The sequence below is a fragment of the Thauera sp. SWB20 genome (assembly GCF_000831325.1).
In the GTDB taxonomy this organism is placed as follows: domain Bacteria; phylum Pseudomonadota; class Gammaproteobacteria; order Burkholderiales; family Rhodocyclaceae; genus Thauera; species Thauera aminoaromatica.
Window position 1 is genome coordinate 173,015 of sequence record NZ_JTDM01000018.1, and the last position, 111,836, is coordinate 284,850.

The following is a 111,836-nucleotide window of genomic DNA, read 5'->3' on the forward strand; positions in this document are numbered from 1 at the left end:
TCAGGTTCACCACCCCGTTCTCCAGGCCGCCGACGTCGAAGCGGTACACGAGGTGCAGCACCAGCGGCCGGGCGACGTCCTTCATGGTGTCCGCACGAGCGCCGCCGCGTTCGGCGCGGCGCCCTCGCGGGCCTGCACCGCCTGCGCGAGGCCTGCATCCGTGCCCTGCGCATCGAGCAGCCAGTCCAGGGTGCGCAGGTGCGCCGACCAGCTGTAGGCGCGCAGCACGCAGTCCCGCGCCGCCGCGCCGATCGCGGCGCGGCGCGACGGATCCCCAAGCAGCTCGACCACGCGCCGGCACAGCTCGTCGCCATCTTCGGCGATGCTGCACTCCACCCCGTCGCGCGCCGCCAGACCCACGGCAGGCGCGGCCGAGAGCACCACCGGGCGCGCCATGGCCATCGCTTCCAGCACCTTGTTCTGGATGCCGCGCGCAATGCGCAGGGGCGCCACCACGAGGTCGGCGTGGGCGATGTAGGGGCGCACGTCGGGCACGGTACCGGTGACCACGACATCCTCGCCGGCGAGCGCCTGCACGGCCGGCGCCGGGTTCATGCCCACGATCCAGAAGCGCACGCCGGGCATGGCGCGACGGATCGCCGGCAGGAGCTCGGTGGCGAACCAGCACACCGCGTCGACGTTGGGCCAGTAGTCCATCGCACCGCTGAAGGCGATCACCGGAGCGCCCGCCGGATAGGGCGAAGCCCCCGCGTTGGCAGGCGCGAAGTACTCGGCGTCGACCCCGTTCTGCATGACGCCGACGCGGTCGCCGACTTCGGGCGCCGCGCGCCGGAAGACCTCGGCCTCGGCCTCGGTGACGAAGAGGCTCGCCTCCACGCCGGCTGCGGCGCGGCGCTCGAAGTCGAGCAGGCGCTCGCCCTCGCGCCGGTACAGCCAGGACATCGGCCAGCGCCGGTCGGCGGCGTACTGCGTCCACTTGGCCGAATCGACGTCGCAGAAGTCGACCACGCGGCGGCTCAGCCCGGGCACGTCGAGGTACTGCGCCATCGGCCCCGAGAAGGCCACCGCCGAACGGATGCCGTTCTCCGCCACCACCTGATCCACCCAGCGCGCCAGGCGCGGGCTGCGGTAATAGGGCAGGCTCAGCGCCTCTCCGCGCAGCAGGCCGCGCAGGCTCGCGAGGCGGCGGATGCCCGGCTCGATCGGGATCACGCAGGTCTGCTCGCACCACTGGCGCAGCGCCGGGATGTGGCGGCGGTCGTCCGCATGGTCGACGAAGCTGCCCAGCCACACCCGGTGCGTGCGGGCGAGCTGGCGCAGGATGTTGAACGACCGCAGCTTGTCGCCCTTGTTGGGCGGGTAGGGGATGCGGTGCGTGAGGTAGAGGAGCGGCGGCCGGCTGTCCTGCACCGCCCTACCCCAGGTTGCGCACGATGTGCGGCCCGAGCCGGTTCGCCACGCCGATCGGCAGGCGCTTCCAGAGGGCGATGAAGGCCCGGTACTTGGGGTTCATCGGGTTGTTCTGCGGGATGCTGTCGCGCTTGTACAGGCAGAACTCGTACGACAGCGGCTGCGGCTCGAAGCCCCAGTTCTTCTTGAACGCATAGGGGCCGGTGCCGACCTTGCTGCGACCGTAGTCGAAGACCGTGCAGCCGCGCTCGCAGGCGCGCCGCATCAGCTCCCAGTACTTGAAGTCGTTGGCGGCGAGCTCGCGCGCTGCAAGGTCGTCGCCCGCGTAGTAGGGCAGCACCTCGTCGCGGAAGTAGAAGCTGAGCACGCTCGACAGCGGCTTGCCCTCGGGCGAGGTCACCGTGAGCACTTCGCAGGCCTCACCGAAGCGCTTCTTGAGCTGCTCGAAGAACTTCCTCGGCAGCGCCGGCGTGCCGTGACGAAGCACGTTGTCGGCGTAGAGCGCGAAGAAGCGCTCGACACCCGCGTCCACCTCGCCGACCAGGCCGTTCTTGATGCCCTTGCGCACCATGGCGCGCTGCTTGCGCGGGATGGCGAGCAGGTTGGCCTCGACCTCGGGCAGGATCTCCTTGCGGAAGGTGACGTAGAGTTCCTGGCGCGGCCAGTCCTCGTGGCGCGGCTTCAGGTTGCGGAATTCGAGGTGCTGCACGCCGAGCGCCTGCGCCAGCGTCTCGGCCTTGGATTCGAGCGCGTACAGCGTCTCCGGGCCTGCATCCTCGGCCGCCGCGATGCCGCCGTAGACGCAGAAGGGTAGCGACACCAGCGCATGACCGAACAGGCGGCTGCGCACCTCGGCGAGCGGCAGCACGCCGACGATGTCGCCGGCGCGCTCGGCATACAGATAGAAGGTGCGGTGATCGAACACCTCTTCCATGAGCTCGCGCCAGGCGGACAGGTGGAAGAAGGTGGCCTGCGGGCAGCGGCGCACGAATTCGTCCCAGCGCAGGGCGTCCTCGGCCTTGAGCAGGTTCACGACGATCGGCAATCGGTCCATGGCGCGCATCCGGATCCAGTCGGGTTCAGGCGGCGTCGCGGAAGACTTCGTCGGCGCGCCCCCAGGAGAAATCGGAGAGAAGCCGGTCGAGCCGGGCTTCCGTGTGCTGCAGGTTAATGTAGTGCCTGAAGCGGGTCTTTGCCGTGGCAGCGGTCACACGCGGCTGCTCGGGATCGATTTCCCAGGGGTGGAAGTAGAAGATCGCCGGGCGGCGGTCGGCGGCATTGACGCGCGCGATCTGCCAGCGCGACAGCGCATAGGGCAACAGGCGGAAGAAACCGCCGCCACCCGCGGGCCAGTTGCGTCCAAGCATGTGCACGGTGGTGATCGGCACCTCGACCAGGCCGTTGGGCAGGCGCCACGGGAAGCGCGGCGCGTCGGGGATGCCGTAGTGGTCGTGGCGGACCGGATACACGCTCGAGCTGTAGCGGTAGCCCGCCTCGGCGATGCAGTCGTGCGCCCACAGGTTGGCCTCGCCGATCGAGAAGCTGGGCGCGCGGTAGCCGGTCACCGCACTACCGGTGATGTCCTCGAGGATCACCTTGGCCAGGCGGATGTCGGCCGTGAAGGCTTGGGGCGTGAGGTCGCTCGCGCGCTGGTGCGCGTAGCCGTGGCTCGCCACCTCGTGGCCCGCGGCGGCGATGCGGCGCACCAGGCCGGGATAGCGCTCGGCGAGCCAGCCCAGGGTGAAGAAGGTGCCGCGCGCGCCGTGGCCGTCGAGCAGCGCGAGGATGCGATCGACGTTGCGCTCGACGCGGCAGGGCACGCTGTCCCACTGCTCGCGCGGAAAATGCGGCGCGAGCGCGGAGACCTGGAAGTAGTCCTCGACGTCGCAGGTGAAGGCGTTGGTGATGCGTGCGGCCACCTCAACCCCCCGGCGCGGCGTGGACCGTCTCGTGCTCGACGAGCCAGTCGTGCAGATGGGCAGCGATGCGCTCGGCGCAGCGTCCATCCCAGTATTCGGGCACCCGCCCGGCCTTGCCACCGGTGGCGAGGATCTCGCGCGCCGCGGCGACGATCGCCTCGGGGCGGATGCCGACCAGGGTGTTGGTGCCCTGCTCCACCGTGATCGGGCGCTCGGTATTCTCGCGGATGGTCACGCAGGGCACGCCGAGCGCGGTGGTCTCTTCCTGGATGCCGCCGGAGTCGGTCAGCACCATGCGCGCACCCGACATCAGGCCGAGCATCTCGAGGTAGCCCTGCGGCGGCAGGATCAGGAAGCCGGAGCCGGCGAGGCGATCGAGCATGCCGAAGCGCTCGAGGTTGTTGCGTGTGCGCGGATGCAGCGCGACAACCAGCGGCAACGCCTCGCTCACCGTGCGCAGGGCGTCGATGATCGGGCCGAGGGTGTCGGCGCTGTCGACGTTGGACGGACGGTGCAGGGTGACGACGCCGTAGCCGCCGGCGATCCGGCTCGCGTCCAGGCCGGCCGCGGCGAGCAGCACGTCGGCCGGCACCGCGCGCGGCAGGCTCGCGCGCAGGCTGTCGATCATGACGTTGCCGACGAAAACCGCACGCTCGGCGGGGATGCCTTCGCGGACGAGGTTGTCGTGGGCGGATCGCTCGGTGGTGTAGAGCACGTCGGAGATCTGGTCGGTGAGGATGCGGTTGATCTCTTCGGGCATGCGGCGGTCGTTGCTGCGCAGACCGGACTCCACATGGACCACCGGGATGTGGCGCTTGCTCGCCACCAGCGCGCAGGCGAGCGTCGAGTTGACGTCGCCCACCACCAGCACCGCGCGCGCGCCATGCTCGTCGATGACCGGCTCGAAGCGCTTCATCACCTCGGCGGTCTGCACCGCGTGCGAGCCGGAGCCGACCGCGAGGTTGACGTCGGGCTCGGGCAGGTCGAGATCGGCGAACAGGCGGTCCTTCATCGCGGGATCGTAATGCTGCCCGGTGTGCACCAGCAGCGTGGGGATCGGCGGCTGGTGGGCGGCGAAGGCGCGGATGATCGGCGCCACCTTCATGTAGTTGGGACGTGCGCCGACGATGCAGATCACCGGCGCGGCCGAGAGGCGATGCGCGCTCATCGACCTTCCTCCTCGGTCGCGGCATCGCGGCGCACCGCCTGCAGCAACTGGTTGAGCACTGCGAGCGTGGCCGACACCGACTGCTCCAGGCCGGCCAGACGTGCCTCGATGCGCTGCAGGTCGTAGCTGCCGGCCATGCCGGCGACCTGGTCGGCAAGCTCGGGCGAGACGCGCAGGCGCTCGACTGCCAGCGCCTCGACCGGCGGCATCGCCGCAGCGGGCTCGGCGTCCCTCAGCACCGCGCGTCCCATGCCGGCCACCGGGCGCGTACGCGGCGGCGCGAACTCTTCCTTGAGCTCGGCGATCACCTCGCGCACCTGCGCCTCGGTGACCACATGGCTCTCGCCGAGATAGGCGGCGAGGAGCAGACGGTCGCACAAGGTGTTGATGGTGCGGGGGATGCCGCCGGTGTGGCCGTAGATCGCGTTGAAGGACCCGGGCTCGAAGCGCGGGTCCTCGTTCCAGCCGACGTGGCGCAGGCGGTGCTCGATGTAGCCGCGCGTCTCCTGCAGGTCGAGCGGGCCGAGGTGATAGGAGGCGATCACGCGCTGGCGCAGTTGCTGCATCTCGGCGCGCTGCATCATCTCGCGGAACTCGGGCTGGCCGACGAGGAAACTCTGCAGCAGCGCATGATCCTCGAGCTGGAAGTTCGACAGCATGCGCAGTTCCTCGACCGCGGCTGCGGAGAGGTTCTGCGCCTCGTCGATGATCAGCAGCGCGCGCTTGTCGGCGGCGGCGAGCGACACGAGGTAGGTCTCGATCGCGAGCAGCAGGCCGGCCTTGTCGAGGTTGCGGCTGGGTACGCCGAAGGCGCCGGCGACCATGCGCAGCATGTCGGAGGCGTCGATCTGGGTGCTGACGATGGTGGCGGCGACGACCTTGGCCGGATCGAGCTGCTCGAGCAGGCTGCGCACGATGGTGGTCTTGCCCGCACCCACCTCGCCGGTGATGACGATGAAGCCCTCGCTCTGGTGCAGGCCGTATTCGAGATAGGCCATCGCGCGCCGGTGACCCCGACTGCCGTAGAAGAAGGCCGGGTCGGGGTTGAGCTGGAAAGGCTTGCCGCTGAGTTTGAAGAAGGTTTCGTACATCGGGTGTCCGTTCAGAACCGCATGCCGAGGATGGCGGTGACGGAATTCGTCGTGTAGTCGCTCTCGCCCTCGGTCTTTTCATATCGGTAGCGCAGCCCCGCGCGCGTCCTGGGGCCGAGCGTACGATCGACGCCCACCGTGCCGGTCAGGCGACGCAGTGCGAGGTCGGCGTCGGCCGCACTCTCGGAATCCGAGCGCGCGAGCGTGGCATACAGCGAACTCGTGCCGCTGAGCGTGTGGCTCCAGGCGAGCGTGGTGGTGGTGATGCGCACCCGCTCGGTGTCGCGCAGGTCGTCGTCCGGAAGCAGGCCGGTGGTCGAACCGATGCGGCTGCGATCGCTGCGACTGGCGGACAAGCTCAAGGTGTTGCGCACCCCGAGCAGCGAGACGCCGCCACGGAACGCGCGCTCGACGTAGGCGGCATTGGAGCGCAGCACGCCGAAGGTGAGACATTCGTTGAGGGCCTGCTCGCGCTCGATCGGATCGGCGATGTCGCGTACGCGCATGAAGCAGTCCCGATCCGCGAGCACCACCGTGCCCAGCGTCTGTGCGAGCGAGGAGACGTCGCGCGTCGCACCGAGGAAGAAGACCGCGCGGCGCATGCGGTGGTTGAGGGCGAGATCGTAGCCGCGCCCGAACACCCGATCCTCGACCGTCGCGGCGAGCGAGGTGCGGTCGGTCGGGTACCAGTCCACCCCGGCGCCAACGATCCCGCTGCTGTCCTTCCTGCCGTCCGCGTAGTCGTTGGACTCGTGCCCGACGATGCCGCGCAGGCGCAGCTGCGGGGAGACGTTGGCGTACAGCGTGCCACGCACCGACTCCTCGCCACGCTGGCCGGTGGCGGCGGTGCCGCCATCACTTTCGGTGCGGGCATAGGCCAGGCCCCAGCCGAAAAACCGCAAGCCGCCCGGATCGGCGAGGCTGGCCTCCACGGTGTCCGCGCTCTGGTCGCCGAGACCGCTGCTGTTGGATCGCACGCCGCCGGACGAATAGCTCACCGAACCGCGTGCAGCCTCGCCGAAGCGCAGGTCGGACTCGAGCCGCGGGGTGATCGACCAATAGCGGACTTCGTTGTCCTTGTCGAAACCGAACGGGTCGCCGGGCGCCCGCCCGCTGAAGGCGGAATAGTTGTTGCGGGTGATTCCCCCGCTGAAATCGAGGAACAGCAGATCCTCCAGCGCCTCGTAGGCGCCCCTGCCGTCGAAGGAGAGGTAAGTGGAGTCGTCCTCGCTCGCAGAGGAATGGACGAGGTTGCGCAGGCGCGCGCTCAGGCTGCCGTTGAGACGCCCTGCGCTGCGGCTCACCGACACGCCGGGCGAGACCTCGAGCAGCCAGTCCCGACCGCCCTCGCGATCAAGGCCGGCGTTGTCGGTCCAGGTGAGTTCGGTGTCGAACGTGGGCGTGACCCGGGTCGACTGCGCGACCGCTCCGGTGGCCGGGCACAGAAGCGCGAGCACGCACGCACCGGCGACGAGGCCGGTACGCCGGGGCTCAGGCCGCCTCGGAACTGGCTTCGGGCGCTTTCCCATATCCGTATCCGTATCCATAGCCGTAGTAGCCCCCCACCGAGCGATCACGCGACTTGTTGAGCACCATCATGCGGATCGGGCAGGGCTCGATCGCTGCGAGCGCCTGGCGAACGTGGGCGTGGGTGGTGCGCTCGGCCTCCACCACGAGGACCACCTGTCCCATGTGGGTGGCAAGCACGCGCGATTCGGTCGTGACCAGCAGCGGCGGCGAGTCGAACACGATGATCCGGTCCGCGTAACGATGCGCCATCTGCTCGAGCAACTGCGTCATGCCGTCCGAGGCGAGCAGTTCGGTCGCGCGCTGGTGCGGCATGCCCGCCGGCAGGATGGAAAGCTTGTCGATGTTGGTCTTGAGCAGGACCTCGGAGAGGTCCTCGACCTCGCCGGCGAGCACGTCCATCAGTCCCGGCTGCGGCGGCAGATCGAACTCGCGCAGCACCGAGGGACGCGACACGTCGGCGTCCACCAGCAGCACCGTGTAGTCGAGCTCCATCGCCATGCTGATCGCGAGATTGATCGCGTTGAAGGTCTTGCCCTCGCCAGGAAGCGCGCTGGAAATCATGATCAGGTTGCCGTTATCGACCGCCGCCGGCCCCTCGAGGACGGCATTGGCCAGCAAGGGACGCTTGATCAGGCGGAACTCCTCGGCAATGGCCGAGCGCGGCTGGTCGGGCGTGACCAAGCCGCGAGCGGCCAGGCGCGCGAGATCGATATGGACGCTCTTGGGCTGGGCGCGCACCGGCGCGGGGGTCGCGACCACCGGCGCATTCGACTCCACCTTGGGCGCAAGCGGCTTGTCCTCGGGCAGGACGAGCGCCTCCGGCACCGGAGCGGATTCGACGGCGCCCTCGCCCGCCGCACTCTTGAGTTGGTCGAGGCGCTTGACTGCTTTTTCGATAATGCTCATCCGGGCACCCCGTTCAACTCTGCAGGAACACGATCGCGACCGTAACCGCGGCGAACACCCCGGCGTACGCCACCAGACCGCTGCCGAAGGCGAACAGCCCGTTGCGGCGACGACGACGACGCTCCGAAGTGGTCAGCATGGAGACGGTGCCGAGCACCGGCAGGCCGGTGATCTCGCGCAGCTGGCGTGCATCGCTGAACGCCGGTCGCAGCTGGCTGATCAGGAAGGTGAGCGCGAACCCCGCCCCCAGACCCACCAGCGCGGCGAGCGGCAGCAGCAGCAGCCGGTTGGGAGCCGAGGGCTTGGTGGGCAGGGTGGGCGGATCGATGATGCGGAAGTCGGCGATGCCCGACTGGGTGCTCATCTCGGCGGCGATGTTCGCCGACTCCCGACGCGATACCAGCTGGTCGTAGTTGCTCTTGTGGACGCTGTAATCGCGGTTGAGCTGCGCCATCTCGGTCTCGAGCTCGGGGATCCGCTTGGCGTCCTCCGAGAGGCTCGCCAGGCGGCTCTCGAACTCGGCCACCCGCGCACGCAGCGACGCGACCCGGGCCTCGGCCTGCGCCACCGCGAGCCGGGTCTGCTCGACCCCCGCACTCATGGCGCCGGGAGCACCGAAGGTACTGCCCGCCATGCTCGCGCTCAGCTCGGCCAGCTGCGCCTTCTTCTGCTTCTCTAGATCCTCGATGACGCGGCGTGCACCGACCACGTCCGGGTGCATCTCGGTGTAGCGCTGCAACATCTCGTCGAGGTTTCTCTTGAGCAGGTCGATGCGGGTGTCGATCTCGGGCGTCGCCACCATCGGCGGCGGCGCGATGCCCGCATCGGACGGCGCTGCGGAGAGTTGCTGGCGGAGCGCGTCGCGCGAGTTCTCGGCCTCGCGCAGTTCCAGGCGTGCTTCGCGCAATTGCTCGTTGGTCTCGGCGATCTGGGTGACGTAATCGCGCGCGCCGGTACCCAGCAGCGCCATGTTGCGCAGGCGGAAGTCCTTGAGCCGGTTCTCGGCGTCGGTCAGCTTCTGCTCGTAGCTGCGGATCTGGTCCTCGATGAAGCGCCGTGCCGCATCGGTATCCTGACGCTTGCCGCCGAGACCGGATTCGACGAACAGGGACAGCAGCGACTGCACGACGCGCTGCGCACGATGCGGCTCGACGTCTTCGTACGAGAGCGTGAACAGGTTGTCGCCGCGGCCGGACTGGATGCGCAGCCGGCTGGTCACCGAGGTGATCAGGGCCTCGCGCTGCTGTGCGTTCTGCACCGTGAGGTCGAGGTCGGCCATGGTGATCAGCTTCTCGACGTTGGGCCGGCTGATCAGCGTGCGGCTGAGCAAGTCGATCTGCTGGCTGATGTTGGGCTGGACGGCGAGCCCGGACATCAGCGGGCGCAACACCGACTGGGTATCCACGTGGATGCGCGCGGACGACTCGTAGTGGTCCGGCATGAAGTAGATCGCCAGGCTACCGGCGATACCTGCGACCCACGCGAGCGCAAGCCCCCACCAGCGGAACCGCCACATGCCGCGCAGGTAGCCGATGATCTGTGTTACGAGTTCTTCCATGGGTCACGGTCGTGCTGAGCGCCCGCCACCGACCTTCTGCGATCGGCTTGCGGGCGTGTATGGATGGAGGTCAGAACCAGCTCTGCGGGATGATCAACACGTCGCCAGGGCGCATCTCGACGTTCGCCGAGACGTCGCCGCGCTTGACGAGGTCACGGATGCGCACGCTGTATTGCTTGTTGCCCTCGGCGGTGCGCAGGATGCTCGCGCCGTTACCGTCGGCGAAGTCCGTGAGCCCGCCGACTGCGATCATCACGTCGAGCAGGGTCATCTTCTGCTTGTACGCCAGCGTCTGCGGATTGGCCGCCTCGCCGATCACGCGGATCTGTTCGCTGTAAGGACCGACGAATCCACCGACGATCACCGTCACGACCGGGTCGCGGATGAACTTCGCAAGCTGCTTCTCGATGTCGCGGGCCAGCGTGCTCGAATCCTTGCCCATCGCGGGCAGGTCTTCGACCAGCGGTGCCGTGATCTTCCCGTCCGGCCGGACCGGGACGGAGGTGGACAGCTCGGGATTGCGCCAGACCACGATATTGACGCTATCCCCGGGCCCGATCACGTAGTTGTAGTCCGCATCGGCCGCGGACGCGGGGGCAGGCGGGAAGGAAGAGGCACAACCACCGAGCAGTCCCGCCGCCACAGCGAGAACGAGGAAATGCAACACCGCGGATGATGCGCTTTTGACGCTTCTGAACATGACAAGCCCCTTCGTAAGTCCCGGACGGCGAATGATATACGACGACGCGAATGCGAGGGCCATCGTACGGGCACCGCCCGCCGCGACGCCAGGCAGGATTGCACACAAGCGCCTACATTTCAGGAGACATGAAGTCGGCTAGATTCACGGCTCGCCCGTTCCGGATTATCATTGATCCGATGGGAGTCGTCCGCGCTCGCCGCGCGCGCACTCCAGACCACCCAGAACGTAAACGAATTGGGCCACTCCAATGCGCCAGATCCACTCTTCGCGGGGCACAAACTGCCCCCCGCCCGTACGCGACCTCGCCTACCTAGCGTTGTCTGGCGCCGGATTCCAATCGCCGGAGACGTCGCCGCATCAGTGGTTCGACGAGAACACCGCCGCACTGCGCGGCCTTTCGTTCGAACGCAGCGGCTTCCAGGTCTGCATCGCCAACGGCAGTGAAGCGCTCAAGCGCCAGACCGCCAAGCTGATCGAGCGCATGTACTCGGCGCGCGGCCTTTTTCCCTACGGGATGCACGCCAACATCGACCCGCGCGACATCACCGTGGTCGCTCTCCTCGACGGGGAAGCGGTCGCGACGGCGACGATCCGCGTCGATCACGGTGGTGGATTGCTCGCGGACACTTTGTACAGCAAAGAGATCGACCACGTGCGCGCGACCGGGGGTCGAGTGTGCGAAATTACACAGTTGGCGATCGATCCCGAGCGCGGATCGCACGAAGCGCTGGCTGGCGTGATGCAGGCCGTGTTCGTGATCACCCAGGCGACGCGGCGCGTCACCGACATTTTCGCCGAGGTCAATCCGCGCCATGCGGGATTCCATCAGCGCGTATTCGGCTTTCGTCGCGTGGGCGTGGAGAAGATCTGCCCCAGGGTCAACGCTCCGGCCGTGCTCCTCCATCTGCCCCTGTCCGAGTTCGAGGAGCGCGTCGCCCGCCACGAACGCCTGATGCACATGAACGGCGATCGGGTTCATCGCCTGCTGCCGGATCCCGTCCAGTCCAGGCAGTTGATCCAGGCGATGACCGGAAAGGCGGCCTGAGCCCGCCCGGGGCACTCAGAACATGTGGCGCAGTTCGAGATAGACACGATCGTTCCGATCGTAACGGCTGAAAAACCCCCTTCCATTCCCGCCGAAGACGTCGACGCCACCGACGAGCCTCCATGCCGGGGCGAATTTCCAGGTCAGCTTCGGTCGAATCAGGTGATCCGACCGGTTAATGCTGGACAGCGCGAGGACTTCCGCCTCCAGGTTCGTGCCCGCGCCATGAACGACCTGCAAGGTGACGCCCTGCTCGTGCCGATCGGCCATCAAGGCCGGAACATGCTCCTCCAGCCAGCGCCCGTAGTACTGCACGTTGAAGCGCCAGTCGCCCGCGGGCACATCGACCCCGAGCGCATAGTCGACCATGTCGGTCGGCAGCAGCCCGATGGAGAGGCCCGGACCGCTCGAGAACGTATTCAGGCTGCGACCGTGCGTATGGACCGCCTCGCCCTTCAGCACGAAGCTGCCGAGATCCTTGCTGAAAGTGCCGCCAAGCTGCCCGATCCGGTCGTGTCGCAGGCGGGCCACACCCTGGTTCAGGGCGTATAGCGTCGGCGAGACATCGTAGCTGCGGTAATAGAAGGCGCTGAGATCCCACCCATCGACGAGTCGCGAGACGCGCGCACCCCAGTTCGAGCCATCCAGATCCTTCCCCGGACGATCCTCGTCCAGCACCGTACCTGCAGGCAACCACGGGAAGACGAAGAAATCGTCGCCGGGCTCGCCGATCTCGTCGAACGAGGGCTTCGGCACCCACAGGAACTCTAGGTGCGTTTCGGCACCGAAATGCTCGGCGCGCAGCGCCCACTGCCCGATCCGCATGCCCTCGAGTTCCGGCTGCAGGAAATCCCGCATGTCGCGTGCGGACACGACGTCGGCGAAAAAGAAGCCGACCATCTCGCCCCATACGATCTGCTGCCGCCCGGCACGGAATTCCCAGTCGCCATGGCCCAGATCGACGTAAGCCTCGCGCAACACGAAATCCGTGCGGCGGTCGCGCCGCACGGCGGCCGGATAATGTTCGTCCTCGAGGTCGAAAGCACCGTCGGCCTCGGCGCGCGCGCTCAGCTTCCATCGCGCCCGCGGCGCCAGCTGCCCGGCGACACCGAGTTCCCCACGCGCGCGCAGGCGCGACCAGCGCTCCGGATCCCGGTATGTGTATGCCGCCCCGAGTTCGGTGTAACCGTTCCACTTGAGGCCGTCCGCGCCCTCTGCACCGGACGCCGGCGCTCCGACGTCGAGCAGCGCGTCGAGTTCGGCGTCGGCCTCACCCGCGTCCGCGTCCGTCACGGGTTCTTCGGCAGCGGGCTCCCCTTCTTCCACCTCCACCGACACCGGTTTTGGCGCGAGCTGCGGCCCCGCCGCAGTCGCCGGCACGGAGAGGGCGCCCAGGACAAGGGCAAGAACGGTCAGACAAGGCAGCTTCTTCGACAGTGGCATTGCACTCGTTCCTAGATTTCGCGGATATCCTCGTCGCGCGGCGTCCGCCCATCGACGAACACCCAGCGGTCGTCGGCCTTCATGCCGAGCGCGATGATCTGGCCGTCGGCGATGCGCACCAGCCGGTCGGCCATGTTCATGACCTTGCGGTCGTGGGTGGAAAAGACGAAAGTCGTCCCCGACTGGCGGTTGATGTCGCGCATCAGCTTGAGGATGCTGGTGCCGGTCTTGCTGTCGAGGTTGGCGGTAGGCTCGTCGGCAAGGACGATCTTGGAGTGCGTGGCCAGCGCGCGCGCGATCGCCACGCGCTGGCGCTGGCCGCCGGAGAGCTGGTTCGGCCGATGCTCGGCGTATTTCTTCAGGCCGACTACCCCGAGATAATGGCGCACCCGTTCCGCGCGCTCCTTCTTCGTGAGCTCGGGCATCTGCAGCAGGGGATACTCGACGTTCTCCGCGGCCGACAGGACAGGGAGCAGATTAAAGGTCTGGAAGATGAAGCCGATGGTACGGGCACGCAGGTCGGCCAGTTCGTCGGGCGTACGGTTCGACACGTCGTGACCGTCCACGACCACCCGCCCCGAACTCGGCGTGTCGATGCAGCCGATGATGTTCAGCAAGGTCGACTTGCCACTGCCCGAAGGCCCTGCGATCGCCAGGAACACCCCTGGCTCGATCTCGAGCGAGACGTCGTCCAGCGCCAGCACCATCTGCTCGCCGAGACGAAAACTCTTGCTCACGTGTTCGATCTGGACGATGGCCATCAGGACGATCGAGAATGAAGATAACTTCGAAAGGATAGCACCCATGACGCCAAGCTTACGATCCCGCCGCCGATTCGTCGCCTGCCTCGCCGGCAGCCTGCTGCTGCCGACGCTGGCGCATGCGACCGACGCCCCCGCGCCTGCCGAGCCCGCACCCCCCGAGCCGGTCGACGCGGTGGCGATCGATCTGGTCCAGCGCGCCGACGCCATCCGCTTCCCACGCGAGAGCTTCCAGACCGAGGTCGTCGTGCGCAACTATACCGACGGTGCAGAAGGCGACTCGCGCACCTACCGCATCCTCTCGCGCGGGAACGAAAACACCATCGTGCTGACGATGGAGCCGGCCACCGAGCGTGGCCAGGCCTTGCTGATGCGCGCCCGCGACCTGTGGATCTTCATGCCGAGCGTGTCGCAGCCGGTGCGCCTGTCGCTGGCCCAGCGCCTGACCGGGCAGGTGGCCAACGGCGACCTCGCACGGGCCAACCTGGCTGGCGACTACACGCCGACCATCGCCGGCCGCGAAACGATCGACGGCCAGCCCGTGGTGGTGCTCGACCTCAAGGCGGTCGATCGCGGCGTCACCTATGCGCGCGTGCGCTACTGGGTGGGCGAGCGCGACCAGCGCCCGCTCAAGGCCGAGTTCTACGCACTCTCCGGTCGTCTGCTCAAGACCGCACGCTACGAAGAATTCCGCCAGATGGCCGGCGCGATCCGCCCCACCCGTCTGGTCATGGAGGACGCGCTCAAGAAGGGCGAGATCTCGGTGCTGACCTACGAGAACATGAACGTGCGCGACCTCCCCGAGCGCATGTTCACCCGCGAGTACCTGCGCCGCCTGCAGCAGTAGGGTGTGCGCCGAGCCGGCAGGTCTTCACACCACCACGCGCACGTGCCCGCCGGTTGCCTCCTGCAGGTGGCGGGCAAATTCCGCACGCACCCCATCTTCGCCATGCACCAGGCGCACCTCGCCCGGGAGATGGCGCATGCGGGTGACAAAGCGGGTCAGATCGTCGCGGTCGGCATGCGCCGAGTAGCCCGACAGCGTATGAATGCCGGCGCGGATGTCCACGCGTTCGCCGTCCAGCTCCACGTAGCCGCCGCGCGGCCCGTAGGCCTGGATGGCGTGGCCGGGCGTGCCGCGCGCCTGATAGCCGACGAAAAGCACGTCGTGGCGCGGGTCGCCGAGCATCTCGCGGAGGTAATTCACCACCCGGCCGCCCGCGCACATGCCGCTCGCGGCGATCACCACCGCAGGCTCGCGGCTGCGTGCGAGCCTGCGCACGTTGGCGAGATGCTCCTCGTGACTGTCGATCGCCACCAGCTGATCGTAGGACAGCGGCTGGCGCCCGGCGCGCACGCGCGCGCGCGCCTCGGCGTCCCAGAACGGCTGCAACTCGCGGTAGAGCGCGGTGAAGCGCTGCGCCAGCGGCGAGTCGAGGAAGATCCGTAGCCCGCCCCAGGCGGCGGCATGCGGCCCGGGCCGCATGCGCTGGCGATGCAGGATGTCCTCGAACTCGTAGAGCAGCTCCTGCGTGCGCCCGATGCTGAAGGCGGGCACGATCACCGTGCCGCCGTCCTCGAGCGCATGCTCGACGACCGCCTGCAGACGCGCACGCCGGTCGCGGCGATTCTCGTGGACGCGGTCGCCGTAGGTGGTCTCCAACACCAGCACGTCCGCCCGCCAGGGCGGACGCGGCGCCGGCAGCAGCGGCGCGTGCGGCGCCCCGAGATCGCCCGAGAACACCACCCGGAGCGGCTGCGGCCACGCCGCGCCCGAGAGCTCGCATTCGACGTAGGCCGAGCCGAGGATGTGGCCGGCGCGCTGCAGGCGGATCCTGCAGCTCGCGTCCGGGCTGCGATACACCAGGTGCCACTTGCCGTAGGGCAGCGCGCGGATGCGCGCCTCCACCTTGCCGAGGTAGCGCTCGATCAGGGCGCGGTCGCGGCTCACGCCCACCGCGAAGGCGTCGGCGAGCACGGTGGGCAGCAGGCGTGCCGAGGGCTCGCTGCACAGGATCGGCCCCTTGAAGCCAGCGGCGAGCAGCCACGGCAGGCGGCCGCAATGGTCGATGTGGACGTGGGTCAGCACCAGCGCGCCAACACCCTCGAGCGGGAAATCGATCTCCAGCCGGTCGGCGGCCGAGCGCCCGTCGGGCGCGGTCTCCGCGCCCTGGAACAGGCCGCAGTCGACCAGCAGGCTGTTGCGCCCCTCGACGAAGAGCTGGTGACAGGAACCGGTGACGCCGTCGCGCGCGCCGTGGTGCAGGATGGTCGGGTTCATGACGTCATTCTAGACGCCCATGCGCCGGCGTCCACCCGCGGCGGCCCCGCCGCACCAGCGTCCGCGGCCTGCGCCCGCTAGTCCATTCCCCACTTCTGCAAACGGTAGCGCAGCTGACGCAAGGTCATGCCGAGGTTGCGCGCGGCCGCCGACCGGTTCCAGCGCGTCTGCTCGAGCGCGCGGATGATGCGCAGGCGCTCGACCTCATCCCGGCCCTCGCCGGCCACTTCGGCCTCGGTCGCCGGCGATGCACCATTCTCGCCCCCCCCCGGCGCCGCGAGCGCGCCGCAATCGTCCTCCACCCCGAGGTCGCCGGCACCGATCTCCTCACCCTCGCACAGCGCACAGGCGCGCTCGAGCAGGTTCTCCAGCTCGCGCACGTTGCCGGGGAAAGCGTAGGCCTGCAGCGCCTCGAGCGCCGCCGCGGAAAGCCGGCGCGGCGCCCCGCCCTCGCGCACGGCGAGGCGGGCGAGGATGTGGGCGGCCAGGTCGGGGATGTCCTCGCGGCGCTCGCGCAACGGCGGCACGCGCAAGGTGATCACGTTGATGCGGAAGAACAGGTCCTGGCGGAAGCGCCCCTCGGCCACCAGGCGGCCGAGATCCTGGTGCGACGCGGAGAGGATGCGCACATCCACCGGCTCCTCGGCATGCGCACCCACCGGGCGCACCGCGCGCTCCTGGATCGCGCGCAGCAGCTTGACCTGCATCGTCAACGGCAGTTCGCCGATCTCGTCGAGGAACAGGGTGCCGCCGCCCGCGGCCTGAAACAGCCCGCTCTTGTCCGCGGTGGCGCCAGTGAAGCTGCCCTTGCGATGACCGAAGAACTCGCTCTCCATCAGCTCGGGCGAGATCGCCCCGCAGTTGACCGGCACGAAGGGGCCGGCGGCGCGCGCACCGAGCGCGTGGATGTAGCGCGCAATCACCTCCTTGCCGGTCCCGGACTCACCATGGATGAACACCGGCGCCTGGTTGCGCGCAAGCTTCCCGGCCTGGGCGCGCAGCTGCACGAAGGCCGCCGAGTGGCCGATCAGGCTGCGCTCCGCCGACGCCGCACCATGCTCGACCGGCTCCACCGCGTGCAGCTTGAGCGCGTGCTGCACGAGTTCGCGCAAGGCCTTGAGCTCGACCGGCTTGGTGACGAAGTCGAAGGCACCCAGCTTGAGCGCGCGGATCGCGGTCTCGATGCTGCCGAAGGCGGTGATCACCGCCACCGGCAGGCCCGGCCGCAGCGTCTGGATGTACTCGACCAGCTCCAGCCCGTCGCCGTCGGGCAGGCGCATGTCGGTCAGGCACAGCCGGTAGCTGCGCTCGGCCAGCAGCGCACGCGCCGCGCCCACCGAGCCCGCCGTGTCGCAGGCCAGTCCCATGCGCATCAGCGAGAGCTCGAGCAGTTCCCGGATGTCGTCCTCGTCATCGACGACGAGGACGTCGGCGGCACGGGGCCGGTTGCGGCGGTCGACCTGGGTCATGGCTGCTGGCTCGCGGTGAGGATGAAGTCGGCACCGGGGGTACTCGGGGCGAGCGCCAGGGTGGCGTCGTTGGCCTCGGCCAGCTCGCGCGCGATGTACAGTCCGAGGCCGGTACCCTTGGGATGGGTGGTGAAGAAAGGTTCGAACAGGTGCGCCCGCATCGCCTCGTCGAAGCCCGGACCGTCGTCCTGCACGTGCAGCACGACCTTGGCGTGCGGCAGGGCCTCCGCCCACAGGCGCACCGCGCCGGGCGCGCCCGAGGCATGGCGGGCCGCGTTCGACAGCAGGTTGTCGAGGATCTGGTGCAGGTGGGCGCGGTCCATCGCCAGGGTCAGCGCAGGGTCGATCGCAAGCTCGTACAGCTGCGCCTCGGCGGGCTCGCGGAACACGCGCGCATCGAGGATCTCGCGCACGAAGGCGGCCAGGCGCAGGGCCTCGGGCATGGTCTGCTCGCGCCGGCCGAGGGCGAGCACGTCGCGGATCATGCGCTCGATACGGCGCGCATTATCGTTGATGATGCGCACCAGGCGCGCCTGCATGTCGGCGCGTTTTTCCTCGCCGAGCAGCTCGGCGGCCTGGGTCACCGCCGACAGCGGGTTGCGGATCTCGTGCGCCATGCTTGCGGTGAGGCGGCCGAGCGCGGCGAGCTTGATCTGCTGCAGCTGGCGCTGGATCTCCTCGTAGTCGGTTAGATACAGCAGGGTGTCGCCCTCGGCCGCGCTCCCCCGGTCGCCCTGCACGCGGCGGCAGCGCAGCAGGCGGCCGGCCGCACCCACCCGCATCAGACGCCCGTCCTCGCCCACCGCCGGCTGCAGCATGTCCTCCAGCCCGGCGTCGAGATCGGCGAGCGCGAGTCCGTCGAGCGCCCCGTCGCCGGCACGGGTCAGGCCGAGCATCTCGAGCGCCTGCGCGTTGGCGTGGAGGACGCGGCCGCGCGCGCCGACCACGATCACGCCGTCCTGCATGTCGCGCAGGATGTGGGCGCTCACCGCCTGCTGCTTGGCGAGCGCCACGCCGCGCTCGGCCGCTAGCGCGGCGTTGGCCTGGGCGCGCAGCGCGAGCAGGCGCGCGATCGCCGCGATGCCGAAAAAGCCGGCGCAAAAGATGCCGACCTGCAGGAACTCGACCGACTGCCCCCCACCGAAAAGCCGCGAGGCGTTCTCGACCAGCACTGCCAGGGTGGCGAGCGCGGCCGAGAACATCACCATGCGCCCTTCGCCGATCAGGCCTGCACCGGCGAGCATCACCATCATCAGCACCGGCATGCCGCTACGGTAGCCGCCGCTCACCCACATGATCGCCGCGAGCGCGACGATGTCGGCGAGCGCGAGCAGGGTCACGACGCGTTCGAAGCCGAGCCGTCGCACCGCGTCGGGGAAACCGAGACTGAGCACCGCGGCGAGGTAGCCGACCACCGCCACGAGGTAGAGGCGCGGGCTCTCGCTGCCGAGGCCGAGCGCCTCGCCGGCGACGAGGAAGAGACCGCCCAGGATCAGCCGGAAGACGTTGAGGTAACGCAGCGCACGCCGGCGCGCGCGGTCGGCCGCATCGACCGCGAAGGCGGCCGCTTCAATCGGGTCGCGGGCCGGCACGGCGATGTTCGTCGCAGCAATAGAAGGTTTCGCCGGCGCGCACGCCCTCGGACTCGGGCACGATCAGCCCGCAGTGTCGGCACTCGAGCATGACCTCTGGCTTGCCCAGGCGCCCGTCCTCGGCCTTGCGCCCGAGTCCGCCACGCGCCTTGAGGCGGCGCACCGCGCCGCGCGCCCACCAGATGCCGAACACGACAAGGATCAGGATGAGCAGGTTGCGCACGTTGGGGGCCGGATGGAAGTCGAGAACACCCGGATTCTAACATGCGCCCCCCGGCGCCCTCGGCCGCGCACGCCGTGCCTACCGCGCACCCGGCCGGTTTGCGACAATGCCGGTCCGCACCGCACCGAACCGCCGCCATGCCGAACTTCCCCGCGCCGATCGAGTCCCGCCTGCCGCACGTCGGCACGACGATCTTCACCGTGATGTCCCGCCTCGCCCAGGAATGCGGCGCGATCAACCTGTCGCAGGGCTTCCCCGACTTCAACGCCGACGACCTGCTGTTCGAGCGCGTCGCGCACTGGATGCGTGCCGGCCACAACCAGTACGCGCCCATGGCCGGCACCGCGGCGCTGCGCGCGGCGATCGCCGCCAAGGTCGAGACGCTCTACGGCACGGCCTACGACGTCGAGCGCGAGATCACCGTCACCGCCGGCGCCACCCAGGCGCTGTTCACCGCGGTGACCGCCTGCGTGCGCGCGGGCGACGAGGTCATCGTGTTCGAGCCGGTGTACGACTCCTACGTCCCCGCCATCGAGCTCGCCGGCGGCAAGGTCGTGCGCATGCGCCTGGCTGCCCCCGACTACCGCCCCGACTGGGACGCGGTGGCGGCGGCGATCGGGCCGCGCACGCGCATGATCATGATCAACACCCCGCACAATCCCACCGCCACGGTATGGACGCGGGACGATCTCGACCGCCTCGCGGCGCTGGTGCGCGGCACCGGCATCGTCGTGGTGGCCGACGAGGTCTACGAGCACATCGTCTTCGACGGCGCGGCGCACGCCTCCTGCGCCGCGCACCCCGAGCTCGCGCAACGCAGCTTCGTGGTGTCGAGCTTCGGCAAGACCTACCACATCACCGGCTGGAAGGTGGGCTACGTGCTCGCCCCGCGCGAGCTCATGGCCGAATTCCGCAAGGTGCATCAGTTCAACGTGTTCACCGTGAACACTCCGGTACAGCTCGCGCTCGCCGACTACATGGCCGACGCCTCGCGCCACCTCGGCCTGGCCGCGTTCTACCAGGCCAAGCGCGACTTCTTCCGCGCCGCGCTGGCCGCCTCGCGCTTCGAGCTGCTGCCCTCGCACGGCACCTACTTCCAGCTCGCGCGCTATGCGGCGATCTCCGACCTGGGCGACGCCGCCTTCTGCGAGCACCTGACCCGCAATGTCGGCGTCGCCGCGATCCCGGTGTCGGCCTTCTTCGCCGACGGCCGCGACGAACACGTGATCCGCTTCTGCTTCGCCAAGAACGAGGCCACGCTCGCCGCCGCCTGCGCCAAACTGGTGGCGCTCTAAGTCGCCCCGCCCCCCCTCCACGAGAGCGCCCCGATGTTCGAACAACCCATCCCCACCTTGCGCCGCGACGGCGAGGTCGTCCATGTCCTCGACCAGACCTTGCTGCCCTTCCGCACCGAGACCGTCGCGCTGCGCACCCTTGCCGAGGCCGCGCACGCGATCCGCAGCATGCAGGTGCGCGGCGCGCCGCTGATCGGCGCCACCGCGGCCTTCGGGGTGGCGCTCGCGCTCGCCGACGAGGGCGCCGACGACGCCACGCTCGCGCACGCGCTCGCCACCCTGGGTGCCACCCGGCCCACCGCGGTGAACCTGCACTGGGCGCTCGAGCGCATGCGCCTCGCGCTGCAGCCCTTGCCGCCCCCTGCGCGCGTCGAGGCGGCGTGGGCCGAGGCCGAGGCGATCCGCGCCGACGACACCGCGACCTGCGACGCGATCGGCCGCCACGGCGTGCGCCTGATCCGCGAGATCGCCGCCCGCCGTCCCGGCCCGGTGCGGCTGATGACGCACTGCAACGCCGGCTGGCTCGCCACCTGCGGCGCCGGCACCGCGCTCGCGCCGGTCTATGCGGCACAGGCCGAGGGCATCGCGGTCGAGGTCTTGGTGAGCGAGACGCGGCCACGCAACCAGGGCCTGCTCACCGCCTGGGAGCTGCGCGCCGCCGGCGTGCCTCACGTGCTCATCGCCGACAACGCCGCCGGCCTGCTGCTGATGCGCCACGAGGTCGACCTCGTCATCACCGGCGCCGACCGCATCGCCGCCAACGGCGACACCGCCAACAAGGTCGGCACCTACCTCAAGGCGCTCGCCGCCCGCGTCGCCGAGGTGCCCTTCCACATCGCCGCACCGCACTCCACGCTCGACTTCGCCTGCGCCGACGGCGCCGCCATCCCGATCGAGGACCGCGGCGCCGACGAGGTCCTGCACGTGCGCGGCGAGGCCGCCGACGGCGCCACCGCCGAGCTCGCGCTCGCCCCCGCGGGCACGCGCGCCGCCAACCCCGCCTTCGACCTCACCCCGGCTGCGCTCATCACCGGCATCGTCACCGAGCGCGGCATCGCCCGCCCGGGCGAGCTCGCCCGCCTCTACCCGGAGCAGGCGCGATGAGCGCCGGCGCGCCCGGCTGCATCCACGAGGAAGCCGGCTGGCGCGGCAGCGACGACCCGCGCGCGCGCCTGCTCCACACCCTGCGCGCGATGGGCGCGGCGCGGCTCAACGTCGGCACCTCGGGCAACGCCAGCCAGCGCCTCGAGGGCGGGCGCATGCTGATCAGCCCGAGCGGGATCCCCGCCGAGCGCTGCCGCACCGAGGACATGGTGGTCGTGGAGGCCGACGGCCGCTACGCCGGCGCGCGCGCGCCCTCGTCCGAATGGCCGCTGCACCACGACGTCTATACCGCCTTCCCGGCGGCCGGCGCGGTGCTGCACGCGCATGCGCCCTTCGCGACCGCACTCGCCTGCCAGCGCCTCGACATCCCTCCCTTCCACTACATGATCGCGCGCTTCGGCGGCACCACGGTGCGCTGTGCGCGCTACGCCACTTTCGGCACCCAGGCGCTGTCCGACGCCACCGTGGCGGCGCTGCAAGAGCGCAGCGCCTGCCTGCTCGCCAACCACGGCATGGTCGTCCTCGGCCGCGACCTCGAGCACGCGCTGGCGATGGCGATCGAGTTCGAGACCCTCTGCGAGCAGTACTGGCGCACCCTGCAGCTGGGCGAGCCGGTGCTGCTGTCGGAAGAGGAGATGGCCGAGGTGATCGAGCGCTTCAAGTGGTACGGCAAGCCACGCGCGTGACCCGACGACAAGTCGCATCGCGACTCGCATCGCTCCCACAAGACCGCCCAGCCGCCAGCGGCAACGATGAGCACGACGGTTTTCGTAGGAGCGACGCAAGTCGCGATTCAGCCGCCGACGAAAGCGATGTCCGTTGGCGCAGGCGGGCGACGAGACCCGCGCGCCAGAGGCGAACAGGCCCTCCGCTACCCCTCCAGCACCCGCAGCAGGCTCGCGGTGTCGTCCCGACCCCAGCCTGCGCCCATCAGCGCGTCGAGCTGCTGCCAAACCTGCGCCGCCACCGGCAGCGGCGCGCCGAGGCGGGCGGCCTCTTCCATCAGGATGGCGAAATCCTTGTGGTGCAGGCGGGCCTCGACGCCGGCGGCGAAGTCGCGCGCCACCATCTTCGCGCCCATCACCTCCAGCACCCGCGAGCCCGCCGACCCGCCAGCGAGCGCGCACAGCACCGCGGCCTGGTCCACCCCATGGGCGCCGGCGAGGCGGAAGGCTTCGGCGCAGGCCTGGATCGCCGACACCATGATCATCTGGTTGCAGGCCTTGGCCACCTGCCCGGCGCCCGGCGGGCCGATGTGCACGATGCGCTTGCCGAGCGCCTCGAGCAGCGGACGCACGCGCGCCAGCGTGGCGGCCTCGGCACCGGCCATGATCGCCAGCGTGGCCGCGCGCGCGCCCTGTCCGCCGCCCGACACCGGCGCGTCCACCCAGCCGACGCCGCGCGTGGCGTAGCGCTCCGCGAGCGCGCGCGCCGACGCCGGGGCGATCGTGCTCATGTCCACATGGACGGCCCCGGGCGCGAAGCCCTCGGCGAGTCCCTGCGGCCCGAAGGCGAGCGCTTCGACGTCAGCGCTCGCGGTGACGATGGTGATCACCACCTCGCTGCGCGCAGCCAGATCAGAAGGCGTCGCGCACAGCGCCACGCCCTCGGGCGACCAGCGCCGCCGCCGACTCCGGCCGCCGCGCCCACACCGCGAGCGCATGGCCCGCAGCGCGCAGGTGGCGAGCCATCGGCTCGCCCATCACGCCCAGCCCGATGAAACCGACCCTCATCGCCCCGCCCTCCGCCCTGCCTTCCGCCACGCTCACCGGACCACCCTCCTGTCGCTGCGCGACCTCCTCCCCGGGAGAGGGCAGCGCTTCCCTTCGGGCGGCCGTGCGGGCGCGCTCATTCACCCACCCCGCCGCTCATGCGCTCCAGCAGCTTCAGCATCGCCACCGAGTCTTCATCCCCCATCCCGCAACCCAGCATGCCGTTGAAGAGCTGCGCCGCGGCCGCAGCCGCGGGCAGCGCCACGCCGAGGCGGTGCGCCTCGCCCATGACGATGCGCAGGTCCTTCTGGTGCATCCAGGCCTTGAAGCCGGGCCGGAAGTTGCGCTCGAGCATGCGCTGGCCGTGGTTCTCCAGGATGCGCGAGTATGCGAAGCCGCCGAGCAGCGCCTCGCGCACCTTCGTGCCGTCCGCGCCGCTCTTGGCCGCGAAATTGAGCGCCTCGGCCACCGCCGCCACGCCCACCCCGGTGACGATCTGATTGCAGGCCTTGGCGACCTGGCCGGCACCGGCCTCGCCGATGCGGGTGATCGACTTGCCCATGGCTTCGAAGAGCGGCTGCACGTGCACGCAGGCCGCCGCGTCGCCGCCCACCATGATGGTGAGCGTGCCCGCAATCGCGCCCGGCTCGCCGCCCGAAACCGGCGCATCGAGCGCGATCACCCCGCGCGCCCCCAGGCGCTCGGCGATGGACTGCGCCACAGCGGGCGCGATCGTGCTCATGTCGATGTGGATGTGGCCGGGTGCGGCACCGTCGGCCACGCCCTCGGCGCCGAGCGTCACCTGCTCGACGTCGGGCGCGTCCGGCACCATGCTGATCGTCACCGCCGCGCGCCGCGCCACCTCGGCCGCACTCGCGCAGTCGCCCGCGCCGGCCTCGAGCAGCGGCCGCATCGAGTCGCGCCGCCGGCTCCACACCTGCACGCGATGGCCCGCTTTCAGCAAATTGAGCGCCATGGGCCGGCCCATGAGGCCGAGCCCGATGAATCCGACATCCATTCGTCGAGTCTCCACGGGATTGCTTGTTCTTCGGCGGGTGCGGCGGGTGCGGCGGGTGCGGCGCGTGGACACGCTGGTCGCGCGGCGCGAAGCTCGCCATAATCGACGCCATGAAATACGGTCCAATCATCAAGGAAATCGGGCGGGGCGCCAAGGGCGCCCGCGACCTCGACACGGCCGCCGCGGCGGCGCTCTTCGGCGACATCCTCGACGGCGTGGTGCCCGAACTCGAGCTCGGCGCCATCCTGCTCGCCTTCCGCATCAAGAGCGAGGCGCTGCCCGAGCTGCTCGGCTTCAAGCAGGCGATGGACGCGCGCACCGTGCAGGTGGCGGTGCCCGAGGGTCCGCGCTGCGTGGTGCTGCCGACCTACAACGGCGCGCGCCGCCAGGCCAACCTGATGCCGCTGGTGGCGCTGTTGCTCGCGCGCGAGGGCGTGCCGGTGCTTATCCAGGGCCGCCACGACTTCGAGACACGGGTGAGCCCCTTCGAGCTGCTCGCCGCGCTCGACCTGCATCCGGCCGTCGACACCGTCGAGGCTTCCGCACAACTCGCGCGGCGGCACATCGCCTGCATCGGTGTGGACAAGCTGCTGCCCGGGCTGGATCCGCTGCTCGCGCTGCGCCTGCGCATGGGCGTGCGTGCGAGCGGCCACACCATGGCCAAGCTGGTCGACCCCTGCCGCGGACGCAGCGTACGCGTGGTCGCGGTGACGCATCCCGAGTACCTCGAGCGCATGGACGCCTTCCTGCGCGCAGACGGCGGCCGCGCGATGCTGATGCGCGGCACCGAGGGCGAGATCTACGCCAATCCGCGACGTTGTCCGGAAATGAAGGTCTACGTGGATGGCGAGGCCAGAGTCGCTGTCCCCGCAGAGGAAGGCGGCGCCCCCCCGCTCGCCGGGCTGCCGGATACGCCCTCGGTGGCGGACAACGCGGCGTTGATCCGCGCCATGCTCGCGGGCGAGGTTCCCGTGCCGGCGCCGATCCGCGCCCAGGTCGCCGCCCTCGCATCCGTGGCCGCCTGAGCGCATCCGACCCGACTTCCCATCGTTCCCGAGCCGCTCCGCAAGTCGCGATGCGGCCGGGAGCCGGAGCAGCACGCGACGGCGCGGCCTGAAGCACCGTAATCGCGACTTGCGTCGCTCCTACAGCACTGCTTCGGAAGCGCGGCGGTTCCCGTAGGAGCGACGCAAGTCGCGATCGCAGCGGGGCTTCGGAGGAGCGGCGGTTCCCGCAGGAGCGACGCAAGTCGCGATCACGGCCGGGCTTCGGAAGCGCGGCGGTTCCCGCAGGAGCGACGCAAGTCGCGATATGGCCGGGCTACGGAAGCGCGGCGGTTCCCGTAGGAGCGACGCAAGTCGCGATCGCAGCGGGGCAAAGGAAGCGCGGCGGTTTTCGGGGCGACCGCGGCGCCTGTCCCGCGATCGCCGCCAGCGCGGACGAACCGCAGGTCTCTCTTCAGGCGGCCAGGCGGCCGGCGCGATAGTCGGCTACGGCTTGGTAGATCTCCTGCTCGCTGTTCATCACGAACGGGCCGTATTGCGCGATCGGCTCGCCGAGCGGGCGGCCGGCGATCAGCAGCACGCGGGCATCCTCGGTCGCCTCAATGCGCACGCCGTCGCGATCCGCGGCGTTGGCGAGGATCGCCATGTTGCGCACCGGCACCGCCACCTCGCCAAGCTTCACCTGCCCGCGGTACACGTAAACGAAGACGTTGTGGTCGGCCGCCAGGGGTTGCGCGAAGCTCGAACCGGCGGGCAGGTGCAGGTCGAGGTAGAGCGGCGCGGTGACCGTGCGGGTGACGGCGCCGGTCACGCCATGGCTCTCGCCGGCGATGACGGTGGCCTCGACGCCGGCGGAGGTGGTGAAGCGCGGCAGCTCCCCCGCGGCGAAGTCGCGATACCAGGGCGCGCTCATCTTGTCCTGTGCTGGCAGGTTCAACCAGAGCTGGAAGCCTTCCATCACGCCCTCTTCCTGCTGCGGGATCTCGGAGTGGATCACGCCGCGGCCGGCGGTCATCCACTGCACGCCGCCGTTCTCCAGCAGGCCCTCGTGGCCGGCGCTGTCGCGATGCAGCATGCGGCCGGCGATCATGTAGGTCACGGTCTCGAAGCCGCGGTGGGGATGGTCGGGGAAGCCGGCGATGTAGTCGTCGGCCTGGTCGCTGCCGAAGGCGTCGAGCATCAGGAAGGGATCGAGCCGGCGCTGCAGCGGCTGGGTGAGCACGCGGGTGAGCTTGACACCGGCACCGTCCGAAGTCGGATGGCCGGTCACGAGCCGCTCCACCGTGCGCGCACGCTGCACGGTCGCGGAGGGGATGCGGGGCTTGGGGGTCGTGCTCATCTGCGTGCTCCTCTGTCCGGGGTCGGGGGGGTGTGGGGCGGGTGGGCCCGCCCTCGTCGTTCAGGCGGGCCTCGCGACGCCGGCGGCGGTCGCGAGGCTCGTGCCGCAAGGGCTCAGGCGAGCGCGGCGGCGATGTCCGCCGCGGCCTCGGCGAAGCCCTGCTTCGTGGCCTCTTCACCCATGTTCAGGCCTTCGGCGTAGATGAAATGCACGTCGTTGATGCCGAGAAAACCGAGCAGGGTCTTCAGGTAAGGCGTCTGGGTGTCGGCCGCGGTACCGCGGTAGCGCCCACCGCGCGCAAAGGTGACATAAGCCTTCTTGCCCTTGAGCAGGCCCTCGGGACCGTTCTCGGTGTAGCGGAAGGTGACGCCGGCGCGAGCGATCGCGTCGATCCAGTTCTTGAGCTGGGTGGAGATGCCGAAGTTGTACATCGGCACGCCCAGCACAAGCACGTCGGCCGCCTGTACCTCGGCGACCAGCGCGTCGCTCTGCGCCACGCGCACCGCCTGCTCGGGGCTGCGCTGCTCGGCCGGGGTGAACAGGGCGCCGAGCGCGGCCTCGTCGATCGCCGGCGCAGGGTCGCGGGCGAGGTCGCGCACCACCACACGGGCGGCCGGCTCAGCGGCGACCAGGCGGGCGACAACTTCGCTGGCGAGGCGGGTGGAGTTACCGGCTTGGGAACGGGCGCTACCGTTGATCTGCAGGATGTTCATGTGCTTGTCCTCTGGCTTGGGGATGGGATGGATTGCAGTGTATTGGATGCCGGGGATTGCATTAAGCCCGTTCTACGCACATGATTGTTCCCTATATGGAACAAATCGACCCTAACGACCTGCTCGTCTTCGCCCGCGTGGTGGCCGAGGGCAGCCTGACCGCCGCGGCCGACAAGCTCGGCCTGCCCAAGTCCACCGTCTCGCGTCGGCTGTCGCGGCTGGAGGAGCAGCTCGGCGAGCGCCTGCTGCTGCGCACCACCCGTCGTCTCAACATCACCGAGTTCGGCGCCGCCCTGCTCGACCACGCACGCCAGCTCGAGAGCGAGGTCGAGGCGGTCGCGGCGCTCGCCGAGAGCCGCCAGGCGCGCCCGAGCGGGCGGCTGCGGGTGTCGATGCCGAGCGACTTCGCCAACCTGCTGCTCACCGACATGCTCGCCGCCTTCGCCGCGCTGCATCCCGCGGTGACGCTGGAGCTCGACCTGTCGCCACGCCGGGTGGACCTGCTCGGCGAGAACTTCGACCTCGCGATCCGCCTCGGCGACCTGCCGGACGACGCGCTGCTCGCCGCGCGCCGGCTGGCGGTGTTTCCGTGGGGGCTGTATGCCGCACCCGCCTATCTCGCCGAGCACGGCGAGCCGCAGGCACCGGACGACCTCCACCGCCATCGCGCGCTGCGCCTGCTCGCGCGCACCGGCGACGCGATCCGCTGGACCCTGCTGTGCGGCGATCAGCGCTGGGAAGGCGTGCCGCCGGGCTCGATCACGGCGAACTCCCCCGAGCTGCTGATCCGTTTCGCCTGCGCGGCTGCGGGCATCACCACCGTGCCCGAGTATTTCGCCGCGCCCCACGTGCAGCGCGGCGAGCTGCGCCGGGTGCTGCCCGACTGGCGTCCGCCCTCGATCGCCGCCTGGGCGGTGTTCCCGGGCCGGCGGCTGATGCCGGCGAAGACGCGAGCTTTCCTGGACATGCTGCAGGCGGCGCTGGGCGGCGATCAGCGCGGGTGAGAGGGCCCCGGGCTTGCCTCGCTCCCACGGAATGCACGGAGGCCGCCGACCTCCGCCGCCCACGGGGAACACCGCAAGCATGCACGGGTCCGAGAGCGCGGACGCCGCTCGCCTGCTCGCCTACAATGGCGCCCTTTCCCGGAAGATCGAATACGATGACCCTGCTACACCGCATCCTGAACCTGCCTGCGCGGGTGCTCTACCTCGCCCTGTTCCTGGTCGCCACCGGGCTGCTCGGCTTCGGCCTCTACCTGCAGCACGGCCTGGGCCTGGAGCCCTGCCCGATGTGCATCATGCAGCGCTACGCCTTCGCGACCGCCGCGCTGATCGCGCTGATCGCCGGTCTGCATGCACCTGGACGCGGCGGTGAGCGCATCTACGCGGTGCTGATCGGAGCGGCCGCGCTCACCGGCGGCATGATCGCCGCGCGTCAGAGCTGGATGCAGCTCAACCCGCCGCTGATCCCGGAGTGCGGCCCGGGGCTGGAGTTCATGCTCGAGAGCTTCCCGCTCGCGCAGGCCCTGCCGATGATCTTCCGCGGCGCGGGAGACTGCACCGTGATCGAATGGACTTTCCTCGGTCTGTCGATCGCGAACTGGTCGCTGGTGAGCTTCACCGCGACCGTGCTGTTCGCCGGCTGGATGCTGCTGCGGCGTAGCTGAACACTCAGTTGCAGCTCGCGGGGCCGTCCTTCACGCCCAGTTTGTGCAGGATGTTGACCAGCGGACAGATGCCGGTGAAGGCGCTCTGGAAGAGGTTGAGGCCGACGAAGCCGGTCACCCACAGGAAGTGCTTGCTGACGAAGAGCGGCGAGGCCTCGACGCCGAAGGCCAGCGAGGCCAGGACGAAGGCGCCGGCGAAGGCGCGCACGTATTCATTGGTGGTCATGCGGGATTCTCCTCGGGGTTCTCGAAGCTTGCGATGCGGCCACGCATGGCCGCGTAGTAGAGCACCGGGATCACCACCAGGGTGAGCACGGTGGACACGAAGATGCCGAAGATCAGGCTGATCGCCAGCCCGTTGAAGATCGGGTCGTCGAGGATGAACACCGCGCCGATCATCGCCGCCAGCGCGGTGAGTCCGATCGGCTTGGCGCGCACCGCGGCGGCGCGGATCAGCGCCTCGCCGAATTCCATCCCCGGCTTGCCATCCACCCCTCGCACCTGCTGATTGACGAAATCCACCAGCAGGATCGAGTTGCGCACGATGATGCCGGCGAGCGCGATCATGCCGATCATCGATGTGGCGGTGAATTGCGCGCCGAGCAGCGCATGACCGGGCATCACGCCGACGATGGTGAGCGGGATCGGCGCCATGATGATCAGCGGCACCAGGTAGCTGCGGAACTGCGCCACCACCAGCAGGTAGATCAGCACCAGGCCCACGGCGTAGGCCGCGCCCATGTCGCGGAAGGTCTCGTAGGTGATCTGCCACTCGCCGTCCCACTTCAACTGATAGCCGGCGTAGGGGTCGACGGGCTGGCGAATGAACCACTCGCCGAGCGTGCCGGCAAGCCCCCGGGTACCTTCGAGCGCCATGCCGTTCACGCGCGAGCGGATGTCGAACATGCCGTACAGCGGCGAATCCAGCTTGCCACCCATGTCGCCGGTCACGTACACCACCGGCAGCAGGTCCTTGCGGTAGAGGATCTGCTCGCGGCGCGTCTCGGCCACCTGCACCAGCTCGGAGAGCTTCACCCGCTGGCCGGCGTTGTCGCCGCCGCGCGCGCGCACCTGCATGGCGAGCAGGTCGGCGAGGTCGGACTGGCGCACCGCCGGCAGCTGGATGCGCACCGGGATCTCGTACTTGTTGTCGCCGCCATGCACCGGGGTGACGTTCTCGCCGGAGAGGCCGAGGCGTACGACCTCGACGATGTCGGCCTGCGCCACGCCCATGCGCGCGGCCTTGGCCTGGTCGACGCGCAGCACGAGCTTGGGCGCGTCCTCGTCCACCGTGTCGTCCACGCCGACGATGTCGGGGGTGTCTTCGAAGGCGGCACGAACCCGCTTCGCGACCGCCATCTGGCTGTCGTAATCCGGACCGTAGATCTCGGCCACGATCGGCGACAGCACGGGCGGCCCGGGCGGCACCTCCACCACCTTGGCGTTGCCGCCGTTGCGGAGGGCGATCGCGGTGACGGCGTCGCGCACCGACACCGCGATCTCGTGGCTCTGGCGCTCGCGCGCGGTCTTGTCGACCAGGTTCACCTGGATGTCGCCCTGTTCGGGGGCGCTCCTCAGGTAGTACTGGCGCACAAGGCCGTTGAAGTTGATCGGCGCCGCGCTGCCGGCGTAGGACTGCCAGTCGGTGACCTCGGGCACGGTGGCCAGATGTGCGCCGATCTCGTTCAACACGCGGGCCGTGTCCTCGACCGGCGTGCCGGCCGGCATGTCGAGCACGACCTGGAACTCGCTCTTGTTGTCGAAGGGCAGCATCTTCATGACCACGAGCTGCACCACCGGCAGCGCCACCGAGGCGCCGATGAGCGCGAACACGGCCAGCCACAGCATCAGGCGGTTGCGAGCGCCGCGGCGGGGGTCGAACATCGGCGTCATCACGCGACGGAAGAGGCCGTCGAGCCGCTTCGTAATCCGGTCTTCGCCACCATGCTGATGGGCGTCGACGTTCTTCAGCATCTTCTGCGCCAGCCAGGGCGTGACCACGAAGGCCACCACCAGCGAGATGAACATGCCCATCGAAGCGTTGATCGGGATGGGGCTCATGTAGGGACCCATCAGCCCGGTCACGAAGGCCATCGGCAGCAGCGCCGCGATGACGGTGAAGGTGGCGAGGATGGTAGGGCCGCCGACCTCGTCGACCGCCCTGGGGATCAGTTTCCACAGCGCCGTGTCGGGCTCGAGGGTGTGCCAGCGGTGGATGTTCTCCACCACGACGATGGCGTCGTCGACCAGGATGCCGATCGAGAAGATGAGCGCGAACAGCGACACCCGGTTGAGCGTGAAGCCCCAGGCCCAGGAGGCGAACAGCGTCGCCGCGAGCGTGAGCGACACCGCGATGCCGACGATGATCGCCTCGCGCCGGCCGAGCGCGAAGAACACCAGCGCCACCACCGCGGCGGTGGCGAAGGCGAGCTTGCCGATGAGCTGCTTGGCCTTGTCGTTGGCAGTCTTGCCGTAATCGCGCGTGACGGTGAGCTCCACGCCCTCCGGGATGAGGCTGCCACGCAGGTTCTCCAGGCGCTGCATCGCCGCGCGGGCGACATCGGCTGCGTTGGCGCCGGGCTTCTTCGACAGCGCCAGGGTGACCGCCGGGAAGAGGCCGTGCTGATCGATGCCGCGCTCCGAGGCGGCGGCGCCGGTGCCGAACCAGACGTACTGCGCGGGCTGGTCGGGGCCGTCGACGACCTCGGCGACGTCGCGCAGGAAGACCGGTCGGCGCTCGGAGACGCCCACGACCAGGTTGCGCACGTCCTCGGCGGACTCGAGGTAGGTGCCGGTCTGCACCAGCACTTCCTTGTTGCCCGCGACCAGGCTGCCCGCCGGCTGCGAGGCGTTGGCGAGCTGCAGCGCGCCGCGCAGGTCCTGCGCGGTGACGCCGTGCGCGTTCATGCGCTCGATGTCCATGTCCACCCGGATCACGTGGCCCGGGCCGCCGATGGTGGCGACGTCGCGGGTGCCGGGGATGCGCTTGAGCTCGGTCTCGATCGCACGCGAGACCTGCTGCAGCGAGAAGGCGGCACGTTCGGGATCGGCGGTCCACAGCGTGAAGCTGACGATGGGCACATCGTCGATTCCCTTGGGCTTGATCAGCGGCTGGCCGACGCCGAGCTGTGGCGACAGCCAGTCGGCATGCGAGTCCACCGTGTCGTAGAGCCGGACCAGCGCGGTCTGGTTGGGCACGCCGACCTCGAACTGCACGGTGATCACCGCCATGCCGGGGCGCGACACGGTGTAGACATGCTCGACGCCCGCCATGCGCGACAACACCTGCTCGGCCGGCCGTGCCACCAAAGCCTCGACGTCGCGTGCCGAGGCCCCCGGGAAGGGCACCAGCACGTTGGCCATGGTGACGTCGATCTGCGGCTCTTCTTCCTTGGGTGTGATCAGCGTGGCGAAGATGCCGGCCAGCAGCAGCACCAGCGCCAGCAGCGGGGTGATCGCGTTGCGCTGGAAACCGGCCGCGATACGGCCGGAGATGCCGAGGGACTTTTCCATGGTCGCCTTCCGGCTCAGCGCGCGGCCGCGCGGGCCTGGATGCCGGCCTGCACCGGGTCGAGGGCGAGGGTCTCGTCCCCGCCGAGACCGGAGAGCACCTCGACCCACTCGCCGCCGGGGAGCGCGCGGCCGAGACGGATCTGGCGCAGCGTGAAGCCGCCCTGCCCGTCGGCGGCGTAGACGGCGGTGAGCTCGCCGCGACGCAGCACGGCGGCAACCGGGATCACGGTCGGCCCGGCGGTGCTTGCAGCGGCGGCCGTGCCCTGGAAATGCACGCGCGCGAAGCTGCCGGGGAGCACATCCTCGATGCCGGCCGGCAGGTCCACGCGCACGCGCACGGTGTGGGTGCGCGCGTCGGCGGCGGGCAGCACCGTGACCGCGGCCGCCTCGACGATGCGCCTGCTGGCGGGCAGTTCGACCCTGGCGCGCAGCGGGCCGGCACCCAGCTCGGCGAGACGCTGCGGGGCGAGATCGGCCACGGCGCGCATCTGCGCGGGGTCATACACGGTGAGCAGGTTGCGCCCGGGCTGTGCCATCTCGCCGGGCTCGATGTGGCGCGCGGCGACGAGGCCGTCGAGCGGCGACACCACGCTGGTGTAGCCCTTCACGGTGGCGGCCTGCTCGCGCTGGGCGCGCGCGGCGCGCACCTGAGCCTCGGCGGCCTGGAACTGCGCGCGCGCGTTGTCGAGCGCCGACTGGCTGAGGAACTTGCGCTCGACCAGGCTGCGCGCGCGCTGGTATTCGGCCCGCGCGTTGACGAGCGCGCTCTCGGCCTGGGCAATGCCGGCATCGGCCGCGGCGACGGCGGCGGCAACCTCGGCCGGGTCGATGCGCGCCAGCACCGCGCCCCTGCGCACGCGATCGCCGGCGTCCACGGAGAGCTCGAGGATGCGACCGGGCATCTGCGCAGCCAGGGTGGACTGGCGCACGGCCTCGATGGTGGCCTCGGCGACGATCGCGGGGACGACCGCGCGTGCCTCGACGCGGACGGTGGGAAGCTCCGCACGCACCCCGCCGGAAGTGACGGTCAACAGGCTCAGGACAAGAACAGCCAGGAGACGGGCAGGAACGGAGAGCATGATCGGCTTCATAAGAATAAGTATATTCTTATATTGAAGGCCGTCAAGGAATACCCCTCGAGAACCGCGAGAGACGGCACTACTGCAGGCAGGAGCGACGCGAGTCACCATCCCGCCGACACCGCGGCAGCGCCGCGGATTGCGCGCGCCGTCGGGTCGGGCCTCAGCCCAGGCAGCCGAGCGCGTAGTCGGCCATCGCGGCGACCACCGGGTCGGCCTCGCCCGCGGCGGTCGCGAGGGTGATCTCGCAGCCGGGGTGGGCGGCGCGCGCCTCCTCCAGCAACACCGGCAGATCGCGCTTGAGGTGGCCGCCCTGGGCAAGGAAGATCGGCACCACGGCCACTTTGTGCGCGCCCTCGGCGGCGAGCGCGGCGATCGCCTCGGGCAGGGTCGGGGACATGAATTCGAGGAAGGCGAGTTCGACGCGCGGCGCCCCCGGACGGGCGAGCGCCGCATCGCGGATGCGCCGCATCGGCCCGGCCCACTCGGGGTCGCGGGCGCCGTGGCCGAAGAGGACGATGGCGGAAGCGGACGGATTGGCTGCGTTCATGCGGAAGGCTCCGGGGTAGCGTCGCGCGCAGGCGCATCGGCCTGACGCAGCAGGTGTTCGAGTGCGCGCGCCGCACACAGCAGGCCGACGCTGGCGGTCACCGCCATGCTCGAGCCGTAGCCGGCGCACGCCAGCCCCTGGGGGGCGGACGCGGCGCCGGGATGGGCCGCGTCGCAGGCATCGACCGCGGGAAAGTGCAAGGGTTCGGTGGAGAACACCGCCTCGATGCCGAATTTCTTCTTCGGGTCGCGGGGGAAGCCGTGCTCCTTGCGCAGGCGAGCGCGCACCTTGGCGAGAAGCGGATCCTGCAGCGTACGCGCGAGGTCGTCCATGCCGATGCGCGCAGGGTCGCGCTTGCCGCCGGCCCCACCCGCCATCACCAAGGGGATGCGGCGCTCCCTGCAGGTCACCGCGATCGCGACCTTGGCGCGCACGTTGTCGATCGCATCGATCACCAGATCGAAGCCGTGCAGCAACTCGGCGGCGTTCTCCGGGGTGAGGAAATCCTCGATCGTGTCCACCCGGCAGGCCGGGTCGATACCTGCGATGCGCGTCGCCATGGCGCTCACCTTGGCCATGCCGAGGGTGTCCTCGAGCGCATGGGCCTGGCGGTTGATGTTGGATTCGGCGACATGGTCGAGGTCGATCAGGGTCAGCCGCCCCACCCCGCTGCGCGCGAGCGCCTCGGCGGCCCACGAGCCGACGCCGCCGATGCCGATCACGCAGGCGTGCGCGCCCGCGAGGCGCGCGGCCGCGCCCTCGCCGTAAAGACGGTCGATGCCGCCGAACCGGCGCGCACGGTCGGTCGTGGCCGAAGTCATGGCAGGCTCAGGCACCGGTGGCGCCAGTCTGGCGGCTGTCCAGCCACACCCCCAGGCCCTGGGCGTTGAGCTCGAGGTCCATGCGCAGCAGCTCGAGCGTCTCCTCCTCGCCGAGCGCCCAGTTCTGGCGCGCGGCCTCCTCGCGGAAGATCTGCTCCAGCCCGGCGACGATCTCGACGTGACGGGCGACGCCGTCGCCGCGCGCGGCCTCAGCCACCGCGAGCATGGTGTCGATCAGGCGGTGCAGGTCGGCACCGAGGCGATCGACCTCACCGACGCGGCTGTAGTGCGTCAGGTACATCGCCTGCGGCCGCATCGCCAGCATGCGATCGATCGAGGCGTGCATGCCCTCGGGGTCGAACTGCGTCGGCGTGGTGGTCGGCACCACGAAGGCGCGGCCATCCACGTCGAGTTCGCGGTAAGACAGGCCGAAGGTGTCGCCGGTGAAGAAGGCACGCGCGACCGAGTCCCAGATGCAGATGTGGTGGCGGGCGTGGCCCGGGGTGTCGAACACCCGCAGCATGCGGCTGCCTACATGGATTTCGAGGCCGTCGGTGGCCGGCACGATGCGCTCGGCCGGCACCGGCACGAGCTGGCCATACAGGTCGAAGGCGCGCTCCGGGCCATACACCGCGCAGGTGGCCTCCCACAGCTTGCCCGGGTCGATCATGTGGCGCAGACCGCGCGGATGCACCAGCAGCCTCGCCTGCGGCAGCGCGCACATCAGGCTGCCGGCACCGCCGGCGTGGTCGAGGTGGATGTGGGTCAGCAGCACCCAGTCCACCGCCTCGGGGGCGATGTCGAGCGCGGCGAGCGCACCGAGGATGCGCGGCACCGAGGCGTTGCTCGCGCTATCGACGATGGCGGCGCGCCCGTCCTGCACGATCACGTGGATGGCGGCGAGCTGCGGCCGGCCGTAGCCGGAGTCGATCGCATGCACGCCGTCGCCGTAGTGGATCAGGTCCTTCATTGTTCCTCCCGAATGGCCGGTTCGCTGCCGCGCCTGTCGATGTGAAACGGGCGAGCGTACGCGTCGCGTCGCCCGCCCGGCAGTCGGCGGAGCGCAGGACGCGCTCCAGGCATCCGTCAGAACGGAATGTCGTCGTCGAAGTCGCCGAAGCCGCCCGACTGCTGCGGCGGCGCCGACTGCGGCTGCGTGCGCTGCGCGGGGGCTGCGGGCTGGCGGGCCGGCGCGGATTGGGCGCCGGCATCCCAGCCACCGCCCTCGCCGCCGCGCATCGGCGCATCGCCGCCTTCGCGGCGGCCGAGCATCTTCATCTCGTCGGCGCGGATCTCGGTGGTGTAGCGGTCCTGGCCGCTCTGGTCCTGCCACTTGCGCGTGCGCAGGCTGCCCTCGATGTACACCTGGCTGCCCTTGCGCAGGTACTGGCCGGCGATCTCGGCGAGCTTGCCGAAGAAGGCGACGCGGTGCCATTCGGTGGCCTCGCGGCGCTCGCCGGTGTTCTTGTCCCGCCAGGTCTCGGTGGTGGCCAGGCGGATGTTGCAGATCGCGTCGCCGGAGGGGGCGAAGCGGCTTTCCGGATCGGCGCCGAGGTTGCCGATCAGGATCACTTTATTGACGGATGCCATCCGGATCTCCTTTGCATGCGTTTGCCGGCCGCGTCGGGCGTGCCGGCGGTGAGTATGGTGAAGCCGGGCTCAGCGCGGCGCGCCGGCCGGAGCCGCGCGCAGCGGCGGGGGATTCATCGTGCTCGCCAGTGCGAGCCAGAGCAGCGCGAGCGCCGCGCACGACAGGCTCACCGCGGCCGGGCCGAAGGTCTGCCCCAGCCAGCCGCCGAGCACGCCGCCGAGGAACAGGCCGATCGACTGCAGGGTGTTGTAGACGCCCAGCGCCGTGCCCTTGGAGCCGGGCGGCGCGATACGCGAGATCCACGACGGTTGGGTGGCCTCGAGCACGTTGAAGGAGATAAAGAAGAGCGTCAGCAACAATGCCAATGGTATCAATCCGTCACCGAAAAGCCACAGCCCGATCTGCACGACGGCGAGCAGGACGATGGCGGCATTGAACACCGGCTTGAGCTTGTCGTGGCGCTCGGCGACGATCACCGCCGGCACCATGACCACGAAGGACAGCAGCACCGCCGGCAGGTAGACCTTCCAGTGCTCGGGCACCGGCAGGCCGCCGCCGGAGACCAGGGCCGAGGGCACCATCACCCACATCGTGGTCTGGATGAGGTGGAGCGCGAACACGCCGAAGTTGAGCCGCATGAGCTGGCCGTCGCGCAGCACGTCGATGAGCCGGCCGGTGGCGCGCGGCACCGGCGGAGCGACCGGCACCGCCCACAGCAGAACCCCGATCGCACCCGCGGCAAGCACGGCGGTGAGCCAGAAGATGCCATCCATGCCGACGGCGGCGTAGAGCAGCGGTGCCGCCACCATCGAGAGCGCGAACACCAGGCCGATCGAGGAGCCGATCATCGCCATGACCTTGGTGCGGTGCTGGTCGCGGGTGAGGTCGGCGGCGAGCGCGGTGACCGCGGCGGAGATCGCCCCCGCACCCTGCAGCACGCGGCCGACGATGATCATGTGGATGCCGTCGGCGAGCGCCGCGACCACGCTGCCGAGCACGAACAGCACCAGGCCGAAGACGATCACCGGCTTGCGGCCGAAGCGGTCGGAGGCGGCGCCGTAGGCGATCTGCAGGCAGGCCTGGGTGAGGCCGTAGGCGCCGATCGCCAGGCCCACCAAGGTGAGGTCGCCGCCCCCGGGGATGGTGGCGGCGTGCACCGCGAACACCGGCAGGATCAGGAACAGGCCGAGCATGCGCAGCGCGAAGATCGCCGCCAGGCCCATGCCGGCGCGGCGTTCTTCGCGCGTCATGGGGTCGCGTGCGGGAACGGACATACGGAGGAACCGGCTTCGAGAAAGACCGCGATTCTACCATCCCGCCCCGCGCTGCGCGGACCGCCTTGGCCTTGCGGCGGCTTCCCGGCGTATATTGGGCAGTTCGCCTTTCCCTGCTCGCAGCCATGGACCAGATCCGCATCCGCGGTGCCCGCACCCACAACCTCAGGAACGTCAGCCTCGACCTGCCGCGCAACCGGCTGACCGTGATCACCGGCCTGTCGGGCTCGGGCAAGTCCTCGCTCGCCTTCGACACCCTCTACGCCGAGGGCCAGCGCCGCTACGTCGAGTCGCTGTCGGCCTACGCCCGCCAGTTCCTGCAGCTGATGGAAAAGCCCGACGTCGATCTGATCGAGGGCTTGTCGCCGGCGATCGCGATCGAGCAGAAGGCGACCAGCCACAACCCGCGCTCCACCGTCGGCACGGTCACCGAGATCCACGATTACCTGCGCCTGCTCTACGCGCGTGCCGGCACGCCGCACTGCCCCGACCATCCGCAGCACGCGCTCGAGGCGCAGAGCGTGGCGCAGATGGTGGACCACGTGCTGGCACTGCCCGAGGACACGAAGCTGATGATCCTCGCCCCGGTGGTGGCCGGGCGCAAGGGCGAGCAGGGCGACCTGTTCGCCGATCTGCGCGCGCAGGGTTTCGTGCGCGTGCGCGTCGACGGCGAGGTGATGGAGCTCGACGCCCTGCCCCCGCTCGAGAAGGGGCGCCGCCACGACGTCGAGGTCGTGATCGACCGCGTCAAGGTGCGCACCGATCTGCGCGGCCGCCTCGCGGAGTCCTTCGAGACCGCGCTGACCCACGCCGACGGGCGCGCGCTCGCGGTGGAGATGGACTCGGGTCGCGCACACCTGTTCTCCGCGCGCTTCGCCTGCCCGGTGTGCGCCTTCGCGCTCGCCGAGCTCGAGCCGCGCCTGTTCTCCTTCAACAACCCGGCGGGCGCCTGCCCGAAGTGCGACGGGCTGGGCGAGGTCGAGTTCTTCGATCCCGCACGCGTCGTGGTCCATCCCGAGCTGTCGCTGGCCTCGGGCGCGATCCGCGGCTGGGACCGGCGCAACCAGTTCTATTTCCAGATGCTGGCGAGCCTCGCGGCGCACTACGCCTTCGACATCGAGACGCCCTGGCAGGATCTGCCGGCGCGCGTGCGCGAGATCGTGCTCGATGGATCGGGGCGGACGAAGATCGCCTTTCGCTACATGGCCGACAACGGCCGCATGGTGCTCAAGGAGCATCCCTTCGAGGGCATCCTCCCCAACCTGGAGCGCCGCCTGCGCGAGACCGACGCGGTCGCGGTGCGAGAGGAGCTGTCGAAGTACCGCGCCACCCGCCCCTGCCCCGCTTGCCACGGCACCCGCCTGCGCAGCGAGGCGCGCCACGTGCTCGTCGGCGGGCGGGCGCTGCACGAGGTCGGCCACATGCCGCTCGGCGAGTGCCGCACTTTCTTCGCCACGCTGCAACTCGCCGGCGCGCGCGCCCAGGTGGCCGAGCGCATCGTGCGCGAGATCGCCGACCGCCTCGGCTTCCTGATCGACGTGGGCCTCGACTACCTCTCGCTCGACCGCTCCGCCGACACCCTCTCGGGCGGCGAAGCGCAGCGCATCCGCCTGGCGAGCCAGATCGGCTCGGGTCTGACCGGGGTGATGTACGTCCTCGACGAGCCTTCGATCGGCCTGCACCAGCGCGACAACGACCGCCTGCTGGCCACGCTCGCGCGCCTGCGCGACCTCGGCAACACGGTGATCGTGGTCGAACACGACGAGGACGCCATGCGCAGCGCCGACTATCTGGTGGACATGGGCCCGGGCGCGGGCGAGCACGGTGGCGAGGTGGTGGCGCACGGCACGCCGGACGAGGTCATCGCCTCACCGCGTTCGGTCACGGGCGACTACCTCTCCGGCCGGCGCAGCATTGCAATCCCGGCGCAGCGCACGCGCCCCCACCCGGAGCGCCAGCTGCGCATCGTCGGCGCGCGCGGCAACAACCTGAAGACGGTGGAGGTGTCGCTGCCGGTGGGGCTCCTCACCTGCATCACCGGGGTGTCGGGCTCGGGAAAGTCGACGCTGATCAACGACACCCTGGCACGCGTCGCGGCCCACCGGCTCAACGGTGCCGCCACCGAGCCCGCGCCACACGATGCGATCGAGGGCCTGCAGCACTTCGACAAGCTGATCGACGTCGATCAGTCGCCGATCGGGCGCACCCCACGCTCCAACCCGGCGACCTACACCGGCCTGCTGACCCCGATCCGCGAGCTCTTCGCCGGCGTGCCCGAGGCCCGCGCGCGCGGCTACAGTCCGGGGCGCTTCTCGTTCAACGTGCGCGGCGGGCGTTGCGAGGCCTGCCAGGGCGACGGCCTGGTCAGGGTGGAGATGCACTTCCTGCCCGACATGTACGTGCCCTGCGACGTCTGCCACGGTCGCCGCTACAACCGCGAGACCCTCGAGATCCGCTACAAGGGGCGGACGATCGACGAGGTGCTGGGGATGACCGTCGAGCAGGCCCTGGGTTTCTTCTCCGCGGTGCCGAACGTGGCGCGCAAACTGGAGACGCTGATGGACGTCGGCCTGGGCTACATCCGCCTCGGCCAGAGCGCCACCACCCTGTCGGGCGGCGAGGCGCAGCGCGTCAAGCTCGCGCTCGAGCTGTCGCGCCGCGATACCGGGCGCACCCTGTACATCCTCGACGAGCCGACCACCGGCCTGCATTTCCAGGATATCGAGATGCTGATCGCAGTGCTGCAGCGCTTGCGCGCGCACGGCAACACGATCATCGTGATCGAGCACAATCTCGACGTGATCAAGACCGCCGACTGGCTGATCGACATGGGCCCGGAGGGCGGCGGCGGTGGCGGCATGGTGGTGTGCTGCGGCACGCCCGAAGAGGTCGCCGCGCATCCGGCGAGTCATACCGGCCTGCACCTGCGCAGGGTGCTCGGGGGCTGAGCCCCGGCCGATCCACCCCACCGGGCTTCCGCGCCCCTTTGCGGCGCCCGAGCGGTGCGCCGCGAGTTACTCAACCGGCTTCGTAGCCCTGCGGGTTGCCGCTCTGCCAGCGCCACGCATCCACGCACATCGCCTGCAGGTCTCGTTGCGCCTTCCAGCCGAGCACCTGCTCGGCGCGCGCAGGGTCCGCCCAGCACGCGGCGATATCGCCCGGACGGCGCGCGACGATGTCGTAGGGGACCGGTCGCCCGCTCGCCGCCTCGAAGGCGCGCACCATCTCCAGCACGCTGTAGCCGCGCCCGGTGCCGAGGTTGAGCGTCGTCACGCCGGGGAGTTCGTCGATGCGCTCGAGCGCGCGCAAATGGCCGAGCGCCAGGTCGACCACGTGGATGTAGTCGCGCACCCCGGTTCCGTCCGGCGTCGCGTAGTCGTCGCCGAAAACGCGCAAGCGCGGCAGGCGGCCGACCGCGACCTGACTGACGAAAGGCATCAGGTTGTTGGGCAGGCCGTCGGGATCCTCGCCGATCCGACCGCTCGCGTGTGCCCCGACAGGGTTGAAGTAACGCAGCAGCACCACGTTCCAGCGTGGATCCGAGGCGGCGAGATCACGCAGGATCTGCTCGCCCATGAGCTTGGTCCAGCCGTAAGGATTGGTCGCCGTAGTCGGGAAATCCTCGCGGATCGGCACCGAGGCCGGGTCGCCATACACCGTCGCCGACGAACTGAACACCATGCGCCGGCATCCCGCTGCGTCCATGGCCTGCAGCACCGACAGCAGTCCATGCAGGTTGTTGTCGTAATAGGCCAGCGGTTGGGACACCGACTCGCCCACGGCCTTCTTGGCGGCAAAGTGGATCACCGCCGCCACCTCGTGCTCGCCGAAGACCCGCGCGAGCACGCCATGGTCCCGCACGTCGCCCTCCACGAAGCCGGTCAGCGGCTTGCCTCCGAGCTCTTCGATCCGCCGCACCGCCTCGAAGGACGCGTTGGAGAGGTCGTCCACCACCACCACGTCCTGCCCGGCGCCGAGCAACTCGACGCAGGTATGCGAGCCGATGTAGCCCGCACCGCCGGTCACCAAGGTCACTGCCATCGTTCCATCCTCCTGTCCTGTCCGCCCGCGGGCGCGCTGCGCTCGACCCTAGCACGCACAGGCGAAAAAAAACCGGGCCTGAGCCCGGTTCTTCATACGAGTCGCGCGTTTCACGCGGCCTCGGCTTCCTCGACTTCCACCGCTTCGACGTCCGGACGGTCGAGCAACTCGACGTAGGCCATCGGGGCGTTGTCGCCATCGCGGAACCCACACTTCAGGATGCGCAGGTAGCCGCCGTTGCGGGTGGCGTAGCGCGGACCCAGCTCGTCGAAGAGCTTGACGACCATGTCGCGATCGCGCAGGCGGTTGAAGGCCAGGCGGCGGTTGGAGAGGCTGGGCTTCTTGCCCAGGGTGATCATCGGCTCGACCACGCGGCGAAGTTCCTTCGCCTTCGGAAGGGTCGTCTTGATCAGCTCATGACGCAGCAGCGAGTTGGCCATGTTGCGGAACATCGCCTGGCGGTGGCTGCTGGTACGGTTCAGCTTGCGAAGACCATTACGGTGACGCATTTCAATTCCTCACTTGCCCGGCGACTCAACCGAGCTTTTCAAGCCCGGCCGGCGGCCAGTTTTCCAGTTTCATGCCAAGCGTCAGCCCGCGGGAGGCCAACACTTCCTTGATCTCGTTGAGCGACTTGCGGCCCAGGTTCGGGGTCTTCAGCAGCTCGGTCTCGGTACGCTGGATCAGGTCGCCGATGTAGTAGATGTTCTCGGCCTTCAGGCAGTTGGCCGAGCGCACCGTGAGCTCCAGATCGTCGACCGGGCGCAGCAGCACCGGGTCGATGGTCGGCGAAGCCGCCTCGACGCGCTCCGGTGCCGTCCCCTCGAGGTCGGCGAACACGGAAAGCTGGTCCATGAGAACCCGGGCGGCGTAGCGAATCGCCTCTTCCGGGTCGACCGCACCGTTGGTCTCGATGTCGATGATCAGGCGATCCAGGTCGGTACGCTGCTCGACGCGAGCGCTCTCGACAAGGTAGCTGACGCGACGCACGGGACCGAAGGAGGCATCGAGCACGACGCGACCGATGGACTTGCTCTCCGCGTTCTCGGGACGCGAATTGCCCGGCACGTAGCCGCGGCCTTCCTCGACCTTGATCTGCATGTCGAGCTTGCCGCCCGGCGCGAGGTGGGCGATCACGTGGTCGGGATTGATGATCTCGACGTCGTGACCGACCTCGATGTCGGCCGCAGTCACCACACCCTCGCCTGCCTTGGCGAGACGGACGGTGACCTCGCTGCGCCCGTTGAGCTTGAACACCACGCCCTTCAGGTTGAGCAGCAGATCGACGATGTCCTCGCGGACGCCGTCGAGCGTGGAGTACTCGTGAAGCACCCCTTCGATCGTCACTTCGGTCGGCGCATGGCCGGGAAGCGACGACAGGAGGATGCGCCGAAGCGCATTCCCCAGCGTGTGACCGAAACCGCGCTCGAACGGCTCCATCGTCACCCGCGCCTGAACGGGCGAGGTGCTCTGGACGTCGATGATGCGCGGTTTCAGCAGTGCATTGCTTTGCATCAGCATTTCCTCGGAACTAGAAGAGGATCAGCCCCCCGCTCAGCGGGAGTACAGTTCCACGACCAGGCCTTCGTTAATCGTCGGGGGCAGTTCGCTGCGCACCGGATAGGCCTTGAACGTGCCCTTGCCGGCCTTCGCGTCCACCTCGAGCCACTCGGGGAAGCCACGCGACTCGGCGGCCTCGAGGGCGGCCTTGACGCGCAGATGACCACGCGCACGCTCGGTCAGCTCCACCACGTCGCCCGGACGAACCACATACGACGGAATGTTGACGCGCTTGCCATTGACCAGCACGCCGTTGTGACGCACCACCTGGCGCGCCTCTGCACGCGAGGCACCGAAGCCCATGCGATACGCGACGGCATCCAGGCGACCTTCGAGCAGCTGCAGAAGATTCTCGCCGGTCTGGCCGCGGCGGCGGTCGGCTTCGGCATACACCTTGCGGAACTGGCGCTCGAGCACGCCGTAGATGCGGCGGATCTTCTGCTTCTCACGCAGCTGGACGCCGTAGCCCGACAGGCGCTGGCCGGAGCGCTGGCCATGCTGGCCGGGCGCGTAGGCGCGACGCTCGATGGAGCACTTGTCGGTAAAGCACTTTTCGCCCTTCAGAAACAGCTTTTCGCCTTCGCGACGGCACTGACGGCACTTGGGATCGAGATTACGAGCCACTTATCAACTCCTTGTCAGATACGGCGCTTTTTCGGCGGACGGCAGCCGTTGTGCGGAATGGGGGTGATGTCCGTGATGCTGGAAATCTTGATCCCCAGCGCATTGAGCGCACGAACCGAGGATTCGCGGCCCGGGCCGGGGCCCTTGATGCGAACCTCGAGATTCTTGATGCCACATTCCTGCGCCACCTTGCCCGCAGCTTCGGCCGCAACCTGCGCGGCAAACGGCGTGCTCTTGCGCGAACCCTTGAAGCCGGCGCCACCCGAAGTCGCCCACGACAGGGCGTTGCCCTGGCGGTCGGTGATGGTGATGATGGTGTTGTTGAAGCTCGCGTGAACGTGCGCGATACCTTCGGCGACGTTCTTCTTGACCTTCTTGCGAACCTTGGTTCCAGTCTTAGCCATTATCGGATCCTATTACTTCTTGCCGGCGATCGGCTTGCGCGGACCCTTGCGGGTACGGGCATTGGTGCGGGTGCGCTGACCGCGAAGCGGCAGGCCACGACGGTGACGGACGCCGCGGTAGCAGCCCAGGTCCATCAGTCGCTTGATGTTCATCGTGACTTCACGACGCAGGTCGCCTTCGACCACGAAGCGCGCGACTTCATCACGCAGCTTCTCCATGTCGGACTCGGTGAGATCCTTGATCTTCACCGAGCGAACGATGCCGGCAGCGTCGCAAATCTTCTGAGCACGCGAACGGCCGATCCCATAGATGGCGGTCAGCGCGATCTCGGCATGCTTGTGATTGGGAATGTTTACCCCAGCAATACGGGCCATCCGTATACCCCGAAACGAAAAACGTTAAATTCTAATGCCTGCGGTCGAGTAGATCAACCCTGGCGTTGCTTGTGCCGCGGATCGCTGCAAATGACGCGAACCACACCCTTGCGGCGGATGATCTTGCAGTTGCGGCAGAGCCGCTTGACTGAGGCCTGGACTCTCATGGTCTTGCTCCTGTTTCTTTAAGCTTCACTTGGTCCGGAAAACGATCCGGCCCTTGGTCAGGTCATAGGGGGTGAGCTGCACGGTCACCTTGTCCCCGGGGAGGATCCGGATGTAGTGCATCCGCATCTTTCCGGAGATGTGTCCAAGGACCATGTGACCGTTTTCGAGCCTGACGCGGAACGTTGCATTGGGAAGGTTCTCAGTGACCTCACCTTGCATCTCGATGACATCTTCCTTCGTCATGCGCTCACCTGCCGGGCAGACCCGCCCCCTTGAAATTCGCCTTTTTCAGCAGACTCTCGTATTGGTGCGACATCACGAACGCCTGGACCTGGGCCATGAAGTCCATCGTGACCACCACGAGGATCAGCAGCGAGGTGCCGCCGAAATAGAACGGTACGTTCCACTTCAGGATCAGGAACTCCGGCAGCAGGCAGACGAGGGTGATGTAGATCGCCCCGGCCAGCGTCAGCCGCATGAGAATCTTGTCGATATAGCGCGCGGTTTGGTCGCCGGGACGGATCCCGGGCACAAAGGCCCCGCTCTTCTTCAGGTTGTCCGCCGTTTCGCGGGCATTGAACACCAGCGCCGTGTAGAAGAAGCAGAAGAACACAATCGCCACCGCATACAACATCACATAGATCGGCTGACCGGGAGACAGTGTGGATGCGATGTCGCGCAACCAGTACATGCCCTCCGAGGAACCGAACCACTGCCCCAGCGTCGCCGGAAACAGGATGATGCTCGATGCAAAGATCGGCGGGATCACGCCCGACATGTTCAACTTCAACGGCAGATGCGAGCTTTGCCCCCCATACACCTTGTTCCCGACTTGCCGCTTCGCGTAGTTCACCAGGATCTTGCGTTGGCCACGCTCGACGAACACGACGAAAGCCGTCACCAGCACCACGAGGATGCAGATGAAGAGCGCGGTGAAGGGATGCATGGCACCGGTCCGCACCAGTTCGAACAAGCCACCGATCGCAGCCGGCAAGCCGGCAATGATGCCTGCGAAGATGATCATCGAGATGCCGTTGCCGATGCCTCGCTCGGTGATCTGCTCACCCAGCCACATCAGGAACATCGTCCCGGTCACCAAGGTCGCCACCGTCACGAAGCGGAACATCAGTCCCGGCTCGAGCACCAGGCCAGCCTGTCCTTCCAGCGCGATCGCGATCCCCAGCGCCTGCGCAAGCGCGAGCACAAGGGTTCCATAGCGTGTGTATTGCGTGATCTTGCGTCGCCCCGCCTCGCCTTCCTTCTTTAGCGCCTCCAGCGAAGGCACCGCCACGGTCATCAACTGCATGATGATGGACGCAGAGATGTAGGGCATGATGCCCAGCGCAAAGATGGTGAAGCGCGACAGCGCACCGCCCGAGAACAGGTTGAACACACCCAGGATGCCACCCTGCTGGGACTGGAACAGCTCGGCCAGCCCCTGCGGGTCGATTCCCGGAACCGGGATATGCGCACCAATCCGATAAACGATCAGCGCGCCCACCAGGAACAGCAGGCGTCGCTTGAGATCACCGAACCGTCCGGGGCTTCCCAGCGTGGCAGCAGGATTCGCCACAACCGTTTCCTTTTGTTACTCGGCCGCCACGGAGCCGCCAGCGGCTTCGATCGCCGCCTTCGCACCCTGGGTGGCGCCGACGCCGCGCAGAACCACCTTGCGGCTGATCGAACCGGACAGCACGACCTTCGCCGACAGCGCGTCGGCGGCGATCACCCCGGCCTGTTTCAGCGTCAGCAGATCGACTTCATCGACCGGCAGCTTGTCGAGCTCGGACAGGCGTACCTCGACGTTGCGGGCTCGCGTCAGCGACACGAATCCACGCTTCGGCAGACGGCGCTGCAGCGGCATCTGACCGCCCTCGAAGCCGACCTTGTGAAAGCCACCGGCGCGGGACTTCTGACCCTTGTGGCCGCGGCCGCAGGTCTTGCCCAGGCCGCTGCCGATGCCACGGCCGACTCGGCGCGCTTCCTTCTTCGAACCCTCACCGGGCTTGATGCTATTCAGGCGCATTTCAACCCTCGCACTTGACCAGGTAGGACACCTTGTTGATCATCCCGCGCACCTCGGGGGTATCCGCCAGCTCGACCGAATGGTTGAGCCGACGCAGACCGAGGCCGCGCACGGTGGCGCGGTGGGACTGCTTGGTGCCGATCACGCTCTTGACGAGCGTCACCTTGATTTTCTTGTCCGACATCTCTTACCCCAGGATCTCTTCGACGGACTTGCCGCGTTTCGCAGCGATTTCCGCCGGGGTGTTGATCGCCATCAGGCCGTTGATCGTGGCACGGACGACGTTGTACGGATTGGCCGAACCGATGCACTTGCAGATCACGTCGGTAACGCCCATGACTTCGAACACGGCGCGCATCGGACCGCCGGCGATGATGCCGGTACCGGCCGGAGCGGGTTGCATGAGCACCGAAGCGGCGCCATGCTTGCCCATCACGGTATGCTGAAGGGTGCCGTTCTTGAGCGAGACCTTGCGCATCTTGCGACGCGCTTCATCCATCGCCTTCTGCACCGCCACCGGCACTTCGCGGGACTTGCCCTTGCCCATGCCGATCGCACCGTCGCCGTCACCGACCACGGTCAGCGCGGCGAAGCCGAGGATACGACCGCCCTTGACGACCTTGGTCACGCGATTGATCGCGACCATCTTTTCCTTCAGGCCGTCATCGCGCTCGTCGGAGGCTTGCGCACGTTTGGTTTGCTGCTTGGCCATACGATTCCTCGCTTAGAACTTGAGACCGCCTTCGCGGGCGGCCTCGGCCAGCGCCTTCACGCGGCCGTGATACAGGAAGCCCGAGCGGTCGAAGGACACCTGCTCGACGCCGGCAGCCTTGGCGCGTTCGGCAATCAGCTTGCCGACCGCTTCGGCCGCGGCCTTGTTGCCGCCGTTGGCGACCTGGGCACGGACGTCCGGCTCCACGGTGGAAGCCGCCGCGAGCACGCGGGAACCGCAACCGGAGATGATCTGGGCGTAGATGTGGCAGTTGGACCGGAACACCGTCAGGCGAACCGCCTTGAGCTCCGCAATCTTGGCGCGAGTTTTGCGCGCACGGCGAAGACGAGTTTCTTTCTTGTTCATGACGAACCGCCTTACTTCTTCTTGGTTTCCTTGAGCACCACCACCTCGTCCGAGTAACGGACGCCCTTGCCCTTATAGGGCTCGGGAGCGCGGTAGGCACGCACCTCGGCAGCGACCTGGCCGACCTTCTGCTTGTCGGAACCCCTGATCACGATCTCGGTCTGGGTCGGCGTCTCGACCTTCACGCCTTCCGGCATCTGGTGAACCACCGGGTGAGAGAAACCGAGCGACAGGTTGAGCTTGTCGCCCTGAGCCTGCGCGCGATAACCCACGCCGACCAGGGTGAGCTTGCGCTCGAAGCCCTTGGTCACGCCCGTCACCATGTTATTCACCAGAGCGCGCACGGTGCCGGACATGGCACGGGCGTTCTCGGCGCCCTCACGCGCCTTGCACACCACCGCGTCACCTTCGCGGACCACGCTGACCTCGCCGCTCAGCGGCTGGCGCAGGGTACCCAGAGGCCCCTTCACTGCGATCTCGGCGTCGGAAATCATCACTTCCACGCCCTGCGGGATCGCCACCGGATTCTTGGCTACACGAGACATCGTATCCCCCTTAGGCGACGAGGCAGATGACTTCGCCACCGACGCGGTTCGCACGCGCCGAGCGGTCGGTCATCACGCCACGCGGCGTGGAAACGATAGCCACGCCGAGGCCGTTCATCACGCGCGGCAGATCGTCGCTACCCTTGTAGATGCGCAGGCCGGGACGGCTCACGCGCTCCAGGCGCTCGATGACCGGACGACCGGCGTAATACTTGAGGGTGACGTCGAGCGAAGCCTTGCCAGCCTCGTCACGGACGGCGAAGCCGTCGATGTAACCCTCGTCCTGCAACACCTTGGCGATCGCAACCTTCAGCTTGGACGAAGGCATCGACACCGAAGCCTTCTGGGCCTGCTGGCCGTTGCGGATGCGCGTCAGCATGTCGGCGATCGGATCGGACATACTCATCTTCGAATTCTCCTTACCAGCTCGCCTTGGTCATGCCAGGCACTTCGCCGCGGAAAGCGATCTCGCGCAGCTTGTTGCGGCACAGACCGAACTTGCGGAAGACACCACGCGGGCGACCGGTCAGCGCGCAGCGGTTGCGCTGGCGAGTCGGGTTAGCATTGCGCGGCAGTTGCTGCAGGGCCAGGCGGGCAGCCATGCGTTCTTCTTCGGACAGACTGGTGTCCTTGACCTTCGCGACCAGAGCCGCGCGCTTGGAGGCATACTTCTCCACCAGCATCGCACGCTTCGCTTCGCGGTTGATCAGAGCGAGTTTCGCCATATCACCCTCAATTCTTGAACGGGAACTTGAACGCACCGAGGAGAGCACGGGCTTCCTCGTCGGTCTTGGCCGTCGTCGTGATGCTGATGTTCATCCCGCGCAGCGCGTCGATCTTGTCGTACTCGATCTCGGGGAAGATGATCTGCTCTTTCACGCCGAGGTTGTAGTTGCCACGACCGTCGAAACCCTTGGCAGCGATACCGCGGAAGTCGCGAACGCGCGGCAGCGCGATCGTGATGAGGCGATCGAGGAATTCGAACATGCGCGGACCACGCAGGGTCACCATGCAGCCGATCGGATAGCCGTCACGGATCTTGAAACCCGCGATCGACTTGCGCGCCTTGGTCGAAACCGGCTTCTGACCCGCGATCTTGGTCATGTCGCCAATGGCGTGCTCGAGAATCTTCTTGTCGCCGACAGCCTCACCGACACCCATGTTGAGGGTGATCTTGGTGATGCGCGGCACTTCCATGACGGACTTGTAGCCGAACTGCTGCTGCAGCGCCGGCGCAACTTCGTCCTTGTAAACCTGTTGCAAGCGAGCCATCGTCACTCCTTAGGCGTTCACCAGCTCGCCGTTCGACTTGAAGAAACGAACCTTGCGGCCGTCTTCAAGCGTCTTGATCCCGACACGATCACCCTTCTGGGTGGCGGGATTGAACAGCGCGACGTTCGACACATGGATCGGCATCTCCTTCTCGACGATGCCACCCACTTCACCCTTCAGCGGATTCGGGCGCACGTGCTTCTTGACCCGGTTCACGCCTTCGACCACGACGCGCTCGTCATCGACGCGGCGCAGCACGGTGCCGCGACGACCACGATCCTTGCCCGTCAGCACCAAAACTTCGTCACCCTTGCGGATCTTGTTCATCTCTGGACTCCTCAGAGCACTTCGGGCGCCAGCGAGACGATCTTCATGAACCGCTCGGTGCGCAGCTCTCGCGTGACCGGCCCGAAGATACGGGTGCCGATCGGCTCGAGCTTGTTGTTCAGAAGCACGGCCGCATTGCTGTCGAACTTGATCAGCGAACCGTCGGGACGACGAACGCCCTTGGCGGTGCGAACGACGACCGCGTTGTAGACGTCGCCTTTCTTGGCACGACCACGCGGAGCGGCATCCTTCACGGTCACCTTGATGATGTCGCCAACGCCGGCATAGCGACGCTTAGAACCACCCAGGACCTTGATGCACATCACCGAGCGCGCGCCGGAGTTATCGGCCACGTCCAGCTTGGACTGCATTTGAATCATGAAAGTATCTCCAACTTATCCCGCATTTGCGGACAGTCTTGGAACCCGTCAGGGTAGGATGCCCCGAGCGAGCCCCGGAGCAAAGAGGCAAAATTATAACAGCCTGGCACCTGGGTGCCAAGCTGTTTGTTTACTGCTCGCTGCTTCCAACTCCGATCAGATGATCGTCGCCTTCTCGAGCACCTTGGCCACACGCCAGGTCTTGGTGCGCGAGATCGGACGGCATTCCTCGATCTCGACCAGGTCGCCCTGGGCCGCGACGCCGTCCTCGACGTGCGCGTGGTACTTCGCCGAACGGGTGATGATCTTGCCGTAGAGCGGGTGCTTGACCCGGCGCTCGACCAGAACGGTCACCGTCTTCTGCATTTTGTCACTCACCACACGCCCAACCAGCGCGCGGCGAACCTTCTCGACGTTCTCGCTCATTGCTGACCCGCCTTCTCACGCAGGATGGTGCGCACGCGCGCGATGTCGCGGCGGACCTTCCCGATCTGACTCGTGTTGCCGAGTTGCTGCGTGGCGTGCTGCATGCGCAGCGAAAACTGGGCCTTCAGCAGCTCGATCAGTTCCTTGTTCAACTCGTCGGCGCTCTTGGCGCGGAGTTCCGTTGCCTTCATGTTCAACCCCCAATCAGTCGGGTGACGAACACGGTCTCGATCGGCAGCTTGGCAGCCGCAAGGCGGAACGCCTCGCGCGCCAGGGCCTCGTCAACCCCGTCCATCTCGTACAGCACCTTGCCCGGCTGGATCTCGGCAACCCAATATTCCGGGTTGCCCTTGCCGTTACCCATGCGGACCTCGGCCGGCTTCTTCGAAATCGGCTTGTCCGGGAAAATCCGGATCCAGATGCGGCCGCCACGCTTGATATGACGGGTCATCGCACGACGGGCGGACTCGATCTGGCGGGCAGTCAGCCGACCGCGACCAATGGCCTTCAGACCATACTCGCCGAACGACACCTTGGCGCCGCGCGTGGCGACGCCGGTGTTGCGGCCCTTCTGCTCCTTCCGATACTTCCTTCTAGTCGGCTGCAGCATCATTCGCTCCTGCTTTCTTCTTGCCGGCCTTCGCCACGACGGGCGGGACGACGACCCGGACGGCCCTCGCCGTCACGCGGGGCGCCACGACGACCGCGACGGTTGTCGGCTTCGGGCTCCGCAGCCACGGGCTGCTCGTTGCGCCCCAGCATCTCGCCCTTGAACACCCAGACCTTGATCCCGATGACACCATAGGTCGTCTTGGCCTCGGAGACACCGTAGTCGATGTTGGCGCGCAGGGTATGCAGCGGCACACGCCCTTCGCGATACCACTCGGTGCGGGCGATCTCTGCGCCGTTGAGGCGGCCGGAGCTCATGATCTTGATGCCCTGGGCACCGAGACGCATGGCGTTCTGCATCGCACGCTTCATGGCGCGACGGAACATGATGCGCTTCTCGAGCTGCTGGGCGATCGAGTCGGCGATCAGCTTGGCATCGAGTTCGGGCTTGCGCACTTCCTCGATATTGACGTGGACCGGAACGCCAACGATCTTCTGCAGATCACGCTTGAGCGCCTCGATGTCCTCGCCCTTCTTGCCAATGACGACGCCCGGGCGGGCGCTGTACAGGGTTACGCGGGCGTTCTTGGCGGGACGCTCGATGACCACGCGACCCACCGAAGCGTGCGCGAGGCGCTTCTTCAGGTAATCGCGGACCTTGAGGTCCTCGTGCAGCATGCCGGCGTAGTCCTTGCTGTTGGCGAACCAGCGCGAGCCCCAGTCACGCGTGACGGCGAGGCGGAACCCGGTAGGATGGATTTTCTGACCCATGTTTACTCCTTACTCGCCAACGGTCAGGTAGACGTGGCAGGTGGGCTTCAGGATGCGGTTGCCACGACCCTTCGCACGCGCGGTGAAGCGCTTGAGCGTCATACCCTCTTCCACGTGAATGGTCTTGACCTTCAGCGCGTCGATATCGGCACCGTCGTTGTGCTCGGCGTTGGCGATCGCCGACTCGAGCACCTTGCGGATGATCTTCGCGCCCTTCTTGGGAGAGAAGGCCAGGGTGTCGAGCGCGCGGCCGACGGGCATGCCGCGGACCAGGTCGGCCACCAGACGGCCCTTCTGGGCCGACAGCCGAACGCCACGGAGAATAGCTTTGGTTTCCATGTCGTCCCCTTAACGCTTGGCCTTCTTGCTGGCGGCGTGACCCTTGAAGGTCCGCGTCAGCGCGAATTCGCCCAGCTTGTGCCCGACCATGTTCTCGGTCACGAATACAGGAATGTGCTGCTTGCCGTTATGCACCGCGATCGTCAGGCCGATGAAATCGGGGAGGATCGTGGAGCGGCGCGACCAGGTCTTGATCGGGCGCTTGTCGTTGCTCGTCCGAGCCGCGTCGACCTTCTTGAGCAGGTGCGCGTCGATGAACGGGCCTTTCTTGATAGAACGTGCCATCTCTTACCCCTTAACGCTTGTGACGACGCTGCACGATCATGCCGTCGGTGCGCTTGTTCGAACGCGTCCGATAGCCCTTGGCCGGCGTGCCCCACGGACTGACCGGTTCGCGCGCCTCGCCGGTGCGGCCTTCGCCACCACCATGCGGGTGATCCACCGGGTTCATCGCCACACCGCGAACGGTCGGACGGATACCGCGCCAGCGGTTCGCGCCAGCCTTGCCGATCTTGCGCAGGCCATGCTCGCCGTTACCGACTTCACCGATGGTGGCGCGGCACTCGACGTGCACACGGCGGATCTCGCCGGAGCGCAGGCGGAGCTGGGCGTACGAGCCTTCGCGGGCGAGCAGCTGCACCGAAGTGCCGGCGGCGCGCGCGAGTTGCGCACCCTTGCCGGGAACCATCTCGATGCAGTGGATCGTCGAGCCGACCGGGATGTTGCGGATCGGCAGGGCGTTGCCCGCCTTTATCGGCGCTTCCGCGCCACTGATCAGTTGCTGGCCGACCTCTACGCCGCGCGGCGCGATGATGTAGCGGCGCTCGCCATCGGCATAGCACAGCAGCGCGATGTGCGCGGAGCGGTTCGGGTCGTACTCGATGCGCTCGACCTTGGCCGGAATGCCGTCCTTGTTGCGACGGAAATCCACCAGGCGGTAGTGCTGCTTATGGCCGCCACCCTGGTGGCGCATCGTCACGCGACCGTAGTTGTTACGGCCGGCGTTCTTGGTCTGCTTCTCGATCAGCGCATCGACCGGACGACCCTTGTACAGATCGGGGTTGACCACCTTGACTTGGGCACGGCGGCCGGCAGACGTAGGCTTCAGTTTAACGATTGCCATGATCTATCACTCCCCGGCCGCAAAGTTGATTTCCTGGCCGGGCTTCAGGCACACGAAGGCCTTCTTCCAGTCCTTGCGGCGACCCATGGTCTTGCCAAAGCGCTTGGACTTGCCCTTCACGTTCAGGATCTGCACCGACTTCACCTCGACCTTGAAGAGCGACTCGACCGCCGCCTTCACTTCGGGTTTGGTCGCATCGGACGCAACCTTGAACACCACTTGCTCGTTCTTGTCGGCGACGAAAGTCGCCTTTTCGGAGATCTGCGGGGCGAGCAGCACCTGCAGCAGACGTTCCTGACTGATCGCGCTCATTGCCACGCTTCCTCCATCTTCGCCAGCGCGCCCTTGGTGACCAGCACCTTGGGGAAACGCACGAGCGACACCGGATCCGCCTCGCTCACTTCCAGCACCAGGACCTGGTGAAGGTTGCGCGAGGACAGGAACAGGTTCTCGTCGATTTCGTCGGTGATGACCAGGACCGAATCCAGGCCCATCCCCTTGAGCTTCTGCGACAGCAGGCGGGTCTTCGGCGCTTCGACGCTGAAGTTCTCGACCACCGCAAGACGGTCCTCGCGAGCGAGCTGCGACAGGATCGCGGCCACACCGGCGCGGTACATCTTGCGGTTGACCTTCTGGCTGAAGTTCTCGTCGGGAGAGCTCGGGAAGATCTTGCCGCCACCACGCCACAGCGGGCTCGACGCCATGCCTGCACGGGCGTTGCCCGTGCCCTTCTGACGGAACGGCTTGCGGGTCGACTTGGCGATCTCGGAGCGACCCTTCTGCTTGCGGTTGCCGGAACGGGCGTTCGCAAGGTAGGCGGTCACGACCTGGTGCACCAGGGCTTCGTTGTAGTCACGGCCGAACAGCACGTCCGACGCTTCGAGCGTCGACGCAGCCTGACCCTGATCATTCAAGAGTTTCAATTCCATTGCGCGCTCCTCAGGCCTTGACCGCCGGACGGACGACGACGTCGCCACCCTTGGCACCCGGCACCGCACCCTTCACGAGAAGGAGCTGGCGCTCGACGTCCACACGAACGATCTCCAGCCCCTGCGTGGTGCGCTGGACGTTGCCGTACTGGCCCGCCATGCGCTTGCCGGGGAACACACGACCCGGATCCTGGGCCATGCCGATGGAGCCGGGGGAGTTGTGCGAGATCGAGTTACCGTGCGAGGCGCGGTTCGACGAGAAGTTGTGACGCTTGATCGGACCCGAGAAGCCCTTGCCGATCGTCACACCCGTAACGTCAACCTTTTGACCGACCTGAAAGAGATCCGCACCGACCGCATCGCCGGCATTCATGCTGCCGGCCTGCTCGGCCTCGACGCGGAATTCCTTGATGCCGCGGCAGGGCTCGACGCCCGCCTTTGCAAGATGACCCGCGACCGGCTTGGTGATCCGGCTGGCGCGGCGCTTGCCATACGCAATCTGCACCGCGGCGTAGCCGTCGGTGTCGATCGTCTTGATCTGGGACACACGATTATCCGACACGTCAAGCACCGTCACCGGGATGGTCTTGCCATCCTCGGCGAAGATGCGAGTCATGCCGACCTTGCGTCCAACAAGGCCTAGACTCATTTTCTTCTCCTGAATCCCGGTTGCGATTGACCGGGGGTCACAATTAATGCGCCAGAAGGCACAAAGGCCGGATTATACCGGCCTGTTCCAAACTTCCGCAAGCAGGGCTTGCTTACTGGAGCTTGATCTCGACATCCACGCCCGCGGGCAGATCCAGCTTCATCAGCGCGTCGACCGTCTTGTCGGTCGGATCGATGATGTCCATCAGACGCTGGTGAGTGCGGATCTCCATCTGGTCGCGCGACGCCTTGTTGACGTGCGGCGAACGCAACAGGTCGAAACGCTCGATGCGGGTCGGCAGCGGCACGGGACCACGGACCACGGCGCCGGTGCGCTTGGCGGTATCGACGATCTCGAGGGCCGACTGATCGATCAGGCGATAGTCGAAGGCTTTCAGGCGGATGCGGATCTTCTGGTTCTGCATGATGTATTTCCTAAAGAGCTGATACTGCGAAAAAAGAGCGCAAAGAGCGATGGGGCGGCTCCGCGAGAGCCGCCCCGGATCGAGCGATTACTCGATGATCTTGGCGACGACGCCGGCGCCGACGGTACGGCCACCTTCGCGGATCGCGAAGCGCAGACCTTCTTCCATGGCGATCGGGGCGATCAGCTTGACGGTGATCGACACGTTGTCGCCCGGCATGACCATCTCGGTGCCCTCGGGCAGCGAGATCGAACCGGTCACGTCGGTGGTGCGGAAGTAGAACTGCGGACGGTAGTTGTTGAAGAACGGGGTGTGACGACCACCCTCTTCCTTCGACAACACGTAGATCTCGCCGGTGAAGTGGGTGTGCGGGGTGATCGAACCCGGCTTGCACAGCACCTGACCACGCTCGACGTCTTCACGCTTGGTGCCGCGCAGCAGCACGCCGACGTTGTCGCCGGCCTGGCCCTGGTCGAGCAGCTTGCGGAACATCTCCACGCCGGTGCAGGTGGTCTTGACCGTCGGCTTGATGCCGACGATCTCGATTTCCTCGCCGACCTTCACGATGCCGCGCTCGACACGACCGGTCACCACGGTGCCGCGACCCGAGATCGAGAACACGTCTTCGATCGGCAGCAGGAAAGGCTTGTCGATCGCACGCTCGGGCGTCGGGATGTAGCTGTCCAGCGCGTCAGCCAGGCGGAAGATCGCCGGCTCGCCGATGTCCGACTGGTCGCCCTCGAGCGCCTTCAGCGCCGAACCCTTGACGATGGGGATGTCGTCGCCGGGGAAGTCGTACTTCGACAGCAGCTCGCGCACTTCCATCTCGACGAGCTCCAGCAGCTCCTCGTCGTCGACCATGTCGCACTTGTTCAGGAAGACGATGATGTACGGCACGCCGACCTGACGGGCCAGCAGGATGTGCTCGCGCGTCTGCGGCATCGGGCCGTCGGCGGCCGAGCACACCAGGATCGCGCCGTCCATCTGCGCGGCACCGGTGATCATGTTCTTGACGTAGTCGGCGTGGCCCGGGCAATCGACGTGCGCGTAGTGACGGCTCGCGGTCTCGTACTCGACGTGCGCGGTGTTGATGGTGATGCCGCGCGCCTTCTCTTCGGGCGCCGCGTCGATCTGGTCGTAGGCCTTCGCCTCGCCGCCGAACTTCTTCGACAGGATGGTGGTGATCGCAGCGGTCAGCGTGGTCTTGCCATGGTCGACGTGGCCGATGGTGCCGACGTTGACGTGCGGTTTGGTACGTTCGAACTTACCCTTCGCCATGTTCTCGGGTCCTTGAGTTGAGGTTGCTGAATAAGGTTGCGGTCTGGGTTACTTGCGGCTGCTGATCACGGCCTCGGCCACGCTCTTCGGCGCCTCGGAGTAATGCTTGAACTCCATCGAGTAGGTCGCGCGACCCTGGGTCAGCGAGCGCAGCTGGGTAGCGTAACCGAACATCTCGGCCAGCGGCACCTCGGCCTTGATCTCCTTCATGCCACCCGGGATGTCGTCCATGCCCTGAACGATGCCGCGACGACCGGAGAGGTCGCCCATCACGTTGCCCATGTAGTCTTCCGGAGTCTCGACGACCACCGCCATCATCGGCTCGAGCAGCGCCGGGCTGGCGCGCCGCATGGCTTCCTTGAAGGCCATGGAGCCGGCCATCTTGAACGCGTTTTCGTTCGAGTCCACATCGTGGTACGAACCGAAATGCAGCGTGACCTTGACATCGACCACCGGGAAGCCGGCGAGCACGCCGTTCGGGATGGTTTCCTGGATGCCCTTGTCGACCGCCGGGATGTATTCGCGCGGAACCACACCGCCCTTGACCGCATCGACGAACTCGTAGCCCTTGCCCTGCTCGGCCGGCTCGAGGTTGATGACGACGTGACCGTACTGGCCGCGACCGCCGGACTGCTTGACGAACTTGCCTTCGACATCCATCGCGGCCTTGCGGATGGTTTCGCGGTAGGCCACCTGCGGCGCGCCGACGTTGGCTTCGACGTTGAACTCGCGCTTCATGCGGTCGACGATGATCTCGAGATGCAGCTCGCCCATGCCCGAGATGATGGTCTGACCCGACTCCTCGTCGGTACGGACGCGGAAGGACGGGTCTTCGGCAGCGAGACGCGACAGCGCGAGGCCCATCTTCTCCTGGTCGCCCTTGGTCTTGGGCTCCACGGCGACGTGAATCACCGGATCCGGGAAGACCATGCGCTCGAGGATCACCGGTGCGCTGGTGTCGCACAGGGTCTCGCCGGTCGTGACGTCCTTCAGGCCGACCACGGCGGCGATGTCGCCCGCGAGCACTTCCTTGATCTCCTCGCGATCATTGGCATGCATCTGCAGGATGCGGCCGATGCGCTCCTTCTTGCCCTTCACCGAGTTCAGCACGGTGGAGCCGGACTCGAGCACGCCCGAATAGACACGGATGAAGGTGAGCTGGCCGACGAAGGGGTCGGTCATCAGCTTGAACGCCAGCGCCGAGAACTTCTCGTCGTCCTTGGCGTAACGGACCACTTCCTTCTCGTCGTCATCCACGCCAGCGACCGGCGGGATGTCGATCGGCGAGGGCAGGTACTGGATGACCGCGTCGAGCATGCGCTGCACGCCCTTGTTCTTGAACGCGGTGCCGCACAGCATCGGCTGGATCTCGCAGGCGAGAGTGCGCGCACGCAGGCCGGCGATGACCTCTTCTTCGGAAAGCTCGCCTTCCTCGAGGTACTTGTTCATCAGGTCTTCGTTGGCCTCGGCAGCCGCCTCGACCATGCTGGCACGCCACTCCTCGGCGGTCGCGACGAGATCGGCGGGGATCTCGTGGTAGTCGAACTTCATGCCCTGGGAGGCCTCGTCCCAGATGATCGCCTTCATCTTGAGCAGATCGACGACGCCCTTGAAGGTGTCTTCGGCACCGATGGGGATCACCACCGGGACGGGGTTGGCCTTCAGGCGGGTCTTCATCTGGTCGACGACCTTGAAGAAGTTCGCACCCGAGCGGTCCATCTTGTTCACGAAGGCGAGACGCGGCACCTTGTACTTGGTGGCCTGACGCCACACGGTCTCGGACTGCGGCTGCACACCACCCACGGCGCAATACACCATGCAGGCACCGTCGAGCACGCGCATCGACCGCTCCACCTCGATCGTGAAGTCCACGTGTCCCGGAGTGTCGATGATGTTGAAGCGATGCTCCGGATAGGAGCTGTCCATACCCTTCCAGAAGCAGGTCACCGCCGCCGACGTAATGGTGATGCCGCGCTCCTGCTCCTGAACCATCCAGTCGGTCGTGGCCGCGCCGTCGTGCACCTCACCCAGCTTATGGCTCACGCCGGTGTAGAAGAGGATACGCTCGGTCGTAGTCGTCTTGCCTGCGTCGATGTGAGCGGAGATACCGATATTGCGGTAACGCTCGATGGGTGTCTTGCGAGCCACGTTATACCTGCCTTCTGTTGTGCGCGCTTTTGGCACGCTGAACGAATTCTTGCGTTAGAAAACAATCGAGCCCTTCACAGGGCCCGAGATACCGCCACCAAGGAAGATCAGAAGCGGTAGTGCGAGAACGCCTTGTTGGCTTCGGCCATGCGGTGAACTTCTTCACGCTTCTTCATGGCGGAACCACGCCCCTCGGAGGCCTCGAGCAGCTCGCCGGCGAGGCGCTGGGCCATCGACTTCTCGGCGCGCTTGCGGGCCGCCTCACGCAGCCAGCGCATGGACAGCGCCATGCGGCGGGACGGGCGGACCTCCACCGGGACCTGGTAGTTCGCACCGCCGACGCGGCGACTCTTGACCTCGACCACCGGCTTGACGTTCGCAACCGCGACCGAGAAGACCTCGAGCGGATCCTTGCCGGACTTGGACGAGATGTGATCGAACGCACCATAGACGATGCGCTCTGCGACGGACTTCTTGCCCGACTGCATGATCACGTTGATGAACTTGGAAACGTCCTGGTTACCGAACTTGGGGTCCGGCAGGACTTCGCGCTTGGGTACTTCACGACGACGCGGCATGGCAACCTCTCGCTAAATTTCTTTGACCAACAATCAGGCTTTCTTCGGGCGCTTGGCACCGTACTTCGAGCGCGACTGCTTGCGATCCTTGACGCCCTGAAGGTCGAGCGAACCGCGGACGATGTGGTAGCGCACACCCGGAAGGTCCTTCACACGACCGCCGCGGATCAGCACGACCGAGTGCTCCTGCAGGTTGTGACCTTCACCGCCGATGTACGAGATGACCTCGAAACCGTTGGTCAGGCGCACCTTGGCGACCTTACGCAGCGCCGAGTTCGGCTTCTTCGGGGTCGTGGTGTAGACGCGGGTGCAAACGCCGCGCTTCTGCGGACAAGCCTCGAGTGCCGGAACCTTGCTCTTGGCAACTTCCAGTTGGCGCGGCTTGCGAACAAGCTGATTGATTGTTGGCATAGCTTAAGAATTTCCCATAAGACCGCGGCAGCCCACCATGGGCCGCCGCGGGCGGATTATTCCGGCTGAGACTGACTACGATTGGTCAGCCCACAAAAAAGAGGCCGGAGTTTAGTCCGAGACTGTCCGAAAAGTCAACTCGCCTCGATGTCCTGCTGTGTTTCCACAACCTCTTCCGCCGGCGCCCAGGCATGCCCCGCACCGAGATCGCGCCCCTCTTCCTGCGCCTTGCGGCTGCGGTGGTAGGCCAGACCGGTACCGGCCGGGATCAGGCGACCGACGATGACGTTCTCCTTCAGGCCGCGCAGTTCGTCGCGCTTGCCCATGATCGCCGCCTCGGTCAGCACGCGGGTGGTCTCCTGGAAGGAGGCCGCGGAGATGAAGGAGTCGGTCGACAGCGAGGCCTTGGTGATGCCCAGCAGCACGTTCTCGTACTGCGCCGGCAGCTTGCCTTCGGCTTCGACGCGGTCGTTCTCGTCCAGCACCTCGGAGCGCTCGACCTGCTCCTCGCGGATGAACCGGGTATCGCCCGGATCGGTGATGACCACGCGACGCAGCATCTGGCGGACGATCACCTCGATGTGCTTGTCGTTGATCTTCACGCCCTGCAGGCGATACACGTCCTGCACCTCGTCGATGATGTAGCGCGCGAGTTCGCTGATGCCCTGCAGGCGCAGGATGTCGTGCGGATCGGACGGACCATCCACGATCAGTTCGCCCTTGTTAACCACCTGGCCGTCGTGCACCATCAGGTGCTTGTCCTTGGGGATCAGGAACTCGTGCGAGGTCCCGTCCGGCTCGGTGATCACCAGACGCTGCTTGCCCTTGGTCTCCTTGCCGAAGGACACCGTGCCGGTGTACTCGGCGAGCATGCCGGCATCCTTGGGCGCACGCGCCTCGAAGAGCTCCGCCACGCGCGGCAGGCCGCCGGTGATGTCGCGGGTCTTCGCCGACTCCTGCGGGATGCGCGCGAGGATGTCGCCGACGTTGATCTGCTGGCCGTCCTTCACGGTGATCAGGGAGCCGACCTGGAAGGTGATCGCAACCGAGTGCTCGGTGCCGGCGATCTTGACCTCCTCGCCGTTCTCGTCCAGCAGCTTGACCTGCGGGCGGACGCCCTTGGGGCTGCCGGTGGACGAGCGACGCTTGGCATCGATGACCACCAGCGTGGACAGACCGGTAACTTCGTCGATCTGCTTGGCGACGGTGACGCCCTCCTCCACGTTCTCGAACTTCACCGTACCGGTGTATTCGGTCACGATCGGGCGGGTGTGCGGATCCCACGAGGCGAGCTGCGTGCCAGCCTTGACGGGAGCAGCGTCATCGACCAGCAGCATGGCCCCGTAGGGCAGCTTGTGGCGCTCGCGCTCGCGGCCCATGTCGTCGGCCACCACGAGCTCGGCCGAGCGCGCGATGACGATCTTTTCGCCCTTGGCGTTCGAGACGTAGCGCATGTTGCCGGCAAAGCGGATCGAACCTGCCGACTTGGCCTCGACGCCACTCGCGGCGGCGGCTCGCGAAGCCGCCCCCCCGACGTGGAAGGTCCGCATGGTCAGCTGCGTGCCCGGCTCGCCGATCGACTGCGCCGCGATGACGCCGACGGCCTCGCCGACGTTGACCCGGGAACCACGACCCAGATCGCGGCCGTAGCACTGCGCGCACAGGCCGTAGCGGGTTTCGCAGGTGAGCGGCGTGCGCACCTTGACCTCGTCCACGCCCAGGCTCTCGATCAGGTCCACCGCGTCCTCGTCGAGCAGGCTTCCCGCCTCGATCATGGTTTCCTGGCTTTCCGGATTGACGATGTCCTCGACGCAGACGCGGCCCAGGATGCGCTCGCGCAGCGGCTCCACGACCTCGCCGCCCTCGATGAGGGCCTTCATGTTGAAGCCTTCGCGCGTGCCGCAGTCGTCCTCGATGACCACGAGATCCTGGGTCACGTCGACGAGACGGCGAGTCAGGTAGCCCGAGTTCGCGGTCTTCAGCGCGGTGTCGGCCAGGCCCTTACGGGCGCCGTGCGTCGAGATGAAGTACTGCAGGACGTTGAGGCCTTCACGGAAGTTGGTCGTGATCGGGGTCTCGATGATGGAACCGTCCGGTTTCGCCATCAGGCCGCGCATGCCGGCGAGCTGCCGGATCTGCGCCGCGGAACCACGCGCGCCCGAGTCGGCCATCATGTAGATCGCGTTGAAGGACTCCTGGTCGACGTCCTGCGCGACCGCCTTCTCGCCGCTCGCGTACACCTGCTTCCAGAACTGCTCGCGCGGCAGGCCCTTGAAGCGGTCCTGCGCCTTCTCCTTGCCGAGCTGCTCCATCATCGCCTTGGCCACCTGGTCGCCGCAGCGGCCCCAGATGTCCACGACCTTGTTGTAGCGCTCGCCGTCGGTCACCAGACCCGAGGTGTATTGCTGGGCGATCTCCTTGACCTCGGCTTCCGCCGCGCGGATCAGCTCGTGCTTGGCATTGGGGACGAGCATGTCCTTGACCGCGATCGACAGGCCGGCGCGGGTCGCCAGACCATAGCCGAACTGCATCAGCTTGTCGGCGAAGATGACCGTCGCGCGCAGGCCGCAGCGCCGGTACGAGGCGTTGATCAGCTTGGAGATCTCTTTCTTCTTCAGCGGCTTGTCGATGACGCTGAAGGGCAGCCCGGCAGGCAGGATCTCGGACAGGATCGCGCGGCCGGCGGTGGTGTCGTGGCGCACGATCTTCTCGATGCGCTCGCCATTGGGGCCCAGGTCGGCCTCCTTCAGGCGCACGGTGACGCGCGCATGCAAGGCGATCTGGCCGGATTCGTAGGCGCGCTTCACTTCGGAGACGTCGGCGAAGATCATGCCTTCGCCCGGCACGTTCACCCCCTCGCGGGTGGCGTAGTAGAGGCCGAGCACGATGTCCTGCGAGGGCACGATGATCGGCTCGCCGTTGGCGGGCGACAGCACGTTGTTGGAGGCCAGCATCAGGGTGCGGGCTTCCATCTGTGCCTCGAGCGACAACGGGACGTGCACAGCCATCTGGTCGCCGTCGAAGTCGGCGTTGAAGGCCACGCAAACCAGCGGGTGGAGCTGGATCGCCTTGCCTTCGATCAGCACCGGCTCGAAGGCCTGGATGCCGAGGCGGTGCAGCGTCGGGGCGCGGTTCAGCAGCACAGGATGCTCGCGGATCACCTCCTCGAGGATGTCCCACACCACCGGCTCCTGCGACTCCACCATCTTCTTGGCCTGCTTGATGGTCGTGGCCAGCCCCATCAGCTCGAGCTTGTTGAAGATGAAGGGCTTGAACAGCTCGAGCGCCATCAGCTTGGGCAGGCCGCACTGGTGCAGCTTGAGTTGCGGGCCCACGGTGATGACCGAGCGTCCGGAGTAGTCGACGCGCTTGCCGAGCAGGTTCTGGCGGAAGCGGCCGCCCTTGCCCTTGATCATGTCGGCCAGCGACTTCAGCGGACGCTTGTTGGCGCCGGTCATGGCCTTGCCGCGGCGACCGTTGTCGAGCAGCGAGTCGACAGCCTCCTGCAGCATGCGCTTTTCGTTGCGCACGATGATGTCGGGCGCCTTGAGCTCGAGCAGACGCTTGAGGCGGTTGTTGCGGTTGATGACGCGACGGTAGAGGTCGTTCAGATCCGAGGTCGCGAAGCGGCCACCGTCCAGCGGCACCAGCGGGCGCAGGTCGGGCGGGAGCACCGGCAGCACCTCGAGCACCATCCACTCGGGCTTGATGCCCGACTGCTGGAAGGCCTCGAGCACCTTCAGGCGCTTGGAGAACTTCTTGATCTTGGCTTCGGAGTTGGTGGTCTCGAGGTCGCCACGCAGCTTCTCGGCCTCGAGGTTGATGTCGAGCGTGCGCAGCAGGGAACCGATACCCTCGGCACCCATGACCGCGTCGAACTCGTCACCGTACTCCTCGACCTTGGCGAGATAGTCGTCCTCGGTCAGCAGCTGGCCGCGGTTGAGCGGCGTCATGCCCGGCTCGACGACGACGAAGGCTTCGAAGTAGAGCACGCGCTCGATATCGCGCAGGGTCATGTCGAGAACCATGCCGAGACGGCTCGGCAAGCTCTTCAGGAACCAGATGTGGGCGACCGGCGAGGCCAGCTCGATGTGGCCCATGCGCTCGCGCCGCACCTTCGACAGCGTCACCTCGACGCCGCACTTCTCGCAGATCACGCCACGGTGCTTGAGGCGCTTGTACTTGCCGCACAGGCACTCGTAGTCCTTGACCGGCCCGAAGATCTTGGCGCAGAACAGGCCGTCACGCTCGGGTTTGAACGTGCGGTAGTTGATCGTCTCGGGCTTCTTGACTTCGCCATAGGACCACGAGCGGATCTTGTCCGGCGAGGCGAGGCCGATCGTGATCGCGTCGAACTCTTCCTCGTTCGGCAGGGTTTGCTTGAACAGGTCAGCAAGCAGGCTTTTCATGGTTCACTCCATCCGGGCCGCCGCGTCGTGGGCGGCGGCCCCGGGATTCAATCGCAGGCAGGGGACGGGAAGGAAATCGCGACGCTCACTCGCGGTCGAGGTCGATGTCGATCGCCAGCGAACGGATTTCCTTCACCAGCACGTTGAAGGATTCCGGCATGCCGGAATCGATCTTGTGCTCGCCCTTGACGATGTTTTCGTACACCTTGGTCCGGCCGGTCACGTCGTCGGACTTGACCGTCAGCATCTCCTGCAGCGTGTAGGCGGCGCCGTAGGCTTCCAGCGCCCACACTTCCATCTCGCCGAAGCGCTGGCCGCCGAACTGCGCCTTGCCGCCCAGCGGTTGCTGTGTGACGAGCGAGTACGGGCCGGTCGAACGCGCGTGCATCTTGTCGTCGACCAGGTGGTGCAGCTTCAGCACATGCTTGTAGCCCACGGTGACCTTGCGCTCGAAGGCCTCGCCGGTGCGGCCGTCGTAGAGGGTGACCTGGCCGCCGGTGGGCAGGCCGGCCAGCTCGAGCATCTGCTGGATTTCCTCTTCCTTGGCACCGTCGAACACCGGGGTCGCGAAGGGCACGCCCTTCTTGAGGTTGCCCGCGAGCTCGCGAACGTCCGAGTCGCCGAGGTTGGCGATGTCCTCGGGGTGGCCGCTGCCGTTGTAGATCTGCTCGAGGAAGCCGCGCAGCTCCAGCGCCGAGGCCTGCGCCTGCAGCATCTTGTCGATCTTCTGACCGAGTCCCTTCGCTGCCCAGCCGAGGTGGGTCTCGAGGATCTGGCCGATGTTCATCCGCGACGGCACGCCGAGCGGGTTGAGCACGATGTCGAGCGGGGTGCCGTCTTCCATGTACGGCATGTCCTCGACCGGGACGATCTTGGAAACCACGCCCTTGTTGCCGTGACGGCCGGCCATCTTGTCGCCCGGCTGCAGGCGGCGCTTCACCGCCAGATACACCTTGACCATCTTCTGCACGCCCGGGGGGAGCTCGTCGCCCTGGGTGAGCTTCTTCTTCTTGATCTCGAAGGCCTGCTCGAAGTCCTTGCGGGTGTTCTCCAGACCTTCACGCACGGCCTCGAGCTGCACCGCGAGGGTCTCGTCGGCGAGGCGGATGTCGAACCAGTGGTAGTGCTCCAGGCTGTCGAGGTAGGGATCGGTGAGCGCCGCACCCTTGGCGAGCTTCTTCGGACCACCGTTGGCAAGCTGGCCCACGATCATGCGGCGGATACGCGCGAAGGCGTCGCGCTCGACGATGCGCATCTGGTCGGCGAGGTCGGTCTTGAAGCTGCGCAGCTGCTCGTCGATGATCGACTGCGCGCGCTTGTCGCGCTCGATGCCCTCCCGGGTGAACACCTGCACGTCGATGACGGTGCCGACCATGCCCGAGGGCACGCGCAGCGAGGTGTCCTTCACGTCGGAGGCCTTCTCGCCGAAGATCGCGCGCAGCAGCTTTTCCTCGGGGGTGAGCTGGGTCTCGCCCTTGGGCGTGACCTTGCCGACCAGCACGTCGCCGGCCTCGACCTCGGCACCGATATACACGATGCCCGACTCGTCCAGGCGCGACAGCTGAGCCTCGCCGAGCGAGGCGATGTCGCGGGTGATCTCCTCGGGTCCGAGCTTGGTGTCGCGGGCGACGACGGTGAGTTCCTCGATGTGGATCGAGGTGAAGCGGTCGTCGGCGACAACGCGCTCGGAGATGAGGATCGAGTCCTCGAAGTTGTAGCCGTTCCAGGGCATGAAGCCGACCAGCATGTTCTGGCCGAGCGCGAGCTCGCCGAGGTCGGTGGAAGCGCCGTCGGCCACCACGTCGCCGCGGGCGATCAGGTCGCCCACCTTCACCACCGGGCGCTGGTTGATGTTGGTGTTCTGGTTGGAACGGGTGTACTTGATCATGTTGTAGATGTCGACGCCGACTTCACCCGGCAGGGTCTCGTCGTCGTTCACCCGGATCACCACCCGGTTCGCATCCACGTAGTCCACGATGCCGCCACGGGTGGCCTGCACCGCAGTGCCCGAGTCGACCGCCACGCGGCGCTCGATGCCGGTGCCGACCAGGGGCTTTTCCGGGCGCAGGCAGGGCACCGCCTGGCGCTGCATGTTGGCGCCCATCAGCGCGCGGTTGGCGTCGTCGTGCTCCAGGAAGGGAATCAGCGAAGCCGCGACCGACACGATCTGGCCCGGGGCCACGTCCATGTACTGCACCATGTCCGAGGTGGCGAGCAGGAACTCGCCCTTGTGGCGGCACGACACCAGATCGCCGGCGAGCATGCCCGCCTCGTCGATCTCGGCGTTCGCCTGCGCGATCACATACTGCCCCTCCTCGATCGCCGACAGGAAGTCGATCTGGTCGGTGACCTTGCCATCATTGACCTTGCGGTACGGCGTCTCGAGGAAGCCGTGGCGGTTGGTGCGCGCATACACCGCGAGCGAGTTGATCAGGCCGATGTTCGGACCTTCCGGGGTCTCGATCGGGCACACGCGGCCGTAGTGCGTCGGGTGCACGTCGCGCACCTCGAAGCCGGCGCGCTCACGCGTCAGGCCGCCCGGGCCCAGTGCCGAGACCCGACGCTTGTGCGTGATCTCGGACAGCGGGTTGGTCTGATCCATGAACTGCGAGAGCTGGCTGGAGCCGAAGAACTCCTTGATCGCCGCCGAGATCGGCTTGGCGTTGATCAGGTCGTGCGGCATCAGGTTGTCGGACTCGGCCTGCGACAGGCGCTCCTTGACCGCGCGCTCGACGCGCACCAGGCCCGCACGGAACTGGTTCTCGGCGAGCTCGCCCACCGAACGCACGCGGCGGTTGCCGAGGTGGTCGATGTCGTCGATCTCGCCGCGGCCATTGCGCAGCTCGACCAGCACGCCCACCACCGCGAGGATGTCGTCATTGACCAGCACGCCCGGGCCGTCCTCGCCCTGCGCGCCGACGCGCTGGTAGAAGCGCTTGAGCCAGCCCGGCGCCTTGTCGTCGATCTTCTCGGGGTAGGCGCGGCGATTGAACTTCATGCGGCCGACCGAGGACAGGTCGTAGCGCTCCTCGGCGTAGAACAGCCCCTGGAAAAGCCCCTCTACGGCATCCTCGGTGGGCGGCTCGCCCGGACGCATCATGCGGTAGATCGCAACCTTGGCCGCCCACTGGTCGGCGGTCTCGTCGATGCGCAGCGTCTGCGAGATGTAGCCACCGCGATCGAGGTCGTTGATGTACAGCGTGCTCAGGCCGGTGACGCCGGCCAGGCGCAGCTTGTCGAGCAGGTCCTCGGTGATCTCGTCGTTGGCGCGCGCCAGCAGCTCGCCGGTGGCCGGATCGACGACGTTGGTCGCGATCACCCGGCCGAGCAGGAAGTCGTCCGGCACCGCCATGGTCTTCACGCCGGCCTGGTCGATCTCGCGGATGTGCTTGGAGGTGATGCGCTTCTCGCGCGCGACGATGATCTTGCCGTCGGGCGTGGTGATGTCGAAGCGCGCGACTTCGCCGCGCAGGCGCTCGGGAACGAGCTCGAACTGCGCACCCTCGCCCTGCAGGTGGAAGGTGTCGGTGTCGTGGAAGGTCGCGAGGATCTCCTCCGGCGTCATCCCGATCGCGCGCAGCAGGATGGTGACCGGCATCTTGCGCCGACGGTCGACGCGGAAATACAGGTAGTCCTTGGGATCGAACTCGAAGTCCAGCCAGGAGCCGCGGTAGGGAATGATGCGCGCCGAGAACAGCAGCTTGCCCGAGGAGTGGGTCTTGCCGCGGTCGTGCTCGAAGAACACGCCCGGCGAACGGTGCAGCTGCGAAACGATGACGCGCTCGGTGCCGTTGATCACGAAGGAGCCGGTGGTGGTCATGAGCGGGATCTCGCCCATGTAGACCTCCTGCTCCTTGACCTCCTTGATGGTCTCCTTCGGCGCCTCGCGATCCATGATGACCAGACGCACGCGCGCGCGCAGCGGCGAGGCGAAGGTCAGGCCGCGTTGCTGGCATTCCTTCACGTCGAAGGCGGGCTCGCCCAGCATGTACTGGACGTACTCGAGCCGCGCGTTGCCGCTGTGGCTCGAGATCGGGAAGATCGAGGTGAACGCGGCCTGCAGCCCCTGGTTGCGCCGGACGTCCGGCGGGGTGTCGGCCTGCAGGAATTCGGCGAAGGACTCGATCTGGGTGGCGAGCAGGAAAGGCGCATCGAGCACGGCCGCGCGCTTGGCGAAGCTCTTGCGGATACGTTTCTTTTCGGTGTAGGAATACGCCATGGATGCTCCGGCTAGAGGGCTAACATCGGAAAGACAGGACACAACGTTCGGGCGGCTCCGGCAGCCTGCAGCCTGACTGCAAGCCCGGCCGGACGATCGGCAAACGCTCTGGCCTGCCATCGAGAAGTGCGGCTCGACCCGCAATCTCGATTACAAAGCACGAAAGGGCCGGCACTCCGAAGAGTGCCAGCCCCGCTGGGAAGCCGAATATTACTTGATTTCGACCTTCGCGCCAGCTTCTTCCAGCTGCTTCTTGAGCGCCTCGGCGTCGGCCTTCGGAGCGCCTTCCTTGACGGTCTTCGGCGCGCCGTCGACCACGTCCTTGGCTTCCTTCAGGCCCAGGCCGGTGGCGGCACGGACGACCTTGATGACCTCGACCTTCTTGGCGCCGGCTTCGAGCAGCACGACGTCGAATTCGGTCTTCTCTTCCACCGGGGCGGCGGCGGCACCGGCACCCGGAGCGGCCACGGCCAGCGAGGCCGCGGACACGCCGAACTTCTCTTCGAACGCCTTGACCAGGTCGTTCAGTTCCATCACGGTCATGCCGGCGACGGCTTCCAGGATGTCTTCTTTGCTGATTGCCATTTCAAATCACTCCAGAATCGATAATCTTGCGAAAATTTTCGTAGCGGAAGGCTGCGGTCAGGCGGCAGCGCCTTCTTCCTCGCGCTTCTTGGCGAGGGCGGCGAGCGCACCGGCAAAACCGGACACCGGCGCCTGCATGACGCCCAGCAGCTTGGCGAGCAGCTCTTCGCGGCTCGGGATCGAAGCGAGCGCCTGCACGGCGGCCTTGTCGAGCGTCTTGCCCGCGTAGGAGCCGGCGCGCAGAACGATCTTGTCGTTGCCCTTGGCGAAGTCGTTCAGCACCTTGGCTGCAGCGACCGGATCGGCCGAAATGCCATAGATCAGCGGACCGGTCAGATCGCCCGCCAGCCCCTCGAACGGGGTGCCGGCGATCGCACGACGGACCAGGGTGTTCTTCAGCACGCGCAGGTACACGCCAGACTCGCGGGCCTTGGCACGCAGCGCGGTGAGGTCGCCCACCGCAATGCCGCGATACTCGGCCACCGCGATCGTCTGGGCATTGGCCACTTGTGCCGACACCTCAGCCACTACGGCTTTCTTGTCATCGAGATTGAGACCCACAGGTCTTTCCTCCTTTCAAGTCAACACGCGAACCGCTCGCGCGGCTCGCACCTACGGCGACCTGGATCAGGAGCGCGGCCGGCGAACCGGCCAAATCCTGTTCTGAGCACACCGTCTACGCAGGCCATTCACATGCTTAAGCGGCACCTTGCCGGGGCCACACCTGCGGTCTTTGACGATCCGCAGCCCCGGACGGGCGGCTACGGCTCAAAGTTCGGCGGAGCGCCCGCCCTGGGCGGACGTCCTGGCAATCAGGCAGGGTTGAGGCTGCCCGGCTCCACGCGCACGCCGGCACCCATGGTGCTGGAGACGGCGATGCGGCGCAGGTAGATCCCCTTCGCCGCGGCCGGCTTGGCCTTGACGAGGGCATCGACGAAGGCGGTCAAGTTCTGCTGCAGCGCATCGACCTCGAACGAGGCGCGGCCGATGGTGGCGTGCACCAGGCCCGCCTTGTCGGTGCGGTACTGCACCTGGCCGGCCTTGGCGTTCTTCACCGCGGTGGCGACGTCCATGGTCACGGTGCCGACCTTGGGGTTCGGCATGAGGCCGCGCGGACCGAGAATCTGGCCGAGCTGGCCGACCACGCGCATGGCGTCAGGGGTCGCGATGCAGACGTCGAAATCGAGATTGCCGGCCTTGACCTGCTCGGCGAGGTCGTCGAAGCCGACGACCTCGGCACCGGCGGCGCGGGCGGCCTCGGCCTTGTCGCCCTGGGCGAACACGGCGACGCGAACCGACTTGCCGGTACCCGCGGGCAGCACGACCGAACCGCGTACGACCTGGTCGGACTTGCGCGCATCGACACCAAGGTTGACCGCGATGTCGATCGACTCGTCGAACTTGGCAGTGGCGCACTCCTTGACCAGACGCAGGGCGTCGGCAACCGGGTAGGCCTGGTTACGGTCGACCTTGGCGCGCAGCGCCTGAACTCGCTTGGACAGCTTCGCCATGATTACAGGCCCTCCACGGTGATGCCCATGCTGCGGGCGGAACCGGCGATGGTGCGCACGGCGGCTTCGAGGTCGGCAGCGGTGAGGTCCGGCTGCTTGGCCTTGGCGATGTCCTCGACCTGGGCACGAGTGATCTTCCCGACCTTGTCGGTGTGCGGCTTGGCCGAACCCTTCTGGATCCCGGCGGCCTTCTTGATCAGGATCGTGGCCGGCGGAGTCTTCATGATGAACGTGAAGGACTTGTCGGCGAAGGCGGTGATCACCACCGGAATCGGCAGACCGGGCTCCATGCCCTGGGTCTTGGCGTTGAACGCCTTGCAGAATTCCATGATGTTCAGGCCGCGCTGACCGAGCGCCGGACCGATCGGGGGGCTGGGGTTGGCCTTGCCGGCCGGAACCTGCAGCTTGATGTAGCCAGTGATTTTCTTTGCCATCTAGGCTTGCTCCTGTGATGAGTGCTAGCGCACCGGAGAACCCGGCGCTCCTCGCAGTGCCCGCGCTCGTCGGCCGAGTGCACGGGCTTCGGCAGGCCTCGCGGCCTGCCGTCTTGCTCAGGTCTTCTCGACCTGGGCGAAATCGAGTTCCACCGGCGTGGCGCGACCGAAGATGGTCACCGACACGCGCAGCTTGTTCTTTTCGTAGTTTGCATCCTCGACGCTGCCATGGAAGTCGGTGAACGGCCCTTCCTTGACGCGAACCACCTCGCCGATCTCGAACAGCACCTTGGGACGCGGCTTGTCGACGCCTTCCTGCATCTGCTGCATGATCTTCTCGACCTCCTTTTCGGAGATCGGGGCGGGCTTGTTCGCCGTACCGCCGACGAAGCCGGTGACCTTGGGCGTCGACTTCACCAAGTGCCAGGACTCGTCGTTCATTTCCATTTCGACGAGAACATAGCCGGGGAAGAACTTGCGCTCGGTGACGGTCTTCTGGCCGCCGCGCATCTCGATGACCTCTTCGACGGGCACCAGGATCTGACCGAAACTATCCTGCATGCCCGACCGATTGACGCGGTCGATCAGGGCGCGCTGAACGGACTTCTCGAAGCCCGAATAGGCGTGAACCACATACCAACGCTTGCTCATATCACTTCCAACCCAGGACCAGATCGTACAGGACCCACTCCAGGCTCTTGTCCGTCAGCCACAGGAAGAGCGCCATCACCACCGCGAACGCGAACACCAGACCGGTGGTCTGCGTGGTTTCCTTGCGGCTCGGCCAGACGACCTTCTTGGTTTCGGTGATCGATTCGCGGGCGAAACCGATGAAGCGGCGACCCGGCTCGGAGAGGGCGGCGACGGCGACGCCGGCACCCAGGCCCGCAAGCACGGAAAGCACGCGCAGCACGAGAGGCTGCTCGGACAGCACGTAGAAGCCGACTACGCCGGCTGCCAACAGTGCCAGCGCCAGCGCAAATTTCAACTTATCGGCCATTGCGGATGAACACCCGGAAAATGTTGGCAGGGGCAGAGGGAATCGAACCCCCAACCTTCGGTTTTGGAGACCGACGCTCTGCCAGTTGAGCTATACCCCTGCAGCGGACACTGCAAGGCGCACCCGAGCGGGTGCGCCTGTCTGGCAATAATCGAGCGATTACTCGATGATCTTGGCGACGACGCCGGCGCCGACGGTACGGCCACCTTCGCGGATCGCGAAGCGCAGGCCTTCTTCCATGGCGATCGGGGCGATCAGCTTGACGGTGATCGACACGTTGTCGCCCGGCATGACCATCTCGGTGCCCTCGGGCAGCGAGATCGAACCGGTCACGTCGGTGGTGCGGAAGTAGAACTGCGGACGGTAGTTGTTGAAGAACGGGGTGTGACGACCACCCTCTTCCTTCGACAGCACGTAGATCTCGCCGGTGAAGTGGGTGTGCGGGGTGATCGAACCCGGCTTGCACAGCACCTGACCGCGCTCGACGTCTTCACGCTTGGTACCGCGCAGCAGCACGCCGACGTTGTCGCCGGCCTGGCCCTGGTCGAGCAGCTTGCGGAACATCTCCACGCCGGTGCAGGTGGTCTTGACCGTCGGCTTGATGCCGACGATCTCGATTTCCTCGCCGACCTTCACGATGCCGCGCTCGACACGACCGGTCACCACGGTGCCGCGACCCGAGATCGAGAACACGTCTTCGATCGGCAGCAGGAAAGGCTTGTCGATCGCACGCTCGGGCGTCGGGATGTAGCTGTCCAGCGCGTCAGCCAGGCGGAAGATCGCCGGCTCGCCGATGTCCGACTGGTCGCCCTCGAGCGCCTTCAGCGCCGAACCCTTGACGATGGGGATGTCGTCGCCGGGGAAGTCGTACTTCGACAGCAGCTCGCGCACTTCCATCTCGACGAGCTCCAGCAGCTCCTCGTCGTCGACCATGTCGCACTTGTTCAGGAAGACGATGATGTACGGCACGCCGACCTGACGGGCCAGCAGGATGTGCTCGCGCGTCTGCGGCATCGGGCCGTCGGCGGCCGAGCACACCAGGATCGCGCCGTCCATCTGCGCGGCACCGGTGATCATGTTCTTGACGTAGTCGGCGTGGCCCGGGCAATCGACGTGCGCGTAGTGACGGCTCGCGGTCTCGTACTCGACGTGCGCGGTGTTGATGGTGATGCCGCGCGCCTTCTCTTCGGGCGCCGCGTCGATCTGGTCGTAGGCCTTCGCCTCGCCACCGAACTTCTTCGACAGGATGGTGGTGATCGCAGCGGTCAGCGTGGTCTTGCCATGGTCGACGTGGCCGATGGTGCCGACGTTGACGTGAGGCTTGGTGCGCTCGAACTTACCCTTAGCCATATCGCTATCCTTAAAATCAGAACCATAAAAACCGGCGCGGCGACCACACTCGTTGGCCGCCGCCCAGGCCAGGCAGAAAATGGATGGTGCCCATGACGTGGATTGAACACGTGGCCTCTCCCTTACCAAGGGAGTGCTCTACCACTGAGCTACATGGGCCCCGAAACCTCGGGCAAACCGCAGCGAACCTGGAGCGGGTGAAGGGAATCGAACCCTCGTCATAAGCTTGGAAGGCTTCTGCTCTACCATTGAGCTACACCCGCACACGCCTGCAACTGTGTTCTCTTGCCTGCGCGCAACTCCGCGCCTATCACAACTCGCAGCCATACACTGCATTTGCCACGCCGACCGTGACGAGCACGGCACGACTGAAACTTGGTGGAGGGAGAAGGATTCGAACCTTCGAAGGCTGAGCCGTCAGATTTACAGTCTGATCCCGTTGACCGCTTGGGTATCCCTCCGTCCGGGAAGCCCCGCACTATAGAGGCCTTCCCCGGAGAAGTCAAAGCCTTTTGAAAAAAAATTCGAGCCTCGATGTGCGAGCTGCGCCGCCTGCGCTTCGCCGGAGGCGCGGCTGGCGCGGATCCGGCGTCGACAACCCACGCGGCTCGGCGACGGATCATCGAACTGGGGCGGTATGATCCCCCGGTTCGGATCCTTTCGGCAGACACGCCATGCCCCCCGCCCTGAAGGCCCTCCTCGCCCAGCTCGCCGGTCTGGCCGCCGCGGTCGCGCTCGCGCGCACCGGCGCGCTCGTCGGACTGTGGCCGCTGGTGAGCGTGCAGGCGCTCGTCGCGGCGACGGTCGCGGCCGGCTTGCGCAGCGCGCGCTGGTGGCTGCCGATCCATCTCGGCTTCTTGCCGCTGGCGGTGGTCGCGCACGGCGCGGGCATCCATCCCGGGTGGTATCTCGCCGCCTTCGTCATCCTCGTACTGGTGTATTGGACGAGCTTCCGCACCCAGGTCCCGCTCTACCTCAGCAACCCGGCCACCGCAGCGGCGGTAGGGAAGCTGCTGCCGGCCCATCCGGCGCGGATGCTCGACATCGGCGCCGGCACCGGTGCGCTGCTGCGCCCGCTCGCGCAGGCGCGTCCCGACTGCCGCTTCACCGGCATCGAGCTGGCGCCGGCGACGTGGGCGATCGGACGCCTGCTGCTGCGCCGTCACGCCAACATCGAGTGGCTGCGCGGCGACCTCTTCGCCGCCGACTGGAGCGGCTACGATCTGGTGTACGCCTTCCTCTCGCCGGTGCCGATGGCGGCGGTCTGGGCCAAGGCGTCCGCCGAGATGCCCCCGGACAGCACCCTGGTCAGCAACAGCTTCGCGGTGCCCGGCCACGAGCCGGACGCGGTGATCGACGTCGGCGACCGCCGTGGCACGCGCCTCTTCCTCTATCGCATGGGCGCACGCGGAGAGCGCCGAAGCGGCTGAATTGGCCCCGCGAAGCGGCGCTTTTCCGCGCTCGCCCGCTTGCGTGCGGCGTCGATAATCCCCGTCATGCAAGGACTGCATGCAAAGGACTGAAGCGTCATGGCTGAGATCATCTGCGTGATCGGCAACAAGGGCGGCACCGGCAAGACCACCCTCTCGCACATGCTGTGCCAGGGCCTCGGCCTGCTTGGCCAGCGTGCTGCCTGCGTGCTCACCGACACGTCGCGCGAGCCGCTGGTACCCGCCGGACGGCGCTACGTGCTGGCCGACGCGCGCACACGCGACTCGCTGACCAAGGTGGTCGACAAGCTGCGCACGCTGGAGAACTGGATCGGGGTCATCGACGGCGGCGGCAACCGCACCGAGATGGACCGCAAGCTCTACGCGCTCTCCGACCTCGTGCTGCTGCCCTTCCGCGAGTCGCACGAAGACATCCGCACCGTGCTGCGCGACCTCGAGATGTTCCCGCGCGCCTACGCGATCCCCACGCAGTGGCCCACCAACCCCTGGCAGCGCGAGGCCGCCGACCGCAGCGTGGCGCGCCTGCTCGGCGCGCACCGCGATCGCATCCTGCGCCCGGTCAACGCGCTCTCCTCCACCAAGCTGCTGCTGCAGAAGCAACTGCCCGAGCAGCTGCCGACCCCGCTCGCCAACGCCTGCCGCGCGGTCGCGCGCCAACTGCTGGAAGTGCTGGAGATCGACTTCATCGACCACAACGAGGACACCGCCGGCGAGGAGCAGGATGAGCGCCTGTCGCCCGCCGAGATGCCGATGCGCCTGGTCGGCGGCGCTCGACGATCGCACTGAGCCGCGAATCGCGGCACGACGATTCTCTCAGGACTCCTCGTTCCTGCGCGAGAGCAGCACCAGCGCCTGGCTGCGGCTGCTCACCCCCAGCGCGCGGTAGATCGCCGTCATGTGCACCTTCACCGTCCCCTCGGTGAGGCCCAGCCGACTGGCAATCTCGCGATTGCTGCCCCCTGTGGCGAGGAGTTCCATCACCCTGGCCTGGGCGAGGGTCACCCCGTAGCGCTCGGCGGAGCGACGCGTGCGGGCGCTCGTCGCGGACGGGCTGGCACGCGGCGTCGGCATGCCGCCCTCCAGGACTTCGCGCACGGCCTGGGCCAGCACCTCGCCGGAACTCGCCTTGGAGACGAAGCCAGAGGCGCCGGCCGCGAGGGCGCGGCGCACCGCGGCGTCGTCGTCCATCGCCGACACCACGATCGCCGGCAGGTCGGGGTAGCGCTTCGCCAGCACGCCGAGCAGCGAGAACCCGCTCGCCCCCGGCAGCATCAGGTCGACGATCGCCAGATCGACGTCGTCATGCGCCTCGAGCAAGGCCAGCGCCTCGTCCGCGCGCGCCGACTCGAGACACACCAGGTCGGGCTCCAGGCGCCCGATGCGCTGCGCCATCGCCTCGCGCACCAGCGCATGATCTTCCACGATCAGGATCTTCGTCATACCCTCCCCTCCGCGTGCCTCTTTCCGCACCGAACATAGCATGAGGCGGCCGCCGGGCTTCACGCTCCATGCGAGCGCAAGCGCTACGCCGGCGCCGATAAACGCAGGAGAATCGACTCCCCGGGCGGAGTCCCACCGTCGGCAAGCCTCGCAGAACGGTCTTGCCGTCCACGGCTCGCCCCGCCCCACCGGAGGCCCTCGCCATGCCCGCCCCTTCCTGCCCTGCCGAACCCCGCAATGCCGTGCCGAGGAGGCGGCCTTGATCCACCGTTGGGGCATCCGCGCCCGCGTCACGCTGGTCGCCTTCATCCCGATGCTGGTCCTGGCCGGCCTGATGACGGCGACCCACACCACGCTGCGCCTGGGCGAACTCGACAACGCCTTGCGCGCACGCGCTCAGGCCTACGTCCGCCAGACCGCGGTGGCGAGCGAGTACCCGCTGTTCATCGGCGACCACATCGCCCTGCAGCAGCTGCTCGACAGCCTGCTGCTCGAGGAGGACATGGCGGCACTCGCGCTCATCGCACCGGACCGCAGCCTGATCGCCCGGGCGGGCAGCTTCGAGCACACCACGCCGCCACAGGCGGCCGTCGCGGGCACGACGCGGAGCGCAGGTCGCCTGCGCATCGTCGAGCCGATCCGCCCGCGCCCGCTGCCGATCGACGCCGTGTCCGATCCCGTGCCGGCGGACGAACTCCTCGCCACCCTCATCATCGAGATGTCCCTGGAACGCCTCGACCAGCGCCGCGCCGAGCTGTTGTGGATCGCCGCCGGCTGGATGCTGATGGTCGCCGTCGGCAGTCTCGCGCTCGCAAGGGGGATGAGCTACAGCGTCAGCGGTCCGATCCGCAACATCGCGGACACCGTGCTCCGCATCGGCCGCGGCGAACTGGACCGCCGTGTCCCGGTGGTCGGCGGTGGCACGCTGCGCATCCTGGCCGAGGGCGTGAACGAGATGGCCGGGCGCCTGAGCACCGCGCACGCATCGATGTCGCGCCAGATCGAAGAGGCGACCGCCGAGCTGCGCGCACGTCGCGACGAGGCCGAGCGCGCCAGCATCGCCAAGTCGCGCTTCCTCGCCGCCGCCAGCCACGACCTGCGCCAGCCGCTGCATGCGCTCGGGCTGTTCGTGTCCGAGCTCTCCCAGCACGAGCTCGACGCGGGCAGCCGGCAGATCCTCGAGCGCATCACGGCCGCGGCCGAGACCATGGACGGCCTGCTCGGCAGCCTGCTGGACATCTCGCGACTCGATTCGGGTGCGCTCACCCCGGTGCCGCAATCCTTCGACCTGCAGGCGCGCCTCGAGCGTCTGGTCGCCGGTCAGTCGGCCGTCGCCGCCGAGCGCGGGCTCGACCTGCACCTGCGCTGTGCGCCCTGTCGCGCCCACACCGATCCGCTGCTCCTCGACCGCATCCTCGCCAATCTGTTGTCGAATGCCATCCGCCACACCCCGCACGGCCGCGTGCTGGTCGCCTGCCGGCGTCGCGGCGACCGGCTGCGCGTGGAGGTACGCGACAACGGCCCCGGCATCGCGCCGGAATCGCAGGAACTGATCTTTCACGAGTTCGTCCAGCTCGACAATCCGGAGCGCGGCCAGGACAAGGGCCTCGGGCTCGGGCTGGCGATCGTGCGCCGCCTCAGCACCCTGCTCCGGCTGCCGCTCGACCTCCGCTCGCGGCCCGGCCACGGGACGGTGTTCGCGGTGGAGGTCCCCGCCGCACAGCCGGAAGGCGCCTCCCGGGCGCATACGCCGGGCAGCTTCGAAGGGGTCCGGGTACAGCTTGCCGGCGCGGATCCCGCCGCCCTCGAGGCGACCGCCGAGCTGCTCGCCGACTGGGGCTGCACGGTGGACGACGGCACCCGTACGGCGCCGGCGGACGACCGCCCCCACGGCACCGAGCTGCTGATCCTCGCGCCGGTGCCCGCCGGCACGGCCGACGGCCTTGTCCTGCTCGCAGCCCTGCGCATGCGCCCCGACCTGGCCGACGTGCCCGCGATCCTGCTCGTCGTCGACAGCACCGACGAGCAGCGCGATCGCGCCCGCGCCCTGAATGCCCATCTGCTCGCCCGTCCGCTGCGCCCCTCGCGCCTGCGCGCCCTCATGAACCGCCTGCTCGGCGCGCGCGACGGCGATGGAGCGCAGGGCAGCGGCATCGGGTAATATTGTTCCGTCACCTCAACCCCCCGAACGGAGCAGCCCGATGTCCAATGACCAGAACGCCCAGGATCCGCTCGAGTTCGTGCGCGGCATGTGGAACCAGATGGGTTTCTCCCTGCCCGGCATGGTCACGCCCACGCTCGATGTCGATGAGCTGGACAAGCGCATCACCGACATGCGCGCGGTCGAGGGCTGGCTCAAGATGAACCTGAACATGCTGCAGATGAGCATCCAGGGACTCGAGATGCAGCGCGCCGCGCTCGCCGCGGTCAAGGCGATGAGCCAACAGGCCCAGCAGGCAGGCGAAGGCGGCGGCGCGACCGAGCCTGGAGCCAATCCCTTCGCCGCCGCGGCGGCGATGTGGCCGTGGAACCTGATGGGCGCGCAGGCGGCCGCCACGCCCGCTCCCGCGACCCCGGCCGAAGCGAAGGAAGGCGCGCGTGGCACCCGCCGCAAGCCGGCCACCGACAAGTAATCGACCCGCCGCGGGCTACACCACGCCCGCGCCCCGCAGCCGGGCAAGCTCCTCGGCATCCACGCCGAGCGCCTCCAGGATCGCATCCGTATCCGCCCCCGCACACGCCGGTGCCGGCGCGTCGGGTATCGGCGGCATCCCGCCCAGACGCACCGCCGCGCCGGCGTGGCACAGGCCGTTCGTCTCCACCACCATGCCGCGTGCGCGCAGCTGCGGGTCGCGCAGGCTCTCCTCCAGGCGCAACACGGGCGTCACGCAGCAATCGACCGGGTCGAACACCTCCACCCACTCGCGCTGGCTGCGTCCGCGGAAGATCGTCGCAAGCTCGCCCCGCACGCGTGCTCCGTCCGCCCCGGTAGCGAGATGCCCCGGGATCAGGTCCGCACGCCCGAGCGTAGTGCACAGCAGCCCCCAGAACTTCTCCTCCAGCGCACCCACCGCCATGTAGCGGCCGTCCGCGGTCTCATACACGCCGTAGCAGGGCACCCCGCCGGTGAGCAGGTCCTCGCCGCGCGGCCGCACGCCACCGTGGGCAAGCACCTCGGCGAGCGGGAAGATCATGTGCGCGAACGCGGCGTCGGTCATCGACACGTCGACCTCGCGGCCGCGGCCGCTGCGGCGCGCGTCGAACAGCGCCACCAAGATGCCCATCACCGCGCCCATGGTGCCGCCGAGCAGGTCGCCGATCTGCAGGTTCGACAGCGCCGGCGCGCCGCCGGCGCAGCCGATCTGGTCGAGCACGCCGGCGTAGCCGAGATAATTGATGTCGTGGCCGGCGCGCAGTGCGTACGGCCCGGTCTGTCCGTAGCCGCTGATGCTGCAAAGCACTACGCGCGGATTGCGCTCGGCGAGCACGGCGTAGCCGAGGCCGAGGCGCTCCATCACCCCCGGGCGGAAGCCCTCGACCACCACATCGGCGCTTTCCACCAGGCGCAGGAACAGCGCACGCCCCGCCTCCTGCTTGAGGTCGAGCCGCAGGCTGCGCTTGTTGCGGTTCACCAGTTGGTAGAACCAGCTGGTGTCGCCCCCCATCGCGCCCATCGTGCGCGCGTAGTCGCCGGCACCGGTGTCTTCCACCTTGATCACCTCGGCGCCGTAGTCGGCCAGGTGCTGGGTGGCGAGCGGACCGGGCAGCAGCCGGGTGAGGTCGAGAATGCGCACGCCGGCGAGCGGCGCGCGTGCGGGAGCGTTCGATGCGGGGTTCATGTGCGCGTCCATCGTTTTGCGGGAAGACGGCAGTATGCCAGCGGGAGGCACCGGGACACGCAGGGACAGGGCCTCCTCGGGGCTATTCGTAGGTGCGCACGTCGTCGATGACCTTGCCGTCGTTGGCGAGCGCGCCCGCGGGCAGGAAGGCGACCTCGCCGCGCAGCTTGGTCAGCTCGCGGATGCTGGCGGCTACGGCAGCGGCGAGGGCCTCGCTGCCGCCACCTGCCGCCTCGCACATCAGCGTCATGCGGTCGGCGAGGTCGGGATTATCTACCACCAAGCGCGCGCGCGTGATCTCGGGGTGCCGTCGCACAACCTGCGCGATCTGCCCCGGATGCACGAACATGCCCTTGACCTTGGTGGTCTGGTCGGCGCGCCCCATCCAGCCCTTGATGCGCACGTTGGTGCGCCCGCAGGGCGAGTCCCCGGGCAGCACCGCGGAGAGGTCGCCGGTGCCGAAGCGGATCAGCGGGTAATCGGGGTTGAGGGTGGTCACCACCACCTCGCCCACCTCGCCCACGGCCACCGGGTCCCCGGTGCCGGGGCGGACGATCTCGAGCAGCACATCCTCGTCCACCACCATGCCCTCGCGCGCCGGCGTCTCATAGGCGATCAGGCCGATGTCTGCAGTGGCATACGCCTGGAAGGCCATGATGCCGCGCGCGGCAAGGGCGTCGCGCATGCTGGGCGGAAAGGCCTCGCCGGAGACGAAGGCCTTGGTGAACGACACCCGCACGCCGAGCTCGTCCGCCTTGTCGAGCAGGATGCGCAGGAAGGACGGCGTGCCCACGTAGGCGTTGGGCTGCAGGTCGACGATCGCCGCGAGCTGCTGCTCGGTCTGGCCGACGCCGGCGGGAAAGACGGTGCAGCCGAGCGCGTGCGCTGCCGTCTCCATCATCGAGCCGGCGGGCGTGAAGTGGTAAGAGAAGGTGTTGTGCACCAGGTCGCCGGCACGGAAGCCCGCGGCGAACAGCGCGCGCGCCAGGCGGTAGTAGTCGGGCCGCGCGCCTTCGGGTTCGTAGAGCGGGCCGGGCGAGGCGAACACCCGCCTGCACGCCGCCCCCCAGCCCACCGCCGAAAAGCCGCCGAAGGGGCGCGCAGCCTTCTGCAGCTCGAGCAGTTCCGACTTGCGTGTGACCGGCAGCGTGGCGAGCGCCTCGCGACTGGTGACCGAATCCGGGTCGACGTCGGCCAGCAGGCGGCCGAAGGCGGGCGCGGCGGCGCGCGCATGGGCGATCTGCGCCGGCAGGCGGCTCAGCAGCTCGCGCTCGCGCGCCTCGGGATCGCGGGTCTCGCGCGTGTCGTGGAAGTTCATCTCGGCTCCCCTGCTCGATGCATTGTCGGGTGATGTCGCGGCGGTGGCGCTCAGCTCAGCCAGCGCTTGCGGCGGCGATAGTGCTTGATGTCGCGGAAGCTCTTGCGGCCCTCGCCCGCCAGACCGAGGTAGAACTCCTTGACGTCCTCGTTGCTGGCCAGATCCTTGGCGGCACCTTCCATCACGATGCGGCCGTTTTCCATGATGTAGCCGAAGTCGGCATAGCGCAGCGCGACCATGGTGTTCTGCTCGGCGAGCAGGAAGCTCACCCTTTCCTTGGTGTTGAGATCCTTGACGATCTCGAACACCTCTTCCACGATCAGCGGCGCAAGGCCCATCGAGGGCTCGTCGAGCAGCACCAGCTTGGGCTTGGCCATCAGCGCACGACCGATCGCGCACATCTGCTGTTCGCCACCCGAGGTGTAGGCGGCCTGGCTGTTCCGTCGCGTCTTCAGGCGCGGGAAATAGTTGTAGACCTTCTCCAGCGTCTCTTCGACCGCGGCCTTGCCGTCGCTGCGGGTGTAGGCGCCGGTGCGCAGGTTTTCTTCGATGGTGAGGTGGCCGAAGCAATGCCGCCCCTCCATGACCTGGACGACACCGCGCTTGACGAGGTCCGCCGGCGTCAGCGCGTCCACGCGTTCGCCGTTGTAATCCACCGAGCCCTTGGTCACCTCGCCACGCTCGCCCTTGAGCAGGCTGCTCACCGCGCGCAGCGTGGTGGTCTTGCCGGCGCCATTGCCACCGAGCAGGGCGACGATGCTGCCCTCCTGCACCGACAGCGACACACCCTTCAGCACCAGGATGACGTGGTTGTAGATGACCTCGATGTTGTTGACGCTGAGGAAGGCCGGATTGGGAGCGTTCATGTTCGATTCCAGGAAAAGGCCTCCGCACCGCGCGGCGCGGAGGCACGTTTCAACTCAGTTTCAATTTACTGCGCGCACTGCTCCGCGGTACGGCGCTGCAGATTCTTCTCGGCGGCGTACTTCGAGGCCGCCTCGAGCACCATCGGCCGCAGCACCTTGTCGTCGGCCTGATACCAGTCGGAGCTGAACGCCCACTTGCTGCCATCCCACGTATGCACGCGCACCCACGACGAGCCCATGTGGTCGGTGCACGAGGTCTGCACCGGGCGCATCACGCCGGCAAAACCCATCGCATCGAGCTTGCCCTGGTCGAGGTTGAGGTTCTCCAGGCCCCAGCGCACCTGCTCGCCGGTCATGACCTTGCCCTTGCCGTAGCGCTCCTGCGCCTGCCGCACCCCTTCGACACCCAGCATCGCCGAGATCAGGCCGCGCATGTACAGCACCGAGCCCACCTCCTCCTTCGGGCCGGTGCCCTGGCCCTTGTCATGCACCATCGCCAGCATGTCCTTGACGACCTTGCTGTTGGGCTCCGCGCCGTGCTGAAGCGTCAGGGCGCTGTAGCCCTTGGCACCCGCGCCGACGTCCTTGACGTCCGGCTCGGCGCCCGCCCACCAGATGCCGAGCATCTTCTCGCGCGGGTAGCCCGTGGCCTGGGCCTCCTTGATCGCGGTCGAGTTCATCACGCCCCAGCCCCACAGCAGCACATGGTCGGGACGATCGCGGCGGATCTGCAGCCAGGTCGCCTTCTGCTCCACGCCGGGGTGGGCTACCGGCAGCAGCTGCAGCTCGAAGCCATGCATCTTCGCGCGCTCCTGCAGCAGCGGGATCGGCTCCTTGCCGAAGGGGCTGTCGTGATAGACCAGCGCGATCTTCTTGCCCTTGAGCTTGTCCAGCCCGCCCTCCTGCTTGCCGATATGCTGGATCGCGACGTCGGCGCCCACCCAGTACGAGCCCAGCAGCGGGAAGTTCCAGGTGAACACCGAGCCGTCCTGCGACTCGCTGCGGCCGTAGCCGGCGGTGATCAGCGGGATCTTGTCCACGGTGGCCTTGTCGGTGAGCGCAAAGGTCACGCCGGTCGACAGGCTCTGGAACAGAGTGGCGTTCTTGCCCTTCAAGCGCTCGTAGCACTCCACCCCGCGGTCGGTGGCGTAGCCGAACTCGCACTCCTCGTAGGTCAGCTTGACGCCGTTGATGCCGCCCTGGGCATTGATCAGCTTGAGGTAATCGACATAGCCGTTCGCCCATGGGTTGCCGTTGGCGGCATAGGCGCCGGTCCGATACACCAGCACCGGGAAGAACTGATCCTGCGCCTGAGCTTGCGCGGCGGTGGAGAACACGGCGGACGACAGGCCCACCGAGGCGATGGCGGCCGCGAGGGCCAGGTTGCGGAATTTCATGAGTCTCCTCCTTTTATAGGCTTCTTGGGCACTGCGGGAAATGGCGCTGCATCAGTGCGGGAACGGCCACAGGCGCAGCTTCTGCTTCGCGATCGACCACAGTCGGGCGAGGCCATGCGGCTCGACGATCAGGAAGAAGATGATCAGCGAACCGAAGATGATGAGTTCGGCATGCGAGATGCCGGCGGTCGACACGGTGACACCGACCAGGCTTCCGAGCAGGGGCAGGAACTGGTTGAGGAAGATCGGCAGGATCACGATGAAGGCGGCGCCGAAGAAGCTGCCCATGATCGAGCCCATGCCGCCGATGATCACCATGAACAGCAGCTGGAAGGAGCGATCGACCGAGAACGCCGCCGGCTCCCACGACCCCAGGTGCACGAAGCCCCACAGCGCGCCGGCCACGCCGACGAAGAAGGAGCTCACCGCGAACGCCGACAGCTTGGCGAACATCGGGCGGATGCCGATCACCTCGGCCGCCACGTCCATGTCGCGGATCGCCATCCACTGGCGGCCGATCGCGGCGCGGGTGAGGTTCTTGGCGATGAACGCGAACGCGATCACGAAGGCGAGGCAGAACAGATACTTCTCGGTCGGCGAGTCGATCACCCAGCCCAGCATCTCCAGCTTGGCGACCGACACCGAGCCGGACGACGAATGGTTGGTGAACCAGCCGATGCGCAGGAAGGCCCAGTCGCACAGAAACTGCGCCGCCAGCGTCGCCACCGCGAGGTAGAGGCCGCGCACGCGCAGGCTGGGAATGCCGAACAGGATGCCGAAGGCTGCAGCCGACACGCCGCCCAGCAGCATCGCCAGCACCAGCGGCATGCCGTCGATGCGCACCATGAAGTTGTACGCCGCATATGCCCCGATCGCCATGAAGGCCCCCGCCCCCAGGGTGATCTGGCCACAATAGCCCACCAGCAGATTGACCCCGAGCGCGGCGAGCGACAGCACCAGGAAGGGGATCAGGATGGCGCGGAACATGTACTCGTCGGCCAGCATCGGCACGGCGAGTGCGGCAAAGGCGATCAGCCCCCAGACGAACCACTTGTCCTGGGCGATGGTGAAGATCTGTTGGTCGGCCGCGTAGCTCGTCTTGAACTGGCCGTTTTCGCGATAGAACACTGTGTTGTCTCCCGGTCAGACGCGGTTGATGATCTTTTCGCCGAACAGGCCCTGCGGCCGGAACAGCAGCACGATCAACGCCATCACGTAGGCGAACCAGATCTCGATGCCGCCGCCGACGTAGGGTCCGAGATAGACCTCGGAGAGCTTCTCGCCGACGCCGATGATGAGCCCGCCGACGATCGCGCCCGGCACCGAGGTCAGGCCGCCGAGGATCACCACCGGCAGCGCGCGCAGCGCCACGGTGACGAGCGAGAACTGCACGCCCATCTTCGAGCCCCAGATGATGCCGGCCACCAGGGCCACCAGGCCGGCCACGCACCACACGATCACCCAGGTCTTGTTGAGCGGGATGCCCACCGATTGCGCGGCCTGGTGGTCGTCGGCCACCGCGCGCAGCGCGCGGCCGATCGCGGTCTTCTGGAAGAACACCGTGAGCCCGGCGACCAGCACGGCAGCGAGCGCCGCTGCGATGAAGTCTTCCTTGTTGATCAGCACGCCGCCCTCGAAGAGGCCTTCGAACATGATCACCGGATCCTTGGGCATGCCGACGTCGATCGAGTAGATCTCGCTGCCGAAGAAGGTCTGGCCGAGGCCCTCGAGCACGTAGGCGATGCCCAGCGTGACCATCAGCAGCGTGGCGCCCTCCTGGTTCACCAGCTTGCGCAGCACGAAGCGCTCCACCGCCCAGGCCACCACAAACATCACCGCGCCGGCGCCGACGATGCCGATCACGTTGGCGAGGAAGAGGCTGTCGCCGCCGAGCGCGGCGTTGCTCCACTCGGAGAAGCGCGCCATCGCCAGCGCGGCGACCAGCACCATCGCGCCCTGGGCGAAGTTGAACACGCCCGAGGCCTTGAAGATGAGCACGAAGCCCAGGGCCACCAGCGAATACAGCATGCCGGTCATCAGCCCGCCCAACATCGTTTCAATGAAAAATGCCATGACTCGCTCCGCTCAATGCCCGCTGCCGAGATAGGCGTTGATGACATCCTGGTTGTTGCGCACCTCGTCGGGTGTGCCGTCGCCGATCTTCTTGCCGTAATCGAGCACCACGACGCGGTCGGAGATGTCCATCACCACGCCCATGTCGTGCTCGATGAGCACGATCGTGGTGCCGAACTGGTCGCTGATGTCGAGGATGAAGCGGCACATGTCCTGCTTTTCCTCGACGTTCATGCCCGCCATCGGCTCGTCGAGGAGCAGGATCTGCGGCTCCATCGCCAGCGCGCGGCCGAGGTCGACGCGCTTCTGCAGGCCGTAGGGCAGCGCGCCCACCGGGGTCTTGCGGATGTGCTGGATCTCGAGGAAGTCGACGATCTCCTCGACCTTCTCGCGGTGTGCGATCTCCTCGCGCAGCGCCGGGCCGAGCCACAGCGCCTGCTGGAAGAGGTTGCACTTCATCTTGAGATTGCGCCCGGTCATGATGTTGTCGAGCACGCTCATGCCCTTGAACAGCGCGATGTTCTGGAAGGTGCGCGCGATGCCCTGCTGGGCCGCCATGTGCGGCTCCATCTTCTGGCGCTGCTGCCCGCGGAACATGATCCTGCCTTCCTGCGGGTGATACACGCCGTTGATCACGTTGAGCATCGAGCTCTTGCCCGCGCCGTTGGGGCCGATGATGGCGCGCACCTCATGCTCGCGGATGTTGAAGCTGATGTCGGTCAGCGCCTTTACACCGCCGAAGCGCAGCGAGATGTTCTGCAGGTCGAGGATGACCTCGCCCTGGCGACGGCCCGAAGGCGTGGTGGTGGCAGCGGAATTCATGTCGGTCATGTCCATTCTTCGTCCCCTCAGGCCGCGCGCTTGCCGGCCTGCGGCGCGAAGGTCTTCACCTCCTCGATGCGCAGGTCGGCCGAGACCTTGCCGGTGCGGCCGTCCTCGTACTTGACCTGGGTCTCGATGAACTGGGTCTTGCGGCCTTCGAACATAGCCTCGATCAGCACGCCGTACTTCTCGGCGATGAAATTGCGCCGTACCTTGCGCGTGCGCGTGAGCTCGCCGTCGTCGGCGTCGAGCTCCTTGTGCAGGATCAGGAAGCGCTTGATCTGCGAGCCGCTCATGTTGGGGTCGGCGGCGAGGTCGGCGTTGACCTTCTCGACGCAGTCGCGGATCAGCTCGTACACCGCAGCCTGCTGGGCGAGGTCGGTGTAGCCGGAGTAGGCCATGCCCTTCTTCTCGGCCCAGTTGCCCACCGCCTCGAGGTCGATGTTGATGAAGGCGGTAGCGAATTCCTTGCCGGCACCGAAGGTCACCGCCTCCTTGATGTGCTGGAAGAACTTGAGCTTGTTCTCGATGTAGTTGGGCGCGAACATCGTGCCGTCGGCCATCTTGCCGACGTCCTTGGCACGGTCGATGATCTTCAGGTGGCCGTCGGCGTCGAAGAAGCCGGCGTCGCCGGTCATGAAGTAGCCATCGGCGTTGATCGACTCGGCGGTCGCGTCGGGGCGCTTGTAGTAGGCCTTGAGCAGCATCGGCCCCTTGACCAGGATCTCGCCGTTGTCGGCGAGCTTGACCTCGACGAAGGGTGCCGGCTTGCCGACCGAATCCAGCTTGATCTCGCCGTCGGGCTGCAGGCACACGTAGGCGCAGGTCTCGGTCTGGCCGTAGAGCTGCTTGAGGTTGATGCCGATCGAGCGGTAGAAGCGGAACAGGTCGGGCCCGATCGCCGCGCCGGCCGTATAGGCCACGCGGATACGGCTCATGCCGAGCACGTTCTTCAGCGGCCCATACACCAGCAGGTTGCCCAGCCAGTACTGGAAGCGATCGCCACCCGACACCGGCTTGCCATCCAGGATGTCGGCGCCGCAGCGCCGCGCCACGTCCATGAAGTGATGGAAGATCTTGCGCTTGAGGCTGCCGGCGTCTTCCATGCGGATCATCACCTGGGTCAGCAGGTTCTCGAACACGCGCGGCGGGGCGAAGTAATAGGTGGGTCCGATCTCGCGCAGATCGTTCATCACCGTCTCGCCCGACTCCGGGCAGTTGATCGTGAAGCCCGCCACCGTGGCCTGCGCGAACGAGAACAGGTGGTCGCCCACCCAGGCCATCGGCAGGTAGGACAGGATGTCCTCCTTGTCGGTGAGCTTGTCGAACTGGATCGCGCCGCGCGCCGCGGCGATGAACGCGCCGTGGGTCTGGCACACGCCCTTGGGCTTGCCGGTGGTGCCCGAGGTGTACAGCATGATCGAGATGTCGTCGGAGGCGCCCTTGTCGATCTCGCCGTCGAGGAAGTCAGGCTGGTTGCGGTCGTGGATGCGCCCCATCTCCTGCAGCTCGTCCAGGCCCATCAGCAGGGTCTGGGTGTAATGGCGCATGCCACGGGGGTCGTCGTAGATCACATGCGCGAGCAGCGGCGCATCGGGCTGGATCTCGACCATCTTGTCCACCTGCTCCTGGTCCTCGACTACGGCGAACTTGATCTCGGCGTCCTGCAGCACGTAGGCCATCTCCTGGGCCACCGCGTCCTGGTACATCATCACCGGGATGCCGCCCAGGCACTGGCAGGCCGCCACCGACCAGTACAGCCGCGGGCGGTTGTCGCCCACCACCGCGAGGCGGTCGCCGCGCTTGAAGCCGAGCTGCGCCAGCCCGCAGGCGATCGCGCGCACGTTCTCGGCCACTTGCGCCCAGGTATAGGTCTGCCAGATGCCGTATTCCTTCTCGCGCATCGCCGGCTGCTGGGGGCGCGCCTTGGCGTGGTGCATCAGCCAGCGCGGAAAGGTGTCCGGCCCTGCTCCGCCCTGTCCGGGCTCGGACGCGCTCGTGCGTGTGTCCATGCCACACTCCTCCTTTGGTCTTGTCCTGTCTGTCTCCGCACCCGGGCCCCTGGTGCTTTTTGTCAGGGCCCGGGCGGGACGCGCGAACGCGTCCGTTCCAGTTCAGGCTGGAGTGTGGCAAGCCACTTTTGCGCAACTGTTTGTGGAATGTACTGAATTGTTGCAGGCCGCCTGCGTACCCGCGGCCGGCCCTCAGACCGGGAACGCGAAGCCGTACTGCGACTTGCCGGCCTGTCGGCCGATCCCGCGCGTGACGCCACGCCCGACCCGCTTGGCGCTACCGATCGCGGCGATGCCGCCCCCCACCAGCCGGCCGACGGCGGGCTCAGGGACCAAGGCGCAGCACCACCCGCGCGCGGGGATCGTCGGGGACGAGATCGACGAACGCGATCGCATCCGGATCCTGGGCGACCCGCGAAATCGCGGCCGCGCTGTCGGCGACCCGCAGCGGCGGTTGTGTCCGCCCGGAGAACTGCAATCGCGCCCAGTACGCGTTGATCTCGGCGATGTCGCGCCCGAGCAGGCGGCGATAGAAGCTTGCGCGCAACGGTTCCACTTCGACCACGTTGGCGCGCGCCCCCGAAGGCAGCATTTTCACGCGCCCGAGGAAGAGATGGCTGGCCTGCTCGCGACTCAGGGCGGAGATGCCGCTGTCGCGATTGACGATGAGGACGAGTTCCTCGGCCGCCACGTCGTGCGTCGGGAGCAGCAGCACGAGGAGCGCAGCGACGAGCGTATGGATTCGCATGGCCGGACGCTCAGAAGACGAAATCCAGCGTTGCGGAAAACACCGTCGGCGAGCGCGGGCCGGTGACGAAACCACGATCGTCGAGCAGCGCGGAGGAACGCTTCGCGTCGATGCGATCGAACTGCAGCTTCAAGGCCATGTTGTCGGCGAAGTCATAGCGCACGCCCACGCCGATGGTGGTCTGGTCGTGGCGGGTGTAGCCGTGGACGGTCTGCCAGAAACCGCGCAGCTGGCCCGCGGGGTCCAACGCCGGCGGCACGTCGAGGGCCCGATCGACAGGATCGAGGATGCTGCGCGAGCCGGTAAGGTAAGGCTTCCAGCGCCCGACCCGATAGGCGGCGGTCGCCCCCGTCCCCCAACCTTCGAAGCGCGGGTACACGGACATCGACATGTCGGTGGCCATGAGCTGCAGCGAGAACGGTCCGCGCTCCCAGCCGAGCGCCGCCCCCAGGTAACCGATCCGGTTGGACCCCGCGATCTCGGATGCGCGGGCCACGGCCTGCCCTGCGAATTCCGTCCCCGGGGCCAGGCTCGCGAGGTGACGCAGCGTGAACGGCAGCTCCCGATAGATGGCGTTGCGCGTGGACACCATGTTGCCCCAGGACAGTTTCAGGCTCAGTTCCGGCCCGATCCAGTCCAGGGTGACGCCGAAGCTGCGGCCGATCGGCACCGGATGCTCCATCCGGTTCAGGAACACGCTGCCGCGCGTACGCCCGCCGAACAGCTTGAAGCGCAGCAGGCCGTCGCCGAGCGCGTGCTGGAGGGTCGCATCCAGGCCGTCGAAGTTGTCATAGGTCAGACGGCCGTACACGTCGGCATACGGCCTCACCGTCGTGTAGGCGTAGCCGACGTGGCGCGAGTCGCCGTCGAGGTAGATATCGGTGACCAGGCGACCGGCGCGCAGTTCGAGCCAATCGCTGGGCACGTGCTTGACGAAGCCCCATACCAGGTGCGGTCCCCACTCGCCGTGGCGCCCCTGGTTCATGACCGCCTGCGCCATGACCGACCACTGCGGCGTCAACGCACCGTGCACCTGCAGGCCGAGCGAGCTGTCGACACCGAAGTCGAGTTCGTTCGCACGCGTGCCACGATGCTGGTCCACGCTGCGGCGGAACTGCGTATCGTCCTCGTCGTGCCAGGCGGCGCCGAGCGTGCCGAAGCCGCTCGCGCTCCAGCGCGGGGCGTCGGCCTGCACAGGCCGTCCTGCCGCCAGCGCGGCGGCGCTCGTCGCGCACAAGCTCATCGCCGCGATCGCGGCGATGCAAACGGGTCTCACGGTCGACACCGGGCAACACCTCTCCCGATCGCGGATCGGGTCCGAGTGAGCAAAAGGCTCGAAGATAGCGAGCCCACCACCCCTCATCCCATGACATAGATCACGACTCCGCCATTTAACGCGGTTCGCGCTAGACTCGCAGTCGCCACGCGACCCCGAATGGGCACTCGTCACCCAAAGCTCCGGAAAAACACCCGATGGAACGCAAGGATTTCACCAGACCCGTCCATGTCACGACCTGGATGGCCGTGTTTCTCGCCCTCGTCGCCGCGCTCGCCGCCGCCCTGGTCCCGCAACTCAAGCACGCCTTCATCGCCAACGCCGCATTCAACGGCGTGATCCTCTTCGTCCTCGCGGTCGGCATCGCAGTCAATCTGCGCCAGGTGTGGCGGCTGCAGCGCGAGGTGCTGTGGATCGAGGAATTCCAGCACAGCGCCGGCGGCGGCTCGGCCACCGGCCTGCAGCCGGTGCTGCTCGCCCCGATGGCACGTGTGCTCTCCAACCGCCGTCGCGGCCAGGCCCACCTGTCGCCGGCCTCCACCCGCTCCATCCTCGACGGCGTGCAGATCCGCCTCGAGGAGCAGCGCGACCTCTCGCGCTACCTGATCGGCCTGCTGATCTTCCTCGGCCTGCTCGGCACCTTCTGGGGCCTGCTCGCCACCATCCGGTCCATCGGCGAGATCATCGGCAGCCTGAGCGTCGGCAGCGATCCCGTCGCCATGTTCGAGGCGCTCAAGGCCAAGCTCGACGCGCCGCTCGGCGGCATGGCGACGAGCTTCTCGACCTCGCTCTTCGGCCTCGCCGGCTCGCTCGTGGTCGGCTTCCTCGACCTGCAATCCGGCCATGCACAGAACCGCTTCTACAACGAGCTCGAGGACTGGCTCTCGCACATGACCAAGCTGCCCTCCGGCGTCGGCGCCGAGGGCGAGGGCAACGTGCCCGCCTACGTCCAGGCCCTGCTCGAGCAGACCGCCGAAAGCATCGAGCGCATGCAGCGCTCGGCCGCGGAATCCGAGCGCGAGCGCCGCGCCACCGCCGAGCACCTCGGCGAGCTCAACACCCAGCTCACCCGCCTGGCCGATCTCATCGGGCGCGAATCGCGCGACCTGTCCACGCTGTCCACCACCCAGGACGAGCTGCGCGGGCTGCTGCGCCAGCTCGCCCAGCAGCCCGCCCAGGGCGTGCAATTCACCGAAGACCTGCGCGCCGAGTTGCGCCTGCTGTCGCGCACGATCGGCGCCGCGCTCGGTGGTGCCGGCGCCGGCAAGGCGGACTGAGCCATGGCCCGACTCGCGCGCCGCCGGCCGCTGGATTTCTGGCCCGGCTTCGTCGACGCCCTCGCCTCGCTGCTGATGGTGATGGTGTTCGTGATCCTGATCTTCGTCATCGGCCAGTTCGTGCTCGCCGACGCGGTGAGCGGCCGCGACCGCGCGCTCGCCCAGCTCGAGGCCGACCTCGCCACCCTCGCCAGGACACTGAGCCTGGAACAGAGCGCGCGCCAACGAGCGGAGGCCGAGGTCGGCGAGCTCTCGGCCTCGCTGAGCGCCGCCCGGCGCGAGAGCGAAGCGCGCGGCAACGAGCTGCTCGCCGCGCGCGACGAGCTCCACGCCGCCCAGGACGAGGCGCGCAGCCGCCGCGAGGAGGCCACCCGCATCGTTGCCGACATCGAGGCCCTGCAGCGCCTGAAGACCGAGCTCGAGGCCGAGGCCGCCCGCCTGGCGAGCGCACTCGACACCTCGGAGCGCGGCCTGAAGGAACACAAGGAGATGTCCGCCGCCGCGATCGCCCAGGTCGAGTTGCTCAATCGCCAGCTCGCCGCGGTGCGCGAGCAACTCGAGCAGCTCAATGCGGCACTCGACGCCGCCAAGCTCGCGGCCAAGGACAAGGATCTGAAGCTCGAGGAGCTCGGCCGCGAGCTCAACCTGGCGCTTGCCGGCCGCGTCAAGGAACTCGCACGTTACCGCTCCGAGTTCTTCGGCCGCCTGCAGGAGGTGCTCGGCAAGCGCAAGGACGTGCAGATCGTCGGCGACCGCTTCGTCTTCTCCAGCGAGGTGCTGTTCGCCTCCGCCTCGGACGAGGTCAGCGCCGACGGCATGGTCCAGCTCACCCGCCTGGCCGAGACGCTGAAGACGCTGTCCGCCGACATGCCCAAGGACCTGCCCTGGGTCCTGCAGGTGGACGGCCACACCGACCGCCGCCCGATCGCCACCGCCCGCTTCCCGTCGAACTGGGAGCTATCGACCGCCCGCGCCCTCGCCATCGTCAAGTTCCTGCGCGGCCAGGGCATCCCGCCCGAGCGCCTGGCCGCGACCGGCTACGGCGAGTTCCACCCGCTCGATGCGCGCAGCACCGAGGAAGCCTACACGCGCAACCGCCGCATCGAGCTCAAGCTGACAAGCCGGTGAGGCGACGCAAAGGGGCACGACGTCAGGAGCAAGGCGTCCCCCCTTCCCGCTTCGCCTGCTCCAGGTCGCGGACGACCAGCGATAGCGCCTCGGTCGACAACAACACCTCGACCAGCGAAAGCACCAACGACACCGCGAGCGTCACGATGCTGGTGCCGAACATCCATTTGCCGGCCACCTCGGCCTCGAGGAAGAGCGCGAGCATGGACAGCGCGCAGAGCAGGAAGCTCAGCACGCCAAAGCCTTGCATGTACTGGGTGAGGGTGATCCGGCGCTTGAGCCCGGGGAGCTGGCACTGCACCAGCGCGGCGCCGCGATCGGGCGAGGCGTTGAGCTGGCGGATCACCTGGGCAAGCGTGAGGAAGCGGTTGGTGTAGGCGAGCAGCAGCAGCGAGATCGCCGGGAAGAGCAAGGCGGGGGTGGTGAGGTTCATGGCTGCGGGCGCGTTCGGGGATGGCCGCCATTGTCACACACCGCACGATCGCGACTTGCGTCGCTCCCACATATCGCGACTCGCGTCGCTCCTTCCGCCACCTCCCGAAGCGCGGTGGTTTTCCGTAGGAGCGACGCGAGTCGCGATTGCAGCGTGATTACATGCTGCGGCGGTACTGCCCGCCCACCTTGTACAGCGCCTCGGTGATCTGCCCCAGCGAGCAGTAGCGCACCGCATCGACCAGCACCTCGAACACGTTGGTGTTGTCGATGACGGCCTGCTGCAGCTTGGCCTGCCACTTGGGCGCCTGGTCCTTGTTGCGGGCGTGGAAGTCGGCAAGGCGCTTCAACTGGCCCTGCTTCTCCTCCTCGGTCGAACGGGCGAGCTCGATCTCCTGCTGCGCCTGGCCCTTCGGATTGAGGAAGGTGTTCACGCCGATGATCGGGTAGGAGCCGTCGTGCTTCTTGTGCTCGTAGTAGAGCGACTCCTCCTGGATCTTGCCGCGCTGGTAGCCGGTTTCCATGGCACCGAGCACGCCGCCACGCGACGCGATGGCCTCGAACTCCTTCAACACGGCTTCCTCGACGAGGTCGGTGAGCTCCTCGATGATGAAGGCGCCCTGGTTGGGGTTCTCGTTCTTGGCCAGGCCCCACTCGCGGTTGATGATGAGCTGGATCGCCATCGCACGCCGCACGGACTCCTCGGTCGGCGTGGTGATCGCTTCGTCGTAGGCGTTGGTATGCAGCGAGTTGCAGTTGTCGTAGATCGCGATCAGCGCCTGCAGCGTGGTGCGGATGTCGTTGAAGTCCATCTCCTGCGCGTGCAGCGAGCGGCCGGAGGTCTGCACGTGGTACTTCAGCTTCTGGCTGCGCTCGTTGGCGCCGTACTTGTTCTTCATCGCCACCGCCCAGATGCGACGGGCGACGCGGCCGATAACCGAGTACTCGGGGTCCATGCCGTTGCTGAAGAAGAAGGACAGGTTGGGCGCGAAGTCGTCGATGTGCATGCCGCGCGCGAGGTAGGACTCCACGTAGGTGAAGCCGTTCGACAGCGTGAAGGCGAGCTGGCTGATCGGGTTGGCGCCGGCTTCGGCGATGTGATAGCCGGAAATCGACACCGAATAGAAGTTCTTCACGTCGTGATGGACGAAGTACTCCTGGATGTCGCCCATCATCTTGAGCGCGAACTCGGTGCTGAAGATGCAGGTGTTCTGGCCCTGGTCTTCCTTCAGGATGTCGGCCTGCACGGTGCCGCGCACGGTCGACAGCGTCCATTCCTTGATCTTCTGCAGCTCGTCCTCGGTGGGATCACGGCCGTTGTCGGCCTTGAACTTGGCCACCTGCTGGTCGAGCGCGGTGTTGAAGAAGAAGGCGAGGATGATCGGCGCCGGGCCGTTGATGGTCATCGACACCGAGGTGGTCGGGCAGCACAGGTCGAAGCCGTCGTAGAGCACCTTCATGTCGTCGAGCGTGGCGATCGACACGCCGGAGTTGCCGATCTTGCCGTAGATGTCGGGACGCAGGTCGGGGTCGCAGCCGTACAGGGTGACCGAGTCGAAGGCGGTGGACAGGCGGTGCGCCGGCATGCCCTCGGACACCTTCTTGAAGCGGCGGTTGGTACGGAAGGCGTCGCCCTCGCCCGCGAACATGCGGGTGGGGTCCTCGCCCTCGCGCTTGAACGCGAATACGCCGGCGGTGTAGGGGAAGGAGCCGGGAACGTTCTCCTTCATCAGGAACTTGAGCGTCTCGCCCGCGTCCTCGAAGTTGGGCAGCGCCACCTTGCGGATCTTGCTGCCCGACAGCGAGGTGCTGGTGAGCTGGGTGCGGATCTCCTTGTCGCGGATCTTCACCACGTACTCGTCGGCGGCGTAGAGCTCGCGCGTCTTCGGCCACATGTCGAGCAGCTTCTTCGCGGCCGGGGTGAGCTCGCCGTCCTTCCAGTCGATGAGTTCCGCGAACGAGCCCGCGTCCTTGCCGCACTGCTCGAAGAGGCCCTTGGCGATCTTCAGCGACTGGCGCTCGCGCGCGACGCGAGCCTGCTGCTCGATGTGCTTGTGGTAGCCGCGCACGGTGTCGGCGATCTCGGCGAGGTAGCGCGTGCGGTCGGCGGGGACGATGGCGCGACCTTCGGACGAGGCGCGCACCTTGACCACCGGCAGCTTGCTCTTGGCGACCTTGAGGCCCTTGCCGACGAGCGCCGGCAGCACGGCCTGGTAGAGCGCGGTGACGCCGTCGTCGTTGAAGCGCGCGGCCATGGTGCCGAACACCGGCATCTCTTCGGGGCGCTGGTTGAACAGCTCGCGGTTGCGCTGGTACTGCTTGGCAACGTCGCGCAGCGCGTCCAGCGCGCCCTTGCGGTCGAACTTGTTGATGGCGACGAAGTCGGCGAAGTCGAGCATGTCGATCTTCTCGAGCTGGCTGGCGGCACCGAACTCCGGGGTCATGACGTACAGCGACAGATCGACGAAGGGCACGATCGCGGCGTTGCCCTGGCCGATGCCGGAGGTCTCGACGATGACGAGGTCGAAGCCCGCGAGCTTGCACGCGGCGATGACTTCGGGCAGCGCGGCGGAGACTTCCGAGCCGGTGTCGCGGGTGGCGAGCGAGCGCATGTAGATGTTGGCGTGCTCGATCGCGTTCATGCGGATGCGGTCGCCGAGCAGCGCGCCGCCGGTGCGCTTGCGCGAGGGGTCGATGGAGACGATGGCGAGCTTGAGCTTGTCGTCCTGGTCGAGGCGGAAGCGGCGCACCAGCTCGTCGGTCAGCGAGGACTTGCCAGCGCCGCCGGTGCCGGTGATGCCGAGCGTCGGCACCTTGGTCTTGGCCGCGGCCTCGATCAGCGCCTTCTTGACCTCGTCGCCGTAGCCGCCGTTCTCCAGCGCGGTGATGATCTGCGCGAGCGCGCGGCGATCGCCGGCGGCGAGCGCCTTGAGCACCGCGTCGGCCTTCTGCGGCGCGGCCTTGGCGACGTCGACGTCGCAGCGCTCGACGACGCTGTTGATCATGCCCTGAAGGCCCATCTTGGCGCCGTCTTCGGGCGAGAAGATGTGGGTGACGCCGTACTCGTGGAGTTCCTTGATCTCGGCCGGCACGATCACGCCGCCACCGCCGCCGAAGACCTTGATGTTCTCGCCGCCGTTGGCGCGCAGCAGGTCGATCATGTACTTGAAGAACTCGACGTGACCACCCTGGTAGGAGGTGATCGCGATGCCCTGCACGTCCTCCTGCAGCGCCGCATTGACGATCTCGCCGACCGAGCGGTTGTGACCGAGGTGGATGACCTCGGAGCCGGTCGACTGCAGGATGCGGCGCATGATGTTGATGGACGCGTCATGGCCGTCGAACAGCGCGGCAGCGGTGACGAAACGCACCTTGTTCTTCGGCTTGTAGGGCGACAGCTTGTGCGCAACGCTCAGATCGGTCATGTCGTTCGTCTCCAGGTGGGTGTGAACATCCCTGCAATATTAGAAGGGTCTTCACGCCTTTGCCATTGCGCTTGCCGACGAGGATCGTGCAAAATCCGCCAAATCGAGCAACCGATGGCGCGCTCGGCGGCTTGCCGGTTGCCGCTTTCCCGTGGGAGCGACGCAAGTCGCGATTGCAGCGCTACCGCGGACGATGACGACGGCAGGCACCGGATGCGGAAATCGCAACGTGTGCCGCGCCTGCACAGCGCAGCGTCGCGAAGCCTCTGCGCAGCGCCGGCTCGATCCCTCCACCCAAGCCAGGAGCCCGCCCTGTCGACTCCCAGCCTTTCCGCTTCAGCGATCCCCCGCCGTAGCCGCGCCACGGTCGCGCCCGGCTTCGTCACCGGCATGCTGGCCGGGCTGCAGCGGCGCGGACTCGATGGGGCGCCGCTGCTCGCACGCGCCGGGATCGACCTTGCAGAAACCGACACGCGCATCCCGGTCGAGCGCTACGCCCTGCTCTACAACCTGTGCGTGGAGGCACTTGAAGACGAGGCCTTCGGCCTGCTCCCGGAGCCGATGCGCCCGGGCAGCTTCGAGTTCCTCTGCCGCGCACTGCTCGGCGCGCCCACGCTGGGCGAGGCCCTGCTGCGCGCGATCCGCTTCCTGCGCATCGTGTTGCCCGCCTTCCGCATTGAGCTGCGGGTGGACGGCGCGCGCGCCGAGTTGCTGCTGGACGACGGCGGCAGCCTCGGCCCCGGGCTCGACGCCCCGGCGCGCGTGTTCGCCTACGAATGGCTGCTGCGCCTGCTGCACGGCGTGGCGAGCTGGTTCGTCGGCCGCGGCCTGGCGCTCGACGCGGTCGCCTTCCCTTACGCACGCCCGGCCCATGCGGACGACTACGCGCTCGTCTACACCGAGCATTCGAGCTTCGACGCGCCGCAGCTGGCCGCCCGCCTGCAGGCCAACCTGCTGGCGCTGCCGCTGCGCCGCGACGAGGCGGCGCTGGTCGGCTTCCTCGAGGGCGCACCGGGAAAGATCACCACCCTCTACCGGCGCGACCGCGAGATGGTCTTCCGCGTGCGCGACATCCTGCGCGACGCGCTGCCGCAGAACCTTTCGCTCGAAGAGGTCGCCGAGCGCCTGCACGTGTCGCCGCGCACCCTGCACCGGCGGCTGGAGGATGAGGGCTCGGGATTCCGCAACATCAAGGAGGCCACCCGCCGCGACATCGCCTATGCGCGCCTGGCCAAGACCCGCCAGCCCATCGCCCGCATCGCGGCCGAGCTCGGCTACGCCGACCCGTCCACCTTCTACCGCGCCTTCGTCGCCTGGAGCGGCATGTCGCCGGAGCAGTTCCGGCACCGGCTGGCGGGCAACGACGGTCTTCCCGCGGCGTCTGCCGGTCCGGACAGGCGCCCTGCCCCAACCCCCCGTGTCACCGCCGGACGGCAGCGATCACGCGAATTCGGTCCGACCGAGGCATAGCTGGAGTCGCCCCTTGCGGGCGTCGATGCGATACAGGGGCGCATGCCCAGCAAGCGCTGTGCCGTCCGCTCCCACTCCGCCCGCCAGGGTCCTGACCACCTCCGCCATGAACTCGTCGAGCGGGCCCAGCTCGTGCACGAACGAGGGCACCACCGCGAGCACGGCGCGACTGTAGGATGCCGCCTGGTCGATGAAGTCGAACGCGTCCACCGCCGGGGCGGGCGGGAACAGCGCAGCGGCCAGGCGCCCCGGGTCGCCGGCATCCAGCGCTGCATTCAGTTCGTCGCGTTCGTCGCCGATGCCGCAATGCGTCCGCCAAGGCCGCCAGAAGGCGTGGAGTGCAAGCGCCAGCGCGCGGCCGCGCGGGTCACCCGATCCGCAGCGCGCGATCGATGCGGCGACACGACCGACGATCTCGCCATAGAAGTCCATCGTGTAGGTGTCCACCGGCTCGGGGATCGCCTGGAAGACGTAGGCGTAGAGCGTGGCCCGACCATGGGCACGGGCAGCCGCGTCGACCTCGTCGGCAGCCAGCGCGAGATCGCCGAGCAGGCGATAGTCGTTGGCGATGAGTTCGGAGTCGCGCCCCGCGAGCGGCGCCCGCTCGCCAAACTCGCCGGCGCCCTCGGCCAGGGAACGCAGGGCATGCGGGCGGGCATCGGCGAACTCGCCGCGCTCGAGCAGGTATTGGGCCACATAGAACTCGATCCAGGCCGCGACCCAGGACACGCCGTCGTCGAGAAACAGCGAGCGCGCCGCCTCGTAGAAGCGCAAGGCCTCGTCGCGCTCGTCACGCCCATAAGCCCGTGCTTCGGCAAGGAAGAAATCGGTGAAGGCACGCACCCGTCGAGCATCCTCGCCGGTGATGTGGCGGCCATCGCCATCGAGGCCGAGCGCCTTGCGTATCCCGAGCAGCGCGCTCTCGGCGCGCACCCAGTCGCCGCCGGCACGCTTGTCGGGGCCCGCCGGGTAGGCATCCTGGAACGCGGCCACCTGATCGATCAAGGCACGCGCCCGCGCGTCTAGTTCGCGCTGCCTCCACTCTACGACCAGCCGCTCGCAGAACGGGAAGCGCTGGTAGTAGCCCCACCACCAGAACGCATCGAAGAACACGCGCAGGAAAGCCAGCACGCCCGCCACCGAGTCGCCGCTGTGGGCGGTGTGGTACAGGCAGGCGTCCTTGGTCTCCTGCCACTCCGCCCATTCGTGGCGATACCAGCTCAGATAGGCATCCGGATCGCTCTCGATCGAGCCCCGCAGCTTCTCGGCATAGAAGGCGAGCGCCTTGCGATGCAGCGCCTGCGAGCGCTGCAGGGGCAAGCGGGTGCGCGCGTACTCGGCGATGATGCGGTGCATCGTGAACACGTCCTTGCCCACCTGCTCGATCAGCCCGATGTCGCCGATGTCCTCCAGTGTCTGTTCGTCGGCCTCCCCCACGGCGAGCGCGATGTCGCGGCCGAAGGCGTTCGGCTTGGGACGGAAGATGGACAGCGCGGTCGCCGCGTCGCGGGCCGCGTCGCTGCGCAGCGCGCCGAAGGACAGTTCGATCACCTCCCCCAGCGTGCGCTGGTCTTCAGGACGCAGCAGCCCGAGCCGGCGGCCCGCCTGCGCCACCTCGTCGTAGGCGCGGCGCAGGCGTGCGGGATCGGCATGCGCTTCGCTCGCCGCCCGGCGCAAGACCTTGCCCACCAGCACGATTGCCAGCGGCAGGCCCTGCAGGGTTCCGAGCAGGGCCTTGGCGGCCATCGGATCCGCCTCGACGGCGCCCGGGGCGACCTCGCACAGGAGGCCGAAGGCCTGCGGCGGGTCCAGCTCCGGGACCAGCTCGCCGGCGCCGAGCTCCTTCGCCACCGTCTTCGAGCGCGTGGTGGACAGGAAGACACAGCGCGGACCCAGCTCCATGAAGCGTCTTGCATCCTCGGTGCGCCACACGTCGTCGAGCACCACGAGCATGCAGCGGTCGCCGATGGCGTCCTGCAGCGCACGCAGCCAAAGCTCCTTGTCGTCGAAACTGTTCATGCGCTCGGCCGGGATGCCGAGCGCTTCGCCCCATGCACGCAGCTCCGCGCTGTCGACGTGTTGCCGGCCGAGATTGGCCCACAAGACGCCGTCGAAATGCCCGAGGATCTTGTCGCGCTCGCGCAGCAGTTCCTGCGCGACCGTGGTCTTGCCGACGCCGGGCAGGAACAGCAGGCTGGTGTCGACGCCGTCCCGCAGCTTGCGCCACACACGGTCGACGAGCTCCGCGCGCCCCACCACGTGGTAATCGCGCACGGGCTCGCGCACCAACCAGGGCTTCGCCCCTGCGCCCGCCCCGCCCGCGGGCGCACGCGGACTCGCGCCCCGCAGGGCATCGATGCGCCGCGTGATGAAGGCCTCGAGGTGCTCTCCGAGCGCCTTCCCGAAGCTGGTCGGCGTATCGAAGGTGTTCACGCCGCCCTTGAGCGAACCATCGGGATTCTGGAATGCCCGCACGAAGTAAGCTTCCACCGCCCTGTACTGCGCGAGCTTTTCGTCGACGCGTTGGGCCTTGAGGTCATCACCCGAGATCTCGAGCGGACGGGTGCATCGGTAGACCCACACATCGCGGCCGCGATCCCTTGCATCCTCGAGTTCCCAGACGGTTCCCGACTCGAAGGCACTGCCGTCGTCACGGCGGAACGAGTTCGGCAGGCGCGTGCCGATGCGGGACCACAGGATGACCACCGTGAGCTCGCAATCCCGCGGCCGGCCCAGGTAGTCGATGACCGAATCCTCCGGCGTCGCCGACGCCGCCATCGGCACCTGGGCAAGGTCGTCGTCCCATTCGACGGTGTCGAGCGTCACCTTTCCGCGCGCGAACCAGCGCCGCTGCATGCCGTTGATGACCTCGAGCGCCAGCTTGCGCTCGGCCGCGACATCACCTGGCGAGGCGACGAAGACGCGCAGATTCTCGGGCGGCGCCGGCATTCACAAAGCCCCTTCGACCCGCCCGCCGTCCAGCGTGAAGGCGTACTCGCGCACGGTCGTGCACACCTGTACCCGGTAATCGCTGAAGTACCGACTGCGGCCCCGCGCCTGGATCTCCCGGTGCTCGGGGTGGTCGCGCCATGCGGCGAGGGTCTCCAGCGAGTCGAACTCGACGATGGAAACGAACTCGCCATCGTCCGCCGCGAAATCCTTGTACGAGACGTAGCCCGGCATGGATGCGGCCACCTGGAACATGCGGGCGCCCACACCTTCGAGTTCCGCCTCGTCGACGCCCGCGCGCAGGCGCGTGCGGAATACGATCACGACCATGACGTCCTCCCGCGCTTCCGGTTCGCATCCGCGCCCCGCCCGCCGGCGAATCGGATGCATTCCCATGATAGTCAAGCTTTCGCGCCCGCGCCGAGGAGAGGCCGCCCGACACAAGGTCGCGGAGCCTTGTCGCCCACCGCGGTGAACGCCACAGGCATCGCGACGCGAGATGTGCAAACATCGCGCTCATGATCCTCGAAACTCGCCACACCGGAGACTGCCGCGAGCATGGCAAGATCGCCCTCCCCTCAGGCTGAACCCGCCGCCTTCACTCCGGAGCAGCTCCGGCGGCACGACCTGCTGCTGGCCGGACTCGATCTGCTCGACCAGGCCATCGCGGTGTTCGACACCACGCCCAAGCTCGTCACCTGGAACAAGGCCCTGGTGCGCCTGCTCGATTTCCCTGAGGCGCTGGTGCGCGTCGGCACCCCGTTCGAGGCCTTCGTGCGCTTCAACGCCGAACGCGGCGAATACGGCGAAGGCGACATCGAAACCCTGGTCGCGAAGCGCATGGCGGCGGCACGGGCCTTCCTGCCGCACTACGTCGAACGCGCACGGCCCAACGGCACGGTGCTGGCGGTACGCGGGGTGCCGATTCCCAACCTCGGTTTCGTGTCGCTATGGACCGACATCACCGAGCAGCGTCGCTACGAGGCGCTGATCCAGCAGCAGAACGCGCAGCTCGAAGCGCGCGTGCGCGAGCGCACGGCGGAGCTGGAGCAGGCCAACAGCGAGATCGACCAGATCGCCGGCGCGCTGCGTCGCAGCGAACACCGCCTGCAACTGATCATCGACTCCATCCCCGCGCTGATCGCGTATGTGGACGGCGGCGAGATCTACCGCTTCGCCAACCGCGGCTACGCCGAATGGTTCGGCTATCCGAAGGACGAGATCGTCGGCCGCAGCATTCGCGAGGTGGTCGGCGAGGACGCCTACGCCCAGATCCGCTCGCAGGTCGAGCGCGCGCGCACCGGCGAGCGTGTGTGCTACGAATACAGTCGCGTCGGGACCGACGGTCGCACGCTGCATGCACGCAGCGTGGTGGTGCCCGAGATCGGCACCGACGGGCGCACGGTGGTGGGCTTCTTCGTCATGACCACCGACATCACGGAACAGAAGGCCAACCAGGCCGCGCTGGTGCAGGCGCAGAAGATGGAGGCGGTGGGCCAGCTCACCGGCGGGCTGGCGCACGACTTCAACAACCTGCTCACCATCATCATCGGCAACCTCTCCGCACTGCAGCAGCGCATCGGCGCCGGGCCGGGGGCGGAGTTCGTCGATCCCTCGCTGCAGGCGGCACGGCGCGGCGCCGAGCTGATCCGCCGCCTGCTCACCTTCTCGCGCCGGCAGTCGCTCGCCCCCACCGCGGTCGAGGTCGGCGCGCTCGTGCACAACATGACGCACCTGCTCGCGCGCACCCTGGGCGAGACCATCCGCATCCATCTGCGCCTGCCCGGCGAGCCGGTGCACGCGCTGGTCGACCCGCACCAGCTCGAAAACGCGATCCTCAACCTCGCGATCAACGCACGCGACGCCATGCCCGTGGGCGGCGAGCTGACCATCGGCGTGAGTCGCCGCCAGCTCGACGAGGCCCTCGCAGGGGTGGTCGAGGTGGCGGCCGGCGACTACGTGCAGATCGACGTCGGCGATACCGGCAAGGGCATCGAGCCGGCCGTGCTGCAGCGCGTGTTCGAGCCCTTCTTCACCACCAAGGACTTCGGCAGCGGCAGCGGGCTGGGCCTGTCGATGGTGTATGGCTTCGTACGCCAGTCGGGCGGCAACATCCGCATCCTCAGCACGCCGGGGCGCGGCACGCACGTGCGCTTCGTGCTGCCCACGGCGGCGGCGGCCGTGACTGCCCCCGAGCGCGCAGCGCCCGCGACGGCCCGCGCGCGCGCGCTCGACGGCCCGGTGCTGCTGGTGGAGGACGAGCCCGAGGTGCGCAAGGTGGTGCGCATGCAGCTCACCAGCCTGGGCCACGTCGTGATCGAGGCCGCCGACGGCGTCGAGGCGCTCGGGCTGCTGCAGAACGTCGACGACATCGCGCTGCTGGTGAGCGACACGGTGATGCCGGGCGGCATCGGCGGCCGCGAGCTCGCCCGCCGCGCGCGCACGCTGCGCCCGCAGCTGCCGATCCTGCTGGTGACCGGCTACGCCAGCGAGGCGACGCCGACCGACGAGCTCCCCGCCGACGTGCCGACGCTGCGCAAGCCCTTCGATCAGGCCGCGCTGGCGGGCGCGCTGGCGGCCCTGCTCGGGCCCGAACCGGGGGCGGCGGCAGGGGTCGAAGACGCGTCGCCGACTGCGCCGGCCGCCGACGGAGAAGCACGATCCCGCATCATGAACACCACCACGGAGCCTCGCCCCCAATGACCCAGAGCCCGATCGACCCCTCCCAGGCCCGGATCTTCGTGCTCGAGGACGACCCCGAGGTCGCCCGCCTGATCTGCATGAGCCTGGCCGAATACGGCTTCCGCTGCGAACAGATGCGCGCCGGCCGTCAGCTGCTCGAGCGCGCGCGCCAGCTCGCCCCCGACCTCTGCATCGTGGACCTCGGCCTGCCCGACATGGACGGCATGCAGGTGGTGCGCGAGCTACAGGACGGCAGCCCGTGCGCAGTGCTGATCCTGACCGGCCGCAACGACGTGACCGACCGCGTGCTCGGTCTCGAGCTCGGCGCCGACGACTACATCGTCAAGCCCTTCGAGCCGCGCGAGCTGGTCGCCCGCGTACGCTCCATCCTGCGCCGCTACCAGCGCTCCGCCAGCGCCGACAGCGCCGGCGAACGCAGCACGGCGCGCTTCGCCGGCTGGACCTTCGACGCCAACCGCCACGCCCTCCTCGCCCCCGACGGCCGCGAGGTCCCGCTTTCCGCAGCCGAGGCCGGCCTCCTCGCCACCCTGCTGCGTCGCCCCAACAAGATCCTGTCGCGCGAACAGCTCCTCGGCGAACGCGACGTCGATCCCTTCGACCGCAGCATCGACGTCCGCATCTCGCGCCTGCGCCGCAAGCTCGACGACGACCCGCAGAACCCCCGCCTGATCAAGACGGTGTATGGCGCGGGGTATCTGTTTGCGGTGCAGGTGGAGTGGGTGTGAGAGGCCAAGGGGCAGGCCGGGACCACCACAGCTTCAGGAGCCGCGCTGGCGCCTGGCCTCGAACAGGCAGATGCCGCTGGCGACGGACACGTTGAGGCTCTCGACGCTGCCGTGCATCGGGATGCGCGCGAGCTCGTCGCAGGTCTCGCGGGTGAGGCGGCGCAGGCCGTCGCCCTCGGCGCCGAGCACCCAGGCGACGGGGACCTTCTGGTCGACCCCGTAGAGGGTCTTCTCGGCCTCGCCGGCGGCGCCGACGACCCACACGCCGGCGTCCTGCATCTCGCGCAGCGCGCGCGAGAGATTGGTGACGGTAATGTAGGGCACGGTGTCGGCGGCGCCGCTGGCGACCTTGACGGCGGTGGCGTTGAGACCCACCGCGCGATCCTTGGGCGCGACCACGGCGTGGGCGCCGGCAGCATCGGCCACGCGCAGGCAGGCGCCGAGGTTGTGCGGATCCTGCACGCCGTCGAGGACGAGGATGAGCGCGTTCTCGTCGAGGCTGTCGAGCACGTCGGCGAGCTTGATCTCGCGCCGGGTGGCGTCGACCTTGGCGACCACCCCCTGGTGGCGGCGGGTCCCGACGAGGGCGTCGAGCTTGTCGCCCTCGCTCTGGGTGATGCGTACGCCGGCACTCTCGGCCTGGGCGAGGAACTTGCGCACGCGCGCGTCCTTGCGATCGGCGGTGAGGAAGATCTCGAGCACCGAGTCGGGCGCGTGGCGCAGCTTGGCGGAGACGGCGTGGAAGCCGTAGATCAGCCGGGTGGGTGTGTTTTCGGGTGCTTTAGCCACGGTCGGAGCCCTTTGTGGTGGTCTTGCGGCCGGCACGTCGGGCCGGTACCGGGGGCGCGGATTCTAGCGCCTCGGCGGCGGACGCGGCGGGGACTTCGGTCGCGGTGCCGGCGACGGCCTTCTTCGCGCGCTTGCCGCGTGTCTTGGGCGCGGCGGGCGGAGCCGCATCCGGCGTAACCTCGAGCACCGGTGCGACGACGACCTCGGCGACCGTTGCGATCGCAGCCTTCTTCGCACGCTTGCCGCGCGCCTTGGGCGCGACAGGTTCCGCGGCGGCGGGCACAGGCTCGATCGCCGGCGCAGCCACGACCTCGGCCACCTGCCCGGCGACCACCTTCTTCGCGCGCTTGCCGCGCGCCTTGGGCGCGGCGGGCTCCGCTGCGGCAGCCGTGGTCTCGACCGCCGGCGCGACGGGCACCTCCGCGACCACTTCGGGCGCAGCCTTCTTCGCCCGCTTGCCGCGCGCCTTGGGCGCGGCGGGCTCCGCTGCGGCAGCCGTGGACTCGACCGCCGGCGCGACGGGCACCTCCGCAAGCGCTTCGGGTGCGGCCTTCTTCGTCCGCTTGCCGCGCACCTTGGGCGCGGCGGGCTCCGCTGCGGCAGGCACAGCCTCGACCACCGGCGCAGGTGTGGCCTCGACCCTCTCCTCCACCTCAGCCTTCTTGCTGCGCGGCTTGCGCGCCTTCTTCCCTTCCACGGGCACGACCTCCGCGGCCACCACTTCGGCGACCTTCGGCGGGGCCTTGGCCTCGACCGGGAGCGGCCCCTCGATGAGGCGGAAGTCGATCTTGTTGGTGGCCATATCCACCCGCACGAGCTGCACCTTGACCCGGTCGGACAGGCGGAACTGCTTGCCGGTGCGCTCACCCATGAGGGCATGGCGGGTCTCGTCGTAGTGGAAGTAATCGCTGCCGAGGTCGGAGATGTGCAGCAGCCCCTCGATGAAGATGTCGTCGAGCGCCACGAAGAGACCGAAAGGCACCACCGCCGACACGCTGCCAACGAACTCCTCGCCGACGCGGTCCTGCATGAAGTAGCACTTGAGGAAGGCGACCACGTCGCGGGTGGCGTCGTCGGCGCGGCGCTCGGTCATCGAGCAGTGCAGGCCGATCTGCTCCCAGTCGCCGGGGCGGTACTGCTCGCCGGCGAGCGCGGCCTTGATGCCGCGGTGGATCAGCAGGTCGGGATAGCGCCGGATCGGTGAGGTGAAGTGGGTATAGGACTCGTAGGCGAGGCCGAAGTGGCCGACGTTGTCCGGGCTGTACATCGCCTGCTTGAGCGAACGCAGCATGACGGTCTGCAACAATTGGGCGTCGGGGCGGTCCTTGACCTGCTCGAGCAGCCTGGCGAAGTCGGCGGCGCGCGGCTCGTCGCCGCCGCCGAGGCCGAGGCCGAACTCCTTGAGGAACTCGCGCAGCTTGGCGAGCTTGTCCTCGGAGGGCGAGTCGTGGACGCGGTACAACGCCGGGTGCTCGCGCGTGGCGAGGAAGTCGGAGGCGCACACGTTGGCGGCGAGCATGCACTCCTCGATCAGGCGGTGGGCATCGTTGCGCACCTCGGGGACGATCTGCGCGATCTTGCCGTTATCGTCGAAGATCATGCGCGTCTCGGTGGTCTCGAAGTCAATCGCGCCGCGCTTCGCGCGCGCCTTGAGCAGCACGCGGAAGAGCTGGTCGAGCTGCTCGAGGTGGGGGAGCAGCGCGGCAAGTTCGGCGCGCACGGCCGGGTCCTTGTCGTACAGGGACGCCGCAACCTTCGTGTAGGTCAGGCGCGCGTGCGACCAGATCACCGCGGGGTAGAAGCGGTAGTTCCTGATCTCGCCGGTGGCCGCGATGTTCATGTCGGCGACCATGGCCAGGCGCTCGACCTGCGGGTTGAGCGAGCACAGGCCGTTGGAGAGCTTCTCGGGCAGCATCGGGATGACGCGGCGCGGGAAGTACACCGAGTTGCCGCGATCGAAGGCATCCTTGTCGAGCGCGCTGGCGGCATCGACGTAGTGCGAGACGTCGGCGATGGCGACGATGAGGCGGTAACCCTTGCCCTGGCGCTCGCAATACACCGCGTCGTCGAAGTCCTTGGCGGTCTCGCCGTCGATGGTGACCAACGGCAACTTGGTGAGGTCCTCGCGGCCGGCCCAGTCCTTCTTGCGCACCACGTCGGGCAGCTTGCGCGTCTGCGCCTTGGCCTCGGAGGAGAACTCGAAGGGCAGGTCGTGCTTGCGCAGCGCGATCTCGATCTCCATGCCGGGGTCGGCGTAGTTGCCCAGCACCTCGACGATGCGCCCGATCGGCTGGGCGAACTTGGTGGGCTGCTCGACCAGCTCGACGGTGACGATCTGGCCTGGCTCGGGCTTCTTGCGCCCGCCCGGGGCGACCAGGATGTCCTGCGCCAGGCGGCGGTTCTCGGGCACGACGATCATCACGCCGTGCTCGTTGATGACACGACCGACGACGCGGGAGTTGGCGCGCTCGAGCACCTCGACCAGCTTGCCCTCGGGACGGCCGCGGCGGTCCGTGCCGGAGATGCGCACCATGACGCGGTCGCCGTGCAGCACCTCGCGCATCTCCTTGGGACCGAGAAAGACGTCGGGCTCGCCGTCATCGCGGCGCAGGAAGCCGAAGCCGTCGGGGTGGCCCTCGACGCGCCCCTTGATGAGGTCGGCCTTGGCCGGCAGCAGGTAGGCGTCGCGGCGGTTGCGCACGACCTGGCCGTCGCGCTCCATCGCGCGCAGGCGACGGTCGAAGAAGTCGAGCTCGTGCGGGGCGATGTCGAGCGCGCCGGCGAGCTCGGCGAGGGGCATCGGCACGCCGCGCTCGGCGAGGATCTGCAGCACGTATTCGCGGCTGGGGAGCGGGTTGTCGTACTGCTGCGTCTCACGCTCGTAGAAGGGGTCGGCGAGACGGACGGCGCTGGCCTGCACGGCTGCCGCCTTGCGCGCGGCCCGACTGCGGCCAGGGCCGCGCGCCGGGGAGCCGGTGTGCCGAGTGCTGCCTTGGGCGGCGGGTTCGGGCGCGGCGTGCGCGGCAAGTGTGCCGCGCCCGGCCTTGCGCCCGGGCGGGTTGGCGCGCGGCGCAATCTCGCCCTGCTGCGGCGCGGCCTGCGTTCTGCGGGAGGGGGCGCCGGAGCGCTGCTGATCGGTTTTTTTCGTTTTGCGAGTCATTGACAATCTTCTTTGCGTGCTTATAATGCGCGTCTTCTTGCCCAGATGGCGGAATTGGTAGACGCACTAGTTTCAGGTACTAGCGCCGCGAGGCGTGGAGGTTCGAGTCCTCTTCTGGGCACCAGTTTCACGGGAAAGCCGCTCTTCGGAGCGGCTTTTTTGTTTTTGCGCCGTGTTGACGCGGACAAATGCGGCGCACTGGAGGACGCGCGGTGCAGGCTGCATTCGCAGGTCGCGACTTGCGTCCTTGCGGCGGCTCCCACGATGACCTGCGCACAATCGCCGCACGGCGCGGGATCCACGGACACTGCTGCGGGCCGTCCGCAGGAACGATCCGAGTCGCGAGCGGGCGTCGAGTGGGAACACATGCTGGGCGGGATCGAGGTGCCGGCATCGCGAGTCAAAGGCAGCCCCTTCGCTCGGCGACGGAAGGATGCGCCCGATGATGCAAAAAAAACCTTTGCGGAAGTTAAGGCCTTTGCTATTATGCGCCTCCCTGCCCAGATGGCGGAATTGGTAGACGCACTAGTTTCAGGTACTAGCGCTGCGAGGCGTGGAGGTTCGAGTCCTCTTCTGGGCACCAGTTTCACAGGAAAGCCGCTCTTCGGAGCGGCTTTTTTGCGTTTGTGCCATCGTCGCGCGAAGGAAGGTGCGCCATGCGGGCCGGACACGAGGATCGCGACTTGCGTCGCCCCTATGAAAAACGGCGCGGAATTCGCGAACGCTGCGGATGGCGCAACATTCGCGGACGGCGCGGGTTGGCCCCGTGCAGGAACGACTCGAGTCGCGATCGAGCGTCGTGCTGGAATCGCGCGGGGGGTGCATTGACCCCCGGCGGGCGCGGCGGCCGCGGAGTGCGGCCGCACAGGGTGCTGCGGATGCTCAGGCGCCAAAGGGATGGCGGCGGAGGATGGTTTCGTCGCGCTCGGGACCGGTCGAAATGACGTCGATCGGGATCTCGCAGATCTCCTCGATGCGGTGCAGGTAGGTGCGCGCCTCCTGCGGCAGGGCGTCCCAGCTCTGCGCGCCAAACGTGGTGCCGCTCCAGCCTTTCAGGGTCTCGTAGATCGGCTCGCAGCGCGTGACCTCCTCCGAACCCATCGGCAGCAGGTCGATGCGCCTGCCGTCGAGCATGTAGCCGGTACACAGCTTGAGCTCTTCGAGACCGTCGAGCACGTCGAGCTTGGTGATGCACAGGCCGGTCACGCCGTTGATGATGATCGAGCGCTTGAGCGCGGCGAGATCGAGCCAGCCGCAGCGGCGCTTGCGGCCGGTGACGGTGCCGAACTCGCGGCCCTTGGTCGACATCTGCTCGCCGGGCACGCCCTTGGTCTCGATGTCGAGTTCGGTCGGGAAGGGCCCGCCGCCGACGCGGGTGCAATAGGCCTTCGTGATGCCGAGCACGTAATGCAGGCGGCCGGGGCCGACGCCCGAGCCCGCCGCGGCCTGCCCGGCCACGCAGTTGCTCGAGGTGACGAAGGGGTAGGTGCCGTGGTCGATGTCGAGCAGGGTGCCCTGCGCGCCTTCGAACAGCAGCGAGCCGCCCGACTTGTTGATCGCGTAGAGCTCGGCCGAGACATCGGCGACCATCGGCAGCAGCTCGTCGGCGTCGGCCATGGCCTGGTCGAACACGGTCTGGAAATCGACCGGCTCGGCGCCGAGGTGTCGGGTGAGCACGAAGTTGTGGTACTCGAGGTTGGCCTTCAGCTTGGCGGCGAAGCGCTCGCGGTCGAAGAGGTCGTACACGCGCAGCGCACGGCGGGCGACCTTGTCCTCGTAGGTGGGGCCGATGCCCTTGCCGGTGGTGCCGATCTTGTCGCCGGCGGACTTGGCGGCCTCGCGCGCACGATCGAGCGCGGCGTGGTAACCGAGGATCAGCGGACAGCCCGGGCTCACGCGCAGGCGGTCGCGCACCTTGATGCCGCCGGCTTCCAGCGTGCGGATCTCGGACAACAGGTGGTGCGCATCGAGCACCACACCGTTGCCGATGAAGCAGGCCACGCCTTCGCGGACGATGCCCGAGGGCACCAGGTTCAGCTTGTATTCGGTCTTGCCGACGACCAGCGTGTGACCGGCGTTGTGGCCACCCTGGAACCGCACCACGCCCTTGGCGTGGTCGGTGAGCCAGTCGACGATCTTGCCCTTGCCTTCATCACCCCACTGGGTGCCGACGACGACGACGTTTTTTGCCATTTCCTTACTCTCCCTGTAACGGCACGACCGCCCAGCGATCGCCCCGCTTCACCAGTTGCCGGTCGCAGCCGGCTTCGTTCCAAGTTCCTTCGTGTCCCGGCAGCGCCACCATCACGATCTCGCCACGTGCGCGCAGCGCGGAGACCTCGGAGGTCAGCCCCGCGTCGTCGTCCGGCGGCGCCAGCACCGCGCCCGCCGGCGCCGCCGGGGTGGGCAGGTGCCAGGCGAGTTCGCGCAGGTCGAGGCTGAAGCCGGTGGCCGGCCGTGCGCGCCCGAACGCCTGGCCGACGCGGTCGTAGCGGCCGCCGAGGGCGAGCGCGGCGGGCGATTCGGCGCCGTAGGCGGCGAACACGATGCCGCTGTGATAGTGGTAGCCGCGCAGGTCGGCGAGATCGAAGCTCACCGGGAGGTCGCCCAGCGCGTCGGCGAGTTGGCGCAGTTCGGCAAGCGGGCCGGCGATCTCGGCATCCTGCGGCAGTCGTGCGGCGGCCTCTGCGAGCACCTCGGGGCCGCCGTAGAGTTCGGGCAGTGCCAGCAGCGCGCTGCGCGCCGGCTCGGAGACGTCGGCGAGCATGCGGCGCAGCTCGGGCACGTCCTTCGCCTGCAACAGG

General features: G+C 67.8%; 108 protein-coding genes, 6 tRNA genes and 1 pseudogene (2 of these 115 running past the window's edge). 20 read left to right on the forward strand and 95 right to left on the reverse strand.

The window, feature by feature from the left end:
• The 10 genes from PO78_RS11140 to PO78_RS11185 all read right to left on the reverse strand — a co-directional run.
• Positions 1 to 85, reverse strand: partial view of a TIGR03088 family PEP-CTERM/XrtA system glycosyltransferase gene (locus tag PO78_RS11140; RefSeq protein WP_043743810.1) — the beginning only. The gene continues 1,082 nt to the left of window position 1, outside the view; 85 of the gene's 1,167 nt are visible here — the first part of the coding sequence; its start codon is at positions 83 to 85; the stop codon falls past the left edge of the window.
• The gene (locus tag PO78_RS11145; protein ID WP_004299623.1) at positions 82 to 1,371 is read right to left on the reverse strand and encodes a TIGR03087 family PEP-CTERM/XrtA system glycosyltransferase; all 1,290 of its coding nucleotides are present in this window, start codon (positions 1,369 to 1,371) and stop codon (positions 82 to 84) included. The genes PO78_RS11140 and PO78_RS11145 overlap by 4 nt, the downstream gene beginning before the upstream one ends.
• Positions 1,372 to 1,375: 4 nt before the next feature.
• Entirely contained in the window at positions 1,376 to 2,425 is a 1,050-nt protein-coding gene (locus PO78_RS11150) for a FemAB family XrtA/PEP-CTERM system-associated protein (protein WP_004299625.1), read from the reverse strand.
• A 25-nt stretch (positions 2,426 to 2,450) separates the two neighbouring features.
• Entirely contained in the window at positions 2,451 to 3,290 is an 840-nt protein-coding gene (locus tag PO78_RS11155) for an XrtA system polysaccharide deacetylase (RefSeq protein ID WP_004299628.1), read from the reverse strand.
• Between the two features lies 1 nt (position 3,291).
• Complete coding sequence (gene wecB / locus PO78_RS11160; RefSeq protein ID WP_004299630.1) at positions 3,292 to 4,458, reverse strand: non-hydrolyzing UDP-N-acetylglucosamine 2-epimerase; 1,167 nt, start codon at positions 4,456 to 4,458, stop codon at positions 3,292 to 3,294.
• The gene (locus PO78_RS11165) at positions 4,455 to 5,549 is read right to left on the reverse strand and encodes an XrtA/PEP-CTERM system-associated ATPase (RefSeq protein WP_004299632.1); all 1,095 of its coding nucleotides are present in this window, start codon (positions 5,547 to 5,549) and stop codon (positions 4,455 to 4,457) included. The genes wecB and PO78_RS11165 overlap by 4 nt, the downstream gene beginning before the upstream one ends.
• An 11-nt stretch (positions 5,550 to 5,560) precedes the next feature.
• The gene (locus PO78_RS11170; protein WP_231570692.1) at positions 5,561 to 7,006 is read right to left on the reverse strand and encodes a TIGR03016 family PEP-CTERM system-associated outer membrane protein; all 1,446 of its coding nucleotides are present in this window, start codon (positions 7,004 to 7,006) and stop codon (positions 5,561 to 5,563) included.
• Positions 7,007 to 7,040: 34 nt separating this feature from the next.
• On the reverse strand, positions 7,041 to 7,985 hold the full coding sequence (locus tag PO78_RS11175) for an XrtA-associated tyrosine autokinase (RefSeq protein ID WP_004299637.1): 945 nt from the start codon (positions 7,983 to 7,985) through the stop codon (positions 7,041 to 7,043).
• Between the two features lie 13 nt (positions 7,986 to 7,998).
• Positions 7,999 to 9,543, reverse strand: coding sequence for an XrtA system polysaccharide chain length determinant (locus tag PO78_RS11180; RefSeq protein WP_043743815.1), 1,545 nt, complete (start codon positions 9,541 to 9,543; stop codon positions 7,999 to 8,001).
• A gap of 70 nt (positions 9,544 to 9,613) precedes the next feature.
• Complete coding sequence (locus PO78_RS11185; protein ID WP_012585900.1) at positions 9,614 to 10,243, reverse strand: XrtA/PEP-CTERM system exopolysaccharide export protein; 630 nt, start codon at positions 10,241 to 10,243, stop codon at positions 9,614 to 9,616.
• 250 nt (positions 10,244 to 10,493) lie between these two features.
• Here PO78_RS11185 and PO78_RS11190 point away from each other — a divergent pair, with 250 nt between their 5' ends.
• Positions 10,494 to 11,291, forward strand: a complete 798-nt coding sequence (locus tag PO78_RS11190; protein ID WP_004299642.1) for an N-acyl amino acid synthase FeeM domain-containing protein — start codon at positions 10,494 to 10,496, stop codon at positions 11,289 to 11,291.
• A gap of 15 nt (positions 11,292 to 11,306) precedes the next feature.
• Here PO78_RS11190 and PO78_RS11195 read toward each other — a convergent pair whose 3' ends face one another.
• Positions 11,307 to 12,734, reverse strand: a complete 1,428-nt coding sequence (locus PO78_RS11195) for a DUF1302 family protein (RefSeq protein WP_012585901.1) — start codon at positions 12,732 to 12,734, stop codon at positions 11,307 to 11,309.
• An 11-nt stretch (positions 12,735 to 12,745) separates the two neighbouring features.
• A complete protein-coding gene (locus PO78_RS11200) occupies positions 12,746 to 13,495 on the reverse strand; it encodes an ABC transporter ATP-binding protein (RefSeq protein ID WP_004299645.1) in 750 nt (249 codons plus the stop codon).
• 43 nt (positions 13,496 to 13,538) lie between these two features.
• Between PO78_RS11200 and PO78_RS11205 the strand changes: the two genes are divergently transcribed.
• A complete protein-coding gene (locus PO78_RS11205) occupies positions 13,539 to 14,342 on the forward strand; it encodes an outer membrane lipoprotein-sorting protein (RefSeq protein ID WP_004299647.1) in 804 nt (267 codons plus the stop codon).
• Positions 14,343 to 14,366: 24 nt separating this feature from the next.
• Here the strand turns inward: PO78_RS11205 and PO78_RS11210 are convergent, their stop codons facing one another.
• The 4 genes from PO78_RS11210 to PO78_RS11225 all read right to left on the reverse strand — a co-directional run bounded on the left by PO78_RS11210 (position 14,367) and on the right by PO78_RS11225 (position 19,060).
• Positions 14,367 to 15,776, reverse strand: coding sequence for an MBL fold metallo-hydrolase RNA specificity domain-containing protein (locus tag PO78_RS11210; RefSeq protein ID WP_043743818.1), 1,410 nt, complete (start codon positions 15,774 to 15,776; stop codon positions 14,367 to 14,369).
• Positions 15,777 to 15,853: 77 nt separating this feature from the next.
• Positions 15,854 to 17,245: a sigma-54-dependent transcriptional regulator gene (locus PO78_RS11215; RefSeq protein ID WP_043743820.1), complete on the reverse strand. Its 1,392-nt coding sequence runs from the start codon at positions 17,243 to 17,245 to the stop codon at positions 15,854 to 15,856.
• Entirely contained in the window at positions 17,242 to 18,837 is a 1,596-nt protein-coding gene (locus PO78_RS11220; protein WP_012585902.1) for a two-component system sensor histidine kinase NtrB, read from the reverse strand. The genes PO78_RS11215 and PO78_RS11220 overlap by 4 nt, the downstream gene beginning before the upstream one ends.
• The gene (locus tag PO78_RS11225) at positions 18,815 to 19,060 is read right to left on the reverse strand and encodes a PP0621 family protein (RefSeq protein ID WP_004299655.1); all 246 of its coding nucleotides are present in this window, start codon (positions 19,058 to 19,060) and stop codon (positions 18,815 to 18,817) included. Before PO78_RS11225 ends, PO78_RS11220 begins: the two co-directional genes overlap by 23 nt.
• 137 nt (positions 19,061 to 19,197) lie before the next feature.
• On the opposite strand from PO78_RS11225, the gene PO78_RS11230 reads away from it, so the two are divergent.
• From PO78_RS11230 to PO78_RS11240, 3 genes are read left to right on the forward strand one after another with little or no spacing between them, the layout of a single operon-like run.
• Positions 19,198 to 20,355: a pyridoxal phosphate-dependent aminotransferase gene (locus PO78_RS11230; RefSeq protein WP_004299657.1), complete on the forward strand. Its 1,158-nt coding sequence runs from the start codon at positions 19,198 to 19,200 to the stop codon at positions 20,353 to 20,355.
• 33 nt (positions 20,356 to 20,388) lie between these two features.
• Complete coding sequence (mtnA, locus tag PO78_RS11235) at positions 20,389 to 21,459, forward strand: S-methyl-5-thioribose-1-phosphate isomerase (protein WP_043743823.1); 1,071 nt, start codon at positions 20,389 to 20,391, stop codon at positions 21,457 to 21,459.
• Positions 21,456 to 22,145 (forward strand): class II aldolase/adducin family protein, encoded by a 690-nt coding sequence (locus PO78_RS11240; protein ID WP_043743824.1) that lies wholly within the window; start codon positions 21,456 to 21,458, stop codon positions 22,143 to 22,145. Before mtnA ends, PO78_RS11240 begins: the two co-directional genes overlap by 4 nt.
• A 185-nt stretch (positions 22,146 to 22,330) precedes the next feature.
• On the opposite strand, the pseudogene PO78_RS11245 reads toward PO78_RS11240, so the two are convergent.
• Positions 22,331 to 23,192: pseudogene (locus PO78_RS11245) on the reverse strand (NAD(P)-dependent oxidoreductase).
• Positions 23,193 to 23,307: 115 nt separating this feature from the next.
• Positions 23,308 to 24,189, reverse strand: a complete 882-nt coding sequence (locus PO78_RS11250) for an NAD(P)-dependent oxidoreductase (protein ID WP_043743826.1) — start codon at positions 24,187 to 24,189, stop codon at positions 23,308 to 23,310.
• Positions 24,190 to 24,299: 110 nt separating this feature from the next.
• On the opposite strand from PO78_RS11250, the gene ybiB reads away from it, so the two are divergent.
• Positions 24,300 to 25,214 carry a DNA-binding protein YbiB gene (gene ybiB, locus PO78_RS11255; RefSeq protein WP_043743828.1) on the forward strand — a complete coding sequence of 305 codons (915 nt, stop codon included), beginning with the start codon at positions 24,300 to 24,302 and terminating at the stop codon, positions 25,212 to 25,214.
• A gap of 433 nt (positions 25,215 to 25,647) precedes the next feature.
• On the opposite strand, the gene PO78_RS11260 is transcribed toward ybiB, so the two are convergent.
• The gene (locus PO78_RS11260) at positions 25,648 to 26,532 is read right to left on the reverse strand and encodes a pirin family protein (RefSeq protein ID WP_004327212.1); all 885 of its coding nucleotides are present in this window, start codon (positions 26,530 to 26,532) and stop codon (positions 25,648 to 25,650) included.
• A gap of 113 nt (positions 26,533 to 26,645) precedes the next feature.
• Positions 26,646 to 27,245, reverse strand: a complete 600-nt coding sequence (locus PO78_RS11265) for an FMN-dependent NADH-azoreductase (protein ID WP_012585909.1) — start codon at positions 27,243 to 27,245, stop codon at positions 26,646 to 26,648.
• 95 nt (positions 27,246 to 27,340) lie between these two features.
• On the opposite strand from PO78_RS11265, the gene PO78_RS11270 reads away from it, so the two are divergent.
• Positions 27,341 to 28,249 (forward strand): LysR substrate-binding domain-containing protein, encoded by a 909-nt coding sequence (locus PO78_RS11270; protein ID WP_004298490.1) that lies wholly within the window; start codon positions 27,341 to 27,343, stop codon positions 28,247 to 28,249.
• Positions 28,250 to 28,404: 155 nt separating this feature from the next.
• Positions 28,405 to 28,911 carry a disulfide bond formation protein B gene (locus tag PO78_RS11275; protein WP_004298488.1) on the forward strand — a complete coding sequence of 169 codons (507 nt, stop codon included), beginning with the start codon at positions 28,405 to 28,407 and terminating at the stop codon, positions 28,909 to 28,911.
• Between the two features lie 4 nt (positions 28,912 to 28,915).
• Here the strand turns inward: PO78_RS11275 and PO78_RS11280 are convergent, their stop codons facing one another.
• The 8 genes from PO78_RS11280 to PO78_RS11315 form a co-directional block, all read right to left on the reverse strand.
• Entirely contained in the window at positions 28,916 to 29,137 is a 222-nt protein-coding gene (locus PO78_RS11280) for a YgaP family membrane protein (RefSeq protein ID WP_004298486.1), read from the reverse strand.
• Positions 29,134 to 32,424 (reverse strand): efflux RND transporter permease subunit, encoded by a 3,291-nt coding sequence (locus PO78_RS11285; protein WP_043743835.1) that lies wholly within the window; start codon positions 32,422 to 32,424, stop codon positions 29,134 to 29,136. Before PO78_RS11285 ends, PO78_RS11280 begins: the two co-directional genes overlap by 4 nt.
• 14 nt (positions 32,425 to 32,438) lie before the next feature.
• The gene (locus PO78_RS11290) at positions 32,439 to 33,515 is read right to left on the reverse strand and encodes an efflux RND transporter periplasmic adaptor subunit (protein WP_043743838.1); all 1,077 of its coding nucleotides are present in this window, start codon (positions 33,513 to 33,515) and stop codon (positions 32,439 to 32,441) included.
• A gap of 151 nt (positions 33,516 to 33,666) precedes the next feature.
• Positions 33,667 to 34,053, reverse strand: coding sequence for a sirohydrochlorin chelatase (locus tag PO78_RS11295; protein WP_004298480.1), 387 nt, complete (start codon positions 34,051 to 34,053; stop codon positions 33,667 to 33,669).
• The gene (locus tag PO78_RS11300; RefSeq protein ID WP_012585913.1) at positions 34,050 to 34,874 is read right to left on the reverse strand and encodes a tRNA threonylcarbamoyladenosine dehydratase; all 825 of its coding nucleotides are present in this window, start codon (positions 34,872 to 34,874) and stop codon (positions 34,050 to 34,052) included. Before PO78_RS11300 ends, PO78_RS11295 begins: the two co-directional genes overlap by 4 nt.
• A 7-nt stretch (positions 34,875 to 34,881) precedes the next feature.
• Positions 34,882 to 35,844 carry an MBL fold metallo-hydrolase gene (locus tag PO78_RS11305; protein WP_004298475.1) on the reverse strand — a complete coding sequence of 321 codons (963 nt, stop codon included), beginning with the start codon at positions 35,842 to 35,844 and terminating at the stop codon, positions 34,882 to 34,884.
• A gap of 116 nt (positions 35,845 to 35,960) precedes the next feature.
• Complete coding sequence (gene ssb, locus PO78_RS11310) at positions 35,961 to 36,464, reverse strand: single-stranded DNA-binding protein (protein ID WP_012585914.1); 504 nt, start codon at positions 36,462 to 36,464, stop codon at positions 35,961 to 35,963.
• A 69-nt stretch (positions 36,465 to 36,533) separates the two neighbouring features.
• Entirely contained in the window at positions 36,534 to 37,715 is a 1,182-nt protein-coding gene (locus PO78_RS11315) for an MFS transporter (protein ID WP_004298472.1), read from the reverse strand.
• A gap of 149 nt (positions 37,716 to 37,864) precedes the next feature.
• Between PO78_RS11315 and uvrA the strand changes: the two genes are divergently transcribed.
• Positions 37,865 to 40,687 (forward strand): excinuclease ABC subunit UvrA, encoded by a 2,823-nt coding sequence (uvrA, locus tag PO78_RS11320; protein WP_043743841.1) that lies wholly within the window; start codon positions 37,865 to 37,867, stop codon positions 40,685 to 40,687.
• A 70-nt stretch (positions 40,688 to 40,757) separates the two neighbouring features.
• Here uvrA and galE read toward each other — a convergent pair whose 3' ends face one another.
• The 47 genes from galE to PO78_RS11550 all read right to left on the reverse strand — a co-directional run bounded on the left by galE (position 40,758) and on the right by PO78_RS11550 (position 74,193).
• Positions 40,758 to 41,780, reverse strand: a complete 1,023-nt coding sequence (galE, locus tag PO78_RS11325; RefSeq protein WP_004298467.1) for a UDP-glucose 4-epimerase GalE — start codon at positions 41,778 to 41,780, stop codon at positions 40,758 to 40,760.
• A 110-nt stretch (positions 41,781 to 41,890) separates the two neighbouring features.
• Complete coding sequence (gene rplQ / locus PO78_RS11330) at positions 41,891 to 42,289, reverse strand: 50S ribosomal protein L17 (protein ID WP_004298465.1); 399 nt, start codon at positions 42,287 to 42,289, stop codon at positions 41,891 to 41,893.
• A gap of 25 nt (positions 42,290 to 42,314) precedes the next feature.
• The gene (locus tag PO78_RS11335) at positions 42,315 to 43,295 is read right to left on the reverse strand and encodes a DNA-directed RNA polymerase subunit alpha (RefSeq protein WP_004298464.1); all 981 of its coding nucleotides are present in this window, start codon (positions 43,293 to 43,295) and stop codon (positions 42,315 to 42,317) included.
• Positions 43,296 to 43,334: 39 nt separating this feature from the next.
• Positions 43,335 to 43,964: a 30S ribosomal protein S4 gene (rpsD, locus tag PO78_RS11340; RefSeq protein WP_004298462.1), complete on the reverse strand. Its 630-nt coding sequence runs from the start codon at positions 43,962 to 43,964 to the stop codon at positions 43,335 to 43,337.
• Positions 43,965 to 43,978: 14 nt separating this feature from the next.
• Positions 43,979 to 44,368 (reverse strand): 30S ribosomal protein S11, encoded by a 390-nt coding sequence (rpsK, locus tag PO78_RS11345; protein ID WP_002931621.1) that lies wholly within the window; start codon positions 44,366 to 44,368, stop codon positions 43,979 to 43,981.
• A 12-nt stretch (positions 44,369 to 44,380) separates the two neighbouring features.
• Positions 44,381 to 44,743 (reverse strand): 30S ribosomal protein S13, encoded by a 363-nt coding sequence (rpsM, locus tag PO78_RS11350; protein WP_004298460.1) that lies wholly within the window; start codon positions 44,741 to 44,743, stop codon positions 44,381 to 44,383.
• Positions 44,744 to 44,796: 53 nt separating this feature from the next.
• Positions 44,797 to 44,910, reverse strand: coding sequence for a 50S ribosomal protein L36 (rpmJ, locus tag PO78_RS22295; RefSeq protein WP_002931619.1), 114 nt, complete (start codon positions 44,908 to 44,910; stop codon positions 44,797 to 44,799).
• 25 nt (positions 44,911 to 44,935) lie between these two features.
• The gene (gene infA / locus PO78_RS11355) at positions 44,936 to 45,154 is read right to left on the reverse strand and encodes a translation initiation factor IF-1 (RefSeq protein WP_004298457.1); all 219 of its coding nucleotides are present in this window, start codon (positions 45,152 to 45,154) and stop codon (positions 44,936 to 44,938) included.
• Between the two features lie 4 nt (positions 45,155 to 45,158).
• Positions 45,159 to 46,484 carry a preprotein translocase subunit SecY gene (gene secY / locus PO78_RS11360; RefSeq protein WP_004298456.1) on the reverse strand — a complete coding sequence of 442 codons (1,326 nt, stop codon included), beginning with the start codon at positions 46,482 to 46,484 and terminating at the stop codon, positions 45,159 to 45,161.
• A gap of 15 nt (positions 46,485 to 46,499) precedes the next feature.
• On the reverse strand, positions 46,500 to 46,937 hold the full coding sequence (gene rplO / locus PO78_RS11365; RefSeq protein WP_004298455.1) for a 50S ribosomal protein L15: 438 nt from the start codon (positions 46,935 to 46,937) through the stop codon (positions 46,500 to 46,502).
• Position 46,938: 1 nt separating this feature from the next.
• Positions 46,939 to 47,121 (reverse strand): 50S ribosomal protein L30, encoded by a 183-nt coding sequence (rpmD, locus tag PO78_RS11370; protein WP_004298452.1) that lies wholly within the window; start codon positions 47,119 to 47,121, stop codon positions 46,939 to 46,941.
• A gap of 3 nt (positions 47,122 to 47,124) precedes the next feature.
• Positions 47,125 to 47,649: a 30S ribosomal protein S5 gene (gene rpsE / locus PO78_RS11375; protein ID WP_004298449.1), complete on the reverse strand. Its 525-nt coding sequence runs from the start codon at positions 47,647 to 47,649 to the stop codon at positions 47,125 to 47,127.
• Between the two features lie 12 nt (positions 47,650 to 47,661).
• Complete coding sequence (gene rplR / locus PO78_RS11380; protein ID WP_004298448.1) at positions 47,662 to 48,015, reverse strand: 50S ribosomal protein L18; 354 nt, start codon at positions 48,013 to 48,015, stop codon at positions 47,662 to 47,664.
• A gap of 11 nt (positions 48,016 to 48,026) precedes the next feature.
• Positions 48,027 to 48,560, reverse strand: a complete 534-nt coding sequence (rplF, locus tag PO78_RS11385) for a 50S ribosomal protein L6 (protein WP_004298446.1) — start codon at positions 48,558 to 48,560, stop codon at positions 48,027 to 48,029.
• Positions 48,561 to 48,570: 10 nt separating this feature from the next.
• Positions 48,571 to 48,966: a 30S ribosomal protein S8 gene (rpsH, locus tag PO78_RS11390; protein WP_004298444.1), complete on the reverse strand. Its 396-nt coding sequence runs from the start codon at positions 48,964 to 48,966 to the stop codon at positions 48,571 to 48,573.
• 13 nt (positions 48,967 to 48,979) lie between these two features.
• A complete protein-coding gene (gene rpsN, locus PO78_RS11395; RefSeq protein WP_012585917.1) occupies positions 48,980 to 49,285 on the reverse strand; it encodes a 30S ribosomal protein S14 in 306 nt (101 codons plus the stop codon).
• Positions 49,286 to 49,292: 7 nt separating this feature from the next.
• Positions 49,293 to 49,832 carry a 50S ribosomal protein L5 gene (gene rplE, locus PO78_RS11400; protein ID WP_004298440.1) on the reverse strand — a complete coding sequence of 180 codons (540 nt, stop codon included), beginning with the start codon at positions 49,830 to 49,832 and terminating at the stop codon, positions 49,293 to 49,295.
• 9 nt (positions 49,833 to 49,841) lie between these two features.
• The gene (gene rplX, locus PO78_RS11405; protein ID WP_002931597.1) at positions 49,842 to 50,159 is read right to left on the reverse strand and encodes a 50S ribosomal protein L24; all 318 of its coding nucleotides are present in this window, start codon (positions 50,157 to 50,159) and stop codon (positions 49,842 to 49,844) included.
• A gap of 11 nt (positions 50,160 to 50,170) precedes the next feature.
• Positions 50,171 to 50,539, reverse strand: coding sequence for a 50S ribosomal protein L14 (gene rplN / locus PO78_RS11410; RefSeq protein ID WP_004298438.1), 369 nt, complete (start codon positions 50,537 to 50,539; stop codon positions 50,171 to 50,173).
• A gap of 156 nt (positions 50,540 to 50,695) precedes the next feature.
• Positions 50,696 to 50,965, reverse strand: coding sequence for a 30S ribosomal protein S17 (gene rpsQ, locus PO78_RS11415; protein ID WP_004298435.1), 270 nt, complete (start codon positions 50,963 to 50,965; stop codon positions 50,696 to 50,698).
• Entirely contained in the window at positions 50,962 to 51,156 is a 195-nt protein-coding gene (gene rpmC / locus PO78_RS11420) for a 50S ribosomal protein L29 (RefSeq protein ID WP_004298433.1), read from the reverse strand. Before rpmC ends, rpsQ begins: the two co-directional genes overlap by 4 nt.
• Positions 51,157 to 51,158: 2 nt before the next feature.
• Positions 51,159 to 51,575: a 50S ribosomal protein L16 gene (rplP, locus tag PO78_RS11425; protein WP_004298431.1), complete on the reverse strand. Its 417-nt coding sequence runs from the start codon at positions 51,573 to 51,575 to the stop codon at positions 51,159 to 51,161.
• Positions 51,575 to 52,345, reverse strand: coding sequence for a 30S ribosomal protein S3 (rpsC, locus tag PO78_RS11430; protein ID WP_004298428.1), 771 nt, complete (start codon positions 52,343 to 52,345; stop codon positions 51,575 to 51,577). Before rpsC ends, rplP begins: the two co-directional genes overlap by 1 nt.
• 9 nt (positions 52,346 to 52,354) lie before the next feature.
• Positions 52,355 to 52,684, reverse strand: a complete 330-nt coding sequence (rplV, locus tag PO78_RS11435; protein WP_002931589.1) for a 50S ribosomal protein L22 — start codon at positions 52,682 to 52,684, stop codon at positions 52,355 to 52,357.
• 9 nt (positions 52,685 to 52,693) lie between these two features.
• A complete protein-coding gene (gene rpsS / locus PO78_RS11440; protein ID WP_004258198.1) occupies positions 52,694 to 52,969 on the reverse strand; it encodes a 30S ribosomal protein S19 in 276 nt (91 codons plus the stop codon).
• Between the two features lie 10 nt (positions 52,970 to 52,979).
• Positions 52,980 to 53,807: a 50S ribosomal protein L2 gene (gene rplB, locus PO78_RS11445; protein WP_004298425.1), complete on the reverse strand. Its 828-nt coding sequence runs from the start codon at positions 53,805 to 53,807 to the stop codon at positions 52,980 to 52,982.
• 6 nt (positions 53,808 to 53,813) lie between these two features.
• Positions 53,814 to 54,119, reverse strand: a complete 306-nt coding sequence (gene rplW / locus PO78_RS11450) for a 50S ribosomal protein L23 (protein ID WP_004298423.1) — start codon at positions 54,117 to 54,119, stop codon at positions 53,814 to 53,816.
• Entirely contained in the window at positions 54,116 to 54,736 is a 621-nt protein-coding gene (rplD, locus tag PO78_RS11455) for a 50S ribosomal protein L4 (protein ID WP_004298421.1), read from the reverse strand. The genes rplW and rplD overlap by 4 nt, the downstream gene beginning before the upstream one ends.
• Positions 54,737 to 54,746: 10 nt before the next feature.
• On the reverse strand, positions 54,747 to 55,385 hold the full coding sequence (gene rplC / locus PO78_RS11460) for a 50S ribosomal protein L3 (protein WP_004298420.1): 639 nt from the start codon (positions 55,383 to 55,385) through the stop codon (positions 54,747 to 54,749).
• A gap of 112 nt (positions 55,386 to 55,497) precedes the next feature.
• Complete coding sequence (gene rpsJ, locus PO78_RS11465) at positions 55,498 to 55,809, reverse strand: 30S ribosomal protein S10 (RefSeq protein ID WP_002931577.1); 312 nt, start codon at positions 55,807 to 55,809, stop codon at positions 55,498 to 55,500.
• An 87-nt stretch (positions 55,810 to 55,896) separates the two neighbouring features.
• A complete protein-coding gene (gene tuf, locus PO78_RS11470; protein ID WP_004298398.1) occupies positions 55,897 to 57,087 on the reverse strand; it encodes an elongation factor Tu in 1,191 nt (396 codons plus the stop codon).
• A gap of 48 nt (positions 57,088 to 57,135) precedes the next feature.
• Positions 57,136 to 59,235 (reverse strand): elongation factor G, encoded by a 2,100-nt coding sequence (gene fusA / locus PO78_RS11475; RefSeq protein WP_004298418.1) that lies wholly within the window; start codon positions 59,233 to 59,235, stop codon positions 57,136 to 57,138.
• 107 nt (positions 59,236 to 59,342) lie between these two features.
• Positions 59,343 to 59,813, reverse strand: a complete 471-nt coding sequence (rpsG, locus tag PO78_RS11480; protein ID WP_004298416.1) for a 30S ribosomal protein S7 — start codon at positions 59,811 to 59,813, stop codon at positions 59,343 to 59,345.
• Between the two features lie 33 nt (positions 59,814 to 59,846).
• Positions 59,847 to 60,224, reverse strand: a complete 378-nt coding sequence (gene rpsL, locus PO78_RS11485; protein ID WP_004298415.1) for a 30S ribosomal protein S12 — start codon at positions 60,222 to 60,224, stop codon at positions 59,847 to 59,849.
• A 134-nt stretch (positions 60,225 to 60,358) separates the two neighbouring features.
• Positions 60,359 to 64,633 (reverse strand): DNA-directed RNA polymerase subunit beta', encoded by a 4,275-nt coding sequence (gene rpoC / locus PO78_RS11490; RefSeq protein ID WP_004298413.1) that lies wholly within the window; start codon positions 64,631 to 64,633, stop codon positions 60,359 to 60,361.
• Positions 64,634 to 64,718: 85 nt separating this feature from the next.
• The gene (gene rpoB / locus PO78_RS11495; RefSeq protein WP_004298411.1) at positions 64,719 to 68,852 is read right to left on the reverse strand and encodes a DNA-directed RNA polymerase subunit beta; all 4,134 of its coding nucleotides are present in this window, start codon (positions 68,850 to 68,852) and stop codon (positions 64,719 to 64,721) included.
• Positions 68,853 to 69,062: 210 nt separating this feature from the next.
• On the reverse strand, positions 69,063 to 69,437 hold the full coding sequence (gene rplL / locus PO78_RS11500; protein ID WP_004298409.1) for a 50S ribosomal protein L7/L12: 375 nt from the start codon (positions 69,435 to 69,437) through the stop codon (positions 69,063 to 69,065).
• A 57-nt stretch (positions 69,438 to 69,494) separates the two neighbouring features.
• Positions 69,495 to 69,998: a 50S ribosomal protein L10 gene (gene rplJ / locus PO78_RS11505; RefSeq protein ID WP_004298407.1), complete on the reverse strand. Its 504-nt coding sequence runs from the start codon at positions 69,996 to 69,998 to the stop codon at positions 69,495 to 69,497.
• A 251-nt stretch (positions 69,999 to 70,249) separates the two neighbouring features.
• Complete coding sequence (gene rplA, locus PO78_RS11510; protein ID WP_004298405.1) at positions 70,250 to 70,948, reverse strand: 50S ribosomal protein L1; 699 nt, start codon at positions 70,946 to 70,948, stop codon at positions 70,250 to 70,252.
• A 2-nt stretch (positions 70,949 to 70,950) separates the two neighbouring features.
• A complete protein-coding gene (rplK, locus tag PO78_RS11515) occupies positions 70,951 to 71,382 on the reverse strand; it encodes a 50S ribosomal protein L11 (RefSeq protein WP_004298403.1) in 432 nt (143 codons plus the stop codon).
• 117 nt (positions 71,383 to 71,499) lie between these two features.
• Complete coding sequence (gene nusG / locus PO78_RS11520) at positions 71,500 to 72,033, reverse strand: transcription termination/antitermination protein NusG (protein ID WP_004298401.1); 534 nt, start codon at positions 72,031 to 72,033, stop codon at positions 71,500 to 71,502.
• A gap of 1 nt (position 72,034) precedes the next feature.
• A complete protein-coding gene (gene secE / locus PO78_RS11525; protein WP_043743855.1) occupies positions 72,035 to 72,382 on the reverse strand; it encodes a preprotein translocase subunit SecE in 348 nt (115 codons plus the stop codon).
• 24 nt (positions 72,383 to 72,406) lie between these two features.
• Positions 72,407 to 72,482: transfer RNA gene (locus PO78_RS11530), tRNA-Trp, on the reverse strand.
• 59 nt (positions 72,483 to 72,541) lie between these two features.
• On the reverse strand, positions 72,542 to 73,732 hold the full coding sequence (tuf, locus tag PO78_RS11535) for an elongation factor Tu (protein WP_004298398.1): 1,191 nt from the start codon (positions 73,730 to 73,732) through the stop codon (positions 72,542 to 72,544).
• Between the two features lie 84 nt (positions 73,733 to 73,816).
• Positions 73,817 to 73,891 (reverse strand) — tRNA-Thr (locus PO78_RS11540).
• Positions 73,892 to 73,921: 30 nt separating this feature from the next.
• Positions 73,922 to 73,995, reverse strand: a tRNA-Gly gene (locus tag PO78_RS11545).
• 113 nt (positions 73,996 to 74,108) lie between these two features.
• Positions 74,109 to 74,193, reverse strand: a tRNA-Tyr gene (locus PO78_RS11550).
• A gap of 213 nt (positions 74,194 to 74,406) precedes the next feature.
• On the opposite strand from PO78_RS11550, the gene PO78_RS11555 reads away from it, so the two are divergent.
• Together PO78_RS11555 and PO78_RS11560 are read left to right on the forward strand one after the other, a co-directional pair.
• Entirely contained in the window at positions 74,407 to 75,162 is a 756-nt protein-coding gene (locus tag PO78_RS11555; RefSeq protein ID WP_012585919.1) for a class I SAM-dependent methyltransferase, read from the forward strand.
• A 99-nt stretch (positions 75,163 to 75,261) separates the two neighbouring features.
• Entirely contained in the window at positions 75,262 to 75,969 is a 708-nt protein-coding gene (locus PO78_RS11560) for a hypothetical protein (protein WP_043743860.1), read from the forward strand.
• A 27-nt stretch (positions 75,970 to 75,996) separates the two neighbouring features.
• On the opposite strand, the gene PO78_RS11565 is transcribed toward PO78_RS11560, so the two are convergent.
• Positions 75,997 to 76,623, reverse strand: a complete 627-nt coding sequence (locus tag PO78_RS11565) for a response regulator transcription factor (protein ID WP_004298392.1) — start codon at positions 76,621 to 76,623, stop codon at positions 75,997 to 75,999.
• Positions 76,624 to 76,882: 259 nt separating this feature from the next.
• Between PO78_RS11565 and PO78_RS11570 the strand changes: the two genes are divergently transcribed.
• Complete coding sequence (locus PO78_RS11570) at positions 76,883 to 78,784, forward strand: hybrid sensor histidine kinase/response regulator (protein WP_012585920.1); 1,902 nt, start codon at positions 76,883 to 76,885, stop codon at positions 78,782 to 78,784.
• 40 nt (positions 78,785 to 78,824) lie between these two features.
• On the forward strand, positions 78,825 to 79,256 hold the full coding sequence (locus PO78_RS11575; protein ID WP_012585921.1) for a PhaM family polyhydroxyalkanoate granule multifunctional regulatory protein: 432 nt from the start codon (positions 78,825 to 78,827) through the stop codon (positions 79,254 to 79,256).
• 15 nt (positions 79,257 to 79,271) lie between these two features.
• Here PO78_RS11575 and PO78_RS11580 read toward each other — a convergent pair whose 3' ends face one another.
• The 11 genes from PO78_RS11580 to PO78_RS11625 all read right to left on the reverse strand — a co-directional run bounded on the left by PO78_RS11580 (position 79,272) and on the right by PO78_RS11625 (position 90,974).
• Entirely contained in the window at positions 79,272 to 80,462 is a 1,191-nt protein-coding gene (locus tag PO78_RS11580) for a CaiB/BaiF CoA transferase family protein (RefSeq protein ID WP_012585922.1), read from the reverse strand.
• 82 nt (positions 80,463 to 80,544) lie between these two features.
• Complete coding sequence (locus tag PO78_RS11585) at positions 80,545 to 81,780, reverse strand: phenylacetate--CoA ligase family protein (protein ID WP_043743864.1); 1,236 nt, start codon at positions 81,778 to 81,780, stop codon at positions 80,545 to 80,547.
• Between the two features lie 50 nt (positions 81,781 to 81,830).
• Complete coding sequence (locus PO78_RS11590) at positions 81,831 to 82,646, reverse strand: ABC transporter ATP-binding protein (protein ID WP_004298382.1); 816 nt, start codon at positions 82,644 to 82,646, stop codon at positions 81,831 to 81,833.
• A gap of 65 nt (positions 82,647 to 82,711) precedes the next feature.
• Positions 82,712 to 84,043 carry an ABC transporter substrate-binding protein gene (locus PO78_RS11595; RefSeq protein ID WP_043743868.1) on the reverse strand — a complete coding sequence of 444 codons (1,332 nt, stop codon included), beginning with the start codon at positions 84,041 to 84,043 and terminating at the stop codon, positions 82,712 to 82,714.
• Between the two features lie 51 nt (positions 84,044 to 84,094).
• Complete coding sequence (locus tag PO78_RS11600; protein ID WP_004298380.1) at positions 84,095 to 85,171, reverse strand: branched-chain amino acid ABC transporter permease; 1,077 nt, start codon at positions 85,169 to 85,171, stop codon at positions 84,095 to 84,097.
• Between the two features lie 15 nt (positions 85,172 to 85,186).
• Positions 85,187 to 86,116 (reverse strand): branched-chain amino acid ABC transporter permease, encoded by a 930-nt coding sequence (locus tag PO78_RS11605; RefSeq protein WP_004298379.1) that lies wholly within the window; start codon positions 86,114 to 86,116, stop codon positions 85,187 to 85,189.
• Between the two features lie 12 nt (positions 86,117 to 86,128).
• Positions 86,129 to 86,953, reverse strand: coding sequence for an ABC transporter ATP-binding protein (locus PO78_RS11610; RefSeq protein WP_012585924.1), 825 nt, complete (start codon positions 86,951 to 86,953; stop codon positions 86,129 to 86,131).
• An 11-nt stretch (positions 86,954 to 86,964) separates the two neighbouring features.
• Positions 86,965 to 88,950 carry an AMP-dependent synthetase/ligase gene (locus tag PO78_RS11615; RefSeq protein WP_012585925.1) on the reverse strand — a complete coding sequence of 662 codons (1,986 nt, stop codon included), beginning with the start codon at positions 88,948 to 88,950 and terminating at the stop codon, positions 86,965 to 86,967.
• 192 nt (positions 88,951 to 89,142) lie between these two features.
• Positions 89,143 to 89,286, reverse strand: coding sequence for a hypothetical protein (locus PO78_RS22880; protein ID WP_156147806.1), 144 nt, complete (start codon positions 89,284 to 89,286; stop codon positions 89,143 to 89,145).
• Positions 89,276 to 89,665, reverse strand: coding sequence for a hypothetical protein (locus PO78_RS11620; RefSeq protein ID WP_231570696.1), 390 nt, complete (start codon positions 89,663 to 89,665; stop codon positions 89,276 to 89,278). The genes PO78_RS22880 and PO78_RS11620 overlap by 11 nt, the downstream gene beginning before the upstream one ends.
• A 43-nt stretch (positions 89,666 to 89,708) precedes the next feature.
• Positions 89,709 to 90,974, reverse strand: coding sequence for a signal protein (locus PO78_RS11625; protein WP_231570698.1), 1,266 nt, complete (start codon positions 90,972 to 90,974; stop codon positions 89,709 to 89,711).
• A gap of 197 nt (positions 90,975 to 91,171) precedes the next feature.
• Between PO78_RS11625 and PO78_RS11630 the strand changes: the two genes are divergently transcribed.
• Entirely contained in the window at positions 91,172 to 92,251 is a 1,080-nt protein-coding gene (locus PO78_RS11630) for a hypothetical protein (protein WP_043743872.1), read from the forward strand.
• Positions 92,252 to 92,254: 3 nt separating this feature from the next.
• Positions 92,255 to 93,379: a peptidoglycan -binding protein gene (locus PO78_RS11635; protein WP_043743875.1), complete on the forward strand. Its 1,125-nt coding sequence runs from the start codon at positions 92,255 to 92,257 to the stop codon at positions 93,377 to 93,379.
• Positions 93,380 to 93,401: 22 nt separating this feature from the next.
• Here PO78_RS11635 and PO78_RS11640 read toward each other — a convergent pair whose 3' ends face one another.
• Positions 93,402 to 93,812 carry a DUF2721 domain-containing protein gene (locus PO78_RS11640; protein WP_004298372.1) on the reverse strand — a complete coding sequence of 137 codons (411 nt, stop codon included), beginning with the start codon at positions 93,810 to 93,812 and terminating at the stop codon, positions 93,402 to 93,404.
• Positions 93,813 to 93,969: 157 nt separating this feature from the next.
• On the reverse strand, positions 93,970 to 97,236 hold the full coding sequence (gene icmF, locus PO78_RS11645) for a fused isobutyryl-CoA mutase/GTPase IcmF (protein WP_043743878.1): 3,267 nt from the start codon (positions 97,234 to 97,236) through the stop codon (positions 93,970 to 93,972).
• A gap of 390 nt (positions 97,237 to 97,626) precedes the next feature.
• On the opposite strand from icmF, the gene PO78_RS11650 reads away from it, so the two are divergent.
• On the forward strand, positions 97,627 to 98,706 hold the full coding sequence (locus PO78_RS11650) for an AraC family transcriptional regulator (RefSeq protein ID WP_004298370.1): 1,080 nt from the start codon (positions 97,627 to 97,629) through the stop codon (positions 98,704 to 98,706).
• Here the strand turns inward: PO78_RS11650 and PO78_RS11655 are convergent.
• Both PO78_RS11655 and PO78_RS11660 read right to left on the reverse strand, forming a co-directional pair.
• Positions 98,677 to 101,655, reverse strand: coding sequence for an NB-ARC domain-containing protein (locus PO78_RS11655; protein ID WP_043743881.1), 2,979 nt, complete (start codon positions 101,653 to 101,655; stop codon positions 98,677 to 98,679). The genes PO78_RS11650 and PO78_RS11655 overlap by 30 nt on opposite strands.
• Complete coding sequence (locus PO78_RS11660) at positions 101,656 to 101,985, reverse strand: antibiotic biosynthesis monooxygenase family protein (RefSeq protein ID WP_004298368.1); 330 nt, start codon at positions 101,983 to 101,985, stop codon at positions 101,656 to 101,658. It lies immediately after the preceding gene.
• Between the two features lie 228 nt (positions 101,986 to 102,213).
• Here PO78_RS11660 and PO78_RS11665 point away from each other — a divergent pair, with 228 nt between their 5' ends.
• Complete coding sequence (locus PO78_RS11665; protein WP_012585929.1) at positions 102,214 to 104,358, forward strand: PAS-domain containing protein; 2,145 nt, start codon at positions 102,214 to 102,216, stop codon at positions 104,356 to 104,358.
• The gene (locus PO78_RS11670; protein WP_043743884.1) at positions 104,355 to 105,083 is read left to right on the forward strand and encodes a response regulator transcription factor; all 729 of its coding nucleotides are present in this window, start codon (positions 104,355 to 104,357) and stop codon (positions 105,081 to 105,083) included. The genes PO78_RS11665 and PO78_RS11670 overlap by 4 nt, the downstream gene beginning before the upstream one ends.
• A 33-nt stretch (positions 105,084 to 105,116) precedes the next feature.
• Here the strand turns inward: PO78_RS11670 and rlmB are convergent, their stop codons facing one another.
• Together rlmB and rnr are read right to left on the reverse strand one after the other, a co-directional pair.
• The gene (rlmB, locus tag PO78_RS11675; RefSeq protein WP_043743886.1) at positions 105,117 to 105,872 is read right to left on the reverse strand and encodes a 23S rRNA (guanosine(2251)-2'-O)-methyltransferase RlmB; all 756 of its coding nucleotides are present in this window, start codon (positions 105,870 to 105,872) and stop codon (positions 105,117 to 105,119) included.
• The gene (gene rnr / locus PO78_RS11680; protein ID WP_231570700.1) at positions 105,865 to 109,032 is read right to left on the reverse strand and encodes a ribonuclease R; all 3,168 of its coding nucleotides are present in this window, start codon (positions 109,030 to 109,032) and stop codon (positions 105,865 to 105,867) included. Before rnr ends, rlmB begins: the two co-directional genes overlap by 8 nt.
• A gap of 39 nt (positions 109,033 to 109,071) precedes the next feature.
• Here rnr and PO78_RS11685 point away from each other — a divergent pair.
• Positions 109,072 to 109,156: transfer RNA gene (locus PO78_RS11685), tRNA-Leu, on the forward strand.
• 374 nt (positions 109,157 to 109,530) lie between these two features.
• Positions 109,531 to 109,615 (forward strand) — tRNA-Leu (locus tag PO78_RS11690).
• A gap of 299 nt (positions 109,616 to 109,914) precedes the next feature.
• On the opposite strand, the gene PO78_RS11695 is transcribed toward PO78_RS11690, so the two are convergent.
• Both PO78_RS11695 and PO78_RS11700 read right to left on the reverse strand, forming a co-directional pair.
• Complete coding sequence (locus tag PO78_RS11695) at positions 109,915 to 111,225, reverse strand: adenylosuccinate synthase (protein ID WP_004322299.1); 1,311 nt, start codon at positions 111,223 to 111,225, stop codon at positions 109,915 to 109,917.
• Between the two features lie 4 nt (positions 111,226 to 111,229).
• A protein-coding gene (locus tag PO78_RS11700; protein ID WP_004322297.1) for an ATP phosphoribosyltransferase regulatory subunit crosses the window boundary here: on the reverse strand, positions 111,230 to 111,836 show its 3' portion. It continues 551 nt past the right edge of the window; only the last 607 of its 1,158 coding nucleotides appear in the window; its start codon lies beyond the right edge, outside the window — the gene reads right to left on this strand; it ends in the stop codon at positions 111,230 to 111,232.

What these genes read in the sequence shown, in the direction of transcription:
- PO78_RS11150 (WP_004299625.1), bottom strand. Translation starts at nt 2,425, where the DNA reads ATGGACCGATTGCCGATCGTCGTGAACCTGCTCAAGGCCGAGGACGCC.
- wecB (WP_004299630.1), bottom strand. Translation starts at nt 4,458, where the DNA reads ATGAGCGCGCATCGCCTCTCGGCCGCGCCGGTGATCTGCATCGTCGGC.
- PO78_RS11165 (WP_004299632.1), bottom strand. Translation starts at nt 5,549, where the DNA reads ATGTACGAAACCTTCTTCAAACTCAGCGGCAAGCCTTTCCAGCTCAAC.
- PO78_RS11175 (WP_004299637.1), bottom strand. Translation starts at nt 7,985, where the DNA reads ATGAGCATTATCGAAAAAGCAGTCAAGCGCCTCGACCAACTCAAGAGT.
- PO78_RS11180 (WP_043743815.1), bottom strand. Translation starts at nt 9,543, where the DNA reads ATGGAAGAACTCGTAACACAGATCATCGGCTACCTGCGCGGCATGTGG.
- PO78_RS11185 (WP_012585900.1), bottom strand. Translation starts at nt 10,243, where the DNA reads ATGTTCAGAAGCGTCAAAAGCGCATCATCCGCGGTGTTGCATTTCCTC.
- PO78_RS11190 (WP_004299642.1), top strand. Translation starts at nt 10,494, where the DNA reads ATGCGCCAGATCCACTCTTCGCGGGGCACAAACTGCCCCCCGCCCGTA.
- PO78_RS11195 (WP_012585901.1), bottom strand. Translation starts at nt 12,734, where the DNA reads ATGCCACTGTCGAAGAAGCTGCCTTGTCTGACCGTTCTTGCCCTTGTC.
- PO78_RS11200 (WP_004299645.1), bottom strand. Translation starts at nt 13,495, where the DNA reads ATGGCCATCGTCCAGATCGAACACGTGAGCAAGAGTTTTCGTCTCGGC.
- PO78_RS11205 (WP_004299647.1), top strand. Translation starts at nt 13,539, where the DNA reads ATGACGCCAAGCTTACGATCCCGCCGCCGATTCGTCGCCTGCCTCGCC.
- PO78_RS11210 (WP_043743818.1), bottom strand. Translation starts at nt 15,776, where the DNA reads ATGAACCCGACCATCCTGCACCACGGCGCGCGCGACGGCGTCACCGGT.
- PO78_RS11215 (WP_043743820.1), bottom strand. Translation starts at nt 17,245, where the DNA reads ATGACCCAGGTCGACCGCCGCAACCGGCCCCGTGCCGCCGACGTCCTC.
- PO78_RS11230 (WP_004299657.1), top strand. Translation starts at nt 19,198, where the DNA reads ATGCCGAACTTCCCCGCGCCGATCGAGTCCCGCCTGCCGCACGTCGGC.
- mtnA (WP_043743823.1), top strand. Translation starts at nt 20,389, where the DNA reads ATGTTCGAACAACCCATCCCCACCTTGCGCCGCGACGGCGAGGTCGTC.
- PO78_RS11240 (WP_043743824.1), top strand. Translation starts at nt 21,456, where the DNA reads ATGAGCGCCGGCGCGCCCGGCTGCATCCACGAGGAAGCCGGCTGGCGC.
- PO78_RS11250 (WP_043743826.1), bottom strand. Translation starts at nt 24,189, where the DNA reads ATGGATGTCGGATTCATCGGGCTCGGCCTCATGGGCCGGCCCATGGCG.
- ybiB (WP_043743828.1), top strand. Translation starts at nt 24,300, where the DNA reads ATGAAATACGGTCCAATCATCAAGGAAATCGGGCGGGGCGCCAAGGGC.
- PO78_RS11260 (WP_004327212.1), bottom strand. Translation starts at nt 26,532, where the DNA reads ATGAGCACGACCCCCAAGCCCCGCATCCCCTCCGCGACCGTGCAGCGT.
- PO78_RS11265 (WP_012585909.1), bottom strand. Translation starts at nt 27,245, where the DNA reads ATGAACATCCTGCAGATCAACGGTAGCGCCCGTTCCCAAGCCGGTAAC.
- PO78_RS11270 (WP_004298490.1), top strand. Translation starts at nt 27,341, where the DNA reads ATGGAACAAATCGACCCTAACGACCTGCTCGTCTTCGCCCGCGTGGTG.
- PO78_RS11275 (WP_004298488.1), top strand. Translation starts at nt 28,405, where the DNA reads ATGACCCTGCTACACCGCATCCTGAACCTGCCTGCGCGGGTGCTCTAC.
- PO78_RS11280 (WP_004298486.1), bottom strand. Translation starts at nt 29,137, where the DNA reads ATGACCACCAATGAATACGTGCGCGCCTTCGCCGGCGCCTTCGTCCTG.
- PO78_RS11285 (WP_043743835.1), bottom strand. Translation starts at nt 32,424, where the DNA reads ATGGAAAAGTCCCTCGGCATCTCCGGCCGTATCGCGGCCGGTTTCCAG.
- PO78_RS11290 (WP_043743838.1), bottom strand. Translation starts at nt 33,515, where the DNA reads ATGAAGCCGATCATGCTCTCCGTTCCTGCCCGTCTCCTGGCTGTTCTT.
- PO78_RS11295 (WP_004298480.1), bottom strand. Translation starts at nt 34,053, where the DNA reads ATGAACGCAGCCAATCCGTCCGCTTCCGCCATCGTCCTCTTCGGCCAC.
- PO78_RS11300 (WP_012585913.1), bottom strand. Translation starts at nt 34,874, where the DNA reads ATGACTTCGGCCACGACCGACCGTGCGCGCCGGTTCGGCGGCATCGAC.
- PO78_RS11305 (WP_004298475.1), bottom strand. Translation starts at nt 35,844, where the DNA reads ATGAAGGACCTGATCCACTACGGCGACGGCGTGCATGCGATCGACTCC.
- ssb (WP_012585914.1), bottom strand. Translation starts at nt 36,464, where the DNA reads ATGGCATCCGTCAATAAAGTGATCCTGATCGGCAACCTCGGCGCCGAT.
- PO78_RS11315 (WP_004298472.1), bottom strand. Translation starts at nt 37,715, where the DNA reads ATGACGCGCGAAGAACGCCGCGCCGGCATGGGCCTGGCGGCGATCTTC.
- uvrA (WP_043743841.1), top strand. Translation starts at nt 37,865, where the DNA reads ATGGACCAGATCCGCATCCGCGGTGCCCGCACCCACAACCTCAGGAAC.
- galE (WP_004298467.1), bottom strand. Translation starts at nt 41,780, where the DNA reads ATGGCAGTGACCTTGGTGACCGGCGGTGCGGGCTACATCGGCTCGCAT.
- rplQ (WP_004298465.1), bottom strand. Translation starts at nt 42,289, where the DNA reads ATGCGTCACCGTAATGGTCTTCGCAAGCTGAACCGTACCAGCAGCCAC.
- PO78_RS11335 (WP_004298464.1), bottom strand. Translation starts at nt 43,295, where the DNA reads ATGCAAAGCAATGCACTGCTGAAACCGCGCATCATCGACGTCCAGAGC.
- rpsK (WP_002931621.1), bottom strand. Translation starts at nt 44,368, where the DNA reads ATGGCTAAGACTGGAACCAAGGTTCGCAAGAAGGTCAAGAAGAACGTC.
- rpsM (WP_004298460.1), bottom strand. Translation starts at nt 44,743, where the DNA reads ATGGCCCGTATTGCTGGGGTAAACATTCCCAATCACAAGCATGCCGAG.
- rpmJ (WP_002931619.1), bottom strand. Translation starts at nt 44,910, where the DNA reads ATGAGAGTCCAGGCCTCAGTCAAGCGGCTCTGCCGCAACTGCAAGATC.
- infA (WP_004298457.1), bottom strand. Translation starts at nt 45,154, where the DNA reads ATGACGAAGGAAGATGTCATCGAGATGCAAGGTGAGGTCACTGAGAAC.
- rplO (WP_004298455.1), bottom strand. Translation starts at nt 46,937, where the DNA reads ATGCGCCTGAATAGCATCAAGCCCGGTGAGGGTTCGAAGAAGGAAGCG.
- rpmD (WP_004298452.1), bottom strand. Translation starts at nt 47,121, where the DNA reads ATGTCGGACAAGAAAATCAAGGTGACGCTCGTCAAGAGCGTGATCGGC.
- rpsE (WP_004298449.1), bottom strand. Translation starts at nt 47,649, where the DNA reads ATGGCCAAGCAGCAAACCAAACGTGCGCAAGCCTCCGACGAGCGCGAT.
- rplR (WP_004298448.1), bottom strand. Translation starts at nt 48,015, where the DNA reads ATGAACAAGAAAGAAACTCGTCTTCGCCGTGCGCGCAAAACTCGCGCC.
- rplF (WP_004298446.1), bottom strand. Translation starts at nt 48,560, where the DNA reads ATGTCTCGTGTAGCCAAGAATCCGGTGGCGATCCCGCAGGGCGTGGAA.
- rpsH (WP_004298444.1), bottom strand. Translation starts at nt 48,966, where the DNA reads ATGAGTATGTCCGATCCGATCGCCGACATGCTGACGCGCATCCGCAAC.
- rpsN (WP_012585917.1), bottom strand. Translation starts at nt 49,285, where the DNA reads ATGGCGAAACTCGCTCTGATCAACCGCGAAGCGAAGCGTGCGATGCTG.
- rplE (WP_004298440.1), bottom strand. Translation starts at nt 49,832, where the DNA reads ATGGCTCGCTTGCAACAGGTTTACAAGGACGAAGTTGCGCCGGCGCTG.
- rplX (WP_002931597.1), bottom strand. Translation starts at nt 50,159, where the DNA reads ATGAACAAGATCCGCAAGGGTGACGAAGTTTTGGTGCTGACGGGCAAG.
- rplN (WP_004298438.1), bottom strand. Translation starts at nt 50,539, where the DNA reads ATGATTCAAATGCAGTCCAAGCTGGACGTGGCCGATAACTCCGGCGCG.
- rpsQ (WP_004298435.1), bottom strand. Translation starts at nt 50,965, where the DNA reads ATGAGCGAGAACGTCGAGAAGGTTCGCCGCGCGCTGGTTGGGCGTGTG.
- rpmC (WP_004298433.1), bottom strand. Translation starts at nt 51,156, where the DNA reads ATGAAGGCAACGGAACTCCGCGCCAAGAGCGCCGACGAGTTGAACAAG.
- rplP (WP_004298431.1), bottom strand. Translation starts at nt 51,575, where the DNA reads ATGCTGCAGCCGACTAGAAGGAAGTATCGGAAGGAGCAGAAGGGCCGC.
- rpsC (WP_004298428.1), bottom strand. Translation starts at nt 52,345, where the DNA reads ATGGGTCAGAAAATCCATCCTACCGGGTTCCGCCTCGCCGTCACGCGT.
- rplV (WP_002931589.1), bottom strand. Translation starts at nt 52,684, where the DNA reads ATGGAAACCAAAGCTATTCTCCGTGGCGTTCGGCTGTCGGCCCAGAAG.
- rpsS (WP_004258198.1), bottom strand. Translation starts at nt 52,969, where the DNA reads ATGGCACGTTCTATCAAGAAAGGCCCGTTCATCGACGCGCACCTGCTC.
- rplB (WP_004298425.1), bottom strand. Translation starts at nt 53,807, where the DNA reads ATGGCAATCGTTAAACTGAAGCCTACGTCTGCCGGCCGCCGTGCCCAA.
- rplW (WP_004298423.1), bottom strand. Translation starts at nt 54,119, where the DNA reads ATGAGCGCGATCAGTCAGGAACGTCTGCTGCAGGTGCTGCTCGCCCCG.
- rplD (WP_004298421.1), bottom strand. Translation starts at nt 54,736, where the DNA reads ATGGAATTGAAACTCTTGAATGATCAGGGTCAGGCTGCGTCGACGCTC.
- rplC (WP_004298420.1), bottom strand. Translation starts at nt 55,385, where the DNA reads ATGAGTCTAGGCCTTGTTGGACGCAAGGTCGGCATGACTCGCATCTTC.
- rpsJ (WP_002931577.1), bottom strand. Translation starts at nt 55,809, where the DNA reads ATGCAGAACCAGAAGATCCGCATCCGCCTGAAAGCCTTCGACTATCGC.
- tuf (WP_004298398.1), bottom strand. Translation starts at nt 57,087, where the DNA reads ATGGCGAAGGGTAAGTTCGAACGTACCAAACCGCACGTCAACGTCGGC.
- rpsG (WP_004298416.1), bottom strand. Translation starts at nt 59,813, where the DNA reads ATGCCGCGTCGTCGTGAAGTACCCAAGCGCGAAGTCCTGCCGGACCCC.
- rpsL (WP_004298415.1), bottom strand. Translation starts at nt 60,224, where the DNA reads ATGCCAACAATCAATCAGCTTGTTCGCAAGCCGCGCCAACTGGAAGTT.
- rpoC (WP_004298413.1), bottom strand. Translation starts at nt 64,633, where the DNA reads ATGAAAAGCCTGCTTGCTGACCTGTTCAAGCAAACCCTGCCGAACGAG.
- rpoB (WP_004298411.1), bottom strand. Translation starts at nt 68,852, where the DNA reads ATGGCGTATTCCTACACCGAAAAGAAACGTATCCGCAAGAGCTTCGCC.
- rplL (WP_004298409.1), bottom strand. Translation starts at nt 69,437, where the DNA reads ATGGCAATCAGCAAAGAAGACATCCTGGAAGCCGTCGCCGGCATGACC.
- rplA (WP_004298405.1), bottom strand. Translation starts at nt 70,948, where the DNA reads ATGGCGAAGCTGTCCAAGCGAGTTCAGGCGCTGCGCGCCAAGGTCGAC.
- rplK (WP_004298403.1), bottom strand. Translation starts at nt 71,382, where the DNA reads ATGGCAAAGAAAATCACTGGCTACATCAAGCTGCAGGTTCCGGCCGGC.
- nusG (WP_004298401.1), bottom strand. Translation starts at nt 72,033, where the DNA reads ATGAGCAAGCGTTGGTATGTGGTTCACGCCTATTCGGGCTTCGAGAAG.
- secE (WP_043743855.1), bottom strand. Translation starts at nt 72,382, where the DNA reads ATGGCCGATAAGTTGAAATTTGCGCTGGCGCTGGCACTGTTGGCAGCC.
- tuf (WP_004298398.1), bottom strand. Translation starts at nt 73,732, where the DNA reads ATGGCTAAGGGTAAGTTCGAGCGCACCAAGCCTCACGTCAACGTCGGC.
- PO78_RS11555 (WP_012585919.1), top strand. Translation starts at nt 74,407, where the DNA reads ATGCCCCCCGCCCTGAAGGCCCTCCTCGCCCAGCTCGCCGGTCTGGCC.
- PO78_RS11560 (WP_043743860.1), top strand. Translation starts at nt 75,262, where the DNA reads ATGGCTGAGATCATCTGCGTGATCGGCAACAAGGGCGGCACCGGCAAG.
- PO78_RS11565 (WP_004298392.1), bottom strand. Translation starts at nt 76,623, where the DNA reads ATGACGAAGATCCTGATCGTGGAAGATCATGCGCTGGTGCGCGAGGCG.
- PO78_RS11575 (WP_012585921.1), top strand. Translation starts at nt 78,825, where the DNA reads ATGTCCAATGACCAGAACGCCCAGGATCCGCTCGAGTTCGTGCGCGGC.
- PO78_RS11580 (WP_012585922.1), bottom strand. Translation starts at nt 80,462, where the DNA reads ATGAACCCCGCATCGAACGCTCCCGCACGCGCGCCGCTCGCCGGCGTG.
- PO78_RS11585 (WP_043743864.1), bottom strand. Translation starts at nt 81,780, where the DNA reads ATGAACTTCCACGACACGCGCGAGACCCGCGATCCCGAGGCGCGCGAG.
- PO78_RS11590 (WP_004298382.1), bottom strand. Translation starts at nt 82,646, where the DNA reads ATGAACGCTCCCAATCCGGCCTTCCTCAGCGTCAACAACATCGAGGTC.
- PO78_RS11595 (WP_043743868.1), bottom strand. Translation starts at nt 84,043, where the DNA reads ATGAAATTCCGCAACCTGGCCCTCGCGGCCGCCATCGCCTCGGTGGGC.
- PO78_RS11605 (WP_004298379.1), bottom strand. Translation starts at nt 86,116, where the DNA reads ATGGCATTTTTCATTGAAACGATGTTGGGCGGGCTGATGACCGGCATG.
- PO78_RS11610 (WP_012585924.1), bottom strand. Translation starts at nt 86,953, where the DNA reads ATGGACATGACCGACATGAATTCCGCTGCCACCACCACGCCTTCGGGC.
- PO78_RS11615 (WP_012585925.1), bottom strand. Translation starts at nt 88,950, where the DNA reads ATGGACACACGCACGAGCGCGTCCGAGCCCGGACAGGGCGGAGCAGGG.
- PO78_RS11630 (WP_043743872.1), top strand. Translation starts at nt 91,172, where the DNA reads ATGGAACGCAAGGATTTCACCAGACCCGTCCATGTCACGACCTGGATG.
- PO78_RS11635 (WP_043743875.1), top strand. Translation starts at nt 92,255, where the DNA reads ATGGCCCGACTCGCGCGCCGCCGGCCGCTGGATTTCTGGCCCGGCTTC.
- PO78_RS11640 (WP_004298372.1), bottom strand. Translation starts at nt 93,812, where the DNA reads ATGAACCTCACCACCCCCGCCTTGCTCTTCCCGGCGATCTCGCTGCTG.
- icmF (WP_043743878.1), bottom strand. Translation starts at nt 97,236, where the DNA reads ATGACCGATCTGAGCGTTGCGCACAAGCTGTCGCCCTACAAGCCGAAG.
- PO78_RS11650 (WP_004298370.1), top strand. Translation starts at nt 97,627, where the DNA reads ATGCTGGCCGGGCTGCAGCGGCGCGGACTCGATGGGGCGCCGCTGCTC.
- PO78_RS11655 (WP_043743881.1), bottom strand. Translation starts at nt 101,655, where the DNA reads ATGCCGGCGCCGCCCGAGAATCTGCGCGTCTTCGTCGCCTCGCCAGGT.
- PO78_RS11660 (WP_004298368.1), bottom strand. Translation starts at nt 101,985, where the DNA reads ATGGTCGTGATCGTATTCCGCACGCGCCTGCGCGCGGGCGTCGACGAG.
- PO78_RS11665 (WP_012585929.1), top strand. Translation starts at nt 102,214, where the DNA reads ATGGCAAGATCGCCCTCCCCTCAGGCTGAACCCGCCGCCTTCACTCCG.
- PO78_RS11670 (WP_043743884.1), top strand. Translation starts at nt 104,355, where the DNA reads ATGACCCAGAGCCCGATCGACCCCTCCCAGGCCCGGATCTTCGTGCTC.
- rnr (WP_231570700.1), bottom strand. Translation starts at nt 109,032, where the DNA reads ATGACTCGCAAAACGAAAAAAACCGATCAGCAGCGCTCCGGCGCCCCC.
- PO78_RS11695 (WP_004322299.1), bottom strand. Translation starts at nt 111,225, where the DNA reads ATGGCAAAAAACGTCGTCGTCGTCGGCACCCAGTGGGGTGATGAAGGC.